Source organism: Aureispira sp. CCB-QB1, assembly GCF_000724545.1.
Taxonomy (GTDB): domain Bacteria; phylum Bacteroidota; class Bacteroidia; order Chitinophagales; family Saprospiraceae; genus Aureispira.
Genome location: NZ_JHBV01000031.1, coordinates 57,672 through 173,014, shown reverse-complemented (window position 1 = coordinate 173,014; position 115,343 = coordinate 57,672). Strand labels below are relative to the sequence as shown.

The 115,343-nt window shown below is 36.0% G+C and carries 88 protein-coding genes and 1 tRNA gene (2 of these 89 cut by a window edge); 29 read left to right on the top strand and 60 right to left on the bottom strand.

Annotated features, from left to right (window positions below; genetic code table 11):
• The 6 genes from CG11_RS16655 to CG11_RS16630 form a co-directional block, all read left to right on the top strand.
• Positions 1 to 461 carry the 3' portion of a DMT family transporter gene (locus CG11_RS16655; RefSeq protein WP_052597935.1) on the top strand. Its footprint begins 415 nt before the window's first position, so 461 of the gene's 876 nt are visible here — the last part of the coding sequence; the start codon falls outside the window, past its left edge; it ends in the stop codon at positions 459 to 461.
• A 26-nt stretch (positions 462 to 487) separates the two neighbouring features.
• Entirely contained in the window at positions 488 to 1,486 is a 999-nt protein-coding gene (locus CG11_RS16650; RefSeq protein ID WP_052597934.1) for an ADP-ribosylglycohydrolase family protein, read from the top strand.
• Between the two features lie 218 nt (positions 1,487 to 1,704).
• Complete coding sequence (locus CG11_RS16645) at positions 1,705 to 1,935, top strand: thioredoxin (RefSeq protein ID WP_052597933.1); 231 nt, start codon at positions 1,705 to 1,707, stop codon at positions 1,933 to 1,935.
• A 64-nt stretch (positions 1,936 to 1,999) separates the two neighbouring features.
• Positions 2,000 to 3,001, top strand: a complete 1,002-nt coding sequence (locus CG11_RS16640; protein ID WP_063833130.1) for a T9SS type A sorting domain-containing protein — start codon at positions 2,000 to 2,002, stop codon at positions 2,999 to 3,001.
• Positions 3,002 to 3,007: 6 nt separating this feature from the next.
• Positions 3,008 to 3,271 carry a DUF2024 family protein gene (locus CG11_RS16635; protein ID WP_052597932.1) on the top strand — a complete coding sequence of 88 codons (264 nt, stop codon included), beginning with the start codon at positions 3,008 to 3,010 and terminating at the stop codon, positions 3,269 to 3,271.
• A gap of 70 nt (positions 3,272 to 3,341) precedes the next feature.
• Complete coding sequence (locus CG11_RS16630) at positions 3,342 to 3,947, top strand: MarR family winged helix-turn-helix transcriptional regulator (RefSeq protein WP_052597931.1); 606 nt, start codon at positions 3,342 to 3,344, stop codon at positions 3,945 to 3,947.
• On the opposite strand, the gene CG11_RS16625 is transcribed toward CG11_RS16630, so the two are convergent.
• The 12 genes from CG11_RS16625 to CG11_RS16570 all read right to left on the bottom strand — a co-directional run bounded on the left by CG11_RS16625 (position 3,944) and on the right by CG11_RS16570 (position 23,912).
• Positions 3,944 to 4,321: a hypothetical protein gene (locus tag CG11_RS16625; RefSeq protein ID WP_052597930.1), complete on the bottom strand. Its 378-nt coding sequence runs from the start codon at positions 4,319 to 4,321 to the stop codon at positions 3,944 to 3,946. The two genes, CG11_RS16630 and CG11_RS16625, sit on opposite strands and share 4 nt — an antisense overlap.
• A complete protein-coding gene (locus CG11_RS16620; RefSeq protein WP_052597929.1) occupies positions 4,318 to 4,755 on the bottom strand; it encodes an OsmC family protein in 438 nt (145 codons plus the stop codon). The genes CG11_RS16625 and CG11_RS16620 overlap by 4 nt, the downstream gene beginning before the upstream one ends.
• 67 nt (positions 4,756 to 4,822) lie before the next feature.
• On the bottom strand, positions 4,823 to 5,512 hold the full coding sequence (locus CG11_RS16615) for a pseudouridine synthase (protein ID WP_052597928.1): 690 nt from the start codon (positions 5,510 to 5,512) through the stop codon (positions 4,823 to 4,825).
• Positions 5,512 to 6,279, bottom strand: coding sequence for a DJ-1/PfpI family protein (locus CG11_RS16610; protein WP_052597927.1), 768 nt, complete (start codon positions 6,277 to 6,279; stop codon positions 5,512 to 5,514). Before CG11_RS16610 ends, CG11_RS16615 begins: the two co-directional genes overlap by 1 nt.
• Before the next feature lie 51 nt (positions 6,280 to 6,330).
• A complete protein-coding gene (locus tag CG11_RS16605; protein ID WP_052597926.1) occupies positions 6,331 to 9,585 on the bottom strand; it encodes a GEVED domain-containing protein in 3,255 nt (1,084 codons plus the stop codon).
• 581 nt (positions 9,586 to 10,166) lie between these two features.
• Complete coding sequence (locus CG11_RS16600) at positions 10,167 to 11,528, bottom strand: transposase (protein ID WP_052597925.1); 1,362 nt, start codon at positions 11,526 to 11,528, stop codon at positions 10,167 to 10,169.
• A 153-nt stretch (positions 11,529 to 11,681) separates the two neighbouring features.
• Entirely contained in the window at positions 11,682 to 14,939 is a 3,258-nt protein-coding gene (locus CG11_RS16595; protein ID WP_081909577.1) for a GEVED domain-containing protein, read from the bottom strand.
• Between the two features lie 704 nt (positions 14,940 to 15,643).
• A complete protein-coding gene (locus tag CG11_RS16590) occupies positions 15,644 to 17,533 on the bottom strand; it encodes a CocE/NonD family hydrolase (protein WP_052597923.1) in 1,890 nt (629 codons plus the stop codon).
• 777 nt (positions 17,534 to 18,310) lie between these two features.
• Positions 18,311 to 19,756 (bottom strand): T9SS type A sorting domain-containing protein, encoded by a 1,446-nt coding sequence (locus CG11_RS16585; protein WP_052597922.1) that lies wholly within the window; start codon positions 19,754 to 19,756, stop codon positions 18,311 to 18,313.
• A gap of 332 nt (positions 19,757 to 20,088) precedes the next feature.
• Positions 20,089 to 21,114 carry a lipopolysaccharide assembly protein LapB gene (locus tag CG11_RS16580; RefSeq protein ID WP_052597921.1) on the bottom strand — a complete coding sequence of 342 codons (1,026 nt, stop codon included), beginning with the start codon at positions 21,112 to 21,114 and terminating at the stop codon, positions 20,089 to 20,091.
• Positions 21,115 to 21,358: 244 nt separating this feature from the next.
• Positions 21,359 to 22,996 carry an NAD+ synthase gene (locus CG11_RS16575; protein WP_052597920.1) on the bottom strand — a complete coding sequence of 546 codons (1,638 nt, stop codon included), beginning with the start codon at positions 22,994 to 22,996 and terminating at the stop codon, positions 21,359 to 21,361.
• Between the two features lie 397 nt (positions 22,997 to 23,393).
• Complete coding sequence (locus CG11_RS16570; RefSeq protein ID WP_052597919.1) at positions 23,394 to 23,912, bottom strand: gamma carbonic anhydrase family protein; 519 nt, start codon at positions 23,910 to 23,912, stop codon at positions 23,394 to 23,396.
• A gap of 328 nt (positions 23,913 to 24,240) precedes the next feature.
• Between CG11_RS16570 and CG11_RS16565 the strand changes: the two genes are divergently transcribed.
• Positions 24,241 to 25,722 (top strand): hypothetical protein, encoded by a 1,482-nt coding sequence (locus tag CG11_RS16565; protein ID WP_052597918.1) that lies wholly within the window; start codon positions 24,241 to 24,243, stop codon positions 25,720 to 25,722.
• Positions 25,723 to 25,786: 64 nt separating this feature from the next.
• Here the strand turns inward: CG11_RS16565 and CG11_RS16560 are convergent, their stop codons facing one another.
• From CG11_RS16560 to CG11_RS16550, 3 genes are all read right to left on the bottom strand, one after another.
• Positions 25,787 to 26,653, bottom strand: coding sequence for a M15 family metallopeptidase (locus CG11_RS16560; RefSeq protein WP_052597917.1), 867 nt, complete (start codon positions 26,651 to 26,653; stop codon positions 25,787 to 25,789).
• Between the two features lie 68 nt (positions 26,654 to 26,721).
• Positions 26,722 to 28,473 carry a fibronectin type III domain-containing protein gene (locus CG11_RS16555; RefSeq protein ID WP_197043871.1) on the bottom strand — a complete coding sequence of 584 codons (1,752 nt, stop codon included), beginning with the start codon at positions 28,471 to 28,473 and terminating at the stop codon, positions 26,722 to 26,724.
• Between the two features lie 681 nt (positions 28,474 to 29,154).
• Entirely contained in the window at positions 29,155 to 29,568 is a 414-nt protein-coding gene (locus CG11_RS16550) for a BrxA/BrxB family bacilliredoxin (protein ID WP_052597915.1), read from the bottom strand.
• Between the two features lie 290 nt (positions 29,569 to 29,858).
• On the opposite strand from CG11_RS16550, the gene CG11_RS16545 reads away from it, so the two are divergent.
• From CG11_RS16545 to CG11_RS16520, 6 genes are all read left to right on the top strand, one after another.
• Positions 29,859 to 30,209, top strand: a complete 351-nt coding sequence (locus CG11_RS16545; protein ID WP_052597914.1) for a hypothetical protein — start codon at positions 29,859 to 29,861, stop codon at positions 30,207 to 30,209.
• A gap of 173 nt (positions 30,210 to 30,382) precedes the next feature.
• Positions 30,383 to 31,303 (top strand): DUF5777 family beta-barrel protein, encoded by a 921-nt coding sequence (locus tag CG11_RS16540; protein WP_052597913.1) that lies wholly within the window; start codon positions 30,383 to 30,385, stop codon positions 31,301 to 31,303.
• A 133-nt stretch (positions 31,304 to 31,436) separates the two neighbouring features.
• The gene (locus CG11_RS16535; protein ID WP_052597912.1) at positions 31,437 to 32,516 is read left to right on the top strand and encodes a c-type cytochrome; all 1,080 of its coding nucleotides are present in this window, start codon (positions 31,437 to 31,439) and stop codon (positions 32,514 to 32,516) included.
• A gap of 460 nt (positions 32,517 to 32,976) precedes the next feature.
• On the top strand, positions 32,977 to 34,059 hold the full coding sequence (locus CG11_RS16530; protein ID WP_052597911.1) for a hypothetical protein: 1,083 nt from the start codon (positions 32,977 to 32,979) through the stop codon (positions 34,057 to 34,059).
• Positions 34,060 to 34,281: 222 nt separating this feature from the next.
• A complete protein-coding gene (locus CG11_RS16525; protein ID WP_052597910.1) occupies positions 34,282 to 34,788 on the top strand; it encodes a DUF1761 domain-containing protein in 507 nt (168 codons plus the stop codon).
• Positions 34,789 to 35,090: 302 nt separating this feature from the next.
• Entirely contained in the window at positions 35,091 to 40,577 is a 5,487-nt protein-coding gene (locus CG11_RS16520) for a PKD domain-containing protein (RefSeq protein WP_052597909.1), read from the top strand.
• A gap of 246 nt (positions 40,578 to 40,823) precedes the next feature.
• Here the strand turns inward: CG11_RS16520 and CG11_RS16515 are convergent, their stop codons facing one another.
• The gene (locus tag CG11_RS16515; protein ID WP_052597908.1) at positions 40,824 to 44,090 is read right to left on the bottom strand and encodes an exodeoxyribonuclease V subunit beta; all 3,267 of its coding nucleotides are present in this window, start codon (positions 44,088 to 44,090) and stop codon (positions 40,824 to 40,826) included.
• 254 nt (positions 44,091 to 44,344) lie between these two features.
• Positions 44,345 to 44,419, bottom strand: a tRNA-Val gene (locus tag CG11_RS16510).
• A 218-nt stretch (positions 44,420 to 44,637) separates the two neighbouring features.
• On the opposite strand from CG11_RS16510, the gene CG11_RS16505 reads away from it, so the two are divergent.
• Complete coding sequence (locus tag CG11_RS16505; protein ID WP_052597907.1) at positions 44,638 to 45,912, top strand: DUF4886 domain-containing protein; 1,275 nt, start codon at positions 44,638 to 44,640, stop codon at positions 45,910 to 45,912.
• Between the two features lie 180 nt (positions 45,913 to 46,092).
• On the opposite strand, the gene CG11_RS16500 is transcribed toward CG11_RS16505, so the two are convergent.
• From CG11_RS16500 to CG11_RS16480, 5 genes are all read right to left on the bottom strand, one after another.
• A complete protein-coding gene (locus CG11_RS16500) occupies positions 46,093 to 47,328 on the bottom strand; it encodes a murein hydrolase activator EnvC (protein ID WP_052597906.1) in 1,236 nt (411 codons plus the stop codon).
• Between the two features lie 36 nt (positions 47,329 to 47,364).
• The gene (locus CG11_RS16495) at positions 47,365 to 48,702 is read right to left on the bottom strand and encodes an Nramp family divalent metal transporter (RefSeq protein ID WP_052597905.1); all 1,338 of its coding nucleotides are present in this window, start codon (positions 48,700 to 48,702) and stop codon (positions 47,365 to 47,367) included.
• A gap of 8 nt (positions 48,703 to 48,710) precedes the next feature.
• Positions 48,711 to 49,922, bottom strand: coding sequence for a trans-acting enoyl reductase family protein (locus CG11_RS16490; RefSeq protein WP_081909575.1), 1,212 nt, complete (start codon positions 49,920 to 49,922; stop codon positions 48,711 to 48,713).
• 231 nt (positions 49,923 to 50,153) lie between these two features.
• Positions 50,154 to 50,612 carry a hypothetical protein gene (locus tag CG11_RS16485; protein WP_052597903.1) on the bottom strand — a complete coding sequence of 153 codons (459 nt, stop codon included), beginning with the start codon at positions 50,610 to 50,612 and terminating at the stop codon, positions 50,154 to 50,156.
• A 31-nt stretch (positions 50,613 to 50,643) separates the two neighbouring features.
• On the bottom strand, positions 50,644 to 51,123 hold the full coding sequence (locus CG11_RS16480) for a hypothetical protein (RefSeq protein WP_052597902.1): 480 nt from the start codon (positions 51,121 to 51,123) through the stop codon (positions 50,644 to 50,646).
• Between the two features lie 478 nt (positions 51,124 to 51,601).
• Here CG11_RS16480 and CG11_RS16475 point away from each other — a divergent pair, with 478 nt between their 5' ends.
• Together CG11_RS16475 and CG11_RS16470 are read left to right on the top strand one after the other, a co-directional pair.
• Positions 51,602 to 52,198 carry a nitroreductase gene (locus CG11_RS16475; RefSeq protein ID WP_052597901.1) on the top strand — a complete coding sequence of 199 codons (597 nt, stop codon included), beginning with the start codon at positions 51,602 to 51,604 and terminating at the stop codon, positions 52,196 to 52,198.
• 109 nt (positions 52,199 to 52,307) lie between these two features.
• A complete protein-coding gene (locus tag CG11_RS16470; RefSeq protein WP_052597900.1) occupies positions 52,308 to 54,323 on the top strand; it encodes a leucine-rich repeat domain-containing protein in 2,016 nt (671 codons plus the stop codon).
• A gap of 83 nt (positions 54,324 to 54,406) precedes the next feature.
• On the opposite strand, the gene CG11_RS16465 is transcribed toward CG11_RS16470, so the two are convergent.
• From CG11_RS16465 to CG11_RS16450, 4 genes are all read right to left on the bottom strand, one after another.
• A complete protein-coding gene (locus CG11_RS16465) occupies positions 54,407 to 56,731 on the bottom strand; it encodes a hypothetical protein (RefSeq protein WP_052597899.1) in 2,325 nt (774 codons plus the stop codon).
• A 73-nt stretch (positions 56,732 to 56,804) separates the two neighbouring features.
• Positions 56,805 to 58,301 (bottom strand): hypothetical protein, encoded by a 1,497-nt coding sequence (locus tag CG11_RS16460; RefSeq protein ID WP_052597898.1) that lies wholly within the window; start codon positions 58,299 to 58,301, stop codon positions 56,805 to 56,807.
• A 538-nt stretch (positions 58,302 to 58,839) separates the two neighbouring features.
• Positions 58,840 to 59,145 carry a hypothetical protein gene (locus CG11_RS16455; RefSeq protein WP_156039804.1) on the bottom strand — a complete coding sequence of 102 codons (306 nt, stop codon included), beginning with the start codon at positions 59,143 to 59,145 and terminating at the stop codon, positions 58,840 to 58,842.
• A gap of 140 nt (positions 59,146 to 59,285) precedes the next feature.
• Positions 59,286 to 60,308 (bottom strand): aspartate-semialdehyde dehydrogenase, encoded by a 1,023-nt coding sequence (locus CG11_RS16450; protein WP_052597896.1) that lies wholly within the window; start codon positions 60,306 to 60,308, stop codon positions 59,286 to 59,288.
• Between the two features lie 460 nt (positions 60,309 to 60,768).
• On the opposite strand from CG11_RS16450, the gene CG11_RS16445 reads away from it, so the two are divergent.
• The 4 genes from CG11_RS16445 (at position 60,769) to CG11_RS16430 (ending at position 67,819) form a co-directional block, all read left to right on the top strand.
• Positions 60,769 to 65,040 (top strand): lamin tail domain-containing protein, encoded by a 4,272-nt coding sequence (locus CG11_RS16445; protein WP_052597895.1) that lies wholly within the window; start codon positions 60,769 to 60,771, stop codon positions 65,038 to 65,040.
• A 730-nt stretch (positions 65,041 to 65,770) separates the two neighbouring features.
• Positions 65,771 to 66,991 carry an IscS subfamily cysteine desulfurase gene (locus CG11_RS16440; protein ID WP_052597894.1) on the top strand — a complete coding sequence of 407 codons (1,221 nt, stop codon included), beginning with the start codon at positions 65,771 to 65,773 and terminating at the stop codon, positions 66,989 to 66,991.
• 78 nt (positions 66,992 to 67,069) lie between these two features.
• Positions 67,070 to 67,456: a Fe-S cluster assembly scaffold IscU gene (gene iscU, locus CG11_RS16435; RefSeq protein WP_052597893.1), complete on the top strand. Its 387-nt coding sequence runs from the start codon at positions 67,070 to 67,072 to the stop codon at positions 67,454 to 67,456.
• 33 nt (positions 67,457 to 67,489) lie between these two features.
• A complete protein-coding gene (locus CG11_RS16430; RefSeq protein WP_052597892.1) occupies positions 67,490 to 67,819 on the top strand; it encodes an iron-sulfur cluster assembly accessory protein in 330 nt (109 codons plus the stop codon).
• 177 nt (positions 67,820 to 67,996) lie between these two features.
• Here the strand turns inward: CG11_RS16430 and CG11_RS16425 are convergent, their stop codons facing one another.
• The 6 genes from CG11_RS16425 to alaS form a co-directional block, all read right to left on the bottom strand.
• Entirely contained in the window at positions 67,997 to 68,194 is a 198-nt protein-coding gene (locus tag CG11_RS16425; RefSeq protein WP_052597891.1) for a cold-shock protein, read from the bottom strand.
• Between the two features lie 272 nt (positions 68,195 to 68,466).
• Entirely contained in the window at positions 68,467 to 70,284 is a 1,818-nt protein-coding gene (gene gldG / locus CG11_RS16420; RefSeq protein ID WP_052597890.1) for a gliding motility-associated ABC transporter substrate-binding protein GldG, read from the bottom strand.
• A gap of 115 nt (positions 70,285 to 70,399) precedes the next feature.
• Positions 70,400 to 71,131 (bottom strand): gliding motility-associated ABC transporter permease subunit GldF, encoded by a 732-nt coding sequence (gene gldF / locus CG11_RS16415; RefSeq protein ID WP_052597889.1) that lies wholly within the window; start codon positions 71,129 to 71,131, stop codon positions 70,400 to 70,402.
• Between the two features lie 369 nt (positions 71,132 to 71,500).
• Complete coding sequence (locus CG11_RS16410) at positions 71,501 to 72,172, bottom strand: hypothetical protein (protein ID WP_052597888.1); 672 nt, start codon at positions 72,170 to 72,172, stop codon at positions 71,501 to 71,503.
• A gap of 204 nt (positions 72,173 to 72,376) precedes the next feature.
• Complete coding sequence (locus CG11_RS16405; RefSeq protein WP_156039803.1) at positions 72,377 to 72,910, bottom strand: hypothetical protein; 534 nt, start codon at positions 72,908 to 72,910, stop codon at positions 72,377 to 72,379.
• 351 nt (positions 72,911 to 73,261) lie between these two features.
• Positions 73,262 to 75,904, bottom strand: a complete 2,643-nt coding sequence (gene alaS, locus CG11_RS16400; RefSeq protein WP_197043869.1) for an alanine--tRNA ligase — start codon at positions 75,902 to 75,904, stop codon at positions 73,262 to 73,264.
• A gap of 523 nt (positions 75,905 to 76,427) precedes the next feature.
• Here alaS and CG11_RS16395 point away from each other — a divergent pair.
• Positions 76,428 to 77,396 (top strand): M23 family metallopeptidase, encoded by a 969-nt coding sequence (locus CG11_RS16395; RefSeq protein ID WP_052597886.1) that lies wholly within the window; start codon positions 76,428 to 76,430, stop codon positions 77,394 to 77,396.
• Positions 77,397 to 77,646: 250 nt separating this feature from the next.
• Entirely contained in the window at positions 77,647 to 77,943 is a 297-nt protein-coding gene (locus tag CG11_RS16390) for a MerR family transcriptional regulator (protein ID WP_052597885.1), read from the top strand.
• A gap of 107 nt (positions 77,944 to 78,050) precedes the next feature.
• Here the strand turns inward: CG11_RS16390 and CG11_RS16385 are convergent, their stop codons facing one another.
• The 3 genes from CG11_RS16385 to CG11_RS16375 are packed head-to-tail and all read right to left on the bottom strand — an operon-like array spanning position 78,051 to position 83,567.
• Complete coding sequence (locus tag CG11_RS16385) at positions 78,051 to 79,343, bottom strand: amidohydrolase family protein (RefSeq protein WP_052597884.1); 1,293 nt, start codon at positions 79,341 to 79,343, stop codon at positions 78,051 to 78,053.
• Between the two features lie 10 nt (positions 79,344 to 79,353).
• A complete protein-coding gene (locus CG11_RS16380) occupies positions 79,354 to 80,493 on the bottom strand; it encodes a PHB depolymerase family esterase (protein ID WP_052597883.1) in 1,140 nt (379 codons plus the stop codon).
• 35 nt (positions 80,494 to 80,528) lie between these two features.
• Positions 80,529 to 83,567, bottom strand: coding sequence for an amidohydrolase family protein (locus CG11_RS16375; protein ID WP_052597882.1), 3,039 nt, complete (start codon positions 83,565 to 83,567; stop codon positions 80,529 to 80,531).
• Positions 83,568 to 83,762: 195 nt separating this feature from the next.
• Here CG11_RS16375 and CG11_RS16370 point away from each other — a divergent pair, with 195 nt between their 5' ends.
• The 3 genes from CG11_RS16370 (at position 83,763) to CG11_RS16360 (ending at position 86,618) form a co-directional block, all read left to right on the top strand.
• Positions 83,763 to 84,578: an alpha/beta fold hydrolase gene (locus CG11_RS16370; protein ID WP_052597881.1), complete on the top strand. Its 816-nt coding sequence runs from the start codon at positions 83,763 to 83,765 to the stop codon at positions 84,576 to 84,578.
• An 81-nt stretch (positions 84,579 to 84,659) separates the two neighbouring features.
• Positions 84,660 to 85,472: a hypothetical protein gene (locus CG11_RS16365; RefSeq protein ID WP_052597880.1), complete on the top strand. Its 813-nt coding sequence runs from the start codon at positions 84,660 to 84,662 to the stop codon at positions 85,470 to 85,472.
• Between the two features lie 84 nt (positions 85,473 to 85,556).
• Complete coding sequence (locus tag CG11_RS16360; RefSeq protein ID WP_052597879.1) at positions 85,557 to 86,618, top strand: FAD:protein FMN transferase; 1,062 nt, start codon at positions 85,557 to 85,559, stop codon at positions 86,616 to 86,618.
• A 131-nt stretch (positions 86,619 to 86,749) separates the two neighbouring features.
• On the opposite strand, the gene CG11_RS16355 is transcribed toward CG11_RS16360, so the two are convergent.
• The 3 genes from CG11_RS16355 to pyk form a co-directional block, all read right to left on the bottom strand.
• A complete protein-coding gene (locus CG11_RS16355; protein WP_052597878.1) occupies positions 86,750 to 87,166 on the bottom strand; it encodes a hypothetical protein in 417 nt (138 codons plus the stop codon).
• 12 nt (positions 87,167 to 87,178) lie between these two features.
• Positions 87,179 to 88,114: an N-acetylmuramoyl-L-alanine amidase gene (locus tag CG11_RS16350; protein ID WP_052597877.1), complete on the bottom strand. Its 936-nt coding sequence runs from the start codon at positions 88,112 to 88,114 to the stop codon at positions 87,179 to 87,181.
• 114 nt (positions 88,115 to 88,228) lie between these two features.
• Entirely contained in the window at positions 88,229 to 89,662 is a 1,434-nt protein-coding gene (gene pyk, locus CG11_RS16345; RefSeq protein ID WP_052597876.1) for a pyruvate kinase, read from the bottom strand.
• A gap of 465 nt (positions 89,663 to 90,127) precedes the next feature.
• Here pyk and CG11_RS16340 point away from each other — a divergent pair, with 465 nt between their 5' ends.
• Together CG11_RS16340 and CG11_RS16335 are read left to right on the top strand one after the other, a co-directional pair.
• On the top strand, positions 90,128 to 91,150 hold the full coding sequence (locus CG11_RS16340; protein ID WP_052597875.1) for an NAD-dependent epimerase/dehydratase family protein: 1,023 nt from the start codon (positions 90,128 to 90,130) through the stop codon (positions 91,148 to 91,150).
• A 118-nt stretch (positions 91,151 to 91,268) separates the two neighbouring features.
• The gene (locus CG11_RS16335; protein WP_052597874.1) at positions 91,269 to 91,766 is read left to right on the top strand and encodes a GbsR/MarR family transcriptional regulator; all 498 of its coding nucleotides are present in this window, start codon (positions 91,269 to 91,271) and stop codon (positions 91,764 to 91,766) included.
• A gap of 19 nt (positions 91,767 to 91,785) precedes the next feature.
• Here CG11_RS16335 and recO read toward each other — a convergent pair whose 3' ends face one another.
• Both recO and CG11_RS16325 read right to left on the bottom strand, forming a co-directional pair.
• The gene (gene recO / locus CG11_RS16330) at positions 91,786 to 92,514 is read right to left on the bottom strand and encodes a DNA repair protein RecO (RefSeq protein WP_052597873.1); all 729 of its coding nucleotides are present in this window, start codon (positions 92,512 to 92,514) and stop codon (positions 91,786 to 91,788) included.
• A gap of 302 nt (positions 92,515 to 92,816) precedes the next feature.
• Positions 92,817 to 95,156, bottom strand: a complete 2,340-nt coding sequence (locus tag CG11_RS16325) for a TonB-dependent receptor (RefSeq protein WP_052597872.1) — start codon at positions 95,154 to 95,156, stop codon at positions 92,817 to 92,819.
• Between the two features lie 285 nt (positions 95,157 to 95,441).
• On the opposite strand from CG11_RS16325, the gene CG11_RS16320 reads away from it, so the two are divergent.
• A complete protein-coding gene (locus tag CG11_RS16320) occupies positions 95,442 to 95,900 on the top strand; it encodes a hypothetical protein (protein ID WP_052597871.1) in 459 nt (152 codons plus the stop codon).
• A 59-nt stretch (positions 95,901 to 95,959) separates the two neighbouring features.
• Here the strand turns inward: CG11_RS16320 and CG11_RS16315 are convergent, their stop codons facing one another.
• The 4 genes from CG11_RS16315 to CG11_RS16300 form a co-directional block, all read right to left on the bottom strand.
• On the bottom strand, positions 95,960 to 96,613 hold the full coding sequence (locus tag CG11_RS16315) for a hypothetical protein (RefSeq protein ID WP_156039802.1): 654 nt from the start codon (positions 96,611 to 96,613) through the stop codon (positions 95,960 to 95,962).
• 410 nt (positions 96,614 to 97,023) lie between these two features.
• Positions 97,024 to 97,578, bottom strand: coding sequence for a hypothetical protein (locus CG11_RS16310; RefSeq protein WP_052597869.1), 555 nt, complete (start codon positions 97,576 to 97,578; stop codon positions 97,024 to 97,026).
• A gap of 279 nt (positions 97,579 to 97,857) precedes the next feature.
• Positions 97,858 to 98,394 (bottom strand): hypothetical protein, encoded by a 537-nt coding sequence (locus CG11_RS16305; RefSeq protein ID WP_156039801.1) that lies wholly within the window; start codon positions 98,392 to 98,394, stop codon positions 97,858 to 97,860.
• A gap of 102 nt (positions 98,395 to 98,496) precedes the next feature.
• The gene (locus CG11_RS16300; protein WP_052597867.1) at positions 98,497 to 99,072 is read right to left on the bottom strand and encodes a hypothetical protein; all 576 of its coding nucleotides are present in this window, start codon (positions 99,070 to 99,072) and stop codon (positions 98,497 to 98,499) included.
• Between the two features lie 494 nt (positions 99,073 to 99,566).
• Between CG11_RS16300 and CG11_RS16295 the strand changes: the two genes are divergently transcribed.
• The gene (locus tag CG11_RS16295) at positions 99,567 to 99,887 is read left to right on the top strand and encodes a DUF3467 domain-containing protein (protein ID WP_052597866.1); all 321 of its coding nucleotides are present in this window, start codon (positions 99,567 to 99,569) and stop codon (positions 99,885 to 99,887) included.
• 165 nt (positions 99,888 to 100,052) lie between these two features.
• Here the strand turns inward: CG11_RS16295 and CG11_RS16290 are convergent, their stop codons facing one another.
• The 16 genes from CG11_RS16290 to CG11_RS16215 form a co-directional block, all read right to left on the bottom strand.
• On the bottom strand, positions 100,053 to 101,000 hold the full coding sequence (locus CG11_RS16290) for an ion transporter (RefSeq protein ID WP_052597865.1): 948 nt from the start codon (positions 100,998 to 101,000) through the stop codon (positions 100,053 to 100,055).
• 274 nt (positions 101,001 to 101,274) lie between these two features.
• Positions 101,275 to 102,354 carry a CDP-glucose 4,6-dehydratase gene (gene rfbG / locus CG11_RS16285; RefSeq protein ID WP_052597864.1) on the bottom strand — a complete coding sequence of 360 codons (1,080 nt, stop codon included), beginning with the start codon at positions 102,352 to 102,354 and terminating at the stop codon, positions 101,275 to 101,277.
• An 11-nt stretch (positions 102,355 to 102,365) separates the two neighbouring features.
• The gene (gene rfbF / locus CG11_RS16280; RefSeq protein WP_052597863.1) at positions 102,366 to 103,148 is read right to left on the bottom strand and encodes a glucose-1-phosphate cytidylyltransferase; all 783 of its coding nucleotides are present in this window, start codon (positions 103,146 to 103,148) and stop codon (positions 102,366 to 102,368) included.
• Complete coding sequence (locus CG11_RS16275) at positions 103,145 to 104,344, bottom strand: glycosyltransferase family 4 protein (protein WP_052597861.1); 1,200 nt, start codon at positions 104,342 to 104,344, stop codon at positions 103,145 to 103,147. Before CG11_RS16275 ends, rfbF begins: the two co-directional genes overlap by 4 nt.
• 8 nt (positions 104,345 to 104,352) lie before the next feature.
• A complete protein-coding gene (galE, locus tag CG11_RS16270; protein ID WP_052597860.1) occupies positions 104,353 to 105,378 on the bottom strand; it encodes a UDP-glucose 4-epimerase GalE in 1,026 nt (341 codons plus the stop codon).
• Positions 105,379 to 106,317: a glycosyltransferase gene (locus tag CG11_RS16265; protein ID WP_197043868.1), complete on the bottom strand. Its 939-nt coding sequence runs from the start codon at positions 106,315 to 106,317 to the stop codon at positions 105,379 to 105,381.
• Positions 106,307 to 107,413, bottom strand: coding sequence for a DegT/DnrJ/EryC1/StrS aminotransferase family protein (locus tag CG11_RS16260; protein ID WP_052597857.1), 1,107 nt, complete (start codon positions 107,411 to 107,413; stop codon positions 106,307 to 106,309). Before CG11_RS16260 ends, CG11_RS16265 begins: the two co-directional genes overlap by 11 nt.
• Positions 107,414 to 107,548: 135 nt before the next feature.
• Positions 107,549 to 108,094, bottom strand: coding sequence for an acyltransferase (locus CG11_RS16255; protein WP_052597855.1), 546 nt, complete (start codon positions 108,092 to 108,094; stop codon positions 107,549 to 107,551).
• Positions 108,095 to 108,097: 3 nt separating this feature from the next.
• Positions 108,098 to 108,502, bottom strand: a complete 405-nt coding sequence (locus tag CG11_RS16250) for an FdtA/QdtA family cupin domain-containing protein (RefSeq protein WP_052598020.1) — start codon at positions 108,500 to 108,502, stop codon at positions 108,098 to 108,100.
• Positions 108,503 to 108,512: 10 nt separating this feature from the next.
• Entirely contained in the window at positions 108,513 to 109,619 is a 1,107-nt protein-coding gene (locus CG11_RS16245; protein ID WP_052597854.1) for a glycosyltransferase, read from the bottom strand.
• Positions 109,620 to 109,622: 3 nt separating this feature from the next.
• A complete protein-coding gene (locus CG11_RS16240) occupies positions 109,623 to 110,711 on the bottom strand; it encodes a DegT/DnrJ/EryC1/StrS aminotransferase family protein (protein ID WP_052597852.1) in 1,089 nt (362 codons plus the stop codon).
• Positions 110,708 to 111,181: an acyltransferase gene (locus tag CG11_RS31005; RefSeq protein ID WP_052597851.1), complete on the bottom strand. Its 474-nt coding sequence runs from the start codon at positions 111,179 to 111,181 to the stop codon at positions 110,708 to 110,710. Before CG11_RS31005 ends, CG11_RS16240 begins: the two co-directional genes overlap by 4 nt.
• The gene (locus CG11_RS16230) at positions 111,174 to 112,190 is read right to left on the bottom strand and encodes a Gfo/Idh/MocA family protein (protein ID WP_052597850.1); all 1,017 of its coding nucleotides are present in this window, start codon (positions 112,188 to 112,190) and stop codon (positions 111,174 to 111,176) included. The genes CG11_RS31005 and CG11_RS16230 overlap by 8 nt, the downstream gene beginning before the upstream one ends.
• Complete coding sequence (locus tag CG11_RS16225; RefSeq protein WP_052597848.1) at positions 112,187 to 113,443, bottom strand: TDP-N-acetylfucosamine:lipid II N-acetylfucosaminyltransferase; 1,257 nt, start codon at positions 113,441 to 113,443, stop codon at positions 112,187 to 112,189. Before CG11_RS16225 ends, CG11_RS16230 begins: the two co-directional genes overlap by 4 nt.
• Positions 113,440 to 114,507 carry a nucleotidyltransferase family protein gene (locus CG11_RS16220; protein ID WP_052597846.1) on the bottom strand — a complete coding sequence of 356 codons (1,068 nt, stop codon included), beginning with the start codon at positions 114,505 to 114,507 and terminating at the stop codon, positions 113,440 to 113,442. The genes CG11_RS16225 and CG11_RS16220 overlap by 4 nt, the downstream gene beginning before the upstream one ends.
• A gap of 510 nt (positions 114,508 to 115,017) precedes the next feature.
• Positions 115,018 to 115,343: the 3' end of a GNAT family N-acetyltransferase gene (locus CG11_RS16215; protein WP_052597844.1), read on the bottom strand. The gene runs 703 nt beyond the window's last position; 326 of the gene's 1,029 nt are visible here — the last part of the coding sequence; its start codon lies off the right edge, out of view — the gene reads right to left on this strand; it ends in the stop codon at positions 115,018 to 115,020.

Genomic DNA, 115,343 nt, shown 5'->3' with positions numbered 1-115,343 from the left:
CTGATTTCAGTTTGGAGAACAGTCAATTTAAAGCCGTTGGATTTGGAGTCTTATCAGCTGTCTGTTATGCCTTTCGCAATCTTATGATGAAATCTAAGGTTGATACCTACAATGGTTCTGTATTAATGGTTTACCAATTATTAACGATTGCTATATTGTGGGCTCCGTTTGTGGGAATATTAGACAATTCTAATTTGGTGAAGTATTTACCAGCCACTATTTTATTGGCTTTATTAACAACTTCTATTGGGCATACGTTATTTTTGTATAGTTTAAAAAATTTCTCTACGACTACCGCTAGTATTATTAGCTGCACTCAACCTATTTATGGTATATTAATAGGGCTCCTTATTTTGGGAGAAGTTCCCGAATTGAGAACCATTATCGGTGGAGTAATTATTATTTCAACTGTTTTGGCTGAAAGTTTTCGATTAAGTCAAATAGAACAACCAACCACTTAATTGCTTATTGATGAACCATACATATCATGAATCTTCAACATTTACTTATAGGAACGGCTATTGGAGATGCTTTTGGTGCTGGAGTAGAATTTCAAGATAGAGACTGGATTAGAGCTACCGTAGATTTTTCTTCTTTTGTCAATGCAAGGGCATCCATACCTGTCCCCCCAGAGCAAATAACAGCATTTACAAAAAACTATACTGCTTGGGATTATACCGACGACACGGAAATGACAATTGGCGTATTTAAGGCACTGGTTTCATCAGAAAATTTTTCAGAACAATTATTACTTCAAAAATGGGAAGAAGAATATAAAAAAGGGATCACCGAAAAAGGTTTTGGGAGAAATGGTCATGGTTCTATGAGTTGGTACTACTCAGGAGAAAAAACAATAGAAGAAATTCGCGCCTTTCAAAAAAATCGCCCCAATCCTGGCAATGCCCCTGCGATGAGAGCAGTTCCTCTAGGTTTAGTTTCCTCTACTTTGATCAATGCTTATGCCGCCATTAACGCCAAGGCAACTCATCCTAATATTCAAGCAATTTTAGCTAGCCAAGCTATTGCTAGAGCAGCAGAATACCTATTAAGAAAAAAAGGAAATGCTTTCAATATCATTCCTTATTGCTTGCAAACGATTGCTTTTAATCAAGGCTATTCTCGCTATTTGAGACAGGTAAATCAGCTGCCTGATTATGACTTGCTCACTTCCGAACACTTTGAAATATTATGTGGTTCGCAACCCATTCAAGCGCCCTATTTTTTAGCAGGTATCAAGGGCGTTCCTTCGGATTCAATGTATACAACTGGTTGTGTTTTGTATTTGCTTAAATATGCACAAAGCCCTTTTGATGCTCTTCAAAAATCAGTTTGCCTAGGTGGAGATGTAGACTCTGTTGCTTCTATTACAACAGGAATTTTAGCAGGCTGTCTAGGATTAGATAGTTTGCCTTCTTTCATGTTAGAATCGGTGGAAGGGCTCCCTTATTTAAAACAATTGGGACAACAATTTGCGACATTCTTTTAAATTCAACCAACAGTTAAACGGTTGGTCTAAGCTATCTATAACTACCTATTTTTATAACGTTTAAGCCTTCTTTCAGCTGCCTTAAACCACCCAATCTCAATCTTATTTAAAAAAATAATTGGCTTGGTTAATAATAAAAATTTCAAAATAATTTTTTTAATTAGGAATCCTAACTATATTTGTGCCAAGCAATATTGCTTCACTTAAACTAAACAATTATGAACAAGTCTATTTTTTATCACGCAGGATGCCCTGTATGTGTTTCAGCAGAGCAAGAAATTTTAAACTTAATTGCCCCTTCCAATGTAGAAGTTATCCACTTAGGCGAAAGCCCTTCTCAAATAACGGAAGCCGAGAAATATGGCGTACAATCTGTCCCTGCACTTGTTACCCCTAATGGCAATGTTCTGCACATTAATTTTGGAGCTTCACTAAAAGATCTAAAATAATTTCTTCATCCATATAGTTAGGACTACTAATTATATCTTAGCTATGCTTTTATTTTTAGAAACAATGAAACAACTACAAACTATTTTTGGATTATTATTACTATCCTTAACAACACTTTCTGCACAAGATTTTGAAATTAGCAATGTGTCTGTCACAAAAAATGCGGCATTACAACAACTCGTTTTTTCAATAGAAGTGCATGGAATTGCTGGCGATTCTGTTCCCACAGCCATAGGAGCTTTGGATGGTGCACCAGTACTTGGTTACGTTTTCCCTACCACGTTGAATGCTTATGATGTAGGATTTGATACAACTACCGGAATTGTTGCTCTAGCATTAACCTCTCATCCTGATTTTGACGATACGCCGCTTTGGGATGAAAACAATGATGCCAATTATTCGAATGACGGAATAGTTTGGCACCCTCATTGGGTATTATTAGTCAATGACACAAGCGTTGCAGGTGGTTTGGCGGTCAAAGCAACTTCTCTATCGAGTACTCTGCCTCCAACCAATCCAGGAATGCCGATGTATATGGATAGTCCAGGCTTCCCTGTTGTTCAATCAGGGCGTACGATTACTTGTACAGTTCCTTTGTACAGAGTAAACTACCAAGATCAATTTAATTACGATGGAGTCTCCGCATATATGCAAGTTAATACATCAGACAGCACTCGCCCGATGCTTGGTGTATACGAAGTTTTGGATATTGCATCGGGCAATTTAGGACTACCTTACTCGGTTGGGACACATAGCTGTGATACCCTTACTATGAATATTTCTCAACAAACGGGCTTGGGTTTAATCAATCCTTCTACGATCAAGGTTTACCCTAACCCAGCATCAACGGTTGTAAATTTAGAATTAGACCATACAATTAATTTAGGTGCATACTCCGTTCAAATATTTACCATATCAGGCATGCTAGCCTATCAAACAACCATCCAACAAACGAATACTACAATACCAGTATCGTCTATAGGAGCTAGTGGTACCTATACACTCCAAATTATAGACAACGCAACTGGAGATCTAAAAGATTCAAAATTAATCATTTTAAACTAACAATTTATGAAAGTTGCCGTATGGGATACCTATGTCAAGCGTTTAGATGGAAAAGTAATGCATTTTGATATTTTGGTTCCGAACGATTTGACAGACCAAGAACAAATCCTAACATTTGGGAAAGATTATTTAAAACAAAAAACATTTGAGACAGTAGATTTAAGCAGTAAAAGGTGTAACTTTTGTCATATAGAAGAAGCTACTCAAGAAATTGTACAAGGCATACAAACCAAAGGATATACAATTATTGAGTTAGAAAATTGCACCTAATTTTGACTTATATAATTAGGATTACTAACTTAGCCTGTAAGAAAATATCTTACAGGCAATCTTTAATTTTATGAAAAATAGTGCATTTGATTTATCGACTCAAAACAATGACTTTACAAGTAAAATTGTAGCTGGGCTAGAACGTGTTTCTGAAGTATTCAGGCTATTGCTATGGCAACATTCTAAGGTCATTGGTCTTAGCCCCATTCAAATTCAAATTTTAATGTTTGTAGAGTATCATGCTGAAGATTTGTGTAATGTCAGTTACCTTGCCAAAGAATTTAATGTTTCCAAACCTACCATTAGCGATGCCGTAAAAGTATTAAAGAAAAAAGAGCTCATTGACAAACATCCTTCTGCGATAGATAAGAGAGCCTATTCTATCGTTATTACTCCAGCAGGTCAAGCAATTATTGCTGAAGCAAAGCATTTTACGACGCCTATTTATAAACTAATAGGAGCCTTACCAGAACAAGAGCAAGAGCACTTATTCAATACCCTTAGTACCTTGATTCTCCGTTTGAATAAAACAGGTATTTTGGAAGTGCAACGAATGTGTTACAATTGCCAATTCTATACAAAAAATGAAGGAGATCATTTTTGCAATTTATTAAATGAAAAATTACTAAACACTGACATTCGCTTGGATTGTCCCGATTTTACAGTCAAACCTTAATCCATTCGATACAAACTCATTGATAGTGGCTTAGAACCATCCATTAACATTTTTAAATGCAAAGTATCTTGTTCTAATGTCATTTCTGCTTCTGTATTTCCTGGAGTTAACTCACTTTTAAAGATAACCACATTATCTTTTAATTCGTATGTACCAGCGCCTTGATGTCCAGGATTTCCAAAGCCAACATATTGACCATCTGCTTTAAATTCAATTCCATTCTCATTAGAAGGGTCTGAACTTTTGCTAATGTCTTTGTTATCTAGTACTGTTTTATATATTTTCCATTTGCCAATCAATGACTTCGCCTCTTGGCTGTTGTTGTTACAAGCTCCTAAAAAAAATAGGACTAGTATCCAGATCAATTGTTTCATTTTGCTAATGTTGTTTTAATGATAGTATCACTTGTTAATGTTTTATGCACAGGGCATTTGTCTGCTATTTTCATCAAGCGTTCGATTTGTTTTTCATCCAAATCGCCTGTTATATGAATGCGTCGATCTATGATATCTACTTTTGCAGAAGATTTCTCACAATCTATGCAATCTTGGTGATAATCCTTAGAATGACTCAACTCAACCACTACTTCCTTTAATTCCCATTCTTTTCTAGAAGCATACATTTTTAGCGTCATAGCAGTACAAGCGCCAAGGCTAGACAACAACAACTCATAAGGAGTAGGTCCCTCGTTATTTCCGCCAACTGATTGTGGTTCATCTGCTTTAAGATGATGCTGGTTAATGTCGATATCTGATGTAAGACCATTTTGCCCGATTGTTACTTTTACAGCGTATTGATTAGAAGCCATAGTTATTTTTATTAGATAAATTTAAATTAGCAATAGTACAACTAACTAGTATTGAGTGTACAATTAATTATTCCAATAACAACACCTCTTGCATCCGTAAAAACTCTTTGGGAAACGTGGCTTGGATTGTCAATTTTTGTCTAGTTACAGGGTGCTGAAGTTCTATTTTTTTGGCATGAAGCAACATAGTTATCATGTCCCATTTTTCTTTAAACAAACGATTCTGCTTGTTGCAACCATGCGGTCTATCTCCAACAATTGGATGTCTCAAATGGTTGCAATGTTTTCTAATTTGATGCATTCGTCCTGTCTTTGGATAAGCGGCAATGAGTGAATAACGAGAAGTTGAATGTTTGCCAAAAGGAATATTTAGTTCTGTCCTTTTTAAGCATTTAAACTCTGTCACTGCCTCCTGTATTTTTCCCCTATCGTTTTTCAAAGCATAATCGACCACCATTTCTTCAGGGAAATAGCCTCGAACAATAGCATAATACTCTTTTTTAGTTTGCTGGTGTTCTATTTCTTGTTGCAATAACCGAGTACTTTCCTTATCCAAACCAAAAATTAATACGCCTGAAGTTTTTCGATCCAAACGATGTACTGGGTAGACAAATTGCCCAATTTGATCTCGTAATAATTGCAAGGCAAACTCTTCTGCGTCATTAGCTATTGCACTGCGATGCACCAACAAACCATTTGGCTTATTGATAACAACCATACAATTATCTTGGTATAATATTTCTAATTTTTTGGTCATTACTCTTCGGCTACATTCAAATATTTCAAACCATTCAAATTCCAATCAATAACCAATCCTTTTGCCAGTTGATCGGCTACTTTTTTTCCATACAACAATTCACAAAGATAGAGAGAAGCTTCAAAAGATTTTGCTCCACCAGCTGAGGTAATAAATTTACCATCATGCACAAATAAAACATCTTCGTGGATGGTTAAATTAGGAAACATTTGGCGATAAGCAGCTATATCTGCTGGAAATGTTGTGGATGCTCGCCCCTCCAATATACCACTCTTGGCTAGAACAAATGCTCCATCACAATGAGACATAACATACATAGCCTTCTTGGACGTTTCACGCACAAAAGCCAACATTTTTTGATCGTTTAAATCACTATCCAAATGATGTTCAGCACTAGGCACTACCAAAATATCTATTGTTGGCAAACTATCCTCTAAATAATTAAAATCTGGAACAATGTGGATTCCCTCAAATGTTCTAACATAATCCGCCTTATTGGCAACGGTAAATACATTCATTGCTTGGATACTATCTCTAAAAATAGTGTGTTGAAAGATGTCAAAAGGTGCTGTCAACTCTGTATTGTAAACCCCATCCATAATTAAAAAAGCAACATTGTATCGCCCTTGCTTTAGATTGGGGTGTATCAATCGTTGTTGCTTTAATATACTTTCCCCTTTTACAGGCATTTCTGTACTTTCTTTTGGAGCGCTTTGACAACTCCCTAGTATAATCGTTGTTGTCAAAATGAATAGGCTAATTCTCATACTATGCTTTTAATCCTTTTCTTTAACTCAAATTTGATCCTTCGGTAAGCATTATTTTTTAATAATCTTATAGGTTCCCACCGTGTTATCCGCATATATTTTGATGACATAAACTCCTGCTGCTGCTCCCAACTTCAAATCCATTACTTGAGTTTGCTCAAATAGTTCTTGTGTTACTATTTTTCCTGCCACATCCATTATTTCTATTTTAACAGCATCATAAGTCCCCCCTAGATCTACCCTAAATATTCCTGTTGTTGGATTTGGATAAATTTGAACAGGTGTCGCAATCGTCGTTTTTACATCCAGACCAATCGGTTCTACAATAATCGTATAATCTTCAACCTCTCCATCTCCACCTGTCATACAAGCTGTTGGAGCAGCATTATACAAACAACCTACCCGCATTCTAGTTTTCCCAATAGCGGCATTAGCAGGAACTGCAATGGTTAAAGGCGATAAGATGGTCGCACCATTACCTGTATTTTGAGCAAATCCCAAATCATACTCTTCTCCAGCATCATCAAAATCAAAATCCTGATTCCAATCAATCCAAACTTTAGAATAAATGGCATAATTACCATCTGTATTCAAATTATTTCTCAGGTTATAACTATTGGACACCATAACACGTGCTGAGTCTGTTAAGGTATAATCTGTATAAGGTTGTGTTTTTCCAGAAGTACGCGCAATGCCTGCAAACTCTACCAATGTAATGCCTGTTCCGTAGGCCATATTTCCTTCGGAATAGCAATATTCCAAAGGTCGAACCGTATACATAAACTTATACGTTTCCGTTGTATCTCCATTTGATCCTACCGCATACACTTTAAAATAAAGCTTTGTTCCAGTAGGATAAATGGGCAATGGAGTAGCCGTTTTCCAAGTACTATCGACAATATTTGTCATCAATATGGTACTGTCGAAAGTAGGGTTGTTCGCCGACCATTTGACGTATACACTTGTCAGATTATTATTATAAGAAATTACGGAAGTAACATCTTGCAAAGATCCCATTTTTGGGGCTTCTAAAGTCGGAGGATCCGTAATGGTTGTGGTTAAAATCGCTGGAAAATCGTGACGCCCCACCAAGTGATATTCCCACAAACCTCTGCCCCATGTCGCGGCTCTCAAAGTATTGGCTCCATACTGGATTTCTAAATCTCGAACAGTTGTATTAGGCAAATTAGGATTATACAATACCCACGTATTTGAATTCATCGGTTTGTAATAGACACCGATCTCTGCCCCAACATAAATATTAGAAGCATCCGTATGATCAATAACAACAGTACGCAATGGCATATTACCTAAGTTGTAGGTAATGTTGGTCCACGTTTGTCCCATATCATGCGACAGGTATATTTTCTGATTATCTGCTTGATAACGATTATAGGTAACAACAATGGTATTGTCATCTTTAGGGTCAAAAGCCACATCAGTAATAGAATGCCCTGGCAAGCCTGCTGCAATGCTAGAAAAAGTCTGCCCTCCATCTTGTGATAGCTCTATAGCATCATTTCGAACCAAGATAATATTGTTTGAATTGTTCTCTGCAACAACACCTATTTTGATATTTCCATTAAAACTAGGTGTACCGACACTATACCATCCATCGCCAAATTCATCGGAAACATACAAACTATCCATACAATGATAGACTTTCATTTGTAAATTAGGGTCAAACATCAAAGGAGCTTGCCAGTCTCCATTTCCTCCCTCTGGTGAACCTATACCATTTCTAGATTGTCCTCCGTCTTGTGTCCGTTGGCGAGTTCCAAACTGCCAACTACCAATCATCCATTGATCATTTAAAGGTTGAACTATTGCTTCCATGCCATCACCTCCATTCCACTCAATCCAACCTGTATCAGCCAAGATACTCGTACCATTATCTTGAGAACCTGCCATCTGAACTTTCCAATTGGACTGACTAATCCCTACGGCATAAAATTCCCGAATACCTGTCCCATCATTCATTCGATACCAAGATGCCCCATTATCAGGGCTTTTACAAAAATAGCCATCTGTACCTGCATAAAAAACACCATTGATACATTCTGCTGTCCTCAAATCTGCATGTACATAGGTTGTGTCGGGCGCACTATTGGCCCAATCTGTTACTTGGGTAAAATTATAACCTCCATCTGAACTAGCATAAGTATCCAAATAACCATAGTACAAGTGCAAAGAATCCACATCTGAAACCGCAAAGCCATCACAGCTAGAAGGGGGATTGGTTAAAAAAGTAAAGTTTTGTCCTGCATCATCCGAACGCCAAACACCATTATCAGAAGCAAAATAAACACAATTGGGACAGACTGGTGTCACAGCAATAATTCCTTCAGCATCATTATTTCCTGCAATTGTAGCAGAAGGTGTAAACGTTAATCCCAAATCTGTTGATCGTAGGATTACAGATTGATTGGTTCCCCAGTAATACGTATCGTATAAGTAAATAATATTAGCACTATTGGGATGAAATTCAATATCCGTAATGTCGGTATTGGGTAACAATTGCGTCCATGTTTGTAGATTATCTGTTGAACGATACAAGCCTTTAGAAGTTCCCACAAACACTAAATCGGGAACAGTTGGATGATAAGCAATTTTATAAATTTGGTCATTATCCCCTAAGCCTCCCCAACTCAAATTTGTGGGATTAAAAGCCGTCAATGCCCACGTTGCTCCACCATCTCCTGATTGAAAAATTCCATGCGAAGAACCATTGGAAGCATTTCTAATATTAATTAAAATAGAATCGGCATTTGTAGGTGAAGCATCCATTGTATTTACCCCAGAAGCTACTAAAAAATCAGTTGTATTTTGCCAAGTAGCACCGCCATCTCCTGTTCTCCAAAATCCTCCACTTCTAGATCCCATGTACATTTGTTGTGTCTGATTAGGATTAACATAAAAGCACTCTACACGACCAATTCCTGGTGAATAATGCGTCGTAATGTTATTGGCATCATAGGGACCTAAATCATTCCATCCCATTGGATATAAATTTTCGGGCTGAGGATTGTTACTTAAAAAATCTTGATAAGCATGTTTCAGAAAGAAAGGATCTATATTTTTTCGATCGCCTGAAGGATAATAACGATCTTCGTTCCATGCTCTCCAGCGCTGATAGGCTTTCCATCCAGACCCTTTCCCCTTACTATGCGTTTCATAATACTTGTCTGCCGCTTTACAAACATCATAAAAATTGACATCCATATTGTTCATCAATTGTTTGTAATTTTGAGCCTGTAGGCTACATGCGTAACCAATTATAATTCCTAATAATAACTTATAATTCATAAGATTGCTGTTTATGTGGTGTATACAATCTTTAAGATATTAGTTTTTGGAGGTTTTCACAATATTTAAAACATTCATTTTGTACTGTTCATAAGGAATTTAAACATTTTTAGTTCGGAATAAAATCGATAATAAACATTCCTTAAAAAAGAAGAAATATGGGGTTTGAATCTTTACTTCATGAGTACTATACAGTTGATTATAAAAATTACACCACTTAACACCATAAAAAATTAATAATCAACAGATAAAACCTAACAAAGCAAACCAATACAAAGCTAGCATTTAGTTTTCTGTAAAAACCAAACAGCCAAACGATGAAGTAGCGCAACTAAACTTACGCCCTCTTGAGCGTAGTAAATAATACTCCACAAAGGATTCTTGATTCAAACCCCATAGCTAGGCATTCCCTGCACTAAAGGTCGAAGAAGCTCTTTCCAAATAATATTTGGAGGGAGCTTTTTAGATTTTGTAATCTCTTTCGCCTTTTATGACATACTTCCAATATTTTTAGCTAAAAAAGAGCAATTCATTCAAGTCAAGGCATAGTAATCCCACAGTGCAATGGGTATGCGACTTGATTAAGCTGCTTTTGGAGTGCTATTTTGAGGCGGCGCAGCTTTATTCTCCCTTATACGAGCGATTTTCATAGCTGCGGCAGTCCAAACGCCAAAAGCAATCCACAGTATTTCCGTTTTTGCTGTTTTGGCTCGAACTCTACCCAAACTGTAATGCATCTTTTGATTCCCAAAAGCGCCTTCCAAAACCGTAGACCTTTCTTTATCTAATGCTTTTCGAGCGACAGATTGGACAGCGTTTTTTTCTTGCTTCTTGGGGCGTCCCAATGGAACAAAGTTAGTAATAATGCCATTGGCTTTGCACCAGCGCCGATTTTCTCTTGTGGCATATATTTTATCTGCACCTAACATTTTTACCTTCTTGCGAATATATTGTTGGTGGAGACGAACGGTGGACTTCAATCTTGTTGATTCATTAAACGCATTGAATGATAAATGCTCAATCAGACAAAGCCCGCCTATTTCAAACATATGGGCTTTTACTCCAAACTCTACTCGTTTGGTTTCTTTTCCTCGAACGATAGGGCGAAGGTAGGGTTTGGCTAAAGAGATAATTCTATCTGCTCCAGCTGTTTCCCCCTTTTCATAAATCTCCTGTTGTTGCTCTAGTACCTTATAAATCACACCTAATCGCATTTGGAATTTTTCCTTCTGGGCGATTTCAGGGCTACATTGAACTATAATTTCAGTCAGTTGCCACAAGCCTTTCTCTAATAGATACAACAATTGTTTCTTGATCTTTTGGGTCTTTTTATAGCCTTTTTTCCGCCTTCTGGAATAGGCGCTATATCCTTGTTTTTTATCCTTATATTTTGAACGAGGCTTTCTGATACGATGATCTTTACATATGCTAAACATTGTCTCAAACACCCATTCACAGCATTCCCATAGCAATTTAGCATCGGTTGGAAAACGAACATGGCTCTCATAACAAGTCGCATCCATTAGACAAGATTGCTGGTCTGATAAATCTTCTTTCCAATGTTTTAGCAATATTTCTTGTAAGCCTTGAACATCCATGTATGAAGATAACCAACGACGCCATCGACCAACATAATCCTGGTCTTTTATCCGAGTATGTAAACCGAAATTGACTCCGCAAAATAACTGTAAGCTCCAATCTGTATTCACCCGAGCTATCAATTTGGCATCGCTTAAGTTTAGATATGATTTTAATATTTGAAGAGCTATCCCTCCTTGATCATTCATTATTCTATCTTTTCCTTTTTTCGGCAAAGCTGGAAAATACTGTGCTAAATCCTCAAGGGGAATACATTGATAAAGACGCCCTATGTCTGTCGATTTAAATATCTGCCACTTTAGGCTATTTTCAATTTCTGAGGCAAATAATGTTAACTGCGACATTTTATTTCGATATTGTAAGTGCAAAAATTTTGGTATTACCCCAATATACAGCTTTTTTCGAGCTTTTTGGGGTAATTCTTTTTATAAAAAAGCAGCTAAGAGATTGACTCTTAGCTACTTTTTTAATTTACGAACGCCCTAGATAAAAGTTCACTATTTTTTAACTATTTTATAAGTGCCTACCATCTCATCAGCATGTATTTTTAGCACATACACACCAGCTACTTCCCCCAAATTTAAATTCATTGTCTGCTTATTTTTGAAGGTTTTCGTATCAACTAGTTTGCCTGCGACATCCATAATTTGAATTTCAATGGACTCATAATATGCCCCCATATCTACACTAAAAGTTCCTTTAGTTGGGTTTGGAAAAATCTGGACAGGAGTTGTAATCGTTGATGAGACTCCTAAACCAACTGACTTTACAATAATAGTATAATCTTCTACTTCACCTCCTTCTTCAGACATACAAGCCGTTGGATTAAAATCTAAACAAGCCACTCTCATTCTAGTTTTTCCAATAGCAGCATTAGCAGGAACGGTAATCGGTAAAGGTGATACATCTGTTGGACCATTAAAAGTATCAACAGCTACCCCCATGTAGTATTCTTCTCCCACATCTTCAAAATCAAAATCTTGATTCCAATCAATCCAGACCTTAGCTTCAAAGATATTATCCCCATCTGTATTCAAATGGTTGGTCAATGTGTAAGTGTTAGATAACACAACTGTAGCAGAATCTGTCATTGTATAGTTTGTATAGGATTGTGTTTTTCCTGAAGATCGCGATATTCCCGCAAAATCTACGAAGGTAATTGCTGCTGCATCATACAACATACTACCACTTGCTGCACAATATTCCAAAGGTCGAACCGTATACATAAACTTATACGTTTCCGTTGTATCTCCATTTGATCCCACCGCATACACTTTAAAATAAAGCTTTGTTCCAGTAGGATAAATAGGCAATGGAGTAGCCGTTTTCCAAGTACTATCAACAATATTTGTCATCAATATGGTACTGTCGAAAGTAGGGTTGTTCGCCGACCATTTGACGTATACACTTGTCAGATTATTATTATAAGAAATTACGGAAGTAACATCTTGCAAAGATCCCATTTTGGGAGCTTCTAAAGTCGGAGGATCCGTAATTGTTGTTTTTAAAATGGCAGGAAAACTGTTCCGCCCCACCAAACTGTATTCCCACAAACCTCTCCCCCACGTTGCAGCTCGTATTGTATTCGTACCATACTGAATTTCTAAGTCTTCAATTGTCGTATTTGGCAAACTTGGGTTGTACAATACCCATGTATTTGAATTCATAGGCTTATAATATACTCCTATTTCTGCTCCAACATAAATATTAGAAGCATTGGTATGGTCAATAACAACAGAATGAAGAGGCATATTTCCTAAATTATAAGTAATATCAGACCATGTCTGCCCCATGTCATGTGATAAGTAGATTTTTTCGTTGTTTGATTGATAATGGTTATACGTCACTACAATTGTACTATCATTCTTAGGGTCAAATGCTACGTCTGTAATAAAATACAAAGGTAGTCCAGCGCCAATATTGGTAAATGTTTGCCCTCCATCTTGTGATAACTCTATTTCAGAGTACTGAACCACAACAATATTATCAGAGTTATTCTCGGCTATCGCAGCGACCTGAATGTTTCCCAAAAAACTAGGATTTCCAACAGAACGCCAACTTTCTCCGAATTCGTCTGAAACATACAAACTATCCATGAAGTGGTATACCTTCATTTGTGAATTAGGGTCAATAATTAAAGGTGCCTCCCATGCACCAGTACCTGCTTCTGGCGCACTAAGATTATCACCACTTGCTCCTCCATCATTCGTTCTCCGACGTCCTCCAAATTGCCAGCTACCAATCATCCACTGATCATTTAAGGGCTGCACAATAGCTTCCATACCATCAGCTCCATACCATTCGATCCAACCAGAATCAGAGAGTATACTGGTACCATTATCTTGTGAACCAGCAATTTGTACTTTTGAATTGGACTGACTAAGTCCGACCGAGTAAAACTCACGAATTCCAGTACCGTCGTTCATTCGATACCAAGACTGTCCATTATTCGGACTTTTGCAAAAATAGCCATCCGTTCCTACATAAAATACACCATTAATACATTCTGCTGTTCTCAAATCTGCATGTATATAGGTTGTATCTGGATTATTCCCTGTCGTCCATTCAGTTACTTTTGTAAAGTTATATCCTCCATCTGAACTCGCATACGTATCAACATCGCCATAACACAAATGTAAAGAGTCTACATCAGATACCGCAAAACCATCGCAATCTGAAGGTGGGTTAGTCAAAAAAGTAAAGTTTTGCCCTGCATCATCCGAACGCCACACACCATTATTAGAGGCAAAATAAACACAATTGGGACAGACTGGTGTAACCGCAAGAATTCCTTTAGCATCATTGTTTCCACCAATAGGAGCCGAGGGAGAAAATGTTAAACCAAAATCTGTTGAACGCAGTATTACAGACAGGTTACTTCCAAAATCATTTCCATCGTATAGATAAATAATATTTGCACTATTGGGGTGAAATTCAATATCTGTAATTCGTGTACCAGGTACCAAATTCGTCCATGTTTGCAAATTATCAGTTGAACGATACAAACCCGCATTTGTTCCTACAAACACCAAATTAGGAATAGTTGGATGATAGACAATTTTATATATTTGCCAATTATCTCCTACCCCACCCCAATTTAAGTTCGTTGAATTAAAAGCTGTCAATGTCCATGTTGCTCCTGCATCACTAGAACGATAAATCCCATGTGAAGCTCCATTGGAGGCATTTCGAATGTTGATGATCACAGAATCCGAATTAGTTGGAGAAGCATCCATTGTATTCACACCAGAAGCTAGCAAAAAATCAGTTGTATTCTGCCAAGTAGAACCACCATCCCCTGTTCTCCAAAAACCACCACTTCTAGATCCCAAATACATCTGCTGTGTATTATTAGGATTAACATAAAAACACTCTACTCGTCCAATTCCTGGGGAGTAATGGGTGGTAATATTATTGGCATCATAAGGGCCTAAATCATTCCACCCTGTTGGATATAAATTTTCAGGTTGAGGGTTGTCCCTCAAAAAAGCTTCATAAGCATGTTTTAGAAAATAGGGGTCTATATTCTTCCGATCTCCTGAAGGATAATAACGAGATTCATTCCATGCTCTCCATCGTTGATAACCTTTCCATCCAGAACCTTTTCCTTTACTGTGGGTTTCAAAATAACGATCAGCGGCTTTACAAACATCATAAAAATTGACGTCCATATCATTCATCATCCGTTTGTAGTTCTGAGCTTGAATACAAGAACTGCTAATCAAAATGCCCAGTAATAAGTGATAATAATACATAAGATTAATTAATTATGAGATTAATCAGTAATCGAACAAGCAAATATATAGGTGGAAAATTTAATCACATTTAATGTTCGTCAAACTATAGAATAGGAATATTAGCAAACAATTCACTTGGAACACTAAAGCAATTTTTTGATGAAGAGTGGTGCAAAAAAATGGAATTAACCTATAAATTATAGTGAACGGTTACTTAATACTAAATATATATATGTGTGTGTGCAGTTCACCATTCTCTAACTAAATAATTATCAAAAAGTCTGTTTATAACATTTATCCCAATACAGAAACTTGTATTCAACTACTTAGTGTATGGCGCTTATCAATTGTTAGAGTCGTAAAGTGATTTTAACTATTTTATGAAGAATATGATTTTATGTTGAACTGCTAACTTTAAAGTTCTTAATAATAATCAATAATGTCTTCTTCTAAGGAAAAGAATTAAATAGAAGATTAAACCAAAACAATCATTTTAAACAGTCAAAAAAAAACACATTACCCATTGTTTATTAACTAATTAAATTAAATTAAAATTTAATTTTAAAAGATCCATTTCAAATCTACTTTCTAATTGACCTTCCTGAATTATTTCTTAAATCTTTTCAATAAACTTCCGTACTAGTTATTTCATAAAAAAACCTACATAACATCTAATAGCTAAGTAGGCTTTTTTTAATAATTGTGTTAAACAAATATTAATCTCATTTGGGCGTAAAATTATTCTTTCCACCAATAACAATCTCGCTAGTTCCCAATAAAGTAATCTGGCTTTTAACAAAATCCTCTTCTTTTGCTTTATAAATATTTTCTACATAGTTTTGAGGATTTCTATCAATGTAAGGAAACCAAGTACTGTGGATTTGAATCATTACTTTATGCCCTTTCTTGAACGTATGCAAAATGTCCTGTAATGGAAATTCTACATAATCCAATTGATTGGGTTTAAAAGGCTCTGGCTTAGAAAAACTATTTCTAAAGCGACCTCTAAACACCTCACTGCGAACCAATTGCTGATAGCCTCCCATGGCGACATTAGGTGGGGTTGCTTCTGTAGCAGGCTCATCATCAGGATACACATCTATAATTTTAACAACAAAATCTGCGTCTGTTGTAGAAATAGCCACATTCAGTTTCGCCATAATCTCTCCCGACAAGGTAAAATCATCTACCAATACTTCTGTTTCAAAGGTCAATACATCCGCTCGTTTAGAAGCATGACGTTGGTCGTCTGTCATAAATTGACGAGGCGTAAAGCGTACAGGCGTCACTTCCGAACGATATGGAACAGGATTATCAGGATCTGAAATATAACTAAAAGTTGCCTTTAAATCAACCTCTTTGTCAATGATTAATTTTTGATTGGGCGCAAAACGCAATCGAGTTGGTTGTTCAACCATTGGAGGCCAAACAGCAAACGTTTTCCATTCTTTTTTTCCTGTATCAAATAAATACGCTTCTGGCAATGTTAGATCTCCCTTGTCTTTCAAATAATATTCAAAGAAAGGAAATTCGATATTTTTTTGATAAAAAGTAGATATTTCTTTGCCAAAATAAATGTGATTAACAGATTGAGTTCCTTTTTCTCGTGACCAATCGCCATGCGACCATGGTCCCATAACCAATGTGTTTTTATTTTGAGCATTATTTTTTTCTATGGTTTTATAGATATTTAATGGTCCATATAAATCTTCGGCATCAAACCATCCACCTACTGTCATAACGGCATGGTTCACTTTTTTTAGATGTGGCAAGATGCTCCGTTTTTGCCAAAAGTCGTCATAATTAGGATGTTCTACCATTTGCTCCCAAAAGAAATTTCCTTCATAAACTTCACTTACCTTGCTCAAAGGTCCCAATGCTTTATGATATTTGTAAGCATCGTTCTCATCCAATTCCAACGCACTTAACTTTTCCCATCCTGTATCATACCAACTTTTAGTCGTTTGCTCTTCTTTTTGAATTCCAAAAACAGGATAAGCCTTTAGGTAACTTTGTAAACAAGCTCCCATATGATGAAAATCATCAAAAAAGAAATCACTAATTGGAGCCTGAGGAGAGGAAGCTACGAGTGCTGGATGAGCTTCAGGAATCGCCGCTGCCGTATAAAACCCAGGGTAAGAAATTCCCCACTGTCCCACTCTACCATTGTGATTTTTTATGTTTTTTAACAACCAATCAATCGTATCATAAGTATCCGAACTTTCATCAATTGCCTCTTTATTGTTAACATCATTTCCTGTTATGTGAGGACGCATGTTATCAAAGGTACCTTCCGACATATATCGCCCTCTTACATCTTGATAAACGAAGATATACCCTTCTTGCATTAAATAGGGAGATGGTCCTAGACTCCGACGATAGACACCTTTTTCATAAGGACGAATGCTATAGCAAGTTCTTTGCATTAAAAAGGGATACTTTTTAGATTTATCCTTTGGGCTATAAACAATCGTGTACAATTTAACGCCATCTCGCATTGGGATTTGATAAACTGCTTTTTTGTAATTTTCCTTCACATAATCCTTGCTCAGAGGCACTTGTCCTATTAGTAAGGTACCAAACAACAGTTGAATCAATAGTAATATTCTCATTCTTATCGATTAATTTAGTCGCTCGCTTTATTTTTTATTAGGTAGTTGTAAACCAAATTAAATAAAAAACGTCTGGCGAACTCTTGTTAATATAATTCATAAAATAGGTAGGTGCTTAAGAATAGTTCACGATACGACGTTGGATTCTTCTTGAATCACTTTTTACCATGATGGCGCACCTACAGCATATCAACATACAAAGATATATCCAATTTCATGCTATATTTTCGATAGAGTAGAGATTAAATTAGGTATAAACAACAAAAAACCATCTCGAATATATTCAAGACGGTTTCTTAACTAAAAACTGTTGGTAAGGTGTATTACATAAGAATTAAACGAGATTTGGGTATATGCGTCCTAAAAATTCCTAACAACTCATCCAACTCTATTGAGGTTTTATTCTTTAATACCCCGTTGATTATTATTCGCTTTGTTACTCCCTACGGTCGTGAGCTCGCTATGCTCGGTTCGCTCATGAGAGCACAAGGCTAGTTCCCTTTGGTCATGAACTTGGGCTTTTGTGCTACTAGCACAAGCCTACTCGGCAAGCTTAGTTTTTTAGTGCAAAGACTAATAGAAATACATCTTACTAATAATCAACTGCGAAGCCCTCACACGGTACCACGAAGTAGCAGCGAACCGAGCTGTGCGAGCTCACGACCGAAGGGAGTAACAAAGCTAACTAAAAGCAAAGCGCTCACGAAGTACCACGTAGTAGCAGCGAAGCTAAACTAATACAATTCTTCGACGGAGTAATGATTCTTAAAAAGCTATTTATTTTAATTGTAACAATCCAGTATTAACCATCTTGCCATCTCCTTTTAGTTGAAAGCTATATACACCAGCAGGAAGATCGCCACGGTTAAACTCCAACACATTTGTTCCTGCCTTCGCTTGAGTTTGCACCACTTGTCCTGTCATATCAAACACATTCAATTCTAATGTTTTGTAAATCATATCAGGCACTTCAAATGTTGTGGTTTTGTCAACAGGATTAGGATAAATACGTACATTAGTAAAGGGATTTTCTAGATTGTCAACATGAGTAGCATTGGCATCTCTTAACTCATAAGAGAAACTTTGTTGCAAGTAATTGTTTTCCTCAATTACAATAGAGAACAGTGTTGGCTTTGGATTTGGAATGCTAATGCTTAACTCCAACTCATTTAAGTTGCCATTGGGATTGCTAGACGTCACTTGTGCATTAGGAAAAATCGTTTCCAAGGTAGAATAAGCAGCATTGTAAGTAATAACATCATTGGCATCTTGATCGTTAAATAACATACTAAAACCAAATGCTTGCCCTGGCGTGTTATACTCTAAAGTGTACGCATCTACAACCGTACCATTGGTTGGGTTGCCAACGGTTGGTGGCGCTAACATTTGACTGTTGTTCCCCAAATTGATTGGCAAAATCTGTAGCGAACGTCTGTGTTCTGCAATTTTTTGTCCATTTCTCCATTCTTCTACAATGACATCAAAGACAACAATTTGACTTCCCGAAGCCAATACACAGTTAAATTGTCCAGTAGTAGAAGAGAAAGAAACGGTTGACCCAGCTAAAATATCCAAAGGTTGTGCCGCACTTAGCCCAGAAGCAAAAGCAACAGAAGAGTTCGCACCATCTGCTGGAGCTGCCAAACTAAACAACAATTGATCCCCATCTACATCAAACCCTCCTAAAGCAACTGAAAAATTAGCCCCCATGCTTCCATAAAAAATAGGGTCAATAAAATACGTTGGAGAATTATTAACAATGGTATTATCAAACGTAGATTCAATGTACATTGACGCTGATCCTGGATTTACTAGATTGGTAATTGCCGAATTTCGACAACAAGAGTTCCAATTAAAATACCAATCTGTACATTGAGCAGGAAAAGTAATCGTATCACTATAAACATACTCTTCATAGCCTTGCACCATTCCCCCCATACAAGTAGTTTGAGAGCCTGGTATAGTTGTCACTACTGTTGGACCTGATGTTTGAAGTAAAGTAATATTATTGTTTATGCCACAATTTATACTCTCCATATTGACAGTCACAATACTTGGCACATTAATTCCGTTACAATCTCTATAAATGTACAAGCTTACAATATAGTCGTTGCCATTAACGTGTTCAAAACGAAATTCTGCACCAGAAAGATGTGAGGCATTCACATTAGAAGATGCTAGTAAAAAGAAAGCAACTAGCAAGGTAAAGAAAGGGGTTTTCATAACTGAAGATTTTAATTAAAAAAGTATTTATTCTGTTAGTAGTTCGTTGATTTTTTACTTTTTTACCAAAAAGATAAAAAAACACATTCATATTAGCTTGATAATCAAGCTTTTAATACAAAATACAACAAAGAAACAACTTGTTGATTATCAACTGCGCAGCACTCACGAAGTAAACTAATAAAGTTTTTCAACGAACTATTATTCTGTATAACAACAAATATAATGCGTCGTCAAAATTCAGACAAAAACACCCTAGGTCAATCATAGAACAAACCCCGATACCAATACCATAATAATCAGCAACTTAAAACAAAAAACATAGACAAAAATTAGCAATATGCTGCTTTTAATTCTGCTAATTCTGCTTTTATTCTAAGTCCGTACTCCACCTTCTCTGCTGCTTCTAATGCCTCACAGCTAGCTGTTCTATCTCCCATATTAGCATAACAAATTGCCATATTTCGATAAGCATAAGCATTATTATTATCCAATGCTAAGGATTTTTGAATGGCTTCTAACGCAGCTGCATAATTGCCTTCTTGAATCAACACATAGCCTTTATTATTATACGCATACGCATAAGAAGAATCTTGGGCAATCACTTGATCAAAATAGTTCAAGGCATTGGGATAGTCATTTAATTCCAAATAAATAAAGCCCATATTATTGAGCATGTCAATATTATTGGGAAATACACTTAATGCTTTTTGACCATAATAAACAGATTGCTCTGCATTTCCGATAGAGCTATATAAATTAGAAATCATAGGATATGCTTCAGCGTAATTGGAATCTATTTCTAAAATTTGATGGTAATAACCAATAGCCCGATCAATTAATCCCTCACTTTCGGAAATCGTTGCCAAATTGTCCAAAGCTTCTATATTTCTGTTGTCCAATTCCAACACTCGATTAGCATGTGCCATTGCCAATTGTTTTTCTCCAATTTCTTGGTAACACCTACTTAAAGCCATTTGAGTAGCAATGTTGTCATCTTCCAATACAACAGCCTTCTTCAAGTAGGGAATAGCATCGTTTGCCTGATCCATTTTATCATATAATAACCCAAGCTCTATATTAGCAATCAATTCATCAGGGTTGATTGCCAACACCTGCTGCAATTCTTTCATTGCTAGTGTATTTTGGTTTTGCAACTTGTAAATAACAAACAGATTGTACCGAGTCTGTATATTATTAGAATCTAAAGTCAACACCTCCTTGTTTAGCTCAATGGCTTTGGCATATTCTTCTGCTTCATAAGCCGCAACAGCCTCAGCACTTTTTTCTTCAACAGGATCTTGACAGCTACTAAAAAGGAATAGCAATGGGAGTAAAAATTGGAACGTGATTTTCATGTTGTATAATTTCTAAATTGATAATAACACAAAGGAACTGTTTATCTATAGTTAGCTGCGCCGCTGCTAATTTCTAAAACAATCCACGAAATATTCTAATAATACAAAGGTAGGAGATAAATCAGAGATTTGCCTCTTTGACTCTGTAAAATAAATGTTCGCAACTAATTTTGTTGAGAGGTAATAAAAAGTCGCCAACTCTACCTAAGTAAAATTGGCGACCTGATAATTACATTCGCTATTTTTAGCTCAAATATTTACCAACAATTGGAATTCGGCGACCCATTCCAAATGCTTTGGCAGAAACTCTCAGTATAGGTGCTACTTGTGCCCGCTTAAATTCATTTTGATTGACCATTCTCAAAATTCGGCGGACTAATTTTTCATCGTATCCCATTGCTATCAATTCTCTTGGACCTTGCCGCTTCTCAATATATTGATACAAGACCCCATCTAAGGTATCATAATCTGGTAAGCTGTCAGAATCAAATTGATCAGGGCGCAATTCAGCAGAAGGCGGTTTCGTAATAATATTTTCAGGAATTACCTCTCCGTCTTTATTCATATATCTAGACAATGCAAAGACCTCTGTTTTGTACAAATCAGCAATGACAGAAAGACCTCCTGCCATATCGCCATACAATGTTCCGTACCCAACAGCAGCTTCACTCTTGTTAGAAGTATTGAGTAGTATATTGCCAAATTTATTGGACATAGCCATCAGCAGCATCCCTCGAATTCGTGCTTGGATATTTTCTTCTGTTACATTGAATGTTGTTCCCGCAAAGTGGGGTTTTAACAATTTTTCATAAGATGCATACACCTCCTCTATTGAAATTAAGTCGTACTGAACGTTAAGATTTTGTGCCAATTCTCTTGCATCATTGATCGAGTGATCGGAAGAAAACTGAGAAGGCATTAATAACACACGAACATTTTCAGCACCTAACGCTCGTTGTGCTAAGACCGCAACAACCGCAGAATCAATCCCCCCCGAAAGTCCTAAAATTGCTTTTTTTAGCCCTAATTTGCCAAAATAATCTCGTATTCCTGTCACCAAAGCATCGTGAATCAAGGTCATTTTCTCTTTTGGTTGTACTTGATGCACGCCTCCTTTTTGAACCGTTTCTAAATCGTATGTACGAATACATTCTTCAAAATAAGGCAACTCATCGTGCACATTACCATCTGGCGACATAACCAGTGAACCCCCATCAAAAATAATCTCCGTTTGTGCCCCTACATGATTGACATAAAACATGGGTTTTCCATAACGCTCTACATTTGCTTTTAGGACATGAATTCGATTGCTAGCATGTGTAAAACTAAAAGGTGAAGCTGATAAATTCAACACAAAATCAGGATTTTGTGGCATCAACTCATCTAAAGGACAAATCTTATACAACGGGTTTTCATTGCCAACATTCCAAATATCTTCACAGACAGTCAAAGCAATCTTGCACCCCTTGTAATCCACAACCTTAAATTCACTAGCAGGTTCAAAGTAACGATACTCATCAAAGATGTCATAAGTAGGTAACAACGCTTTGTGCGCTACTTGCTGAATTTTTCCTTCTGCCAAAAAATAAGCGGAGTTGTACAAATCTTTTCCTTCAATGACTGGATTTCGGCAAGGCGCTCCAACAACAATTGCTATCCCTGCCGCTGCTTTTGCCAAGGTATTGACGACCTCTTCGCTGCGTCGAATAAAGTCGTCAAATTCCAAAAAGTCTCGTGGTGGGTATCCTGTGACAGCTAATTCCCCAAAGACAACAATGTCAGCACCTTGTTCTTTGGCAGTAGCGGTAGCTTTCAACATTTTTTGTAGGTTGCCTTCAAAATTTCCAATGTGGTAATTTAATTGCGCTATGGCTATTTTCATAGTCGTTGTTTTTGTGTTGCAATCAGGCAAAAATAACCAACCTGTTGCAGGTTATATATTGAGTTTTTTTAGTCGCTTTTTCTAGGTTTATAATAATAACCAATCGCAACTTTGTTTGTTTTATAAACTAAGTTTATTTTATAAAGCTGTTTCTATACTTTTTAGTTCCCTTCACAAGGGAATAAATTAAAAGGTAGGTATTTTTTTGTATTTTTGAAAAGCTTGGCTACTGAATGCATAAAATAACCTACTATACAGCAATAAAGATTTGTAAGATTATTATCAAAGATTAACAACAATTTAAAGATTTTAAATTGGATTTGACTTACCCTAAAGGACACGAGAAGGTTTGTTTTATTAGTAGTAATAGGACGGGGAAGGATTTGTTTGCTTTACTTTAAGCCTCCTCATACCAACTCGCATACTTCACATAATTATCAGCAATACGAGCCACGGTATCCTGAAACTGTTCGGGACTCAACTCTTTTACTTTTTTGGCAGGAATTCCCGCATAAATACAATTGCTTTCCAAGTGTGAGTTTTCTAAGACTACTGCTCCTGCAGCAATCAAACAATTAGATTCTACCACAGCATGATCCATGATCATTGCCCCCATGCCAATCAAAACATTATCGTGGATCGTACAACCGTGTACAATTGCTCGATGCCCAATAGATACGTTGTTTCCGATTGTCGTAGCTGCTCTTTCGTAAGTACAATGTATGATAGCAGCATCTTGTACATTCACTTTATTGCCCAAGCGAATACTATTGACATCACCACGGATAACAGCCTGAAACCAGACACTACAATCTTTGCCCATTGTTACATCTCCTAAGACCGTTGCATTTTCTGCTAAAAAACAATTTTCTCCAAATTCAGGTGTTTTTCCTCGTACGGATTTAACTAAAGCCATCTTAACTTGTTATTTTTATGTAAAAAATAATGCGGGGTACAATGTTAAAAAAACAACATCCAACTTATTACTCAAAAGTTGCATCTTTAACTAGAGACCCCTTAAATTAAATTTTTAGATCCAATAAGATACTAATTTAAGGCTTATTTTGGTAGTCCCAAATGGTTTCGTATTCTATTTCCAAACCATTAACTAGGTACTAATTTTTACTATTTTTAAACTATTGATATACGATTAAATTACTTTGAGGCATGTTAATTGTTTTAAAGTAACCACTTTTAGGTCTTACTTTATGCATTTTTCGTAACACCAAAACACATTTAAGATAGTGCGATATTTACTTTTTATACTCTTGCTTAGTTGTTTTTCTCCCAATTTGTTGGCACAGGATTTTATTATCAAAAGCCCTTTGAAAGACAAGGAACGAACCAATCGAACACATACTTTATTCAATTACGACTCAACTGGCTTTTACCCCTTGCGGTTCAACAAATACCTTAGTTATGCTGAGATTGAACACTACGACCCTTCAATGAATTTTAAAAAATCCTATGTCGTAACTAAAAAAGCGAGAAAATATATTGGTGTTGTCAATCTTCATAGCAAGTTGTATTTGCTTTATTTTCGATATATTGAAAACAAACGAGAAAACACACACGATCGAGTTAGTTTGTATGCCAAGCAACTGCAACCTGATTCATTTTCATTGGTTCCCGACTCTATTGAGCTGATTCAGCCTTTTAAAATGACCTCTAACTATTATAGAGGAAATTTTGCCGTTTCTCCTGATCGCAGCAAAGTTTTGGTTTATGACTATGAAGAAGAAGGAGACATTGATGACGTTAGTGGTTTGACCAATGAAATTACCGTTCGGGTATTTGACAGTTCTTTTAAATTGCTTTGGAAACGAAGTGTCAATCTATCGCCTAATGGGGGTGCCAAGCGTACCGTTGCCATCAAAAAACTACGAGTCAACAACAAGGGCGAAGTGGCTATTTTGACAGATATATTTCGAGATCAACGAAGCTACAACCTAAAAAAAATCACCGCAGATCCTACCTTGTTTTTTGTAGGTAAAGAAACCAATAACTTCTCTTTATTCAAACCAAACTTAGGAGAGTACTTTTTTAATCAAATCAACTTCACCTTCGACACAGAAGGAAATATTCTGTGGTTTGGCTTTTATTCCAAATCACGATATTATCAACAACGTGGAGTCTTTTTTATCAAAATCAATAAGGATAGAACGAAGGTTTTGGTAAAAAAACGGCATGAATTCACCAAAGAGCAAATTGCTCAGTTACTCAATAGAAAGAAAGTGAACGACAAAGCAGAGGGGCGCTCGTATCGATTGATTCACTGGCGCTTGACCAAAGAGGGAGGCATTGTATTATCTGCGGAACAACAGCCTAGCAGCAGTTATAATTTTAGAAGTAACGATATTTTAGCGCTCCGCTTTGATCAAGAGGGAGAAATTCAGTGGTTTCAACATATTTATAAACATGGTGAACAGCCATTAAGACAAAAAGTATTTTTATCACATTATATGTTTGCCAAGGGAGAAAATACCTATTTGCTCTTTAACCAAGGTTTGTATGCTGACGGTTATGCTGTTGCTGTTAAAATTAATTCAACAGGCAAAAGTACGGCTAAGAAATTTTACACCTATGAAAAACAACAAGAGCTTTTCTGTCCATTGCTGTCCTTTCGTTTAAAAGGTTCTCAAACATTTATATGCCTACAAGATCGTTTTTTTAGCAATTATAGATTTGCCTTATTGGATTTTGAAAAACTATTTGATAAGCAATAAAACAAAGGAGATTGAGCAAGTTCGTCTTGCTCAATCTCCTCTTCATACTATTTTTCAAATGCTGTTACAAACAAGCAGGATTGATACCTAAGACATATTTTTTCACGACCTCTATCATTGGAGCAGACTCTGCGCCCAAAAAGCCATCAATATCTTGATCCGTTATTTTTTGAGCATAAGCATCTGTCAAATCCTTAGAAATTGGCAAATAAGACCAATGCCATTTCTCTTCTTGATAACCATAAGGTCTATTTTCCCCCATTTCCGAATATACTTGACAAAAGCCATATTCTGATGCATGGGCAACAAGCCACTCGTACTCTTTCAAACCTTGCCCGCTGCTAAAATAATCAGGCTCTAAATTATTAATATCAATATCTGTCCCCCAATGATGACGAGACGTGCTAGGCATTGAACTCCAACGCAGTATTTTAATGGCTCGTCCTTTAGGATCGTTTACTTCTTTAGGCAACATTTTACCATCCACTTTGCGTCTACCTGTCCATTTGGCTTCCCATATTGACTTCTGCACATCAAAAGGTCTAGTTGCTGATATAATCAACAAACTAATTCCATCTTCTTTAGCCGCAGCATGCATTTTTTTAAAGCTTTCTAAAGCTTCTGTACGCATATACGTTTCTTTTTTTGCATAAGGTGTCGGAATTTTGCTAAAACGCTTATCCTTGGCAGGATCAAATTTACCCATCAAGTATTTTTTGCTAATTTTCTCCATAATCTCTTGGCGTTTCTCTGGTGAAACATCCGCATCAAATTGGATGACACTATCTGGAATTTCAGGAATCAGAGAATCTGTTGCAGGAATTTCTCTAGTCGTTTTTGCAATAGCATTGGGTTTTGATTCCGTAGAATTACAAGCTGTCCCCAAAAGTCCAGCAAAGCCCAATACAGCAATTATTATTCTTAGTTTCATAAATTGAGAATTGCGTATGTGATGATCAAAAATTGGTAATATTGTTACTCTATTTATTGCTAAAGCTATTAGCTTGTTATTTTGACACTTTTTTTAATCAACCTTCCATTACAACTAATTTCCAATAGATAAAACCCCTTTTCTAGATGTCGAATATTTAATGGAAAACTTTGCTCTCCCGAAGTAGCATTAAATTCTCGAACAAAAACTTGACGTCGTTTGGTATCGAATAACTCAATCACCACCTTGGTGGGTTCTGTCAATGTTAACGGGACTTGGAGTTGTCCAGCATGGACACTACCTTCAATTACATCCAAACTTTGACTCCCCAATGTCCGCACTTCAATATACTCTTGTACAAACTCTTTTCCCGATTGATCTATTGCTGCAATTCGATAATAGTATTTACCACCACGTTTTTCTGTTCTATCCACATACTCATAGTGCCGCTGTTTATTTGCCGAAGGTCCTGCTCCAGGTACAATGCCTACTGTTTTCCAAAATACTTTATTGGTAGAAACTTGGATTTTGAATTTCACCTCATCAACTTCGTATATAGATTTCCATTTTAAAGCAACCTCATTATTAGAAAAATGCGCCGAACTAGAAGCTATTTCCATTAGAATTTGAGCTTTCTTAGGAACAAACTTTGCCTTATTCTGATTATATATCGTAATAAAATCAGCCCCATCAATTTTCCAAAGATCAATGTTTTGAGGCATATAAAAACGATTGTCATCTAATAGATAGGTAACCGCATTGGCATTTTCTGTTTTGATGGTACGAATTTCAATCTTATTCAAATCTACAAAAAACCATTTCACTTGATTAAAAGAACCAACAGCACGAGTCCAACGCTTGCTGTCGTCAGCATCTCTCAAGGGAGCCCCCCATCCTCCTTCTCCAACAAAGACAGTTCCAGTAGGATCCTGTACAAACCCCTCATCGTAACCAGGTTCTGCTTTGTTTGTCGTTGCACGAATAGGCCATGTAACTTTTGACAAATGGGAGTCACACTCTAGCGCCAACTGCATGGCATATCTATGAAATAATTTTCCCCAATGAATGCGCATATACTCCTGTTCATGTTTGCGGCGATTATGAGGGCGCATGGGGTGATGATATTGCGCCATTCTCCACGCAATTGTTTGACTTTCTTTTAAATCCTTTTCCAACCATGCCAACTGACTACTACTAGATGACTGCATACTATTAAGCGTATAAACACGCATTAGTCCTCTAGCAAAGGTCAATCCATAATAAACCATCTCATGCGGCACATCAAACATATCCACAATTGACGCATCCGAACGTTCGTGGTTTCCTCTTGCAGCTACAACAGCAGTCATACGACCATCTTTTGCAATAGTCAACTGCCAATCGTCCAACCACTCCTGCCATTCTCTACTGCTATCCCCCCCTGTCATATCTCCTGCAAAAAGAACAAAGTGAGGACGGCAACGCGCCACCATTTTATTCGCATTTTGACGAGCAATTTTATGGTTTCTTGAATCTCCTCCTCCAATGATAGACAAACGGCTTTCGTGTTCGTCTGGCAGTGTTTTAAAAGAAAAACGTTGGCTAATCCCATCGCTATCTTTTATCACAAAATAATATACCGTATTGGGACGCAACTTGCTAAGGCGAGCAAAATGATTGTGCATACCTTTTGCATGAACCGTTCTTTGTGGATAAGCTTGGTAAGCATATTTACTATAATCTTGTCCATAATCAGAAGTACTATAATAAACCATTGGATTCTCTCCTGTTATTTGCTCCCAACCAATTGTTATCGTGGTAGAGGGCTCATCTCGAATCATACATCGATATCTTCCTGTTCTAGCAAAAATATCTATAGTCAACAATGTTATTATAAATAATATTAAAAAGAGCTTTTGCACAAAAAAAAACATTTATATAAGTATTTAATTTTAATAGTCTACTAGTCATTCTCTTGATTCATAATGGTTGGCTTTTGCACTACTAGCACAAGCTAACTCGGCAAGTTCAGTTTTTTAGCAGACTAATGTAGTTTGGTATTGATATAGATACAAATCATTGTATAGAATCCCTTGATACACCATCAAGCTTACAAATTTAACTTAATTGCGTTGAGTATTCACAATAATTAATCTAATTATATCTATTTAATCCTTTGTGGCTTTTGAGATTCTCTATAAAAAAGCAAAAAAGCCCAACTTCACTTAGAAGTTAGGCTCTATTTATTCTTCTGTATTAAGGCTTTAGTACTTCGTGGATTATTTTATGAGATCGCTTCGCTTAGTTACCTGCGGTGCTACTTCGTGGTAGCTTCCTGCGGTTGTAAGATTACTATCGCTTAGTTTTTTAGTTTTTTTTGTAAAAACCCCCAAGAACATCTTTGATCGGTTTAATTATCAGTTCCTTGAAAAACCAAGCAATACAAACATACTCTATTACTAATCAACGGAGAAGCCCTCACATGCTAAACTGATACGATTTCCCCACAAAGTAATGAAGGCTTAACAAAATTTGTCGAATGCCATTTTTAGATTCGCAGCAATTGCATCAGCAGTATTTCCTTCGATATGGTGGCGTTCCAAAAAATGTACTAATTTACCATCTTTGAACAAAGCAATAGACGGAGAAGACGCTGGATAAGGCAACATAAACTCTCTTGCCTTGTCTACTGCAGCTTTGTCAACACCGGCAAATACAGTCACCATGTTGTCTGGCAATTTTTCATTTTGAGCAGCCATTTTAACCCCTGGGCGACAATTTCCTGCCGCACAACCACAAACAGAATTCACAACAACTAATGTGCTGCCTTCTTTTTTGCTCAATAAGTCAGAAACTGCTTCAGCAGATTTAAGTCCTTGGAAACCATGATCTGTCAAATCTTTTTCCATGGGTATGGTCAAATGTTCTGGATACATTACGTTCTTTTTTTTTGTGATAATACGATTTTATTTTTTTACCTTGTATAAAGGCAGATTTTGCACCTACTATTATAACAAAGAATATCTTATAATAGTAGACCTTACTTTTAGGGTGTTTTGTATTAAAAAAAATAATTTCAAACACAAAATAACCTAAAAGAGACTTCTAAACACAAATTTAATCATTTTAGTTTAGAACTCATCTAAAGTTTTGCTTCTCTATTTAATTTTTTGTGTCTATTAACAGTTTCTATTATAAATTTTAATGTCCTAACAACTATTGTATTATGAAAAATAAAATTCTTTTTGCAACTTTCTTAACTGTCGGCTCCTTTTGTTTTTTTTCTTCTTGTGCAGATAAACTTGTTGAGCCAGACAACACTATAGATTGTGCTACCTCTAGAATCACGTACAACGATCACGTGAAGGGAATTTTAGATGCCAAATGTAACCTTTCTGGTTGCCATGACGACAATTTTCAAATTTCATTTGGTGCTTTTTCTACCTTGAGTGATGCTCGCAAACAAGATATTTATACTCGTGTTTGCGTCACCAAAAACATGCCTCCTGCTGGTATGACATCTGAGCGTGTTGATACCATTCGCTGTTGGTCAGAAAACGGTTATTTGGAAAACTAATGCGTTTTACACTCTCCCTTTACCCAATTTAGTTAATTTTATTATTCAAACAAGTACTTCATCGTCACCCTTTTAACGTCAATCGAAGTACTATTCAATAAATACTTCGTGAGTTTTTGTGCTTCACAAAACAACTTCAATTCTATTCACGAAATACTATTAAACCAAAGTTTATGAAACATCTATCCACTATTGTTTTGGCTGCTCTAACCCTTATTCTTATTGCTGCTTCATCGTTGCAAGCCCAAGACAAACCTCAAAAGGAGTATGTTTATCAAACCTTTAAGGACACAAGAGTCATTAATACATACTCTATCGAAACGCTTCAAAAAGGCATCTTAGACTTTAGAGTAGCCCATCGTTTTGGGGATATTTTTGGTAGAAATGCAAATGGAAACTGGAACTTTGAAAATCTTTGGGCTAATTTTTTAGGTTTTGAAAGTGCTGCCGATGTAGGTTTTGGGGTAGAATATGGTATCACCAATAATTTTATGATTGGCTTTCACAGAACCAAAGGTTCTTCAGAATTGCGCTCTTTATTACACTTAAATGCCAAGTACAAATTTTTGGCGCAAACAAAAGATAACAGCATGCCTTTGTCGATGGCAGCAGCAGGTGTTTTAACAGTTTCTACAATGCCTCCATCTGCTGACCAAACATCATTGGCTAGTTTTCCTGGTGGTTTTGGGCATCGCATGATTTATTCTCTACAATTATTGATGGGGCGCAAATTCGGAGATATATTTTCGTTGCAATTGTCTCCAACTTTGGTCTGGAGAAACTTGGTTCGAGCAGAAGACAATAACGCTTTAGTCAGCATGGGAGTTTCTGCGAAAGTTCAAGTTAGCAAAGTTATTGGTATCATTTTAGATGCTAATGTACCATTCGATAAACTGCGTTGGACAGCAGGAAGTGGCTACCATATGCCTATTGGAATAGGTTTTGAATTTGATACCGGAGGACACGTTTTCCAAATTAATATTACCAATTCAGCTGGAATTGAGCCAACTGATTATATCCCTAATACCAACTTGAACTGGGCAGACGGTGAATTTAGAATTGGTTTTACAATTTCGAGAGGATTTAGAATGTAATGCCCTCTCATTTTGTTACACTTCAATCTATCTAATAGGTAATAATTAATAATGCTTTGTGGATTAGCTTTAAATACATCGTCATAATCATCCATACAACCATCCCACAAAGTAATGAATTAAACAATAAACTATGTTTGGAAAAGTAAAAATAGGCACCATATTAACTAGCTTGGCAGTTCTTGTTTTAGTCGCTAGTTTTACCGTCATACAACCTCAACAAGAACAGTTTTTTTTGTCTGATAACGATGATCTTTGGACAGTTTATGAAAAACTAGGCAAAATCCGATTTAATACGGTAGATCCTTCCGTCAAAGGTGTTTCAGCAGAAAAAGGTCGAGATATTATTTTTAAAGGATATTCGACCAAACAAGATGGAAAGGGACGCACAGCACAACAAAGTCCTTATTTTAAATGTACAGCTTGCCATAATACAGAAAAAGAGTTTGATGATTTGTCTGATATTTCAGCTCAAAATCGCCTAGACTATGCCGAAAAACACGATTTGCCATTTTTGCAAGGAAGTTCTTTTTATGGTTTGGTGAATAGAAAGACATTTTACAATGATGATTATCAAAAGAAATATGGACATGTTCCAATTATCAAGGCTTCTAATACTGACATCCGAAAAGCCATCCAACTGTGCGCTACACAATGTGCCCAAGGACGTGCTTTAGAAGATTGGGAAATTGAATCAGTGCTCGCTTATTACAATACCATTGGACTTAAAATCAAAGATTTGAATTTAAAACCCGCTGAAAAGAAAGAAATAGAGACAGCTGTTGACAATGATAAGGATTTGCACCAAGCCGTTCATCTTTTAGAAGCTAAATACCTAGCGACGAGTCCTGCTCATTTTGCTGAGCATAAAACATATAGTCCTATTACTGAAGCTGAAAAAAAAGATACTGAAAGCTTTAAAAATGGCCAATTAATTTACGAGCGCAGTTGTTTGCATTGCCATGAAGCAGAACGTTACTCTTTCTTTGCATTAGACAAAAGTAAGTTTTCTTTTGTCAATTTATTAAATAGAACAAAAGCCAATAAAGATGGTTCTATTTACAAAATTGTTCGTCATGGAACTTGGCCTCTAGCTGGGAAAAAAGCTTATATGCCTTTGTATCCAATTGAAAAAATGTCGGAAGATCAATTGGATGATTTAAAAATTTACATAGAAAACATGGCGATTGGTAACAATCTAGCTGTTCAATAGAGTTATTCTATTTAAGTACTGTCTTTTTAAAAGACAAGCATTTTAGACTCAATGAAGTTACTTAAAGTTGTCCCACCTAGGGTCATATAATGAAGGACTTAATACTTATAATTCCCTCCTTATTACACAAAAACTTTAAGTAACTTCATTTTTTTTATTTTAGCGCCTTCATATTCAAAGCAAAATGCTTAACTTCATTAAGCAATTTTTTATCTCAGATCAGATAAAAGCACTCTGATTTTAGAGGTTATAACTATTTTTTTTGTAGCTGTAATTATTAACCACCTAATTACAGGCATGCAATAGTTCGTAAAAAAAACTCTATTAATTTAACAATCAATACAATGCATTTTTCTCACGAAGTAGCAGCACGGCGAACGATTGAGATTAGTCTGTATTTTTTAATTATTTTGTACTAGTAGTGCTATCTATTTAGTAACAACCACTAACTTTTATACGAATGTCAAAAACGACACGCACATTTTTCTTGTTCCTCTTATCTATTCTTGCCTTGGCTCAATTAGCCGTCCATTCTGTGCCTGCTCCAAGTTTAGAAATTACCAACCAGACAATGGTCTGGAAAGTCATGACTAGTTTAGGAAAAGTCAATGTAAATGTTTTAGACAAAAATCAGCGGTCTAGCAAGACAAAAGGGCAGCAACTAGTTACTAGAGGATACACAAGCAGCTTTAAAGGAAACAAAACAGCGAAAACTAGTAAAAAATTAGTTTGTGTTGCCTGTCATACCATCGAAAAAGAACACCCAAGCGTGGGGACAATGAATCCTCAAAGTCGACTAGAACATGGCGATTCTATGAGCATTCCATTTTTACCAGGTGCACCATTCTATGGCTTAGTCAATCGAGTAGCCTTTTTTACCAATGATTATCAACAAGTTTTTGCCCACAAAGATCGATTAGCCCTTCAAAATGGTCACCGAGATATTCGCAAAGCCATTCAAGCCTGTAATACTGTTTATGCGAAAGGTCGAACTTTAGATCCTTGGGAGATAGAATCCATCTTAGCTTATCTATGGACATTGGAATTAAAAATAGGAGACCTAAATATTCCTGATTCCATTTTAAATATAGCGGAACAAGCTATTAAAACGAACAAGGACAATGCAAGAGCTGTTAACTTAATGCGTCGCTATTATCAGGAAGTATATCCAGCCTCTTTAATACCTCCTATTCCTGTTGGAGAACGCAATTTAATTTCTCCTGTCCTTAATAGTTTTACGAATGGAAAAAGAGTCTACAAACAAAGTTGCCTCCATTGTCATGCTGGCAAGCGCTATTCTAACTTCCGTTTGGACCGAAGTCAAAAAACATTCAAATTTCTAAAAAAACATTTTGACACGCCCACTCGCTACTCAATCTATGATGTACTCCGATACAGCCCAGGAACCAAAGGAGAAAAAACAAACTCTCCTCATTATACCGCTCAAAGAATGAGCAATCAACAATTGCAAGACTTGCGCTTCTATATTACTCAAAAAGCAAAACTAGGAACAGAGGCAGATGCTTATTACAAAAACTTTTAAATACCTTAATAATCGAATCATCTAAAAAACAAGTCTATTCATCTGAATAAGAAGAATAAATACTACTTATTCTCTTCAAAAAATAATATATTAAGTTTGCAATATAGGAATCCTGTCGATTGTAGAAAGAAAAATATAACTATCAAGACGTATCCATTTTTCACTCGTCACATTAATACTTTATGAGCATTTTGTAAAGTAATGTGTCAAAAACACTATATTATGACAAATTTAATCATTGCCTGTGTCCTTGCAGGTGCAATTGGTCTTATTCTTGGATTTCTTTGGTACCACCCCAAAACATTTGGAACAATTTGGATGAAAGAAGCAGGGCTAACAGAAGAAAAATTGCAAAGTGGCAATATGGCTATTACCTTTGGTCTTACCTTTTTGATTACCATATATATGGCTTATGAAATGAAATGGGTTAACCATCCAGATAAACTCCCTTCGTTTGTTCATGGGATGTATCACGGGGTACGCCATATTGGGGTATTTGCTTTAGGAGCTATTTTAATCAATAGTTTAATGGAGAGAAAAAGCATGCAGTACATCCTAATTAATATAGGATATTGGTTGCTTCTTTTTGCTTTGATAGGAGGTATGTTGGCATCTTTTCCTTCTTTTAAGCCTCCCAAAGAAGAAACGACTAGTTTAAAAATGAATGGGGAAGCTCCTAAGTTTATTATTAATAACACCATCAATAAAACTAAAAATCCAATAGGATAAAGCTTTTTTCCAAGAACTTTTAAACACTAAAACCCATCTTATACTTTCTTTTTTGGCAATAAAAAGAGTTGATACCTAACTTTCCTACAAAATTCTCCAAAGAAGCTCTATTTCTATCAAAAAACAAGAATAAATACCTTACTTTAGAGATCAATCCCCCATTTAATAATTAACTATATCGGATGATATAGACTTACCTATATTCTCATTAATTGGCATGACACAAAGGTGCTTCCAACAATCAATAGAGCAGCAATACAACCTCATTATTCGTTCTATAAGGTAAGACAAAAAACAAGCACATGACCCCAAGAATACTCTTTCTAATTATCTTTTTTTGCTATAACACCATTACTTTTGCACAAATTACAACAGATTTTAATGCAAACTTTATAGAAATTTGTGCACCAGACGTGGTGCAGTTCACCGATAATTCAACGAGCACTAATACAATTATTCAATGGGAATGGAAAAGCAATGGAATTACCTTTTCTAACCTACAAAACCCATCGCTGTTTTTTAATACCCCAGGAAGCTATGACATTTGCTTGATTACTACTGATAACCTAGGTAATATAGATTCTCTATGCCAAAACAACTACATTACAGCTTACAATTCTCCTACAGCTAATTTTAGTACAGATGTTACAACAGGCTGCGATCCTTTAATTGTTAATTTTACAGATTTAAGTAGTTTGGGAGATGCCCCAATACAAAGTTGGCGCTGGGATTTTGGAGATGGTAATATCGATACGGTCCATCAGCACCCTACACACACCTATACCACTATAGGAAATTTTGATGTTACCTTGATTGTCGTAGATACCAATGGGTGTTCTAGTTCTATTCTAAATAGCAATTTAATTACGGTATCTACAGCCGTTACCGCCAATATTACACACAATGCCTACCAGCCCCAATGTGGACTACCAGCTTCTGTTAACCTTTATGGTAGTAGTGCCGGTACTAACCTGACCTATACATGGTATCTAGGTGATAACAATACAGCAACAGGACAGAATATTAGCCACAGTTATTTATCGGCAGGTTGTTTTAGTCCTACCTTAGTCGTAAACAATGGATTTTGTACTGCTACGGCTACGGTCACTTCTTGTATCACAGTTACAGACAATCCCACTGCTGCCTTTACAATAGCTGACACAGCAGGTTGTCATATTCCTTTTAACATTAATATCAGCAACCAAAGTACTGGCTTGACATCTTATTCATGGAACTTTGGAGATGGCGGCACCTCTAGTAGTTTTAACCCTAGCCACACTTATACAAGTTATGCACCTCAAGACACCATGAATTATCCTCTTGGTGTTTTTCCTGTTGTTTTAGAAGTTTCCAACGCCGCAGGTTGTATGGATAGCGATACTCAATTTGTATACATTTCTAATCTAAATGCCATTATAAATCCTAACAACCTCCCCTGTGCTCCAGATACAGCTTATTATAGTGTCAACTCTTTGAATATTTCTCCTGCATTTAGCTCTGTTAATTGGATTTGGACTTTAGACAATATGGTTTCAACAAGCGGTTCTTCTGCAGCTGCCTACTATCCTGATTCTGGCATCTATCATGCACAAGTTATTGTTACTGACAACATTGGCTGTATAGACACCGCTAACAGAACTGTTGAAATAGGAATGATTCCAACTATTGATTCCATAACGACCGACACCAATCGAGTTTGTCGAATTACAAGTATCAATTTTGATGGTTATGGTAGTTCTTTTATAGATTTCTGGAATTGGACGTTCACAGACAATAGCATCGGTATAGGTTCTTCTTTTAGTCACATTTTTCAAGATACAGGAGCTATAACAGGCAGTTTAACAGCTAGTTTTAGAGGTTGTTTAGCTACTGTCCCACTAGACACTTACTATATATTTCCCCCTATTTCTAAATTTTCTTATAATCTTATATGCGATTCTTTGGATGTTGACTTTATAGATGAATCAATTGGAGCACATCGTTGGTATTGGGATTTTGGAGATACAACTACCTTAGCAGATACTTCCACCATTCCTAGCCCAAGCTATACTTACCCAGATACAGGTGTCTTTATTGTCTTATTAATTGTTTATAATGATAGTACTGGTTGCGTTGATTCATTTAGGAATATAATTCAAATTGCACGCCCCGTTGCTAATTTTGACTTTCCTGATTCCATTTGCACCATTGGCAATTTACAACCCACCAACTTATCTCAGTCTGCGGACGCTTATCTTTGGACAGCATTTGGCTCCGTTCCTTTTTCTGTCAATGCCACAGAACCATTGCTCGAGTATCGACAACCAGGAGTTTTTCCTATTATGTTAACTGCTTTTGCGGCCAATGGGTGTTTTGATACCCTACGGCAATACATCCATGTGGCAGGCATAGATACTAATATTGTACACACCTTGCCTGCCTGTCGTCCTGCTGTTGTCACATTTTCAGACTCTTCAATAGGTATTTTATCTCCTATTGTTGGCTGGCAATGGAGCAACGGCAGTACCCAACAAAGTGCCATAGCACAATATTCCTTTCCTGGCACAGAAGCTATGAACGTGCAAGTCACAAACGACTGGGGTTGTACCTTTGATTTGGTAGATAGCATTGATGTAGGAGGTGCATTTATTAATTTTAGTACTGCAAGAGATATTTGTTTGGGCAATCAAATGACAGCCGTAGCTTTAACGGGCTCTCCTGCTAATGCCAATGCATTTAGACCTTTTACTTATATTTGGGATTTTGGAGATGGAACCATAGATACAACCTTTAGCACCGTTAATTATCATACCTACACTAGTGCGGGGCTCTATGATGTTTGTTTAAATGTTGTGGACATGTTGGGCTGCGTCACAACACTTTGTCGGACAGACTGGGTAGAAGTGCATGATCCTGCTCCTCAATTTACAGCAGATACCTTTTTCTCTTCTTGTCCACCCCTAGAAGTCAATTTTTCCAATCTATCTTCAAGTGGCGGTCAATGGTCTTGGGATTTTGGCGATGGGTCAGTATCCAACTTAGAAAACCCGACTCATGTCTATTCTATATCAGGGTTTTACGACGTCATTTTAGAAGTAACGGCATTTCCTGGTTGTTCTCAAATAGACACCATTCGACAAATGATACAAATAACTGGTCCTACAGGCAATTTTATCATGCCCCCACAAAATAGCTGTAGCCCTTATACCGCAGAATTTATAGGTTCAGGCACCAATGTTGCTACTTATACTTGGCTCTTTGGCAATGGTGATATTCAGAGTAATAACACTAACTCGGATACAGATACAACTTATTATACGTATACACAAGCAGGTACTTATGTTCCAATTTTGGTAGTAGATGATGGAGCAGGATGCCAAATTCCCATCGAACAAGACACTATTTTTATTACCGCTCCTCCCGCCCCAAACTTCAGCGCAGATACATTGATCTGCCAGTTTGATTCTATCCAATACCATGTAACAACTGCCATCACAAACAATACTAGTATAGAATGGCTTTTTGAAGGTGGCTTCCCCAATGCCTCTTCCCTAACCAACCCTGTTATTTATTATCCAGATACAGGAAGTTTTGAGGTTCGGTTAATTTTGACCAAAGATGGCTGCGCCGATACATTGGTTCGCGCCAATTATATAGAAATAAAGGCAGCCCCCATTGCTAACTTTGGCGTTACAATGGCGGATAGTTGCGTCCCCGTATTAACTCAATTTACTGATTCATCAACCAGTTCACAAGGTTATATTTTAGATTGGTCTTGGGACTTTGGGAACAACCAAACCGCCAATAGCCAAGACACTGCTTTAGTCTATAATCAAGCCAATACCTTTCCTGTTCAATTAGTCGTCGAAAACAATTTTGGCTGTAAAGATTCATTACTACAAACATTAACCACCTATCCTAGCCCCAACGTTGATGCAGGTTCGTATCCCACCATCTGTGGAGGTGATAGCATCCAACTTCAAGGAACAGCCTCTGGTAATTTTTTATGGTCTAGTAGTGCGTGGATCAGCGATAGCAGTATTGCCAATCCAATAACAACAATAGACAGTACACAAAACTATATCTTAATCAGTACGAATTCATTTGGTTGTAGCCATACAGACACCACAACCATCGTCGTTACTCCCAATACCACAGTAGATGCAGGCATCAATACAAGTATCTGCTTGGGCGATAGTGTTCTATTGCAAGCATCGGGAAATACCAATATGTATGATTGGGGAAATTCCCCTTCTTTAAGTTGCCAATATTGCGCCACCCCCTTAGCTTTTCCCGATACAACAACAACTTACTACTTACAACCCAACGGAAACCCTGCTTGTGCTAACATAGACTCAATTATTGTACAAGTTAATCCCTTGCCAATAGGGCAAATTATAGGAGATACCTTACTATGTACAGGAGACACCCTACAACTAACTGCCCTTGGAGGGCAAACATATACTTGGTTAACTGGACTTGCTTTATCTGACAGTAGTATTGCCAATCCATTTGCCTTACCAACGATGCCTTCTACCTATACCGTTGTTGTTCGAGATAGTAATAATTGCCAAGATAGCCTTGATCTTTTTGTTAACATTAGTAATATTATAACTCCTCCATTACCAGATCAAACGATTTGTTTGGGGGATTCGGTCACTCTGAATTTGACCAATGCTCATAATCCTACTTGGTTTGGAGATTCTTTATCTTGCTATAATTGCTTGCAAACAAGCGCTTATCCCATTGATTCTAATAGATATGTTGTGCATTATTACAATCATGATAATTGTCTTGTTAAAGATAGTTTATATGTATATGTTTTAGATCTGCGTCAATTAGAGGCACTTGGCTCAGACAGTATTTGTTTGGGAGATACCGTTCTATTAACTGTTTCAGGAAATCAAAATGCCCCTGTTGAATGGATTCCTAATTACGCACTTTCAGATCCCAACAGTACAACACCATTAACATACCCTAGTGTCGATACACAATATATTGTTCAAGTCCAGCAAGGGCATTGTTATGCTAGCGACACGCTCCAAATTCATTTGCACCCTCGAATAGAAATTCAAACTAACGACCTTTCCTATTGTACAGGAGACAGCGCTCAATTAATTACTACTGGAAATAGCAATAGTTTTAAATGGACGCCCAGTCTTTTTTTGAGCAATGACTCAATTGCCAATCCAGTTGTTACCGTTCCTTATAATCAAACATATCAAGTAGTTGGCATGGGAAGATGCAATACGGATACCGCTTATGCTGATATTCAAGTTTATGATTATCCAGCTTTACAACTAGACAGCTCAACGACTGCTATTTTGGGCAGCACACTTGTTCTAGATCTTACCACCAACTCAGGTTCCGTTATTAATTGGTCTCCCTCTGTTGATTTGTCATGCAACAACTGTCCTAACCCTTCGTGGGTTGTTCGTCAAAAACAAACATTTTATGTAACGGTTAGCAACCAATTAGGATGTATTGTCCTTGACTCTATCACAGTTTATCCTATTTCAGATTGTACATCTGATTTGGTCTTTGTCCCCAATGCCTTTACACCAGATGCAGATGGTCATAATGATATTTTATACGCCCAGAGTGGCATTGTTCAAGAAATAGAAAGTTTTCAAATCTATAGTCGTTGGGGCGAATTATTATTTGAAACGAATGACCTAGCACAAGGATGGGATGGAACGGTCAAAGGACAAGTTGTCGCACCAGATGTTTTTGGCTATTTTTTAATCTTTAGATGTCCCAATACGGGTGAAAAAATGCTCAAAAAAGGGAATGTCACTATTTTGCGTTAACGACATCTTGGCAAGACCTGAAATTTTGTCAACAAAAAGAGCAAAAAGTGGATTTCCTCTATCAAATGTATTACTTTATACACAAAATGTGCATAAAAAAAGAGTTATCCACATGATTTTTGTGAGTTATTCCACATAAAGTGCATAACTTTCGTTTTTTACACTATTTTTTTCACTGTTTTTTGATGATGCATTTTATACGCAAAAACTTACACTTTTCCTAAAAGTTACTCTATTTTTATTTAATTATGAGAATAAGGTTGATTGTTTAGGCACTTCTTTAAGTTCTACTGATGTCCAAACACCTTCTATAGAATGCACTACACATAAGATAACTTCTGATACATCATAAGACTCTTTTAATGCTTCTGCTCCTGCTTTCAACAAACTAATTTCTTCCTTTAGTTTAGCCTTATTTTGATTCAATTTTGTTATATCTTGTGTCAACTGCTGCATCAAGACCAGTTTATTATTTTCAGTTAACAACACCCAATCTATCACTCCTTCAAAGTAAGAATTTCGCTCCAACGAGCTCCAACGAAAATGACGATATTTCTCTATTTTTTGCACCTTAAAATCCTGCGCGACCTTATTGTAAAAAGCCGCTGATAATTTCATAAGGCTTTTAGGCGATAGGTCATTTTCTAGATCATGTTGCTCCAATAAGTTATTGGCAATTTGTTCTCTTGTAGATGCGTCTGAATAGTTGGGTTGATCTCCCAAAATATATGTTCCAACAACGGGTTGCAACATTGAGAAGTCAATCAAATCTTTATTCGTCCAAATCAGCGGTTTGGCAAATCGCTGCACTTTACCAAATTTATATTCTATAAAAGGAAAAATATTTTGAGCTGCATCCATTGCTAATGGCTGATACTCTCGCTCCCCCAAATGAGGGCTCAAGTAGTCAATTGGTGTTACAGGCAACTCTGTTGTAGGCATATTTTTCTCATAGTTAAATACCTGCGTTCGGATAGAAATCTCTTCATCTTTCCACAACCACAACAAACTCTCACTATTAATATCCAAACTTGGAATAGCCTCATTTCCATCATGAAACACTCGATTAAGCCACTTTGTCGGTTTTTTAGGCATTGTAGGAAAAATCAAATAGTCTCGCGCCCTTGTCAGACCGACATACAACAAACGTGCTTCTTCTGCCAATGCCTCTTTTTGGGCAATTATTTTTGCTTCGTGTGATTCGATGACTTCCATCAATCGAGTTCCTTTGATTTGATCAGAATAAGGGTTAATCCAATAACACAACAAGCGATTTGCTAAAGGATTTTTAATATCAATTTCGGGAGTTTGTCGAACGATTCTAATTCCCCAAAGACTATCTTTTAAATCATTAGGCAAGCCATGACAAACAACAAAAGGCCACTCCAAACCTTTACTTTTATGGTAAGTCAACACATTTACAGCATTAGTTCCCGCTCCTTTTCCCTGTTCGTCAAGTCCTTCACTAGCCAATTCATCCAACCACAACAAAAAACCTCCAAGTGTTGCAGCAGAGTTGAGTCGATTGCAGGTTTCTTCATAATCTAAAGCTAATTTTCGAAGCGCATCGATATTATCCAGTCGTTGTTGTTCATTGCTCCAAGCCGCCACTGTTCGGCGTATATCCAACTTTTCTAACACCCCATTTAAAATTTCCGTTGCCGACAATTCTTTACTTTTATGCCGTAAGGTACGCAATTGCTGAATGTAAGCATTGTCGTTTCCCCAACGTTCCGTATAATCTGGATCAACCTTAATTTTTTCCAAGTATTCCAAACGATTCGCTATAATATCCTCGATGTTCTGCTTTTGTGCCAATAGTAAAATTTCTGCTACAGCCAATGCATCATGTTTGTTTAATATATAACGCAAGCAAGCCAAAATGAGACTAGCTTCTGCTGTCTGCAACAAACCATTTCTAGAAATAGATGCTTTTAATCCTTCCCTATGCAATGCCTCTGCCATTGTTTGACAAGCGGCATTTGATCGACACAATACAGCTACATCGCCTGGTTGGATAGAACGGACTTCATTTGTTCCTTTGATTCGCACCTTCCAATTTTCAGAAAGCATTACAGCAATATTGCGAGCAATACACTGCTCAAACCACGGCTTAGCAGGTGCTCGATTCCCTTCAAACTTAAAATGCCAATGATGTGTCGCTAATTCCAAATCTTCCGACTCATTTTCCTTAACAAAGGGTGGTGCTGTATCTAGAGCAATACGCTCTACAGGCATCTCAGGAGAAAAAGCCTTAACAAATAACCCATTGCACAAGTGTACCAAATCTTGTCGAGAACGCCACGAATTAGGCAAATTAGCAATATTCTCTGTACTATCCATTACCGCCTTCATCAAATCGGGTGCCGCCCCTCGAAAACCATAGATTGACTGCTTAGGGTCTCCTACCCAAATCGATTGATTGGCTATGTTGGTCAATTTTAAAAATATTTTTAACTGTATGGGGTTTGTATCTTGAAATTCATCCACCAACAACAAATCAATCTCATCCTTTAACACCTCTTGTACCATCTCATTCTCTAACAACTTCAGAATCAACACCTCCATATCTATATAATCAATCAATCCGCGCGCTTTCTTGTAGGTTTCGTATTCCTCTAAAGCAGCAATAGCAGTATCAAAAATATGCCCAATATACCGTTCAATCTGTTCGTGAAAGTCGGGATGCTGGTCGTGACATTTGGCAAACTCCATCAAATCAAACATATCATCTCGGCTCTTTTTAGGCACCTTCAACTTTGTTAGTCTCGCCCAATCGTACCAATTAATAAATCCTCTATTTTTGAGTGTCGTTTTCATGGAACGAAGGCTCCCCATCAATGTCTCTTTCCCCTTTGTACCATCTTCATTTCCTTCTAGTGCTGTTAACGTTCGCTCTAAATGCCCCATTAATTCGGCATTCAACGATGCCCCACTCTTCTTAGAAGGTGGGGGCAACAGCTCAAAATAAGTTTTTAGAGAATAAGCTTTGCTTTCTAATAAAATATCTGCTTCAAAGTTATTGGAACGTGCAATATCTGTCAATTGCTTTAAATCTCCCCTCCAGTCTTTTTTAGAAAATAGGCTTTTATAAAACCCCAACTGCTCACTTAGCTGCTCCATTTCGAGAACCAAATCCAAAGGAATAACAGTCGATAAGGCTCGGTTAAAAATCGTTTGCTGGTCGCTATCAGCGACAATATCTACTTCTGGGGAAACTCCTGCTTCAAAAGAAAACCGTTTCAACAGTTGCACACCAATTGAGTGAACTGTCCCAATCATTGCATTTCCCAATTCATCCGCTTCTTGCGTCAAGCCTTTTTCCAAAAGCTTGATTCGCACCCGCTCCTTCAATTCTGCGGCTGCTTTATTTGTAAAGGTCGTTGCAATAATTCCTGACGCTCGCACAGCCGCAGGCTTGCCATCTTTAGGAGCAAGCAAACTAGCCATTTCTTCTGTCAAACTGTATGTTTTACCACTCCCTGCTCCCGCAGATATTATTTTCAAATTCATATAGTATGCTTAGCTATTAGTCGTTGTTTGAATCTTAAATTTAACTACGCTCTTGCAGAAAAGAAAGTATTTTTGAAAATATTACGATCAAGGCGAACTTTCTACTATCCACTTTTTATGATTTATGTAATATTTTATTGGAAAGCGTTCACAGAGCTGTGAAGCAAAATAAACAATTAAGATTGGATAGTGTTGCAAAAAATAACGGATGCAATCTATTGGTAATCAATAATTTACATCCGTTAAGAAAGCTGTCCAAACGACTGGATTCGAACCAGTGACCCCTACCCTGTCAAGGTAGTGCTCTAAACCAACTGAGCTACGCTCGGTATTTTGAGTTCCTAAAGATAAGAACATTTTTTTCATCCTCAAAATTCTAAGAACAAGCTTTTTATTTTTTTTGAAAAAAAAAGAATTAATCTACCCTTACCCCAAATTACAATCATCCAAAAGCATTAAAATTTGTATTGAAAGTCGGTTTATAATAGCGTATTATAGTAAAATAATTTACCATCAAGTATTGACTTTAAAACAAAAAAGCACATTTATGAATCGATTTTTTACCCTTTTATTATTTTTATCAGGTTGGAGTATTGGAATTTACGGACAAGTCACCAAACGAGCATTCTTTATAGGCAATAGTTATACTTACTTTAATACAATGCCTGAAATTATTAATCGCCTAGCCAATGCAAATGGAGATACATTGATACACGCCTCTAACACTCCTGGAGGAGCACAACTAGTACAACATGTTACCAATAACAACACAATGAATGGCATTCGACAGGGGAATTGGGACTATGTGATTATTCAAGAACAAAGCCAAAAACCTTCCTTCTCACCAGCTCAAGTAGCAACAGATGTATTACCTTATGCTGCGCAATTAAACGATAGTATTGTTGCTCATAACCCTTGTGCAGAAACCGTCTTTTATATGACTTGGGGGCGCAAGAATGGAGATCAGAACAATTGCCAATTTTATCCGCCTGTATGTACCTATGATGGCATGCAAAGTAGATTAAGGAGTAGTTATTTATTAATGACGAACCAAAATCAAGGAATTTGCTCTCCTGTTGGAGCAGCATGGAAAGTAGTTCGAGATAGTTTTCCTACAATGGAACTCTACAATCCAGACCAAAGCCATCCCTCTTATGCTGGTTCTTACTTAGCAGCCTGTACTTTTTACGCTACATTATTTAGAAAAAGTCCTGTCGGATTAAATTTCTATGGCAATTTATCGGCCTCTGACGCACAAGCTTTGCAGCGAATTGCAGCGATGGTTGTCCTTGACAGTTTAGCTAATTGGTCCATAGGAACTTATGATGTTCAGGCAAACTTCAGCACTAATGTAAACTTAGATTCTGCAAGTTTTACTAATAACAGTAGTTATTCAAACAACTTCTTTTGGGATTTTGGTGATGGAACTCCTATCTCAACCTTGACCAATCCCCTACATATTTTCGATACAACAGGCACCTATTCTGTTACCTTAATTGCTAGCGATAGTTGTGGTAATTCTGATACTACGACACAAAACATTGTCATTAGCATCCCTACGAATCTAAAGCAATTTAAAAAAATTGAAAAAAATGTGCACATATACCCCAACCCCTCAAGTGACTATATAACAATAAGTTGCAAGGAATCCATTAAAGAAATTAATATAATAAATTCACTTGGATTAGAAGTTTTTTCTCGAAAAAATTTGAATAATCAAAAAAATGTTATAAATTTGGATACATACACTAGAGGGGTTTATTACATACAACTCAAATTAAACTCTAGTCAATGGATATCGAAAAAACTTGTATTACAATAGGGGTTCATTTAGGGTAGAATGTGGGCAATGGGGAGCCTACCGCTTCTACCCATTTTTTTTGTCCAAAATCAACGAAATATTAAATTGATAGTACTCGTACATAACCTAAGATAGGATTACCTTATTCATTTCTACTATTCTTCTTACCAATACTTATCGTCCCAAAAACAACACTTACACCTATTTCTTAAGCCACTTCATTGGATTTTCTTTGTATTTATTGTGCCAAATTTCAAAGTGTAGTAAATGCCCTTTGCCATTACTATTTCGACCAATTGTCCCAATTTGCCCTCCTTTTTTTAAGTACTGCCCTTGTTTGACGTATACTTTTGCAACATTGGAATATGCAGTATAATAATCCCCATGTTTGACCATGACAGCATTTTGGTATCCAGGAATAGTAAAGATGCTAACCACTTGTCCCTCGTGCACATTTCGAACCACAGAATTGTATTGCCCTTCTATGTCTACCCCATTATTATTGATCAAAACATCTTGAAAAACAGGATGTTGATGTTGTCCATAATAACCAATAATTTTGCCTTGATAAATAGGCCACATTAGTTTGCCTTTTTGTTGAGCAAAAACTTTGCTGGCTGCACTTTCTATATGATTTGGTTTTAGAATAGGAGTTTTAGAAGTTTTGGCATTTGCCAAGGTCTTGTTTTGTTTGTACTTCCTAGCTGCTTCTTTAGCCGCAGCAATTTGTTGAAGAATTGCCTTTTCTATTTTCTTACTCAATTGTGTTTTATAACGTTTCTTTCGTTTTAGATCGGCACGGAGCTTTCCTTCTTGTTTTTTTAGTTTGGTAATTAGATAAGCCTTATTTCTTTTTTCTTGATGAAGCAGTTCCTTTTGTTCTAATTCTTTTTGCAACAACTCATTTTTCTCTGCTTTTTGAGTCTCTAATTGATTGATTCGTTGTCCTAAATCAGCTTGTACTTTTTTTATAAAGGTTGCTTGAACACTTCGGTATCGCTCTAGTCGCTGCACATAAATCCAACGTTGATAAGCTTGATTAAAACTTTTCGCAGACAAAAAAAATGCGATTATATTCTTACTAATTTTATAACGATATAACTGGCGAATAAGTTTTTTATAGTTTTCTTTTAGCACCTCCAAATCATGATCTAGTTCCTCTACAACAGTCATTTTGCGATCAATCATGGTATCCAAGAATGCCACTCGATAAGAAACTTCTTGAATAAAGGCTTCTCGTGTTCCTATTTGCTCTTCTAAAGCGTTTAGTTTCTTAAAGGTTGCTTTTTTATTGTTAGCAGTTTGATTTAACAGGCGATTTGTTTTATCAATTTGTTGATTAACAGATTGGCGTTTCTTTTCGAGGTCTGTTCGAGACTGACCATACAAATCAATTATTCCCAACAAAAATATCAATATATAAACAAATCGTTTCATGGACAACACAGCTTCAATGAAGTTATTTCTGAAGTTTTACAACAAACTCCAAATATAGATAGCACAAAATACGAATAAATACGCAATTCCTAACCAACTCAATACTTTTATGCCTATAGAAGGTTGCTCTGTTTTAGGTAGATAACGAAATACTAGTAGGTAGTTGACAATAGCAAAAAAGGGGGCTGTCAAAAAAGATAAGGTAGTCGCAACCATTAAAAAAGCTGCCATATTGGTCAAAAATACATTCAAAATAACCAAAGACCCTAGAACCAAAACCAAGAGCCAACCTAGATAATATCTCCTAGGAGTCTCCAATATATTTTGTGTTGGAGTGGCTTCTGAGCTTCCTGTTTCATTATCTAGGATTGTGTCGATCACCTCTATTGAAGATGCAGCAGTTGCTTTTTCTATTTTCAATGTTGAGGTTGTATTGGCTAAGAGACTATGTGCTCTTGCCATTGATCGTGGCAAAGCATCTAAACAAGTAATCGTTGTACTAAACATGGTAATAAAAGCTGCTATTCCTATAAAAAGTCCAACCCCACTTCCTAAAGTTGTTACGTATAAATCAATGAGTTGTTTGGCAAAAACAGCGCCCTTAGGAGAAAATTCTGTTCCTGATCGATACATCACCAAAGCACCTAATGCCACAAAGAAAAATGCTAGGACAGTTGTGCCTATATAACCTACATTAAAATCAAAAAGGGATTTTTTTAAGTCAAAACCGTTGCTGGCACTTTTTCGCTTTTCTAATGCCCATAAAGAGTGCCACACAGACAAATCCATTGGGGCTGGCATCCATCCCATAAACGCAATTACAAACGTCAAGCCTATTCCTTCTATTGGAAATTGTTGCGTCCAGTCAATCGGATGTTGCCTGTTATAAAAGGCAATAAATACGGTTATTAGGGTAAGTAGTGTGAGGGTTGTAATAATTATTTTCATCAAGTTATCCAACAAATTATACCGCCCTATTAGTAATAAGGTCGAGCAAATCAGCAATAAGCCTCCTACCCATAACATTAAACTTCCTCCTCCAAACAAGTGTGCAGCTAGACTTGCAGTTACAATAGTTACCGCAGCCTGAACGGTAAACATTGTCCCTAAAGTAATTAATACAAAAATTACCAAAACCCAATTTCCTAATCGCTGGTAACCTTTTAACAAACTCTCTCCCGTAGCAGTCGCATACCTTGGTCCAAACTCAAAAAAAGGATATTTAAATAAATTGGCAACCAAAACTAGCCAAATCAATCCAAAGCCATAGTTAGCTCCTGCCCTAGTAGAATACACCAAATGAGAAACGCCAACCGCTGCGCCTGCAAATAGCAAGCCTGGACCTAAAGATTGTAATAAATTTTTCACCCTCATTGCACTTCTTAAATTGTCTCACAGCTAATTTCCAATCCAGCAGCAATCAACCGCTCTAGCAAAATACTATCAAATGCTATGGTTGGGGTTAAAAAGCCACTATAATTAGGCAATCGCTCTATATCTAAGGACAAGGCTAGAGCCGATTCACACAAAAAACAAATCGTAGCCTTATTCCCTGCGTCACCATTGTATTTCAGAGTCATCATCGCACGATGACCTTGATTGTCCTCTCCAACAATACGCAATTTAAAAAAACCTTCTTCTATATCTGTTTCCTTGGGACCTTCCCCAGAACTAGGACCTAGTTTTTTAACCAATGATCGGAAAGGTTTAAATTGTCCCAAAATGCCAAAAGAAGCCATTCCAACGGTTCCCATCAAAGCAGGTATCCGTTTGCCAATCGCATGGTATTCTTGATAAATAAATTGATTGGGATGTGGTAGGTTGTATTCAGCAGCTAAAGCGATGCTACGATAAACAACTTTGGTATTGATTTCTGCCATAAAAAATGGGTATACCCACTTATCAATTTCCTTGGCATAGTGATTTTTCTTTCTGTTTCTTATTTTAGGAATGAAATGGCGATGTTTTAAATCTTTGGTTAATAACTTGGGATTTGCCAAACGCTTCTCTTCTCCTTTTTCAAGCATATTTAAAGCAGATAATAATGTCCCTCCATTTAAGCCTCCACCCGCTAAAGTATAATACGCTTTGGCTTCTACCAATTCGGATTGCCAAGTCTCACGCATATATTTTTGCAAAAACCAAACACCTAAATCAGCAGGAATGCTATCAAATCCACAAAATGGGATAATCTTGGCTTTGGTTGCCTGGGCAATTTCTCCATGCTCTTCTAACATATCTCGTACCCAAGGAGATTCTCCCGTAATATCTACATAATGAACGCCATATTTAGCACAATGCCGTACCAGTTCACTTCCATACAACGCATAAGGACCTACTGTGGTCATCAGCACTTGGGTTTGCTGAACCAGAATGTCTATGTCCTCTTCATTTGTCGCATCGGCTACCAAGGCATCAACATTTAAATTAAGTTCTCTTTTCAGGTTTAATAATTTCTTTTCATTCCTTCCTGCTATTGCCCAACGAACGGACATAGGTGCGTGTTCTTGCAAATAAGCAGCAGCTCGTTGCCCTGTAAATCCCGTCGCACCGTAGAGTATAATATCGTATCGCGTCATAAAGTATGATTTCATGTTTGGTAGTTCTCTAATATAACAAAACTCTTTAAACTGTCTAGCTTAAAGAGTTTTATATTAAAAAAAAGGATCTACTGTCTTACAATTTATTGGTTACTTTTTGTCTATTTCCCCCTATCATTGCATTCAAAGAATTATAAGAAAAGGTCTATACACCTAGCTTATAGGATTATTAAGTGTATAAATCACAATCATAAAGCTTTACAAAATTATGTTGCTCTATAAAACTTATAACATAACATCATCTAACACATCCTCCCGAAAAGCCCCGCTTTGTCTGCTTCCATCCATGAACACATCGGCATTCTTATAAGCCAACCATGTCAAACGATAATACCAAGTAGCAATACCTACTGGAATAATAAAAAGAAATAAAATAATGAAGACCTTATCTAAAATACCTAAATAAACATCCAAGTACTCTAACAAAGTACCTCCTATAAATAAAAACAGCAAGTACCCTACTGCCAGTAAAAAGTAACGCTTGTGGGTATCGTCTCTATAACGTATGCTGTGAAATGCCCCACTTAAGACTTGAGTGACTCCGACAAAAAATTGAAGTAGTGCGCCTATAATAAATACTTCTATTTCTACAAAACCAATGGGGTATAGTGCCATCATCGGCAAATAAAAAACACTCTGAATAATTAAATCGTTTTGGTACGTTTGTTTGGTTGGTTGGTTCATTGTTTTATTATTTTATCCTTGTAGCAATAGTTTACTTTAGAAAAAACCGAAGTGTTTTCACCCACCAATTCCATTTTGTTTTCTTTTGTTGGGTTGAAAACTGGTTTTCAATTTGATCAAAAGCATCTTCGATTAAAGCATCGTGTAGCCAACGTATTCCTACCAACCAAGTAAACATCCCAGTACCTTTTGCCTCCATGTCTATGGTGTGTATGATTTGACTTTGATCTACTGTTAATGCCTTTATTTCAAATTTGTGTATGCCTACAAAATTTTTAGGATTTAAAAATTGAAACTGAATCAATTGATTAGGGATGTATTTTTGCACCACATAACCAATCGGACCATGTCCACCTTTAGATCCTTGTTCAAGTCCTCTATCTAATTTCATACTAGGCCAATGCTGGGTGGGCCAAATTTTATCCTCCTTTGTTGCCAAAGTCAACAATAACGCACCTAGTTCTTCTTGTGATTGAGGAATTACTCTTTTGTGGATGTTCGTTATTTTCATTACTATAGTCTATTAAAAATTATTAACTTTAGAGTATTAAAGGTTATGCATGTAAAAAGTTATGGGAATAGTTACTATATCTTTTGGTTTTTAACAGTAGGGAATAGTTTACTCCTCTGTCCTTCTTTTCTTGATAAAAGAAGCAAAATCAAGACCCAACACTACGATTAGATGATTTTTGCTGCTTGTTTGCTGAACTAGCTTGCATGCTTCGCCAAGCTAGTTCGGACGCAAAGCTGCGCAGAAATCATTGTCTAATCTCCGTTAACGGTCATTTTTATTGCTCATACAAAATTTACTTAAATAACCTTTATTAGTAGATAATGCTTGATATTCTTTTATAAAAAACAAAAAATACCAAGTAAAAAACAGATAGAATTAGCAGCTTATTGTGTGAAGCATCTATATGCTATATTATGATAACGATCATAAACTTACAAAAGTTTCAATAATTACTGAAACTTCAAAAACAAAATACATGAATTCAAATACAATATTAGAAAGAGGTACTCTTAGTACTCAAATCATTCGTTCTAGGCGAGCTATTTTTCCACATTCTTATACTGATAAAAAAATTCCTTCACCTATAATAGAAGAACTATTGGAAAATGCCAACCATGCCCCAACCCATCGACTGACAGAACCATGGAGGTTTAAGGTAATTACTGGAGAAAAATTAGGCGCATTAGGAGATTTGCTGGCAGGGCTTTATAAAGAAAATGCATCTAAGGACAATTTTTCAGAAATGAAATACAAAAAAACAGCTCAAAAACCCAGACAATCTTCACATGTCATTGCAATTTGTATGGAGCGTGACGCTCAGGAAAGGGTACCTGAATGGGAAGAAATTGCTGCAACAGCCATGGCTGTTCAGAATATTTGGCTTAGCGCTAGTGCCTATGGAATTGGAGCTTATTGGAGTTCTCCTGCTACTATTAAGTCTTCGGCTTGTCGAACGTTTCTAAACTTGACAGAACGCCAACGCTGTCTAGGCTTTTTGTTTATGGGGTATCACCAACTCCCTTCGCAAACAGCCAAACGAACACCTATTCAAGAAAAAGTTGAATGGCTCTAATAACCAATGATATTTTAAACTGTTTAAGTAATTGTCCAAAATTTCTCACATTAAAAAGCCTCATTTTTTATCCTCACTAGTCCTCAAAACCTATTCAATCTCTTAAGTGATGAAAAAAACAGCTTATTCCTATAAAGAATTTATTCGCAATATAGATGTAACAACACATTTGCACATCAGCTACAATGAAGAATTTATTCCCCAAAAATTAAAAACCTTAACAGGCTTAACATTGGGACATACCGACTATGTAGAACTTCCTAGTTGGTTACAAGTACTAACTAATCTAGAAGAATTAGAAATAGGTACTAGCAACCTTAGCACGCTCCCAGATTGGTTGCCTCAATTAAAAAACTTAAAAGTGCTTCGTCTCCAATCTGCTCGGCTAAAGTCTTTGCCAGCAATCATCCATCAAATGAAACAGTTGGAAGAATTAGATCTTTCTAATAATATTTTAGAAAAATTCCCTAGCCATTTAGAACTCCCTCACTTAAAAAAAATTGATCTGTCGTATAATACGCTTCTAGATAATAAAATCATTTTAGATACATTAATGCAGCTCCCTAAGTTGGTTTCTTATGCACTTCCTAGCAAAATGTCATTGAGGTATTCCTACGGCAGAAAAAATCCTGACGTATACTATTTTGATAAGTTTTTTGCTGCTCTCTGCAAGAAGCGTTCTACCTTATTATATAAAAATCAAGTACATCCCCAAGCAATCAAAAGCTTGTGTTGGCTCTTTCAAAAAAAATTCTCGGCTGTTCAAGAGGTTGCTCCAACAATTCTATATACTGCACTACATGCAAATACTAGTCAATATCGTAAAATGGTATTAGAATACTTGTACAAATATCCTCTAAACACTCCTAAAACTTTGTATAAAAAACGCTTGGCTATTGTAGGCAAATTGACGGTTAAGCGAAGCGAGTACACTGCATGGTTGGAGGATACTGGCGCTATTTTGGATAAAAAAATTGGTCCTTCCACTGACTTTATTGTTCTAGGCGAAAAACCAGGAAAACAGTTAGAGCAAGTCATTCCTTATCAAGAAAAGGTCATTGTAGAACAAATGGTTTGGGATTTAAAGGAGACTCCTTATCTCCAATATCAAATGCCAGAGGTTACTCAAAACCTGCAAGAGTTGTTGCAAAACCCTGCCATAGAAAACCTAGAAATTGCGCTCCAAATGATGGAACTTGGAGGAATGCCTCCTCATTTGGTTGAAGAAATTGTAGCTCTAATGCTTTTTCATACCAATAATTCTATCCGAAAAAAGGCAACACTTATTTTTAATCGATACCTGACTCAACATTTGTCCATCGAAACTCAAAAGCTATTACAAAAACAAGCTTATAGAATTAAAGAAGATAAAAAAATCACACAATTCTTAAGAGAATTAGCACGCTCTAGTGGATGGGATTTGGATCTATTGGCTTATGCAACTTATCGAGCTTCTGGAAAAACTCAAGCACAAGGACTTTGCCTGATGTCTTCTAAAGTTTCTATTTGTGTCATTCGAGATTATATCAATCGTTACGAAGAATTGGAATTTAAGCCACACAATCGTTTGGTCAATGGATTGTATTTAGAACACATACCACCTGCTGTTGAGGAAATTTCAAAAGAAGTTAGCACGATTCGCTTAAAAGGACATCGATTCAAAGAAGAAGACTACTTAAAACTGAAAGGATTTAAACATATGATCCTCAACATTGAAGGCAGCACTAAAATACCTTATTCTATCTTTCAAAATACTCAGCTTGAAAAATTAGATTTAACCGCTTATCGAATCCGAAAACTGAGCGCTTTAATCGGAAACTTAACGCATCTAAAAGAGTTAAAGTTATTTCTAATCAATGTTATCACACTTCCTAAAGAACTTAGAAAACTACAAAAACTCAAACGATTGACATTATCAATAGCCGAAACGAATGTGCCACTTTGTATTGGTGAATTGAGTGCTTTAGAATATTGGTTTATGGGCAACCCTATCACTAATTTTCCCAAAGAGCTAGAGCAACTAAACAACTTAAAATCACTGAATGTTAAAACATCTAATCAATGCCCTCCTAAAGATGCTAAGCGCCTAAAAAAATTTATAGAAAAAGTAAAAGCTAGACAATAACTGATCGCTTAAATGGTATAAAAAAAGGCTATGGAGCAATAGGCATCTCCATAGCCTCACCAATAGATACTAGCTATGTTCTATTAGGCAAAACTCTTAATAAATCCTGAACCTGGGAATAGTAGGCGGCTAAGGGTCGCTGTTGGTTTTGATGACAAAGCCTTAAATAGATCTGTAAGAATGACGCTTTTACAAGCAGCCAACTCTTGAGGGCTATTATGCGACATTTCGGTTATCTGAAGTAAAAAAGCATCTGGATCTGTAATCGCCTTCATATTTTCGTTGCTAACCTTTGAATTAGCACCTGTCTTAACGATAATTTCAGCGGCATAACGCTCTCCCCCAACAAAACAATCCTTTACAAATTGATCGGCAGCAGCACGACGGTCAAGTCCTTTGGTTCCTTTTCTTTTTTTGTAAATCGCTCTACCCAAAAAGTAAGATTGCTGAATGGCATTGATAGTAGTTTTAATAAGGTCTAAAGAGAACCCTACAACTGCTCCAACACCTGTTATTTTTAGGATTGTAGAACAAATAGCCAACACTCTTTTTAGGATTTCAACAATATCCCAAATAAATTGGCGTAGCTTTTTAGTTAAGACAACTCCTAAAGCAAAAATCTTTGACTCGTAATCTACTTTGTTTTGCAAATTAACAGCATGAACATTCGCATCGTTTTCCATTGCAGTATTTAGTTTCTCCAGCTCCTCTGTCCACTTATTCATTTCCGTTTTCGCTTCTTGACGCAAATCCATTGCTTTTTTGGCTTCGTTAACAAAACCTGGAATAGTAGCAACAGCACTGGCAATATTAAGACCAGTAACAGTTAAAGCAAAATCTGCAAGTACATCTCCAATACTAAATAGTTCAATAAAGCCATCTTTAGCAGCATCCAATGCTTCCTCCGCATTGTTTGGTTCTGCATTTAAGGCATCATTTAGTTTTCCCTCTGATCCCTTAACTGCTCTTACAATACTATTGACAGTCGCCAATAAAGCTGATGTTTTGGCAATGGCTACTGCCTTACCTTCAATGTTTTTAGCAGCACAAAAATCAGCATATCGCTCTGTTACTACAAATTTTGCAATATTAATTACATCCGTATCATCTTGTGTAGGCAAGGTTCTAACACCATGATCTAACAAATACTTCATGGCAGCTTCATCATGTACCGAGGGGTGCAATCCTAATTTATGAACTTCATCAACCAAGTTAATAATCACATGCCCCGTATTGTCATAAGTGTAATTATTTTTTGGAGGCAATTTAATTCCCTTAATGTTATTAATTAGTAGTTCATAATTTTTTTGACTCCAAGTTATCCATATAAACGTTTGCATTTCGGGGGCAAAATCATCTAAGCCATTCTTTAACGTTTGATAATTGGGAGCATTGAGCAAATCCTGTACATCAGCACTATTCGCAACGATTATATCTATAAATGCTTGCAAACTGTCTCTAATATCTCCTTCTATATTATGAAAGCTTATCCGAATCACATCTTCGGGCAAAATGATTCCCTTATTAGCGATATCATTATTAACGCCCTCCAATTGAACCGTCTTTTCTCCTGTCTCCATTTCAATTCCATATCCAACTGGATTGGTTCTAATTTTATTTAAGGCAAATTCAATTGGGTCGGCTTTTCCTTTTAAAAGCACTTGCTCCACCTTTTTCTTGTCGGATAAACCATCTCCTGCCAACAAATCATAATCACTAGGAAAGCCTTGCCAAAAAGGAGTTTTGGTAATTCCATCGCTCAATAGCTCCCTCATTTGTCTTTTATGTAAACCATCTATTGCCTTAGCATCCTCTCCAAATTTCTCCTTCATTGCATTAAGAAAGCTAGCGGTATCATACTGGTCTGCAAACGCTCCTAGTGCAGCTGGTGCATCAATATTATACATTTCCTCCATTGTTGCCTCCTCTTGCCCTGAGGCATAATCACCAGCATATGCTCGATTCATTTCAGCAATAACATAGTCTTGGAAACGAGCCAAGGCATCGGCTCTATTTTCAGCTTCTATATTAGCTGCTTTTTGCTTAATCTCAGCAACCAACAAATTTATAGCTGCCCCTACCACTGGATTTCCTTCGTCGACAGGCTTGGGATGATTTCCTAAGGCATTGGTGATGTTAGTCGTATACTCCAAATCATTATTTCCTTTTTGGACAGCCCCTGCATCAATTTTGCCAGCTATATTCTCTATCAACCAATCTCTATAATATTTTATTCCATTGTACTTAGAGATAAGAATTGCTTCCGAACTTGCCAATTGTACAAGATCATTTTGTCTAGAAATAAAGTCATTTACAGTGGGGTAGGTTACAAAAATAGAGTGATTATCTATTGCATTTACGACCCTTCTACAGGTTCTCATGTTATTTTCTGCTAAATCAAAAGGCATAATTTTATATTTTTTATCGTTAACAGCAGTGCTTGTCTGCTAATTATTTTTGTGAATAAATTGGATAATTGAATTAAATTTCAAAGGTAATTTTTCTAAAATCATTGATCGCTTGAACAACTTTTGCTTGGATAGAAGCATCAAATGTCTTGTTAAATTCCTCCATCAATTTTTCTATAATTTGGATGGTTTTATCCGCTTCTTTAAGTTGTGCTTGTATGGCATTTTTCATTTTGGTAGCTTTACTACGTACAGCCGTCATGTGCTCTGAAATTTTAGTCGCATTTCCAACACCTGCTTTTTTAGATAACAGAATCAAACCTCTAGAACGTTCTTCTACTTTTTTCTGAAACGCCTGTATCTTTTTATCTACTTTTTCTAACGCTGCTCTAGCCTCTAATGGAGAAGCAATTGTCTTGGTATAGTCACGGAATTCCTCCCACAAGCGCTCTGCTTCATTTTTGAATTCTGCCCCAACTTTGGCCGCTTCTTTAATTTGGCGCATCAGCTCTTTTTTCAGCTCTTGATTATTCATAATTTCAGCTGTTGCTCCATCCAACACGCTAGAGAATTGCTTTTTCAAATCGCCTACTCTCTTAAAAATTGCTTTATAATTCGGTGTTGCGGCAATTTGCTGGCATGTTCCCATCAAGAAGCTATATTCATTAACCAATTCTTCTAGATTAAGAGAACTGTTGGCTTTTGCCGCATTCAGACGGTCTTCCAACTCTTGTACTTTTGCTCTCAAAGCCATTGTTGCTTCATCGTCCTCCTGTGGTACATTGTTGTTTGTTTGTTCCTGATTGCCACTTTGAGCTGCTTTAAATTTGGCTAACCATTCCTGAAATGTTTGCTGTATCAAACTATCATCTGGGCGCTGAATGGTTACTTTTTTAAACTTTCCTAACAAGCCTTTCCATGTTTGTAAGGTATCAGGACTAGGATTATTGATATGACTTGCTTCTACAGCCTCCAAACGCTCTACCAATTGGTCTAGGATTGTTTTTTTGGGGCTTTCTGTTGTTGCTGTTTCAGGACTAGGGGCAGTTTCATTGGTTGTAACGGTAGCTGCTCCTGCTTCGAACTTAACCCCATAAGGCTTGCCTAATTTATTGAGCCATTTTGTTACAGGCATTAATTTCATCTTACAAGCAGAAAGTACTTCAATACCCAAGATTAAGTTTTCTCCTTCTTTTTTGCCATTAAACACAACCTGACAAGTTGCAATTTGTTTGTCTCCCTTTTTGACAACTTTATCAATTTCTTTAAATGTATTTTTGAACGACCCTGCTTTTGCTTCAGGAAAAAACACGCAGTAATCAGAAGGATTGGGATCGGCAATTGTTTTACAATCTAGTACAATTAGACTAGAAATGGAAGAACCTATTGGATCGGCTTCTGGGTCACTTTCTGCGGCTCTAATTGATTTAGAGATAACATCTAAATTACCTCGCAATTCCGCCAACATCATAGCACCTTTTCTATCGGTTGCAATTTGTCGTTGACCACTCTTTAATGGATTTAATTGGGCTGGTTTTACTTTCGTTATAACAGGAATACTGATTGGCATAATATTCTATTTTCACAAGTTTAATAAGAACAATAGCTAGTTGATGTGCTATTTTACCTTATAGTCGTTAGGTCCACAAAAGCTCCCCTATTTTTAGAAAATATTTTTATACCTTTTTAAAAAATATGTCGAAACAGCAACAACCCCCAATCAAACACAATTAATTGATTAACATACTATTAAAAACACATCAAACGAACAAAAAAAATGAAAAATATTTTTTTATTTTTTATTCAAATATAAATCCACTCCACTAACTTCTGCTAAGTTCAGGACTTTCAACTCTATAAAAAAGACTCCATTCATGGCTAATTTCATCTGTCACGATACCATCATATAGTAAAAAAATAGTCGAGGTTAATCTTAAAAAAGGAAGGGATAGGTATGTGACTTTAGGGCATGGGATACCCTCCTCAATTAGTAGAAGAAATACAAAGTTTTCTAATCTCTAATTAAGAGCAACGTTCCCAAATAGAATGATTGAAAAAAGCAACCTCAGATTGAAAGGTTAAAGAGTCGTAAGCATTACCATTAAAGCTTAGAACAATTGATTGATATCGGCTAAGATTTGGTTTTTGGCTTTTAGAAATAAGGCTTTAAATTCCTCTGCATCTTCGTTATCAACTTCCTCTTTGGCCCATTCAACTTCTTTAGTTAATGTATTTAAAACATCAGTGATAACAATATCTATAGCCTGCTTAAGACGGAAAGGAATATCTTTTTTTTGATATTGACTTAGGCAATAAATGGCATTATTAGCTAATGCCTCCAAAAACTGAATGTCAGCTTTGAAGGCACTTAGCTCATCTATTTCATCTCGAATTTGCTCTAGTTCGGGTGTCATTTCATTCAATTAAAAGAGCATAGAACAAAACTTATGCTATACAATACATATTCCACTTAATAGCAACCATTGAATAGCATAATATATTTCATCATAAGTAGTCTGTTGATAATCGCTGATTTTAACAGACCAACTCTTTATTAATCAGCTAATGCTGTTTTTGTTTCATTAGTTAGCCATCCTTTGTGAAGCAAATACTCTGCAATCTGTACGGCATTTGTAGCAGCACCTTTTCTCAAGTTATCTGCAACAACCCACATATTGAGAGTCTTCTCATTCGATTCGTCTCGGCGAATTCTTCCTACAAAAACGTCATCTTTGTGTTGAGCATCCAATGGCATTGGATATTGATTATTTGTAGGATTGTCTACAACGACAAGACCATCTGCACTTTCTAATATAGTTTTTAATTCTGTAATTTCAAAATCTTTGTGAAAGCTAACATTCACACTTTCAGAATGTCCTCCTTGTACAGGAACTCGAACAGCTGTTGCTGTAATTCTTAAACTACTATCTTCTAGTATCTTGCGTGTTTCTTTAACAAGTTTTAGTTCTTCTCTTGTATAGCCATTATCAAAAAAGACATCGCAATGAGGCAAACAGTTTTGAAAAATGGGGTGTGGATAAGCAGGATTACTAGCCGTTCCTGTTGCCATTTCTTCTTCATATTGTTTGACAGCCTGTACACCAGTGCCAGTCATTGATTGATACGTAGATATTACCAAACGATCAATGCCGTACGTTTCATGCAGAGGTTTTAAAGCGACGACGAGTTGAATGGTCGAACAGTTGGGATTGGCAATAATCTTATCCTCCTGTTTTAAAACATGAAGATTTACTTCAGGCACGATTAGAGGTTTATCGGCATCCATTCTAAATGCCGAAGAATTATCTACCACAGTAGTTCCAACAGCAGCAAACTTAGGGGCATATTCTTTTGCAGTACTTCCTCCTGCAGAAAAGATAGCTAAATCAGGTGCCTTATCTATTGCCTCTTGCATTCCTATTACCTTATACTGTTTCCCCTTAAATGTCACCTGTTTACCTACGGAACGTGCAGAAGCGACGGGTAAAAACTCTGTAATTGGGAAGTTGCGTTCTTCCAATACTTGACACATAACTTGGCCCACCATACCTGTGACGCCAACAACAGCTACTTTCATGATTCTGTTTTTTTAATAAGTAATAAGTAATAAACAATAATACTCCGTTGATTATTATTCGCTACGCTCATGAGAGCGCAAGGTTAGTTCCCTTTGGTCATGAGGGCGCAAGCTTAGTTTTTTAGTTTTTCTGCCTCCCGAAGGTTGTCACAGAATGTTTTTTTATAAAACAAAGATAGGAAGAATACTTTTGAGAAGCAGTACATTTTAACCCCGAATTATTATCAGGTTGCATAAAAAAATAAAAAGGTAGCCTTGTACAATTATCTGGATTTCTGTAAAGTTCGCAAACTTTTAACCTTCAATTAATCTTAGAGTCTTTATTTTTACTTAAATTGACTAGAATTTGAAGACTATAAAATACACTTGGTAATAGGTTTAATTTATTCCTATACTTTTTATACTGACAACCCAGCTTATAAAAGAAAGTAGCCAATAATAATAGACAAACAATAGTATAATGAAATACATTTTCTTACTTTTTTTGATTATCTGGATCAATAATCTTAGCCTAGCACAAACCCTTCAAGAAGATTTTTCGGATGGCAATTTTTCTGCTAATCCTACTTGGGTTGGAACAACTTCTCTATTTACAGTTAATAGTAGCAACCAACTACAGTCCCAAAGTCCAGTACCTGCTACTTATTATTTAAGTACGCCATCCAATTTATATACAAATACAATATGGGAGTTTTATTTTGACTTCCAATTTAGTACATCAAGCGTAAATTTTGCTAAAATATACTTGATGTCGGATTCTTTAAACCTGAATAATACCATGAATGGATATTTTGTAATGTTGGGGGGAACCAATGACGAAATATCATTATATAGTGTTATAAATGGTGTCGAAACAAAAATTATTGATGGAACAGATGGAAAAATCAATCATTCTTCATCCAATCCTTTTAAGGTAAAAATAACTAGAAATACGTCTAATACTTGGACACTTGAGTATGATGACTTAGGCTCAAACCCATCTAATGGATATGTTTTAGATGGTAGTACAGTCGATGCATCTATAAACACAAGCAACTATTTTGGAATTCTAGTTGTTCAATCTAGTGCTAATTCAGTTATTAATAAGCATTTCTTTGACGATTTTTATATAGATACAATTATTCCTGATATTACACCTCCTAGTATTAACTCAACCACTGTTATTTCTGCAACAGAAGTAGACGTACTTTTTGACGAAGTTGTTGACTTGACTTCTGCTAATCTTACCACCAACTATAGCATCAACAATGGGGTTACTATCAACACGGCAACTAGAGATGCGAACAACCTAATGCTGGTACATCTCACAACAAGTGCATTAACTAGTGCTTTGCAAAATACCATTACCATCAATGGTGTAGAAGACTTAAATAGCAATGCTATTGTTAATGGAACAGATAATTTCACTTATTATAATGTCCAAGCAGCAGCATTTCAAGATATTATTATCAACGAAATACACGCCGATCCTTCATCTACCGTTGGTTCTTTACCCAATGCAGAATTTGTAGAGTTGCTAAATCGCTCCAACAAAATCATTGATTTGGGAGGTATGTTGTTTAATGATGGAAGTGATAAGACCTTGCCTAGCTTTTTGTTATTTCCCGATTCTATGGTAGTCTTAACAGCATCTGCTAATGTTAGTGCTTATAGCTCTTTTGGAACGACACTCAATATTGGTTCCTTGACTTTAACCAATGGAGGTGAATTAGTCACCTTTAAAAATGCATTAGGACAAACGATTGATAGTGTTGATTATGATGATAGTTGGTACCAAGATGCCGTTAAAGACGATGGAGGCTGGACGCTTGAATTGATTAATCCTAATTTAATTTGCCAAGGGGCTATTAATTGGATTGCATCTAACAACCCAGCAGGAGGAACGCCTGGGCAAGAAAACTCGGTATACAATAATACCCCTGATACTCAAGGTCCCTTGTTGGTCGATGCTAATTTTACAAGTGCTACCCAAGTTCTTCTTACCTTTAATGAAGGCTTAGACAATAACGCCAATGTGCTTGGCAATTATAATATTAGCAATGCGACTATTTCTAGTGTCAATTTTTCTCCTCCAAGCGAAGTTCTTTTGACCTTAACTGCTCCAATGGTTGATTTGACCAATTATATAGTAACCGTTAATAATGTTGCTGATTGTTCTGGAAATACTATTCTTGCCAATACAATCGATTCTTTTGATTACTACGAAATCCAATTAGCAGGTTACCAAGATCTTATTATCACAGAAATACATGCTGACCCAACTCCTGTAGTCGGGTTGCCCAATGCGGAATTTGTGGAAATTTATAACCGTAGTAACAAAACACTTGATCTTGCCAATTATGCCTTGTTTGAATCTAGCAATCACCTTCTTCCAAGTCATATCCTACGACCAGGAGAATATGTAATTTTGTGTACAGCTTCTAATCAAGCTAGTTTTAGTGGATTTGGTACTGTTGTTCCTATAAATAGCTTAAGTCTAACCAATAGTGGAGAACTACTAATGCTAATTAACCCTAACGGAACTACTTTGGACAGTTTGGAATATGATGATACTTGGTATCAAGATAATAATAAAGATGATGGTGGCTGGACACTTGAATTAATCAACCCTAACCTACTGTGCAAGGGATCTGCAAATTGGATTGCTTCTAACAATAATACAGGCGGTACTCCTGGGGTTCAAAATTCTGTTTATGATAATACGGTTGATAATACACCTCCAAGTGTCATCAATACCCGCCAATATGGTCCAAATCAAATATTGATAGAATTTGATGATGCTCTGAATAAAAACCTAGCAAGCCTAACCAGTAGTTATTCCATTGACAATGGGGCTATTGTTGTGACCGTAATTTGCTTATCTAACAATGAAGTTGTTTTAACCTTAGGCGCAAATATGGTTGATCAAACTGCTTACACTATTACCTTAAATAATTTGGAGGACTGTGTTGGCAACAGTATGGGTATTGGCACCATATCAATGACTTATTATGAATCTGGTGCAGCTAGCCATTACGACTTAATTATTAACGAAATAATGGCGGACCCTAACCCTCCTGTTGGTTTGCCAGAAAAAGAATATGTAGAGATATACAACCGTTCTAACAAAACATTTAATTTAGAAAATTTCACGTTCACAGATGCCTCTTCTGTTACATCAACACTACCTTTCTTTATTTTAGGTCCTGGTGAATACGTTACCATTTATAGTGGTGACGATACAGTTAGTTTTGCTTCTTTTGGTCACGTGTTGCCTGTTAGTCCTTTTCCCGATTTAAATACTAGCGATGAATTGGTTTTACAAGACCAATCTGGAGAGGTGATTGATGCCGTTGCTTATGAATTGTCTTGGTATCAAAATGCGGATAAAGATGATGGGGGATGGTCTCTAGAACGCATTAACCCTGATCGTCCTTGCGAGGCGGCAGACAATTGGAAAGCATCTGAGAATTTACTGGGGGGGACACCTTCAACGCCCAACTCTGTGTTAAATACTGCCCCTGATGTACAATCTCCAGATGCGCTAAGAGCATTTCCTTTAAGCCCAGATAGCATCCGAGTTTATTTCTCTGAAGCAATCGCTGACGTTGCAGGAGCTACAGCAAGTAATTATAGTTTCAACGATGGTAATATCAACATTACATCTGTGTTCATTGAACCTCCATTATACAATAGTGTCACGCTTTTATTAGACAGAAATTTAGATTCAAATAAAACATATATCATAACAATAAACTCAAGGGTAACCGACTGTGTAGGAAATTCAATTGCGTTAAAAAATACAGCTCGTGTTGCATTACCTGTTTCTCCTAAAGATCTCAATAAAGGTGATTTCATTCTAAATGAAATTCTATTTAATCCTGTTACAGGAGGTAAAGATTTTATTGAATTATACAATAGATCTAATAAAGTATTAAATACAGCCGACTTCGTTCTCTCTAACCAATCAATTCCCTATAAAAATTCAACAATTGCATCTTCTGTTCAAACTCGTCCTGTCGATATAGATTGGCTAGTATTTCCTAATGAATATGTTGTTATTACAGAAGATGCCGATCAAATAAGAGAACAATATTATACCCCTAACCCAGAACTCTTTGCTGAAAATGATTTGCCAACTTATGACGATAAAGAGGGTACTGTCTTTTTATATGCGGTCTATGATTCTACTTGTATTGATAGTTTAGGCAACCCACAAATTGCTTATTTGGCAAAAGTAATGGACCTATTTGATTATTCAGAAGATTATCATTCTCCATTAATTGATGATCAAAATGGTGTTTCTTTAGAACGTATTGACTTTGATGCTCCAACCAATGATCCCAATAATTGGCATTCGGCAGCAACAAAAGTAGGTTATGCAACACCTGCTTACCAAAACTCTAGTTTCTACGCTAATGATATTGATGGGAGCGACTTAATTCAACTCCCTAATGAAACAGTTTCTCCCGATGGCGACGGTTATGAGGACTTCCTATTAATCAATTACAATGTAGATGATTTGGGTTATGTGGCAACGATTGACGTATACGATGCGACAGGGCGTTTGGTTCGGAACTTAATCAACGGAGAACTGTTGGCTAGAGAGGGCAGCTTGCAATGGGATGGTACCAATAATGAAGGAAAAAAAGCAAGGGTTGGCATTCATATCTTGGCGATAGAAATATTCCGCCCCGATGGGACTGTCAAGCGATTCAAAAAAACGTGTATTGTTGCAGGACGAATGGAATAAAACACTATAGATCCTGTATCAGCGGTTATAACAACAAAAACTAATTACTTATTGTTTCATATCTAGCTATAACTATCTAGTAGTTAGTCGATTACTTCGTAATCACTTCGCTTTTAGTTAGCTCGCTACGCTCGTGAGAGCGCAAGCTTAGTTACACAAAAGCACATTTATATTAGTTTACTGCGTGAGCGCTTTGCTTTTAGTTAGCTGCTGACAGTCTATTTCAATTGAATGCTCAAAAGGATGAAAGCACCTTAAATATTTACCTCACAAAACGAATACAATTGATATAGAAGGTACTAGCAAAATGTATAGTTTTAAATTTTAAAGCATGAAATAGGTTCTTCACCAAGTAGGTTCAAAGCTTTTTTGTTCTAAGCTTGCCTTCAATTACTTTTATATTAATAAAAAATATTCTTAATATTTACATTTCATCAAAACACCATCGCTCCCTCTAACTTTCATTATTTTATTATTACAAACCATACAAATAGCATCAATAATAAGCTACTTAGCCTCTCTTTGCAAAATTTTATTCCTATCCCAAAGCCTTGTTTTAGTTTTAGAAACAAGATTCAATTGTCATAAAATCGTAAGGTATTTTCTAGAATTATTTTTTTTTTAAAGACTTCGTGAAAAATTGATCTATTCTCGAACACTTTCAATTGAAAAAGTGTTACTTTTGTACTAGATTAGATTTAATCTAAATACAATAACAAATAGAGAACAAATGTCTGACAAAAAATTAATTTACTTAGATAATAACGCCACAACTCCAGTTGACCCAAGAGTAGTTGAGGCTATGATACCTTACTTTACTGAACATTTTGGAAATGCAGCCAGCAGAAACCATCCTTTTGGTTGGGCTGCCGAAGGAGCTGTTGACAAAGCAAGAGAGCAAATTGCAGATTTGATTGGAGCAGATCCTCGTGAAATCATTTTCACTTCTGGTGCAACTGAAGCAGATAATCTAGCCATCAAGGGAGTTGCTGAAATGTACAAGCGTAAAGGAAATCATATTATTACCTTAGAGACAGAACATAAAGCTGTTTTAGACACTTGTAAAAAGCTAGAAAAAGAAGGTTGTGAAATTACCTACTTAAAAGTGGATCGCCAAGGTTTGGTCGATTTGGCAGAATTAGAAGCTGCTATTCGTCCTACAACTATTTTGGTGTCTATCATGTTTGCTAATAACGAGATTGGTGTCGTTCAACCAATGAAAGCAATTAGCGACATTTGTGTCAAACACCAAGTGTTGTTTATGACAGATGCTACTCAAGCAGTAGGAAAGATTCCTGTTAACGTTAAAGAGTTGGGCATTCATTTAATGGCATTTTCTGCTCATAAAATGTATGGACCTAAAGGTGTTGGTGTTTTATATGTATCTCGCAAAGCTCCTCGTGTAAAAGTAACCGCTCAAATGGATGGTGGTGGACACGAGCGTGGCATGCGCTCAGGTACGCTAAATGTGCCTGGTATTGTGGGCTTGGGAAAAGCTTGTGAGCTTTGTAAACTAGAAATGGAGGCTGATGCAGAACGCTTGTCTAAATTGAGAGACAAACTAGAGACTGAATTGATGAAAATTGAAGAAGTTGTCTTTAATGGTCATCCTGAATACAGAATGCCACACATGACAAATCTATCGTTTAAACATGTAGAAGGCGAAGGCTTGATGATGACGTTCAACCAAAATATTGCGCTTTCTTCAGGTTCTGCCTGTACCTCTGCCTCTTTAGAGCCTTCTTATGTTCTAAAAGCATTGGGCTTGGGTGATGATTTGGCGCACTCTTCTCTTCGTATCAGCTTAGGGCGTTTTACAACCGAGGAAGATATTGACTTTGCAATCGAAGCGATTCGCAATGGTGTAAATCATATGCGCGAACTGTCTCCAATCTGGGAAATGTACAAAGAAGGTATCGACCTAGATTCTGTAGAATGGGCAGAACACTAATGATAATCACTACGTATTATCAATCATAAATTTTGATCACTCGCTACACCATTTTGTAGCACTAAAATAAATACAATTATGGCTTATTCTGATAAATTGTTAGACCACTTCAAGAAACCTAAAAATGTTGGTACCCTAGACAAAAACCAAAAAAATGTTGGTACTGGACTTGTTGGCGCTCCTGAATGTGGTGATGTTATGCGTCTTCAAATTGAAGTAGACGAAGAATCTGGCGTTATCAAAGATGCTAAATTCAAAACATTTGGCTGTGGTTCTGCCATCGCTTCTTCTTCTTTGGCTACAGAGTGGCTCAAAGGCAAAACATTGGATGAGGCTTCTTCTATTGACAATATGGATATTGTTGAGGAATTAGAATTGCCTCCTGTAAAAATTCACTGTTCTGTTTTGGCAGAAGATGCTATCAAATCAGCAATCAAAGATTACAAAAGTAAAAACGCTGAGTAAATTTACATTTGAAAATACTTTCAATTCTTTATTATGATATTTGTAACTGATAGTGCTAAAGAACAAATCAACCATATTCGTTCAAAGAATGAAAACTTGGACGACAACTACTTTATTAGAGTTAGTGTAACGAGTGGTGGTTGTTCGGGCTTATCTTATAATATGGATTTTGATAACGAATCACAAGCAGAAGATCAAGTATTTGAGGACAATGGTGTCAAGATTGTCACCGACTTAAAAAGCTTTTTATACTTGTTTGATTCTACACTAGAGTTTTCTGGAGGTTTGGATGGTAAAGGGTTTCATTTTACCAACCCGAATGCTTCTAGAACCTGTGGTTGTGGCGAAAGTTTTGCGGTGTAGAGTAAATATAAAAGAGACAATTACACCAATACCACTCTTGTGGTCGTTCATGATACTACTAAGCTTCTCAATTTTTGAGGAGCTTTTTTTGATTGGCATAAAAAAATTCAATAAAAAACGCCTTGCACAAAATAGTACAAGGCGTGTTCTTTATTTCTATTCAGTAGAAAAACTGGATTAAACCAATTTCACTCCTACTGCATTCACTCCTTTTCTTCCCTCTTCAAGATTGTAAGAAACACGATCATCTTTAGCGATTTCATCTACCAAACCTTTGGCATGTACGAAGTAATCTGTGTTGTCATTATCATCTTTGATAAAGCCGTAGCCTTTTTCTTCGTTAAAGAACTTTACTGTTCCTGTATTGGTACCCATAATAAAAAATTTTGTGTGCAAAATGGCACTTAAATACAACGTTTAATTGGAGTTAACTCTTGTGGGTTGAACATCTAGAAAACATTGATAGAAAAATAAAAATTCGGCATCCAAACAAGTGGATACTCTACAAAGGAAAGAAATCTATTTCTAAATTTCTATTTTTTAATAGACATTTATTACTTAATAAGCTAAAAAACAACCTTTAGTTAACACTATAGAAAAGAATGTTAGGGATATTTTATGGTTCAATATCTGTTTTTTAGACGTAATTATTCTTCTTCTTTCTTTTGAATTCCAAAACGTTTTCTTCTTACATAGGTGTACAATCGCCCAAAAATAATCAAAACTAATAAAGGCAGAACAAGGTTTATCATTGGCCATTTAGGTAATGTTATTAGTTGTATTTTTTTAATACTAATTGCCATTTTTTCATCAAAAGCTCGTTCTTGATCCAAAGGACGCAGTTTAATCTGTTTATTCCTTGATGCTATAATTCCCTTATTATCAATCATGTACTCCATGCAATTCATCAAGAAATCTTGATTACCATAATGATAGCCATCAAACGGGTTTATTCCTAAAGGTAATGGAGTTGGTTTTCTTTTGTTGGCTGGATCCAAAGCATTTTTAGCAATATCTCCATCTGCAATAACAATCATTTTGGCTGGTTTACCCTGCTCTTTAAATGGTTGTCCCAATTTTTTTAACCCAGCTAACATTTCAGGAGAAACCCTATTTTTGTAATAAGAAGTAAACGAACCTTCTAGTAATACCGCAATATCTTGATTTCCTTTGGTGAACGCATCTTTTGTGATGCCTTTGTCCATGATATCAATACTTACTCGAACAGGAGGATACTGCACTTTGCTATATTGAGAACTTCTCAACAAAGGCGTTTTTTTAATATAATTACTCGTTTTTATGGTATCTATACTAGCAGGATAACGGGTATCTACAAAGTCTAAATTCTGGACAATAGGATGTTGGATCGTATGACTTCCCGTTTCTTGAGCATCTAACGGTGTTGCATACGGATATGCTTTAGGATGGTAGAACCATTTTCTTGATTCGATTTGTGGTCTTTCTGGTGTTGGACTAACATTAACAGGGATAACACTACACTCCCAATCAGACACCAAGTTAGGGTTAATTCGTACACCATAATTGAATAAGAAATTATTAATGTCCAATTTATGTTCATTGGGCATAAATACGCCTGCCCTCTTCAAACTATCTGCCTCCATATTCAAAGGATCTACCAACCAAATTACATTTCCTCCATTCATCATATATTGGTCGATCATAAACAAATGCTGTGGAGGGAACGGACGGATTGGTTTTGGAATAATAACAACATGTATATTGGTATCAATATACGTCACATCATCCAGATTAAGCCGAGCTATATCATAGTATTTAAACATAGCAGCCTCCAAAGACTCCGTCCAAGGGCGTTGCAATTCGCCATGACCAGTCATCAAAACCATTCGAGGACGGTTTCTCATTTTCAGCTTTTGAATGGCATTCGCAAATTTATACTCTAACAAATTGATAGAGGGGTTAATAGCTTCCATTCTTGTGTAATCCTTGTTGTACCCCCCTGTGGTTTCTAACAATGGAATCACAGTTTTCTGTTGTTTATAACGAATGACCGCATAAGGAAACGCCAACATTGCTTTTCGGACATTTCCACCTCTTGTCGAATTGGTTAGATTAATGGGATAAATGCCATCTTTAGACAAAGCTTCTCCATTAGCAATATTTTCTTCTTCGGTACCACTCATTGGGTCAACCCAACGAACTTGAATAGAAGAATTATGGCCTCTCAATTTGCTCAACAAATCCGATGTTGCATTTTGTAAACGTTTGAAAGAAGAAGGGAAATCACCTTCTAATAAAACTTCTATAGTTAGTACTTCCTCCAACTCTTCTACCAATTCATAGGTGGCAGGATTGAGGGTAAATCGTTTGTCTTCTGTTAAATCAATATCTGAGTAATAAAAACTAGAAATAACATTAACAAATATCAGAATCCCCAAAACCAAAGCTAGGCTTACCAATGATTGTATAAAGCGTGAATTTTGCATATTAATTTTATATCTTTTTTAGTTTGTAGTCGTCAGCTAAATGTTTTAGAATAAATAATTTTAGCCAACTATCGAACGGGCTGTGTTGTCAGTTAATTGAATGCCTTTTAGAGGCTTACCATTTTCGTTTCTCTATCGCAAATTTTGTAAAAGATAAAAAAGCGACAATCATACTAATAAAATAAACCACATCTCTAGAATCAATTACCCCTCTACTCACAGAAGCATAGTGATAATTAATCCCTAACCCTTCCACCAAAGCATCACTGGTTCCGTAAAATAGTGGCAATCTTGCCAAACTAGCAAAAGCATCATAGAAAAAGCCACATAAAAATAAGCCCAGCATAAAAGCAATAATCTGGTTGCTGGTCAGAGCAGAACAAAAAATGCCAATAGATACAAAAACAGCTCCCAAACCAAACAAACCAAAGTACGATCCCCAAGTTGCTCCTATGTCCAAATTCCCTTTGGGCATTCCCAGTTGATACACAGAATAATAATAAACAAACGTTGGTAAAATAGAAAGTAAAACGAGAAATACACATGCCAAATATTTTCCTAGTATAATTTCCCAATCACTAATAGGCTTTGTTGCTAACAGTTCCATTGTTCCTGTTTGTGTTTCCTCTGCAAATGTTCGCATGGTAATTGCTGGAATCAAAAAAAGAAAGACATAAGGTGCCATTCTAAAAAAAGATCCTAAATCTGAAAATCCATAATTGATAATACTATAATCAGGAAAAACCCATAAAAATAACCCTGTTGCTAGTAAGAAAACGCCAATAGCAATGTAACCAATTAATGAACTCAGAAATAAATTAACTTCTTTCTTAAAAATGCTAATCATAATGTTTTTATTCTACTAATGATAATTCCTTATAGGATTTACTTCACTTCTATTGTTAACAATCGTTTTTACTGTTCATTACCCTTTTTTAATAATGGCATTCATCTACAAAAGGGTAAGTCACAAACAAGGTTTTGCCTTTCTACCTTATTTTATTGTCAAAGAGACAAAAATACAGTTTTGAGAGAAACTTAGGTATACTATAATAGAATAAGTTTACCGATTGTCGATAAACTTATTTTATGGAGGTAAAATACAGAAATGTCTAGGGAATTTAAAAGCTAAAACGCAAGATTTGGGGTTTCATGTATAACTTGCTAAAAAATACTACTCAAAAAAGCATACTTTAACCTAGTCTTAAGGATTTTTTTAGGACTCTTCATAGATTGGGTGACGATCGTTGTAGATTTTGATGGTCTTAAACAACTTTTCTTGCACTTCGTCCTCTGTCATATCCTTGAGGGTTTTCATCAAACGTTCATCATCTTGAATCCATGCTTTAAAATTATCTGCGGTATAATCTTTTATTTCTCCTGTTTCAAAAAGCATTATTTTCTTTACTAATACACGTTCTCTATTGACAATTTTTCGCCCCCCTACACGGTTTCCAGAATAAGGGTTGTAAATCAACATTTCCACCTCTTTGTCCTCTATAGAAGGATAATACAAATAACAAATGCGTCCTAGTATATGATAGCTCACAAAATAAATAGCTCCGTCCTTGCCCTTGGGATTGACTTTCATATAAGGTTTGCCTTTGATGCACAAGCCCCAAATATTGTCTAAGGATTTAATTTCTGATGTTGATAATTGTGCTACAGATTCTTCAGATAAAAACAGCAAGTTCTTTTCTCCATCTAATTGATAATCAAAAGAGGGAATCCTATAAAGAGGAAAACTAGGTTTGTTGTTCTTAAAATCTAGATGACTGGTGTATACGCCATCTTCAAAATCATATCCCTTCTTTATTTTTTGTTGCGCCTGAGCAGGCAGCCAAAAGGTCATACAACTACACCATAGAATCCATACAATTGCCTTCATGCTCTTTTATTTTTATAATGGTTTAAGAACTATCACCAAGTCATCCTTCTACAATGCACTCAATGTAATCTTAATCTGCCATTTGGTCTTTTACTAATAAACTTCAAAAAATTTTGTACAAAGATAAACGTTAAAATAATAGACAGAGTTAATAATGACCACTTGATTTTTTATTTTTTAATAAAAAATCCCCCCTTATTCCTGTTACCGCTTGGGAGGATTAAGACTCACTAAGATAACAAACGCTTTTTCGGAACTATCGCCTATTCGTATAACACCACTCTTGTATGCAAAACTAGAATCAAATTCAATACCGAAAAATGCACTGTTGTCTACAGCAAACAATCGATCTCCTACATACCAACGGGTCGAACTACTGGGAATATAGGTCGTTATGTAAGGGTTTAACGTTGTTTTTTCGAATGAAATTGGCTGTGAATTTCCCCTTGTTGCCGTCGCAAATAATACCAAAGCTATATTTTGGCTATACAAGTTTTTACTCAACTCCGAGGAGTTGGGGTTGATATAGGAAAAACGTTGAGCATTACTCAAATTCAAAAATTTATTACCAAAAAAATCTAGCCCTAATTTTGGGGTAGCAAAGCCTAATACCTGTTCGTCTCCTATTTCTACGACCTCACTCAATGCATACCCATTCTGCCCATACAAAGCTGCTGAATAATTACGCACACACAAAACCATTATCAGAAACAAACTAATTGAGCAAACGTTCTTCATTGATGGAAATTTTAAACAATAGGACAACTTTTTTTAGATTGGGGAACGATCTAAGAAATGGTTATACATTGCAGATTTAGGACTTAAAAACATACGATTCAACACACTATCTTCAATTCTCTGTTAAACCATGCAGTAGCAGCGCAGCTAACTATTGTAGTATTTCTAATGTGCAAAAAACTAATAGGCTGTTCTATTAAGATACGTCAAAAAAACACTGATTGTCAATATTTTTAATAAAAAAATTATCAAAAAGTTGTAGAAAAACAATAAAAAAGCGTGCCTTCAACAGGAAAGCACGCTTGTATTATTATTCTTTATATTGATTGTAAAAAATTACAATTCGTTGCCCTATTTTACTTGAGCTGCATCTTCTATTAATTGTTTTGCCAATGCAATTGCTTTTTCTAAACCATCAGGATTTTTTCCTCCTGCGGTAGCAAAAACAGGTTGTCCACCACCACCGCCTTGGATTTCTTTAGAGACAGCTTTGATAATATTTCCCGCGCTTAAGCCATAGTTATCAACCACTTGTTTATCCATTGCAACAGTCAACAAAGCCTTGCCTTTGTTGGTTCCTCCCAAAACTAAAACTAAATTTTCAAACTCCTGACTCAAACTATTATTCAATTGCTTGATACCGTCTTTGGAAGTAATATTGCTAGTAGTTCCCAAGAAGTGCAAATCACCAATTTTAACCACCGACTGTTTCAACTGATCTTTTGCCAATTGCGCTTCTAAAACTGCCATTTTATCCAACTCTTTGTTCAACTTCTTGTTAGCATCCAACAAATCTTGCAACGCCTTCGTCAAGTCTTTAGGATTTTTTAAGGTAGCACGAACAGCAGCTAATTGTTGCAACTCGTCTTGCACATATCCCATCGCTTCTGCTCCTGTTAAAGCTTCAATACGACGTATTCCTGAAGCAATAGAAGTCTCTGCAACAATCTTAAATAGACCGATTTCTCCAGTAGCCTTTACATGGCAACCGCCACAAAGTTCTTTCGAAAAGTCCTCTCCAAAAGTAATAATACGAACTGCATCGCCATATTTTTCTCCAAACAACATCATCGCTCCTGATTCACGCGCTTCATCAATAGGCACGTTTTGTTGCTCTCTCAATGGGATGTTTGCTCTAATTTTAGCATTTACAATTTCCTCCACTTCTCGAATTTGTTCCTCCGTCATTTTGCTACTGTGCGAAAAGTCAAAACGCATCTTATCAGATGAAACAAAAGAGCCCTTCTGTTGAACATGTGTTCCCAATACTTGGCGCAAAGCAGCATGCGCCAAATGGGCAACAGAGTGATTTTTCTCTGTCAACTGACGCTTCGTGCGGTTGATTTCAGCAACTACATTTTGCTCTATGTTTTGAGGTAGTTTTTTGACCCAATGTACAATTAAATTGTTTTCTTTTTTGGTATCAATTACAGGAATTTTTTCTTCTCCAAACCACAACAATCCAGTGTCGCCAACTTGCCCACCGGCTTCAGCATAAAAAGGCGTTTTGTTCAATACGATTTGATATTGTTCTTTCCCTTTTGCAACAACTTTTCGGTATTTAACCACCTTAGCTTCTGCCTTGTGCTCAGTATATCCAACAAACTCGACATTAGGATTATCTAAAATTTCTTCCCAATCGCTCACATCTTTTTGAGCATCTTTTTGAGAACGTTTTCGCTGTTCTGCCAAAGCAGCTTCAAAACCTTTTTCATCAACCGTCCAACCTTTTTCTTCTGCCAACAAACAGGTCAAATCAAAAGGAAAACCAAAAGTGTCAAACAAGACAAAAGCATCTTGTCCACTCACCTCTTTGTTCTTAACTTCTAAGTCTGCAAATAGTTTCAGACCACGCTCCAAAGTTCTTAAGAACGCAGCTTCCTCCCCTTTGATCGTATCCATTAACATTTTTTGCTGCGCTTTTACCTCTGGAAAAACTTCGGCAAAAGATTCGGATAATGTTGGGATTAATTGATAAATAAATGGCTTTTGAATGTTCAAAAAGCTATAATAATAGCGCACTGCTCGGCGCAATACACGGCGGACCACATAACCTGCTCCTGTATTATCAGGACGTTGTCCATCTGCAATCACCAAAGCAACTGCACGTACATGATCAGCAATCACACGCATCGCAATATCCGTGTAAGCATTTTTATCATAAGAATTAGTATACTTAATTTCCGACTCTTTTTCGATCAACTGAATCAAAGGACTAAAAGCATCAGTATCGTAATTAGATGTTTTTCCTTGTAGAGCCATACAAAGACGCTCCAAGCCCATCCCTGTGTCAATGCATTTGTTAGCTAACGGCACCAAAGAACCATCTGCCATACGATTAAATTGCATGAAAACTAAGTTCCAAATCTCAATAACCAGTGGATGATCTTCATTGACCAAACTTTTGCCATCTACCTTCGCTCGGTCTTCGTCCGAGCGAATATCAATGTGAATCTCAGAACAAGGACCACAAGGACCTTGCGCTCCCATTTCCCAGAAGTTATCTTTTTTACCAGCACGAATAATTCTATCCTTGGACACCCATTTTTGCCACAACTCAAATGCCTCTTCGTCAGCTTCTACACCATCTTCTTTATCTCCCTCAAAAATAGTTACATACAAGCGATCCTTATCCATCTTGTAGACTTCGGTCAACAACTCCCAAGCCCAAGCAATGGCTTCTTCCTTAAAATAATCACCAAATGACCAGTTGCCCAACATTTCAAACATGGTTTGATGATAGCTATCGCGCCCTACATCTTCCAAATCATTGTGCTTGCCAGATACTCTCAAACATTTTTGAGTATCTGCAATACGGGCCGCCGAAGGAGTTTCGTTTCCAAGGAAATAATCTTTGAACTGTGCCATCCCTGAGTTCATAAACATCAAGGTAGGATCGTTCTGATTTACAATTGGAGCAGAAGGGACAATCTTGTGTTCTTTGCTCTCAAAAAAGTCCAAAAACTTTTGGCGAATTTCTTTTACCGTCATCATGTTTTTAAAATGTTAGAAATAAGATATTAAATAGGAAGTTCCTTCTTAAAATGCGTTTGATTTTATAATTGTCAGACAAACAAAGATGTGTTTCTTTGAGTTATATCCCAAAAGATATTTTAAAGTAGTTCCCATCATAATTTTGAATCGCACAAATATAATAGTACTGGCTCTAAATAACTATATTCATTATCAAATAATTTCATTTTGCTCTATTTATTATCGTAAAGTTTTTTTTAACTCTATTTTAACTCGTAAAATATATGTTCAAAGCTGCTTCTTTTGCCAAATTTAAAATTGATTTTACCACATAGAATTATTTTTTATTTCCCCAAAACACTATTATATCGAAAACAAGCCCCACTATTTTTCTTTTTTCAAAACATATACAAAGTGGTCAAAACAAAACAAATTGTCCAAAAATTTGGAAAGCTCCCCAATTTGTATGTAAATTCGCCCTGTGATTTCTACAAAATGTTCTCGAAATTACAATTATTAGTCCTTTTAATAACTTAATATCCTCATGGGAAAAGAAAAGTATATCTATAATAAGCATACCTTACGCTACGAAAAAGCCAACGTGCCGTTTAAGCATCAATTGCTACGAATATTAGGGGTTACAGGTTGTATCGCAGGTTACACAGCGCTTATTTTCGCTTTATCGCCCAACACAAGTACTTCTAGCCAAGCTAAGGAATTGGCAGATATGAAACAGAAGTATGAAGCGATGAACTACCAAATAGATATGATGAGTAGTGCTTTAGAAAACATTCATGATAGAGACGATGCAATTTATCGTCAAGTACTTGAAATGGAGCCGACCGATAAAGGTATTTGGAATGGAGGACGTGGAGGAAGCGACAAATATGCTGACTTGCGTAACCTTTCTGACAGCGAACTGTTGATTACAACTAGCAAAAAGTTAGAAAAATTAAGACACCGTTTGGCTGTATCTGCTCAATCTCAAGACGAAATCATTCAACAAGCACAGGACAAAGAAAAGATGCTTGCATCAATTCCTTCTATTCGTCCAATTCGAAATTTAAAGAAAAAAATACAACACCTTTCTGGTTTTGGATATCGTACACATCCTGTTTTCAAAACACGTAAAATGCACACTGGTATTGATTTTGGTGCTCGCAAAGGTACACCTATCTATGCTACTGGTGATGGTAAAGTTGTCCGTGTAGAATACAAAAAGACTGGATACGGTAGAAATGTTGTTATCGACCATGGCTATGGTTATCAAACACTTTATGGGCATATGTCTAAAGTTCAATGCAAAGTTGGACAAAAAGTGAAAAGAGGTGAAATTATTGGTTTGGTAGGTAGTACAGGTACTTCTACTTCTCCACACGTTCACTATGAAGTTGTTCACAAAGGCAAAAAAATTAATCCACTTCCTTTCTGTTTAGATGGTTTGAGTCCTAAAGAGTACAAGGAATTTGTAACAAGTGCAACGGCTGAAAACCAAGCTATGTCTATTGATTAAGTCAGGAATAAAGGTTTTAATATAGAATATAGGTACAACCTTCTAAGCTTTGGCTTGGAAGGTTTTTTTTATAATAAGTAAGAGGTCAGAAAAAATAAGAACAAAAAATGGGATTATTTTTTGCTAATCAAAGAAGAAAAAGGAAGGCTGTTTTAGCTGCGCTGCTACTGCGTGGTACTTGTTATTTTTTTTGAACGATTACTTAGATGCTAAAAACAAATTATTTTTAAGTAAGCAGAAATATATAGCTATGTCAACACTACATCAATTGGCAATTGGTTTGAGTGTTAGTGAAAAAACACTCCAATCTTGGAATAAAAGCTTTAAATTAAGTCCTTCACTCAATGCAGAAGGGCAATTGGTTTATAATTCAGAACAAAAAGAATTGTTGTTGCAAATACATCATTTGATAAAAGAAAGAGGATTCACTATTTCTGGCGCTAAAAAAGAGCTAAAAAAACGCCCTCTCCACGAAAAGAAAAAAGAAACTATCCAAAGCCTGCAAAACATTCGAGGATTCTTAGAAGAACTAAAGAATTCTATATAAAACCGTTTTTTTCAACCGTTTTATTATAGTAGTTTGGTGGTTGCCTCAAAAAAAAGCCTCAAAGCGAATCTATCACTCTGAGGCTTTTATCTTCTAAAAAGAAGGGCTTACTCTTCTTTTTTAAGATCGTATTTTTCCATATACTTATTGTACAAATCCTTTTGTTTATTGCCTAAATCTACTGCATTTCCTGCCATAAAAGCAGCTGTTATAACAGAAGTACGCATATCAAGTGCATCGCCTTCTGAAACTATAAATGTAGCATCTTTTCCCGTTTCTAAACTTCCTACACGATCTGCAATTCCTAAGATTTCAGCTGTATTCAAAGTTAATGCGCTTAGTGCAGCTTCTTGGTCCAAACCATGCCCAATAGCTTGTCCAGCTTGAAACATAAGATTGCGAACATTCCAACTCCCTTGTCTATTGAGAGAAAAGGCAAATTTAACGCCTTTTGCTTGCAATACTGCTGGTGTCTTAAAAGGTTGATCTATATCCGAATCATCTCTACGAGGTAATTGTTGTACATCATCCAAAATAACAGGCACATTTTTCTCCTTTAAGAAATCAACAATCTTCCAAGCTTCTATTCCTCCTTGAATCACCAAATCGACTCCATAAGGTTGCAAAAGGTTAATTGCATCCATCATAGACTTCGCATCATCAGCATGTACAATTAATTTTTTCTTCTTTTGAAACAAAGCCTTCATTGTTTCAAACTTCAAATTCTTTTGCTCCACACTAGTTTTTTGTGCATAAGCTTGTGCTGCATCAAAATAAACACGGGTAGCTGTCATACCATTGTTGTAATCCTTGTTCATTTCTGTTCGTCCTCTTTGCGCCCACCATCCTGTGTAACGAACTCGATTCGGCCAACGCAAATGCACGCAATTATCAAAAGCAAGGGTAGCATCTTCCCAGTTATCTCCCTGTGTGTAGACAATAGAAGACTGCCCAGAAATACGCCCTCCTTCTGGTACAATTTGTGCCAATAAGACCCCATTGGAACGAACCGTTGGCACTACTTTAGAATCGGTATTATAAGCGATAATAGAACGAATATTAGGATTAAAATTACCCACTTCACGATAATCTATCGTTGAGCGAACAGCTTGGATTTCTTCCAAGCCTAAACGAGTGTTAGGAGCAATAAACCCTGGATAAACGTGCTGCCCGTTTCCATCTATTGTGCGATCATATTTACTACTTGGCTTGGCATCCATCGTTTCTACCAAATCAATTTTTCCGTTTGTTACACCAATTTGTCCATTCTCAATTACTTTTCCATTGCCAATATGAATGGTTACATTAGTATATAAAAATGATGTTGAGGTATTTTTTTGAGCCACAACATTTAGTGTCGCAATGCCCCATATTATAAGTAGACTAAAGATAAGTTTCATTTTGTCTGTTTTATGCTTTTATAAATTTCAAGGTTTGCACCTTATTATTAGTCTTGTAAACTGCTAAATAAGCTCCTGAAGGTAAGTGCATCGTTGGAATCGTTCCTGTTTTATCCCCTGCAAATACTTGGCTTTTCAACGGGTTACCTAAAATATTGTAAATTGTTATTGTATACGGTTCTGTTGTGGTTGTACTCCAACTCAATTCATTTTCAACAGGATTTGAACTTGTTATTTGAAACCAATTAGCAGGCTCCTCTTTCACACTCTGCACCGAAGTAATCAAACGATACGGGCTAAAAAATTGCCAGATTTCTACACTTGCATCAAAATCCATGTTGGTATTTCCACTAACAATTACCCCTGAACCTGGCCAACTATGCCCTCCGTTATTGACTCGAATTAAGTGTACAGGATAATTTGATCCTGTTTCATAACGCCTCTTATCTGCTGTTGAGCCATCAAATAAATTTGTATTTGGAAAAGCCGTTGACGAAACAGCCGTTGTGAGACCATTGTGTGTTCGCCAGTGTTCTACTAGGGTATTTACACCAATTAATGCTCCATTCCCGTTATAAGGCACCACCGCATCTGACGTTCCATGAATGTGCAAAACTGGAATTTTATTGGCAGGCGTACAGGCTGCATATTGCGTTGCACTCATTGTCCCTGCGACTCCTGCTATTGCCGCAATTCGATGATTTAGCTCACAAGCCAATGTATTGCTCATTATAGCGCCATTTGACAGCCCTGTAGAATACACTCGCTGCAAATCAACCGTATAATTAGCTGCTATTGTATCAATCAAAGCATCAATAAACCCTATATCATCAACCCCTGTCCCATAACCAGCATTCCAATATGGTTGAGAAGAATTATCTAAGGTTCCTTCGGGATAAGCGACTATAAAACCTGCTGTATCTGCAATGGCATTCATTTTTGTCAAATTTGCTTGCGCATTACCATTAGAAGTATAACCGTGCAAATTAAAAACAATAGGATGCGCATTTGCCGTTGTATAATTGGCTGGAATATAAAGCGTATAACTCCGAGTCAAACCATCATGTACAAAACTTCCCGATACATTTTGTCCAAAAACATTCGACAAGCCAATACATAAAAAACTGATAAAAAGACTATAGTAGTTCATCTGATTTTGTTTTTGTTAAAAATTCGGTGGTACTCCTATTCCGTTCCATTTACATCCACATTAAAATCTATAAACTTATTACAATCTGCATCTCCACAGTGATAATGCTGTTTAGGAATAAAAATAGCTGGTTGTGTTGGCACTCCTTTTTCTTTGGCATTCAACATTTTCTGAATCAATCGGTTGCGTTCTAATTTTATCGCTAATCGCTTTTCTTCATCCTTCTGCTTATCGAATAGACAAACACCATCTACAAACGTCTTTTCTGCTTTAGCATAAACAGACAAAGGGTTGTGCGACCAAAGAACAACATCTGCCGATTTACCGACCTTAATAGAACCTACTTTATCATCTAGATGCAATAATTTTGCAGGATTGTGCGTCACCATATTCCACGCAGCTGTCTCAGACATTCCACCATATTTTACGCCTTTAGCAGCTTCTTGATTCAAGCGGCGTCCCATTTCTGCATCATCAGAATTAATTGCAACCACAATTCCCATATCATCTAAAATCTTAGCATTGTAAGGGATTGCATCAATTACCTCATATTTGTAAGCCCACCAATCCGAAAACGTAGAAGCTCCTGCTCCATGTGCTTTCATTTTGTCTGCAATTTTGTACCCTTCTAAGATATGTGTAAACGTATTTAAAGTAAATTTGTGCTTTTCTGCGATGCGCATCAACATTGTAATTTCACTTTGTACATAAGAATGACAGGAAATAAAACGCTTGCTGTTGATAATTTCTAAAATTGCATCTAGCTCCAAATCTTTGCGAACGGTTTTACCAGCAGCAATCGCTGCTCCATATTCTGCCGCTCTAGTAAAATGATCTTCATATACTTGTTCGACTCCCATACGAGTTTGGGGGAAACGTACTCTTGCATGAGGTCCCCAATTCGATTGCTTAACATTTTCTCCCAAAGCAAATTTGATAAACCCATCTGCTCCTTTGTATTTGATTGCCTCTGGTAAACTCCCCCAACGGAACTTAATAATTGCCGATTGTCCACCAATTGGATTAGCAGAACCATGCAATAATTGGGCACCTGTTACGCCGCCAGCTAACTGACGATACATATTAACATCTTCCGAATTAATTACATCTCCAATACGTACTTCGGCAGAACTGGCTTGCGTTCCTTCGTTAACACCATAACTAATACAAATGTGTGAATGCTCATCAATAATCCCTGCTGTCAAATGCTTTCCTGTTCCATCAATTACTTTTGCTCCTGTTATAGATAGTTTTTTACCAATTCTGGCAATTTTTCCATCTTCTATTAAGACATCAGTTGCTTCTAAATTTCCTTTTTTCTCCCCTGTCCAAACCGTAACATTTTTAATTAGAACTGTTTCTTTTTTAGGCAAATTAGCTTTGGTGTATCCATAAGGAGACCAAGGATACAGCACCTCTCCTAATTCATCTAAATTGACTAGTTCTGGTAATTTGGAGGAATCAGACGGCGCAGATCCTGTTCGAGTCGCTGTCCATGAAATCCATGTTCCATCAAACTTTGTCGCTTGTCCTGCCCATTTATTTAATTCTGCTTTACCAGAAAGACGATAAATTTTTAAACTTTTCTTTGTTGTATCTTTCTCTGGAACAAAAGCAAATGAAATAGTATTGTTGATTAGGTTGTGTTTAATTTTATGTTGTTTGCTCGTATCCTTTGTATTCGTCCAGTACAGTTCAGGAGCTGCCTCGGTTCCTTTTACTTCTAATTGAAAGGTTTTATTATCAATGGATAATTGATATTTTCCTCGAATATCAACAGCGTTTAAATCTTTTACTATATATGGCTTGCCCTTTACCCAGTTGTGATATAAGACTACTTTCTCATTCAATACATTATCAGAAGTAATGATAAAATTTGCCAATTTGCCTTGTTCCAGTGTGCCAACCCATTGATCTGCTCTGATTAACTTAGCTGGTGTTGTTGTCAAAGCTTTTAATAGGTCTTTTTCTGATAAACCATGCTGATAAGCCTTGCGAACTTGTTTCCAAAAATCCTTTTTATCTTTATTCAGTCTAGATGTTATGGCAAAAGGGATTTCTGCCGCTGCCAATCGCGCAGGGTTCGTGGGTGCCAATTCCCAATATTTCATTTGCGTTAGACTTACCTCTTCTGCATCGTAAGGATCACTCACATCATAAGCCTTTGGAAAATGCATTGGAATAACAAGCGCTCCATTTGTTTTTTTGATGGCATCCAAACGCAAAAACTCATCGCCACCACCTCTAAAAATATATTGCACTCCAAATTCATCGCCCAATTTATCAGCACGCAATAAATCCAACCGATTGCCCAATTCAAAAAACTGAGGTACATCTTGAATTTTGTTCCAATATTCTAGAGAAATATTATAGGATTCGTTGCTTTCTCGCTCTGCGTACCATTTTCCATCGTAATATGTTTGTCGTAACAAGGCAACAGCCCCCATTCTAGAACTTGGATAATTTTGCTTAGAAGTTCCTTTCGAAAAAGAATAATGAGCACTAGCTTTTCCTTTAAGAATCATATCGTGTTCATTTTCTTCTCCTAACAAGACCAAGGCAGAAGTGCCTCGTGCCATGCCATCCATCTGATGAGTTAACACTGTCCCAAAGCCTAATTTGCGTAGGGTTTCAGCAGCTTTTTTATCAACCGAAAACAAAGCGGTTGCATCTTGTTCTGGTTTCAATGCCTCGTTCCAACTATAAGCTCCTTCTTTGTTAGAAAGCATTTGAGGGGCACTAGATTTCGATTTTGTCCCAACAGGTTTTGGCATACCGTAATTGCTAGATAACTCAATAAAAGAAGGATAAATAAACTTTCCTCTCAAATCAATTGTTACGGCATCAACAGGAATTGTTAGGTTGGTGCCTACACCAACTATTTTTCCCTTTTTGATCAATAATGTCGCCTTTTCTAGTTTCTTTTCTGGTGTCACGTAAATAGTTGCATTGGTAAAGGCATAATGCCCTTCTTGCTCATCATAAACCCCATTCCTAGGAAAAGTTATTTGTGCTATGGTTATAACAGACCAAAAGCATAAGAAAAGTACGGCTGCTATTTTTTGCAATCCCATGTCTTATTAATTTAATTTTTTGTCAGTTTTTCGCAAAAGCAATAATATTGTCGTTTTTTGTGCTAAACAAGTACAGAATTATTCCTAGCGAATAATTAGTATCATCATTCAATTTGCAGGATAAAAAACAGCAGTTTGATTTCTGATAACATCAACTTGTGATAATACTAAAAAAAATCAACCAACAATATATATATGCATATTTTTTATAACAACTCAAAAGTTGCTTACCAAAAAGTAGGACAAGGACAAACACTTGTTTTGCTTCATGGCTTTTGCGAAGATAGTACGATGTGGGCAGACTTTGTGCCTCTTTTGTCAAAAAAATACACCATTTTGACGATTGATTTATCTGGCTTTGGCAACTCTGATCTTTTGAAGGATACAAGTATTGATGGAATGGCTGATGCCGTGCTGGCTGTTTTAAGTGCAGAGAAAACAAACTCATGCGTCTTAATTGGGCATTCTATGGGAGGATATGTTGGTTTATCCATTGCTCAAAAGGCTCCCCAAATATTAATCGGATTGGGACTCTTTCATTCTCACCCCTATAAAGATTCTCCTTCTAAAACAGAAAATAGGCTCAAAACAATTGGTTTTATAGAACGGCATGGTATTGCTCCTTTTGCGGGACATTTTGTCCGCAACCTATTTCCTCCCAAGTTTGTTGACAATAACAAGCTATTTATAGAGGAATTAATTCACAAAACCAGTATGCACCATTCGGATGCCGTTATTGCCGCTTCTCATGCCATGATTGATCGTTCTGACCGAACTGATGTCTTAACCAATCTAGCCTGCCCTACGTTATTTATAGTAGGAACACTGGATAATGCCATTGCGACTGAACATAGTTTAAATCAATTGAGTTTGCCTTCCATAGCTAGTGTTCATATTTTAGAAAACATTGGTCATATGGGGATGTTTGAAGCGCCTATGGAAACGCTAGAAATCATTGTAGATTTTATTGATTTTTGTAATTTATTTACCCTTGAACCATCAAAATCGTAAAACAATAGCAATCTACACACAGCATTCTCAAAGTAATTAGTGGGTTACTAAAACCCCAAGAAGTACTATAAAATAATATTTATGAAAATTTTTCTGTGTCTCTTATTTTTCGTTGCAATCAGCATTTCTGCTTGTACCAAAAAAGTAGATGGATGTATGCACCCGAGAGCTGTTAATTTTAATCCCGAAGCCGATGAGGATAAAAATGATGCTTGCCAGTATTACCAGTTAATTTTGCAAATGCAACATTTTGCCAGTTCGCTTCCTAATGATACTCTAAAATTTGGCAACTGGCTCTATGATGCCAACAACGAGCCTTTTTATTTAAGCACCATGAACCTTTTGGCGGGGGAAGTACACTTGGTCAAATCGGGTACCAACGAGGAAATAAAATCTCCTGAAACAGCTCCCTTTTTTAATGCCAATAGTACCCCCATTTATGTGGAAGATAATTTTTTTATCAGCACCTTAGAAGAATATGCTTATAACATTGCTGGATGGACAGAGTTAGGAGATTTTGACCGCATTCGTTTTAAGTTGGGCATTCCTGATGCCATTCGAGCAACCAATCCATCGTTGGTTAGTGAAGCCAATCACCCTTTGTCGACTACAGCTATCAGATATATGTATGATTCTACGTCTATGAATTATCTAACAGCTAAGATAGTGGTCGAACAACCCAACACCAATACAAAATTAAGCTTTGACTTTTTTGATTATATTCCAATAGAATTGCCGTATGCGGTAACAGCACAAGATGGTGCTAATATCCCCATTCGTCTACGTTTGGATTACTTAGCTTTATTTAATGGCATTTCGTTTAGCAATGATAGCCCAACAATCATAAAAGATAAGATTTCTCAAAACTTTACTACTGCCTTTTCTACCTATTAAGTAAGAGGTCAGAAAAATAATCCCATTTTTTGTTATTTTTTTGAACGATTACTTAGTCTTAACATTTTAATCAACACATTCACCATGCGTTTACTTTTCATATTTCTTCTATCTAGTTTATTAGGAGCCTGTCTTTCCACTAATCCAACCTCAGAGCAAGAATCAAAATTAAAGAAAGAACAATTTGTTGGTGAAACAATGGGTACTACCTTATCTATTGCCTATTTAGATAGTACAGGAATGGACTTTTCTCAACAACTTAGTGACTTGTTGATTGATATTAACAATGCTGTTTCAACTTATATTAAGACCTCTGAAATTTCTATTCTCAACCATGAAAAAGATTCCTTATACGTTGCTCAAGATGGGCATTTTGCTCGAAATTATGCCCTAGCTCAGCAAATATACCAACAATCTGATGGGTGGTTCAACCCTACTGTTATGCCTTTGGTCAATTATTGGGGGTTTGGATACAAGGAAAAAAAGATGGTGGCGCAAACCGATTCTTCTACCATTAAAAACTTGTTGAGTTTGGTGCAGTTTGACTCTATAAAAGTGCAAAAGGCTGCGACTAATCAATTGTTATTCACCAAAAATATAGACGGTTTAGAATTAGACTTTAGTGCAATAGCCAAAGGCGATGCTGTTGATCAAGTGGGTTTATTATTAGAGAGCTTAGGAATTGATAATTATTTTGTTGAAATAGGTGGTGAAGTTCGTGCTAGAGGAACTACTATTAGTGGTTTTCCTTGGCGTACAGGCATTCGTAGCCCAAGAGAAAATAGCTCCACCAAAGAATTACAAGTTGCTGTTCAACTAGACGATCTATCGCTGGCTACTTCTGGTAACTATGAGAATTATTATGAAGACAAAAATACAGGTATGAAATATGCTCATACCATCAACCCCAAAACGGGATATCCTGAAAAAAATCAATTGCTCAGTGCTTCTGTTTTTGCTAGCAATTGCGCCACAGCAGATGCTTTTGCAACAGCATTTATGGTTATGGGCTTAGAAAAAGCATTTGAGTTGGCAAATGAGCTGCCTGAATTAGAGGCTTACTTTATTTACAGCGATACCAATGGCAATTTACAAGTAAAATACACCTCCAAGGTTGAAGACTTTATGCAATTGGGAAAAAAGTAACCCTATCAATCAACAAGTTCTTCTAGTTTTTCATTGATAAAAACCTATTTAGATGCTATGTTCAAGTCACAAAAGCCTGAAGATAGCATCTAAACGTACTCTAATATTTTCTTGGTTTTAATTGAGGTTGCCTATTCAGCAAAATGGCGCTGGTACAAATCTATACGCATCGCTGCAATGTGTTTGGTATAAAGCTCTATCGCCTCCTTGATATGATCAACCGTTAAATTATCGGTATGTGGAAAGTCCATTATTTGCATTAAAAAATCTTGGAACAAGGCATATTTACTCAATCCATGAAAATGTGCCTGCATCAATTCTTCCAAACAAGCCCCTCTGTTTTCTTTTGGAAGTTCAAACAAAACAAAGTATAAAATCAAACTTGGAAAGTCAGGATTGACACTATTGTCTGCCACTATTTGCACTTCTACTTCTTGGTAAACAATTTTCCAGTTTCCAGGTCTTAATTGTTGGCTACTAGTTGGCTTTAACGCCTCAATTGCTAGCTCTATAGTAGTATGAAGCAGCTCTATTTTAGAGGTAATCATCTGCGTAATTTATCAAGGATTAATAATTTTATTCAATTCCTTTTTCACCCATTTTGCTGTTTTTAGACTAGCCGCTACTCGTTTCTTTCTATTTTCTGGTTTGATAATAAAATTGGCATCTGTTTTAGACGTATGGAAGCCCCATTCTTCTAAGATAGCCCCAAACCAATTGAATTCTTGCAAATCTGTTTCTCTCAAAATTTGAAAATTCACTTCAAAATCAACATCTCCATCTCCTCTAGTCTGTGCTCGATACTTCCAATTACTTTTTCCTATAGCAGCCTGAACATTTTCAAAATGTTGGGTTGCAATTTTATCAGAAAAGTTATTACCTCTCGTATTGAAAATCATAAACCCACGCGTCGCATCCAACTTAGCAGGCGTATTGCTACTAGAGATAGCGTTTGAATGAAAAGAATGCAGATAACCGTAATAACCTCTACGCAGCCAACTACGAACAATTTCTGTTCGTTGAGACAAAGAAGTGTCTTTGTAAGGATGATAGGTGCGTACACACATAATTCCTGCATCGGTACAAGCCTCTATAAATGATTCTGCAATCAAACGATTTTCATACCCTTCGTAGTAATGCCCTCGTTCGTGCATTTTTTCGCCCTTATGATACGCTCGTTTACCTGGCGTAACGTATTTTCCATTTTCATCAATACCTCCATGCCCTGCATCTACAAATACGACAAAGCGCCGTTTGCCAAAATGCAACAAATCAGAATTTTTATTGAACATAGCTCTGTAAACGACATCCAATTTTGCATTGGTTTTGGGACCAGCATGCCCATCTACCACCAAATCATATAAAGATTGAAACAAACGAACAGCAGCTTCGGTAGAGGGACCATAATCTCCATCAATAGAAAGGCTTCTGTTCAGCACCTTTCTCAATTTATATTGAAGTATTCTAACTTCAGGTCCTTTGTCTCCTCTTTTCATAGTAAAATGGTTTTTAAATTGTTTGTATTTTTACTTAAAATCTGCGATGAAGGCTTCAAAAAATGGAACATCATATTCCAAACACCCCGCTACAAAGTCATCATAACACCTCAACTACTCAATAACAGAAACTTTTAGCATATTGGTTTTCTTTCGTTCATGAAGTGGCATTGAGCCTGTATTGATAACAACATCTCCCGTTTTGAGGTGCCCACTTTCTACCAAGAGATTTTGAACATCTTTTATCGTGTCGTCTGTACTTGTGTATTTATCATAATAGAAACAGCGAATGCCCCATACCAAACTCAAGGTGTTCAACATATTTTCATCCGATGAAAAGATAAAAATACTCTGTTTAGGTCGATAACTGGAAACCATAAATGCCGTATAGCCCGATTTGGTCATACCAATAATACATTTAGCATCTACTTGACGAGCAATTCGACAAGAGTTATAACAAATAGCGTCCGACAAGAAAGAATCTGATTTTTCAGAAGGCGTCAAGTGTTTGTAATAAATACTATCCATTTTTTCCGCCTCTGCAATAATATCATTCATTGCCTCTACAACCTTTACGGGGTGAATACCCATTGCTGTTTCGCCACTCAACATCACCACATCCGCACCATCAATGACAGCATTGGCAACATCTATAATTTCGGCACGGGTAGGTGTTGGATTTTTGATCATTGAATCCATCATCTGAGTAGCGACAATAACTGGTTTTGCCTTTTTGATGCATTTTTCAACAATCATTTTTTGTAGCATAGGCAATCGCTGCATGGGCACCTCTACACCTAAATCGCCCCGAGCTACCATTACCCCATCCGTGGCATCAATAATATCATCAATGTTATCAATTGCCTCAGGTTTTTCTATTTTAGCAATAATTTTCACCCTTGATTTTCTGTCTTGAATGCGCTTACGCAAATCGTGAATATCCTTAGGAGAACGAACAAAAGACAAGGCAATCCAGTTAAAATCATGGTCTAAGATAAAATCCAAATCTCTCAAATCCTTTTCAGTTAATGAAGGTAGACTAACATTGGTTTGAGGTAAATTCACACCTTTTCTAGAAGATAAAAATTCGCCATATAGAACTTCTAGTTTTACCTCATTGACGCCATTCGTTTCCTTTACCAATAACTGCACATTACCATCATCCACCAATACCTTTTCACCAACTTTTACATCCTGAGCAAATTGCTCGTAACTCATATAAATTTTTTCACTATTGCCAATACAAGGTTCGTTAACAAAAGTCAAAATATCACCTTTTTTTAAGGGCATTTTACCATTTTCTATTTCCCCTACTCGAAGTTTTGGACCTTGCAAGTCGGCTAGGATAGAGATGTTCGTTTTGTATTTTTTATTGATGTATTGAATGTATTCAAACACTTTTAAATGACCTTCATGTGTTCCATGAGAAAAATTCAAGCGAAAAGCATCTACTCCTGCTTGTACCAATCCCAACAAAGTACTGTAGTTGTTAGAAGAAGGTCCTACGGTTGCCAAAACTTTGGTCTTTTGAAAATTACGGATTTCCATATTAAGTGATTATTTTTTTAGTAGTTTTAAGTTTGGGTTCTTGGTCAAATGATGTGCTGTTGCTAAGCAAAATAATTGGATATACAAAGACAAGACATGTCTATTGTATACAAATGTTTTTAGTTGTGTTCTTTAAAGCTTTTTCAAAATACCGCACCTTTGTCAGGAAACGAAATGTTTTCAAAACAAGGAACATATTTTAAAGGAGCTTTGTTTTATATTAAATGCACGATTCATTAACGTTTTTATTATAAAACAACAGTCATAAAATAAGAATTCTTTGAAGAAAGCCATTAGCTTTTCTCATTATTTTTTTATTGTGAGAACAATTGTTTAATATTAACCTCTTAGATGAACCACACAACAACTGAATTCAAAGAGTAATGAACTCCTAAAAAATCAAGCTGAGTTAATTTCTTACTATTGACATATAATAGACTATTGGGTACAGGAACATATAGAACAATGACAAACAAACACGTATTAGTTACAGGAGGAACAGGTTTTTTGGGTGCTTATCTTCTACACTACTTAGTACAAAAAGGTTATCAAGTTAAAGCGATCAAACGAAAAACAAGTTCGATGGATTTAGTTAAAGATATCCAAAATCAAATTGAATGGCTAGAAGGAGATATCTTAGATACACCTTTTTTGGAGAGCGCTATGACGGGGGTTCAACAGGTTTATCATGCTGCAGCGGTTGTTTCTTTTAATCCACAAGAAGCAGCTTTTATGCTTAAGGTCAATGTTGAAGGAACCGCTAATATGGTTAATACAGCGATCTACAAAGGCATCGAAAAATTTGTACACATTAGTTCTATTGCTGCTTTGGGGAGAAAAGAATTTCAACCGCATATCAATGAAGAGGCACAGTGGGAAAATTCTAAGGAAAATTCAAATTATGCCATTAGCAAGTTCAAAGCAGAGTGTGAGGTCTGGCGAGGAATGCAAGAGGGGCTTAATATCGCCATACTTAATCCTTCTGTCATTATTGGCGCAGGGCATTGGGATCAAGGTTCCTGTAAGCTAATTCAACGAGTAGCCAAAGGGTTCAAATACTATCCCAAAGGTCGTACGGGTTTTGTTGATGTTCGAGATGTGGCCAAAGCTGCTATTATGCTTATGGAAAGTACGGTTTCAGGGCAACGTTATATTGTCAATAGTGCTAACTGGTCGTACCAAAAGTTTTTTAGTCAAACGGCACAAGCCCTCGACCAACCTGCTCCCAATCAAGCTGCGGCACCATGGATGGTAAACTTGCTTTGGCGCGCTGAATGGTTGCGTTCCAAACTATTTCGTACCCAGCCACTATTAACTAGGGAAACTGCTCGCACCTCTCAATCTACTTACTATTATCATAATGAAAAGATTGTAGAAGATTTTGGATATGATTTTATTCCAATGGAAGAAACGATCCAAACAACAGCTAAGGTTTTTCTTGATTCTCAAAAAAAAGGTCAAAATTATGGTTTAATGCCACTTTCTTAAGTACATTTCCATTATAGAGTATTTAATGTGCTCTAGATTTACTTGGCGATTGATGAACTTCTACTTATTATACTTTCAAAAAATTTTGAAAATTAATTTTTTGATGTATATTTAAGGCATGGAATTAGACGAAGCAAAACAACGATTTATACAAGCATGGGGCACTTTAGGCTCTAATTGGGGGATTAACCGCACTATGGCTCAGGTGCATGCGCTTTTATTGATATCTGCCGAACCTCTTTGCGCAGATGACATTATGGACAAGCTTAAAATTTCTAGAGGAAATGCTAATATGAATATCCGTGCGTTGATTGATTGGGGACTTGTGTTTAAAGAATTAAAGCCTGGTGAACGTAGGGAGTACTTTATTGGTGAAAAAGATATGTGGAATGTTGTTCGTCAGATTATCACACATCGCAAAAAGAAAGAATTGGAACCTGTCCTAAAAGTTTTAGACGATGTGAGTGATATTGAAGGCAATAGTGCTGACAAAGAAGCGTTTCTAAATGTTATCAAAGATATACAACTGTTTGCATCCAAAGCGGATAAAACACTTGATAAATTGGTTAGTTCTGATGCCAATTGGTTGATGAAAACATTTATGAAAATGATGTAAAATACATTGTTCTGCTGTTCTAAGAAAATACTGTTTTTAGAACCAAAATGGAATTTAATTCTCCAAAATTTTCGATGTGGTACTGATAATAACGCAACATATCACTCAAAAAATCTCGTCGATCTTGATTGCTTAACTCTAATTGAGCACTTGCCTCAAAGTCTAATTCTAAAAATGCTGCTAACAAATGGGTGTTTTGAGGTGAGAAGTAATAATGATGCCCAGCTGGGATTTCTGGTAAAATCCGCCCCTCTGAATAATCAAACACACAATCTTCTGTCAGTGAATTAACAACTGAAAACAAGCCTAAATAAGTCGATAGCTTTACTAAGAACCACACTGGAAAGTTGACAATTTTTGCCTCGGTTTGATCTAGTGTCTGATAACAATTGAACAAAAACTGAAATAACAATGGATTCGATTCTGGTTCTCTCAACGTTTTCTGTGCCACTTCAGCCATAAATAACCCAATAGCACCTCTAGCAACATCAAAAGGTAACTGTTGATAAATATAACTTGGTTTGATTTCTTTGATTCGATTAATGTCTTTTTCTTCGTGGTGATATACGATCATTTCTACCAATGACATTGGCTGTACTAAGGCAGGGCTTATTTTGGAGTTTTTCTTGCGTACACCATTGATAATATAAGTTCTCAACCCTAATTCTGCGGTATAGGCATCGCAAATAACACTCGTTTCGGAGTATTTCACAGCTTTAACAATAAGTCCTTCTACTTTTTTTAGCATTTTAACTTGGAAGTAATTTTTTTAGTAATGAAGTTGTTTAAAATTAGTAGTTAGCTACGCTGCTACTTCGTGGTCGTTGATTAGCTCCCTGCGGTCGTGAGATCGCTATCGCTTAGTTGTTTACTTTTTTTACCAAAAAAGATAAAAAAGCACATTTATATTAGTTTGATAATCAAAATTTTAACACAAAATACAACAAAAACACAACTTACTGATTATCAAACTAATAAAGTTTAGCTGCGCTGCTACTGCGTGGTTTCAACGAACTATTGTTAAAATGACATCTTGATAAAACTACTATTTTAGAATACATGACTGTATTTTAATGAAAAGCTACGTGGAGCTCCCATTTGCGCAGGACGACTAGCATATTCCTCATTGAGTACATTTTGAACGACAAGATTGATACGTTGTTTATCATTAAATCGATACCCTACTCTTATATCCCAAAGCCAATATCCCTTGTTATGTATCAACCTAAAATGCGACAATTTAGGGGTAATAAAATTATACTCAAACAAAGCATCAATATGATCCATAAAACTATTATAGGTAAGCACAGTACCAAGTGTAAGACCCCACAATTCGGTTTCTACATCCATCCGAACCGTATGCATTCTTCTATATTTTAAAATGTTGGGATAATCTGCTCGTTCTACTCCTTCTGCAAATGTTCTAAACAATTCTCCAATAAAAACACCTGGGTCTCTTAATTTGCTCGTGTCAGCACTCAAATCACCAGGAAAACTATATGTATACCCTCCCCAAACTCTAATAGGAACTTTACCAATGCGAACTTCTCCTTGTGTGGATACTTCCCAACCTGCAATTCTAGCTTTGCTAATGTTCACAAAACTAAACCCTGGTCCTTGGGCATAACTTCCCAACGAAAATTCGACCATATCATCATATTCCATCCAAAAGAAGGCGACATCTGCATATATTTTAATATTTTTTCCTCTAAAAATTCGTCGATAAGCCAACTCCGTTGACCAACCAGTTTCTGGGCGCAAATCTGGGTTGGGATAAATTCCCAAGAATGTTCCTGGAAGGCGTTCATTAAAGTAACGTTCTGCCATAGATGGCAAGCGAAAACCTTGACCAAAAGAAGCTCTAATAAAATCGTTTGGACTTGCCTCATAGTTTAGACCAGCTCGAACAATAGGTAAAGCAGGTATAAAGCTAGTATCTACAACAAACCCTTCCCAACGGAGCCCCAATGTAGCTGAAAGTCGATTCCAAAACTTCTTATCTACCTGTGCATAGGCTGCAAACGAACCTCCTGTAAATAGCGCTCGTTCGGTATAATGTGCATTAACATCAGCAAAAAGAATACTATTTACATTTAAAAACTGCCCTCGTATACCTGCTGTGACAATCCAATCATTGGCGAAATTTCGCTGAAACTGATACTCTAAACTAAAAATATCCGCTTCCGAATCATCTCCTGGTTGTACCTTCGCTATTCTAAACCATCTAGCTCGTAAATCGTGCTTATTATCCAGTTTGTCAAAAGCTGTTAAATAGGGGTCTATTGTAATAGAATAATAGCGATCTCTGTAAATCGTATCTAGGTTTAAATAAGCATTACTTGCCATGTCTTTTGCCATAAAAAAGCGACCATCCTCATGATACATAATATTGCCATTAACCCCATAAGAAATACGACCATCGAGTTGGGGCACCCTAAACCTTGTATTAAAGTTAAATCGAAAACGGCGTTCATCCGCTCCTCGATAATAACCATTGCCCAGATGAACATTTCCACCTACAACTAAATCCACATTCTTGTGAAGTCGTTCTCTATGTGCAAAATAAAAACCTGAAAACATAGGTATTTCGGCTGCATTTACCTTGGGGTCAAACCAACGCATAGAATCTATTCTAGGTTGATCATAAATACCAGCATACATAGAAAATGCAGTGTAAGGTTGTGTTCCTTTGGGATAGGCTGTTCTTAGATTAATGACACCATTTAAAGCTCCTGAACCATACAATACCGATGCCGATCCTTTAATAATTTCAATCTGTTCGGCATTTTCTACTGGCATATAATTCCATTTCACATCACTCAACTCTGCCGAGAGCAAGGGTTGCCCATCCACTAAAAAAAGGACTCTACTACCAACACCATATGCATAGCCCGCGCCACCTCGAATGCTAATCTGACCATCTGTAATTTGTACTCCTGATGCCTTTTTTATAATTTCATCCAAACTAGTTACATTGTTACTCTCTATTTGCTGTTGACCTATAACATCAATTGACACCGTACTCTCTTCTAGCTTTTTTTCATAACGCCCTTCTGTTACAATCACCGTTTCCCCCATCAAAGTACCAACAGACAATGCTACATCTAATACAATGGGAGTTTGACCATCTACCACGACTTCTTTTTCGACACTAGTAAAACCAATATAACTAAATACAATCGTATGTGTTCCTTCTCCTAAACTTAGCTTATATTTACCATCCAGATCAGTTGTTGTTCCTTCTGTGGTCTCTTTGATACTAACGGTAACACTAATTAATGGCTCATTGCTTTCTGCATCTATGACAACACCCGACAGTAAACTTTGCGCTATTGTTGCCATTGGAGACATCCAAAGTAGAATAAAAATTAGTCTTGCTATGTCTTTCATACCTTATTTTATTATAATTACGCACCTCTGAAATAATGCTCTGTGGATTACTCCAATAATTTTCTGTATTCTTCGTTTGATAGAATATCGACTTAGGGTCTAAGTCATCTCAAAATACGGCTTTATTAGCAAAAAAAACAATTTGCTGTTTTCATAGACTACATTCTTGGTCTAAATATTGAACTAAGAGCAAACTAAGTACCTCAAGAAGAAAGCAGAATTCGTTTAAATTAGATTTTGAGCTCTTGTTCGGTGCCTATTGATCAAATATTATAACATAAAACTATGAATCACTTAATAACCTTTTTACTCTTTTTTAGTTTAAGTACCCAAGTCTGGGCACAACAAAGCGACTTCCCGAAAGTCGTCAATGTAGCACAACGTAGCGAAATACTAGAGGAATTAAGTTCTCGCTACAAAAGTTCTCTCTTTTCTGCCTCGGATGCTGATTTTATCAAAACAACACAAAACTGGCAGCACATTTTGGTGGCAATAGAAAAATATGCCGAAGAAATTGATTTTGATTTGAAAGGTGTAAAAATTTGGATAAAAGTATTCTTTGCAAAGGATGGCAACCTTGACCACATTACGTATATCTTATCCGAAAATTCTATCAATATAGATACCATAGAGTTAGAAGCCTTTTTTCGATCTTTTATGAAAAACTATAAACTACCAGAATCCCACGAGCAAAAGTTTTCGTATGACGCACGCATCTTATTCCCTTTATACTTAATGCGTTAAAAAAAAAAGGTTGAACTGTAATACAGTTCAACCCTTTAAAATAAATCGAATATAATACCTTATTCGGCGATTTCTACTCTTCTAATTAACTCTCTTCCCTCTTGCTCATTTCTCAGTTTAAAAATATATCCTCCTGGTTCCAAGTTAGCTACATTCAACGCTTTGTAATTGCTCCCCTCCTGAACTTGAAACTTATTATTGGCAACAACTCCAAACCCTTCCTCATCGTACATCATCAAAGTCAAATCTTGTGCATCATCTGACTTAATTCCAAAAATAAAGCTTCCGTTATCGACAGGTTCGTCAGACATAGAAAACTCAACTGCTAGTTGGTTTTCTGAGTTTTCTGCTGCAATCAAAGCATTAAAAATACTCGTCACTAACTCTGTTGCTTCAACATTAGCCAATGCCTCACTTTTATTTTGGCTCAAGTCTTTGGTTAATATATCCAAATCTTGTGGCTGGATTCCCTCTGGAAGCATCTCCATCGTAAATTTAAATCGAGGAACATCCTTTACTGTGCTTACTTGGCTAGAGACGCTGCTTACAAGACGTTCTCTAAATGATTTGTTAACATCGAGGTCTACTGCTCTAGTTGTTGCATCAGACATTTTTGCTTTCTTCTCACAATCACACTCTTGTTGGCAAGAAGTTAATGAAAAGAATAATAAGCAAATAATAGACAGTGTCAGAAATTGTGTCGGTTTTTTCATCTTTGTTCGTTTTATGAATTTAAAACTGGTTTTAAGTAAGCTTCCAATTGAATTGGTTGGCTTATTAATTATTTGGGGGTATTTTATTTTAGCACTTAGCTGCGCTGTTACTTCGTGGTCGTTGATTTTTTATAGTTGGTAATGCTGCTACGTTGTAATTTTAGAAAACTACTGTTTTAGTGACTTCTTATCAACAAACAATAAGGTTAAGTTACTATTTTTATTATTATAAACAATAATATACAATAGTTATTTTATTCTATGCCTGTATCCAAAACACTGTTACCTCAAACTTTAAATATCTTCAAAATTTAACTATAAGCATTTCATCCTTTCATTCTCTACGATGAAAAAAAAAATCTCCCTTCTCTTTCTAGAAGGGAGATTTTATATAATATATGTATTTTATATTATTTTGTTTCTGCAACTTGAACAACTCTGTTCAATTCTTTGCCCATATCGTCTTTCAAACGGAAGTTGTAAGCACCTGGCTCCAAAGATTTAACATTTAATGCTTTGTAGTTATTGCCTTCAGTTACTTCAAACTTATTGTTAGCAACCATAGCAAAACCTTCCTCGTCGTGCATTTCTAGTGTCAAGTTTTTAGCATCTTCTGTTTCGATACCAAAGATAAACATACCGTTTTCTACTGGTTCATCAGACATAGTGAAGTTTACATCTAGCAATTGAGCTTCTTTCTCTGCTCCCATCAATGTAGAGTTAATATTCATAACAGCTTCAGCATCCGCATCTTCTGAATTCATTGCTTTTGCAGTACCAACCATATCTCCAGCTTCGATTGTAATCATTTGACCACGGAAGTTTACTTGCATTGCTTCACCTTGAGCCGCTCTAGTTGTTTCTGTATCTATATTTAGTTTATTAGTGTTGTTTTGGTCGCTGCAAGATGCAGTAAATATAATCACAAACAACCCTAGGACGAATAAACTTGTATACTTTCTCATAATTCTCTTTTTTAATAAAACTGTTTTTAATATTGATTAATGGTATAAAAGGGGAATATGTTACCGTATATCTATGTTGTTAATAGGTTTACATATACGTTTGTCTATATACTAAGTTAATTTTCTAAATTTAGAAAAACAAATTTTATCTTTATTTTTTCTGAAAAAAACTTTTTTTTCTTTAAAAATGTGATAAAAAACAAATCGTTACATAAAACAAATAGCAACAAATTTTCAAGTAAGATATAATGTTTTCTTACTTATAAAAACAAATTTTCTTTATTTTTGTTCATGGGCAATATCGACTTTTCTATTTATCTCTCTTCCTTTATCATCCCTAAGTCGAAAAACATAAGTACCATTTTCCATTCCACTTACATTTAAAGCTTTATAATTATTCCCTTCTTGTATATGAAACTTATTATTAGCAGTTAAGTGAAACCCTTCTTCATCATACATTTCTATCGTTAATATCTTATTATCAGCAGATTCTATTCCAAATATAAAGACTCCATTTTCGACTGGTTCATCAGACATAGAAAACTTAATATCCAATAATTCTGCTTCATTTTCTGCAGCCATTAAATTCCTATGAATATTTGTTAGCACGTTTTCTTCTGTGATCGTTCTCATTCCAGTAGGTTCCATAATTTCAAGGTTGGCAGCATCATATTCAAAACGCTCCTTCACCACATTTTGCCCTGTCACAGATCCCCCTACATTAACAGCCGTAGAAGCCATATGACTTGTTCCTGATTCACAAGACATTAGAGTCAAAGCAATAGAGCAAATAAAAAATGTACTTGTTATTTTCATATTTAGCATAATATTAATAAAAAAGTTATAAAAAAATCGGGTACACCTAATAGTGAGGTGTCCCGATTTGTATATTTTATAGGCAATTCTAATTTGCTCTAACTATTTTTCATTGCTGATGTTTACGGTTCTTACTAACTCTCTTCCTTCATCATCTTTTAGGCGGAATAAGTAATCTCCATCTTCCATAGAATTAACATTTAATGCTTTGTAATTGTTACCTTCTGTTACATCAAACTTGTTATTAGCTACTTTTGCATAACCTTCCTCATCATACATTTCCAATGTCAAGTTTTTACCATCTGGAGATTCAATAGAAAAAATGAACATACCATTTTCTACTGGCTCGTCAGACATAGAGAATTTTACCTCTAGCAATTGAGCTTCTTTTTCAGCTCCCATCAATGCAGCATTCATATTCATAATATCCTGAGCATCTGCATTTTCTTGGTTCATTTGTTCCATTGCAACGGTTTCCATTGCCTCTAAATTTACGTCAATATCAGCTAGAGAGAAACGGTCAATAGTTTGATGAGTTTCTTTAGCACCACGATGGGAATTCAAATCAATTTTATCAGCACTTGCTACTGTAGCACTTTGAGTTGGGTTAGCATTATCACAAGAAACAGCGAATAAAACTACTGCCACTAGCATGAGTAATTTTGACATATTTTTCATAATAAGATTGTTTTATAAATGTGAGGAGTTTTTGTTATTTTGGTAATTAATGTTGTAAAATAACGAAACGTTACCTCTGGGACAGAAAAAATATTTTTTTTATTGCATTTTGCAATGTCTACAAAAAATGCACACTTAATATATAGCTTTTCAGAGGATTATGCAAGTTCATTCTATAAAATTATCATAAAAAAAATGGCTTAAAAGTCGTTTCATTCTCTTTTGAACTCGCCTATTTTGTTTCATTAAACTCTTAAAGAAAATATACCGACTGGGTCAAAGCTTAAATTCTACTATTTTTTTCCGTATTTTGGTCTTGTATCTATTGTAATGAATCCCAATAATGAAAATTATTTATATTATATAATCAATACTTTGTGAGAAAATCGTATTAATTTGATTATATCTATGAAATCTATAAGACTATCCTCAGCATAGGTCTAAATTATTCCATCATAAAAGAATCGAATAGGTTCTTTAAAAGTTAATTGTTCATGAACGATCATCAACCAAAACAAAACGAAATTAATATTGAATTATCTGAAGAAACAGCAGAAGGTGTTTATGCAAATTTGAGTATCATTTCTCATTCTAATTCTGAATTTGTTCTAGATTTCATTCGTTTGGTTCCTAATGTTCCAAAAGCAAAGGTCAAATCTAGAGTTATCATGACACCTCAACAAACCAAGCGTTTGATGTATGCCTTGAGAGAAAATCTAAAACGCTATGAAGCTGCCAACGGACCTATTAAAGATGTAGATCTGAATACCAATCCATTTCCAATGAATTTCAATACTCCAAAAGGACAAGCTTAACCACAGCCGACTCTTGTTTAGAAAATTACTTTTCTGTGGAGTTGTTCAATACTAAAAGAGTTGATAAATCCTGTACAACAAGCTTTGTATGGGATTTTTTTTGATCATACCTATAGCATACTCTATTATTTCTTAACAGAGTAAGGGAGGAGATGATGTTCTGTATTAAACTTTTGGACGTTTGGTTGTTCTTCTTGGAGGCAACTTATCATCATCTCGACCATCATCAGGATTATTGATAGCTGGATTTTGATTGTCTTTTTTATTTTTAAATCGCTCTTCTTCTTCACGTCGTGCATCCAAAACCAGTTGAAAGTTATTAACAATTGCCCCAACGACTAAATTAACGAGCAAATAAGCTGCAATAACCATCCAAGAGACATGATAGATGGTTACAACCCAATTAGAAGCAGCAGGGACCGTATTCATACCATCCTCTTTAGCTGTATATTCATTTTTCAATAGATTGTACCTCAAATCTGTCCAATCCTCTCCTGTTAAAATTCTAAACAAGGTAAAAAATGCCTCTCCTAAACTACCATAAGGATCTGGATTGCTAATCGTCAATTCCAAATGTTCGGATTGACTGTATTGTTTATTCTTAAAAAGTGTGACTCCCATTATAGCATAGATGTACATAATAAGCAAGAATAACACCGCAATATAGGATAAAGATTTGATGGACTTCAGTAAGACGCCTATTAAGACTCTGAGCTCTTCTATTGCTCGAATAGAACGGGTCAATTGCACAATTCTAAGGACACGCAACGTCGCAAAAACAGAATTTTGTTGATCGTTCATGTCGGTAAACAAAATCCCTGCAACTTCAGGAATAATACCAATAACTAGAATGAAAACATCAAACCAATTCCAGCGATCGGCAAAGTACTCTCTAGTGCTCCTCCTTCCGTGCCAACGCAAGACTACTTCTATAAAGAAAACAAATAAGATGCAAAGCTGTACGACCTGAATGTAACTTGGCACGTGGCTATACGTTTGCACACCAATTAGTAAACCATTTAGAACAATAAGTCCTAATATGGTCATATTAAACCAGGTACTATTTATAATATTTCTTGCCTTGAGTCTAGTTGGAGAATCTAAGGTACTCATGTTTATCGGGTATTTTCAAGCACTTAACTAGTCCTTAATTTGCTACAAATAAGTGAAACGAAAGAATAGTTTATAGTTTGTCTAGAGTTAATGGTATTTTAGTTTGTAAGTGTTACCATTCTTACCGTAGACATTCTCACGAATTTGGATCAACTTATTTTTAAGAGATTCGGAAAATTAATATACTACTATCCCCCTTAATTTCAAGGGAAAACAGTTTTTTTTTGTAATAATTTAATGTGATTCTGCATTACTCGACTAAAATACTCAAAAATTAAGACAAATAAGCCTGAATTTGGGCACGAGTTATTTCTAAAGGACTTTGTTTTTTGTCTAAAGCCTCTTTATACCATTTAATTGTATTCTGGATAGCCTGTTTTGCATTCCATCGCGGATACCACTTTAGCTCATTGACCGCTTTAGAACAATCCAAGCGCAGCAGTTTTGCCTCATGCAACTGACCTTTTTGTTGTTCTACCACGTAAGAGCCTTTTCCCCATTCTTCTATTGCTTGCTGAACTAAAAATTCTACTGTTATCGCTTCATCGAACAAAGGACCAAAATTATAAGGCTCAGAAAATCGAATAGGATCCTCGTCCATGCGAATTGCCAACAGCAAATAGCCATACAATGCTTCTAAGACGTGTTGCCAAGGTCTCACGGCATGAGGATTTCTTAAGGTCACTTGCTTGCCATCACTCACCGCCCGAACAATATCAGGAATAATCCTATTCTCTGCCCAATCTCCCCCACCAATAACATTTCCAGCACGTACTGTAGCCAAACTCGTTTGATGTTTGGAGTAGTCTTTAAGATTAAAAAAACTAGAACGATAAGAAGCACTAACTAACTCTGCACAAGCTTTACTAGCACTATAAGGGTCATAGCCTCCCAAGTGATCGTTCTCACGATAAGGATAAAACCATTCTCTATTTTCGTATACCTTATCGGTTGTAATATTAATAATCGTACATTTTTTGTCCACCAACTTTGCTGCTTCTAACAAATTTGCCGTCCCAATGGCATTGACTTCAAATGTATATACAGGGCGATTATAGGCATCCAACACCAATGGTTGTGCCGCCATATGATAAATAATATCGGGTTGAAACTCTTGAACAGCACTAGATAATTGCTGTGCATTTCGAATATCTGCTATTACCGATTCACACAAATGATCTCCATCTATATCAACATACAACGAAGGGTTTTCGGCTTCCAAAGCATAGCCTTTAACTATCGCCCCCAAACGATTCAGCCAAACCGTCATCCAAGCACCTTTGAAGCCTGTATGTCCTGTCAGAAAAACTTTTTTTCCTTCAAAGAATTTCTTAAGCTCTGTTCCTGTTACCATAGATTCTTAATTTACCATATTTTCCAAGCAGGATTTCCACTCTCCCACATACGTTCCAAATCACGTTTGTCTCTCAATATATCCATGCATTTCCAAAACCCATCGTGTTTATAAGAAACCAGCTGATTATCAGCTACTAAATCACGCATAGGATCATCCTCCCACATAATTGGAGTCATGTCTTTGTCTCTTAGATAAGAAAACACCTTTCGATTCAAAACAAAGAAACCACCATTAATCCAAGTTCCACCACCTTTGGGTTTTTCTACAAACTCGGTTACTGTTCCTTCTGAATCTGTGTTCAATACGCCAAATTTCCCCGCAGGTTGTACGGTAGTGACAGTGGCTATTTTATCGTGTGCATGATGAAAATCGACCAATGCTTTGATGTCAACATCAGAAACTCCATCGCCATAAGTCAACATAAAATTTTCATCCTCACCAATATATTTTTCGACTCGTTGCAATCGACCAGCAGTCATTGTATGCAACCCTGTATCCACTAAGGTTACTTTGAAGTTTTCTGAATTCGTTTGATGCACCTCAACTTGATTGTTTGCTAAGTCTACTGTGATATCTGAATTGTGATAAAAATAATTAATAAAATACTCTTTTATCATATATCCTTTGTAGCCCAAACAAATTATAAATTCGTTGTGTCCATGTGCTTGATACATTTTCATGATATGCCACAAGATAGGCTTACCTGCGATTTCAATCATCGGTTTGGGACGCATATGTGATTCTTCTGAAATTCGAGAGCCTAACCCTCCAGCAAAGATGACTGTTTTCATTTTTTCAAGGCTTTTTGATAGACGTTATAATACTGTTTTGTAGTATTCTTAATGTTAAATTTTTCAAAGGCTTTTTGAGCTTGTTTTCCATATTTTAAAACTAAATTAGAATCCTTTACAAATGCTAACATAGCTGCTTTTAAATGTGCTTTTGAAACCTTTTTTTCTGTATTCAATGGAATTAAGATTCCTGCAACTTCCTTTGAGTCGGTGCACAACATTTCTTCTATCGCTCCTACATTCGTAGCGATAGAAGGTTTTCCACAAGCCAAGTATTCTATAATAGTGAATGGCATTTCTTCATGGTATGAAGGCAACAATCCAACATCAAAGTTAAGAATTTCTGTGATAGGAGAATGCGTGGCTCCCATATACTTTATATTAGGGTGCCAATCTTTCTGTTGCATGAGTTTATCAACATAATCACCATCGGCAAAAAGGCGCAATTCTATTTGCTCGTATCCTGCTTTTAGTAGCTCGTCTGTTACTTCTAACAATTCAATCCAACCTTTGTCTTGATGTCCCCTTGCGACCATTCCAAAGGTAATTTTATTATTCAGTGGATCAGAACCAGTCACCACTTGCTGCTCAGCCAAACCGTTATATATTTTCAAAAATAACGATTCATCTACAAAAGAACGGTTGGGAAAAATTTCTTTGAAAGGAAGAATATTCGCTGGTGACAAATAGACAATAGTCGATGCCGTAGACAGTAATTTTTCTAAAGTATTTTTTAATATCTTTTTCTCTGTCTCCGAAACCTCTTGTCTCAGTATGTGCTTATAAGCACCATGTAGAGTTGTAATATAAGGGATATTTAACCGCTGTTGAGCTAAATAAACATTTTCATCTCCTAGCTGAATATTATTGTGAATGACATCTACTTGTTTATTTTTTAACAACTTCAAAAAATAACGCGTTGTCAACCATTCTTTCAAATCAAAGGAAGGAATTATTTTCTTTATCCAGTTTCTCAATTTATTGATTAGAACAATTGTTTTGGCATTTTTTGATAATGTCAAAATTTCAATTTCAGCAGGAATTGGTTCGTTAGAACTAGTATCTACTTGCTCTGGATGATGGCAAAAGATGGATACTTTGACATTCGGTAGTTGAATCAATTCTTTTGCCAATTGAATGACAAAGGTTTGAATGCCTCCTATTCCAAAACGAGATATGTAGAAAATAATATGCATTAAATTGTTTAAGATATTTTATAATCACTATGGTACCATTTCCATGTAGTAGACAAAATTTCATCAATCTTGTACTTAGGTTTCCATTCTAATAATTCCATTGCCTTTGTTGCATCTGCATAGATAGCAGAAATATCTCCTGCCCGTTTACTTCCTATAGAATAATCTAATCTTTGTCCTGTCACCTGCTCAAATACGGCAATTAGTTCTAATACGGACACTCCTTTTCCTATTCCAATATTAAATACCTCGCAGTTATGTTGTTGTTTTTCTTTTAACAGGTACTGTAGTGCTTTGGTATGGGCACTAGCGACATCCATAACATGGATATAATCTCTAATACAGCTTCCATCGGGTGTATTGTGGTCATTTCCTGTGACAACAAAAGGCGGACGTTTTTTTAATAATGCTTCTACTAACAAAGGGATAACATTATAAGCTCCTTTTTGAGGGACTTCTCCTATCTTAGCACTTGGATGAGATCCCCCAGGGTTAAAATATCGCAATAGAATATGATTGGTGCACGGCTCTGCCACTGCAAAATCTTGAATGATTCGTTCTCCCATTTGTTTGGTATACGCATAAGGACTTTCGGCGGTACCAATAGTTGTGTGTTCAAAAACTGGCAATGCCTCTGCATTTCCATAAACAGAACAGGAGGAAGAAAAAATAAAGTTTGGAATCCGACGCTCTTTTATGCAAGTTAATACATTTAGCAAGCCATTTATATTATTCTGATAATATTTTAAGGGCTCTTGAATAGATTCAGGAACGCTCTTGTAGGCTGCAAAATGAATAATTCCTTTGATCTCTTTGTATTGTCTAAAAACACTTCTAAGTGCCTCCAAGTCACAAATATCTATGGCATGATTCTCTACTTTCATACCTGTGATTTCTTCTATAGCAAACAATACATTTCGATTCGAACGGACATTGTTATCAACAGATACCACCTCAAAACCATTGGCAACTAAATCTACAATTGTGTGACTACCAATATACCCACAACCTCCTGTTACTAATATCGTTGACATTTATTTTGCTTTTTTGAAAAAGTTTTTGAAAGCGTGTGCCTTTTTTTGTTTAATACCAATTAAAGAGCAAGAAAACATATATAAGCTGTACCATGTTTTTTCGTACTTTAATTTCTTCCATAAAACGCTTGTAGTTGCATCATTGTTTTCAATTAATGCCGTTATCAAAGGGCGTTGAGCCTCATCAATCAATTTGTCAATCTCTGTAGAAACACCTCGGTGTTTTTCCAACAACTGAACACTATCCTTGGCAATTGCTGTTCGATAAGTGCTTCCCTGAGACATAGAAGTACTAAAATGTCTATACTTTACAAGTGGTTTTTCCAGTTTGATAAAATCATACTTTCGAGCCAATCGCAACCATATATCCCAATCTTCATAACTTAATTTCTCATCATAACCTCCTAATTCCACAAGAGCAGAACGTCTTATCAACACAGAAGGAGCAATGATTGTATTTTGCTTAATCAATCCCTTTAGAGTAGTTTCTGCATCAGCAGGAAAATTCCAATACTTACTAAAAGAATCGTGTATCAAGATACTATTTTCATCAATTACCTGTGCATCCGTATAAATTACAGCCACCTGCTCTGAACTCTTCTCTAAAATAGCAACCTGACTCTTTATTTTATCTTCTAGCATGACATCGTCACAAGCAATCACTTGAAAATATTTGCCAGTACACTTTGCCAATCCTTTATTAAAAGTTTTACAAATCCCCTCATTCTTTTCATTAGCAATTAGAGTACATGGTATTGTATTTCTTGCCATCCACTCCTTAATAAGGACCACAGAATTATCTCTCGAACCATCATCAGTAATAATTAATTCAATATTGGAATAGCTTTGCTTGGCAATACTGTCTAACGTTTCTTCTAAAAACTTTTCATGATTAAAACAAGCTGCAACAATACTAACTAATGGTTCCTTATTTCCCATATCCATTCAAGGTTTTTATAACCATATCTACCTCTTCTTGCTCCATTACAGGACTAATTGGCAAGCTCAAGACCTCCTTATGAATTCGTTCTGTAATAGGGAACGATAAGTGATTTAAAGTCTGATAAGCTTTTTGTTGATGCGGAGGAATCGGATAATGTACAATCGTTTGTATGCCATTTTGTTCTAAATAGGCTTGTAAGTCAGGGCGGTTATTAGAACGAATAACATATAAATGAAATACATGATTCTTTTTGTCAAAATCCCACTGAGGTAATTGTATTTTAGGGTTAGAGATTTCTGTAGAATAACGTTTTGCAATTTGACGACGTTTTTCTGTATCTCTATCTAAATATTTCAATTTGACATCTAAAATAGCTGCTTGAATTTCATCCAAACGACTATTGACTCCAACTACTTTATTGTGATATTTTTTCTCTGAACCATAATTGCGTAAAACTCTTACAATCGCCGCTAATGCATCATCATTGGTGGTAATTGCTCCACCATCTCCCAACGCTCCCAAGTTTTTACCTGGATAAAAAGAAAAGCCCGCTGCATCTCCACTACTCCCTGCTATATTCCCATTATCATTGGCACCATGTGCTTGTGCCGCATCTTCAATAACCAATAGATTATGCTTTTTAGCACAAGCATTAATAACCGACATATCAACCAATTGTCCGTACAAATGTACTGGCATAATGGCTTTTGTTTTGGTAGTAATATGTCCTTCTAAATTTTTTTCAGATAGCAAAAATGTCGCTTCATCTGGTTCTACCAAAACAGGGGTACACCCAACCTTGCTAATCGCTAATATAGTAGCAATAAAGGTATTGGCAGGCACAATAATTTCGTCACCTTGCTTTAATTTCCCTAGTTCAATATAACCATTTAAGATAAGGATGAGGGCATCCAAACCATTGGCAACCCCAATACAATGTTTCGCTCCAGTATATTGAGCAAAATTTTGTTCAAACGTTGTTACAGATTTGCCTAAAATATACCAGCCCGAATCAACTACCTCTTTGATAGCTTGATGAATTTCAGTTTCATACTGAGCATTAATTTTTTGTAGGTCGAGAAATTTTATCATTATCAAGAAAAGACTTTTATCAATTTATTTTGAAGTTATTAAAACTAGTCATTAACTACTAGTCATCTACCCTGTTGTATTGTGGTTTTTAGGCATTATTATTAAACGGAGATAGAAGGAACTACAATTTAGAACCTATTCAACCAAAGTGGGCACTCCGTTTTCCAGTGTATATTTATTATTTGTTTTACGATCAATCAAATCCAAACTCAAAATTATTCCTGAGGCGGTAATATATCCCTTTTGAATAGCAGGATTTCCATACCAAAGTGTATAAGCTGGAATATTTTTAGTCAGCACACTTCCCGCACCAACCATAGCATATTTACCAATTGTAATGCCTGCTATAATAGTGGCATTGGCACCGATAGAGGCTCCTTTTTCAATCTGAGTTTTTGCCCACTCCCCCGAATATTGTTTAGATCTAGGATACAAATCATTCGTAAACGTTACATTAGGACCGACAAACACATCATCTTCAATGGTTATTCCATCCCAAACTTGCACCCCACACTTAATGGTTACATTATCACCTATTCGAACATCATTTTCAATAAAACAATGGCTACATATATTACAATTAGCTCCTATTTGAGCATTAGGTAATACAACCACATATTGCCAAACATTTGTATTATCTCCAAGAGAGTTGGATTGTACCAAAGCTGTTTCGTGTATCATTTATCATTTTTTTAATGCCTTAAATGCTTCATAACTTCGAATATAATCCTTCTCATCGTAAGGTAACGAAGCCATACACAGCAACACAGCATTGTGAGAAAAGCGCATTTTACGCCAATAACCTGGAGGCACAAATAATCCCTTGTTGGGTTGGTCTAGCACAAAATTGAATGTTTCGCCATTTGCGTTTTCTAATTCAAAATGTATAATTCCCGCTACACTTAATATAACTTGTTGCAAATCAATATGAGCATGATTACCACGTTCTACATGATTAGGCGTAAAGTACGTCCAATAGACTCGTTTGATATCAAAAGGAATATTATCGGCAACCTCTGCAACGCTGATATAACCTAAATTGGGCGTTCCGATTTCTTTAAATGTAATAATATGTGGTTCTTGATTCACCTTTTTAATTTTAAATCGACTCAACAATATCTTGAAATTTTTGCCATTGTTTTTCTTTCGTGTACTGTGTTTGTACCATTTCGTTGCCTGCTTTTGCAATAGACAACCGCTTAGCATCGTCCTTTAACAATGCCTCTACTTTTTGAATGCAATCTTCTATATCGGTATATGTAGAGAAATGAGTTCCCATCTCAAAACCATCTGGGTAAATTCCTATATCTGACAACATGTGCGCCCCACATCCCAGTACTTCAAAGTTACGCATATTTACTTTATACTCCTTACTAAAATCAACTCCTGCATTAAAAACAATTTTACTTTGGCTAATTTTTTTATAAATATCCAATCCAAAAATAGGTGCTCCTGATAATTGGCGAACCATTTCAGATGGATGCGTTATTTTTTGCCAAAAACGGCGAATATACGGAATGTTAACAACAGGTTCTTTTTCAACTCTATATTGTAATAAAATCTCAATATTCAAATCCGATTGTTGCTTAAACTCTAACAAACGATCCAATTGCTTGTTTCTTGTTTTAAAAATAGACCGAGCATATTGCCCATAAAAAAACAAATCTATAGGACGTTCCGTATTTTTAGCATAAGAGTCCATTAAAGGATCATAAGCAGGTTGAAATAGGTCACTTCTAAATCCTACTTTTGATATTGGCTGAACATCCAAAGGAACATTAGTTAGTCTAGTTTTGTATAACTTAAACAACTCGTTATCAAAAAAAGGAGACGCAGACCAACAAATACGAAGAATAGAAGGCGCCAAATTGTTGTCCAACTCTTCTTTATTAAAAAAAGTAGGCGACATATTATAAAACACATCTGGTTGATAAGTCTCTATTTGAGCATATAGTATTTTTTTTAAATTCGTTTCATTCCAACCATTTTCTCTAGCCCACTTCAATTGCAATGCTTCATAATCCCACAACGTATAAAAGACCTCCTCAGAAAAATCTAAAGCAGGCTTTAGAATATGCAAGGTATAAAAACGATCTGCAATTAAAGTTTGCAAATGTTCTTTAAAAGACATTTGAGAAGTATCATACTTCTGCTCAAAATAAGGAATGTATGGAGCGTATTTATGTAGTGCTTGAAAGACTTTCATGAATTACTTCAATATTGTTTGTGTCACTTTTTCGATCGCCTCTGCGCTTAACTCTGCAAACATAGGTAATGAAATAATTTCTTGGGTTACTTGATGCGCTACAGGAAAATCTTCTGCCGTATACTTTCTATTTTTATAACAATCTAAGAAAGGTAAAGCCGTAGGGTAGTGAATAGAAATACCGATATTTTCTGCCTTTAGCGTACGCATCAAAGCTGCTCTATTCTTAGAACGAATAACATATAGATGAAATACGTGCTTACCATTTTCTATAACACGAGGTGTCACAACATCACTATTTTTTAGTAAGGCATCATAACGCTTGGCATTTGCAATACGAGCATCTGTCCACTCATCTAAATAGTTTAATTTGACCGATAAAACTGCTGCTTGAATACCATCCATTCGACTATTTCTACCTTCCATCAAATGGTTGTGTTTACCTTCTTGTCCATGATTAGCAATCATTCTTGCTATTCGTGCAATTTCTGGGTCATTTGTAATCATACCTCCCGAATCGCCATAAGCACCCAGATTTTTTCCAGGATAGAAACTAAAAGAAGCACAATCCCCAAAAGTCCCGATCTTTTGACCATCAAATGTAGCACTATGTGCTTGTGCACAATCTTCCAACACCTTTAGATTATGTTTTTGAGCAATTGCCATCAAACGAGGCATATCGACAGGTTGTCCATAAATATGAACAGGAATAATTGCCTTGGTTTTAGCCGTTATTTTTTCCTCTATCAAATCCAAATCAATGGTATAATAATCAGGATCTATATCTACAAATATAGGTGTTGCTCCCACAGTAGATACAGCCTCAGAAGTCGAAATCCAAGATAGTGCGGGTACCAAAACTTCGTCACCAGCTCCTACTCCCATTGCTTGAAGTAAAATCTCTAGTGAGTCTGTTCCATTTGCGCAAGCAATACAATGTTTTACGCCATGAAAATCTGCAAATTCCTTTTCAAATTTAGCAGCATAACTACCTCCAATAAATGCAGTTTGATTAATTACACTTTGGATAGCCTCATCAATCTCTTTTTGAATGCTGAGATATTGAGCTTTTAGATCTACAAATGGTATCATAATTTTCGCAATAATTTAGCGGGATTCCCTACATAAATCCCTTTAATATTTATATCTTTTGTTACAACTGCTCCTGCTCCAATTACTGTTCCATCACAGATATTGACAGGTAAAATAGTGGCATTAGAACCAATAGAAACCCCATTTCCTATACTCGTTGATTTCCACTTAGAGGTATCTCCCATAGCAGGACCGCCCTCTTCAAACAAATCATTGATAAACATAACTCCATGTCCAATAAAACAGTCGTCTCCAATAGTAACTAATTCGCAAACAAAAGTATGCGACTGAATTTTAGTTCGTTGCCCTATTTTAACTTGTTTTTGAACTTCAACAAACGGACCGACAAAAGAATCATTGCCAATCTCACATTCGTAAATATTGACTGGCTCTACTACCGTAACATTATTTCCAAACGCTACTGCTCGAATCGTTGACTGATATCGCTTATCAGGGTTATCTTTAGCCATTTTTTTCTATTTCATTGTAAATTTTATCAATAATTTCTACTGTCTTTAATCCTTCAAACATATTGGTCGTAATTTGACCATCGTTTAATAGTACATCAACGACATTTTCATAAACCATATCATGGTTAGACATAGATCCTTGATATTGTCCGTAATTATTAGCAGTATTGCCCATAGGCAAGTTATCAATACTAAAATTTTCAATTTTTTGATACTCCAACTCATTTAGGTATTGCCCGCCAATTTTCACAGTTCCTTTATCTCCAAACAAAGTTAGAGAACCTTCCATATTTCCTCCATAACTATTGACAGTATAATTAATTGTTCCGATAGCATTGTTATGAAACTTTAAAATCACTACTCCTGTATCTTCGAATTCTGTAATTCCTTCATGACAATAATTTCCACCAAAAGCCTTCGCATCTTTTACATCGCCAACCAAATAGTATAGTAAATCTACAAAGTGACTAAACTGTGTATACAAGGTGCCTCCATCCAAGTCTTTGGTTCCTTTCCAACTATTTTTATAATAGTCTTCATTTCTATTCCAAAAACAAGATAATTGTACGCTATTTATCTTACCTAACTTTCCTGAATCAATCGCATTTTTGACAGCATTAACAGGTGGGTTATAACGGTTTTGTTTGATTACAAACAACCGTTTATTGGCTTTTTCTGCCGTTTTAATCATTTCGCCACAATCATAAACAGAAATAGCCATTGGTTTTTCGCACAAAACATGTTTTCCTGCTTTCAAAGAAAGAATGGAATGATTGGCATGCAAACCATTAGGAGAGCAAATAGACACGATATCAATGTCTTCATTCTCCAATAAAGCCTCAATTGTATAAAAGGCTTTAGCCCCGTACTCAGCCCCTAATTGATCTGCTTTTGCTGCAACAATATCACATACGGCTACCAATTCAGAGCCTTGCGTATTTTTAATGTGTTTTGCATGACGTTGAGCAATTCTTCCACAGCCGACAATGGCAAATTTTAAGTTATTCATAATTGATATAGTTCCTTGTAGATATCGCACCATTTAGGTACTGTATAATTATTAGATGTCAATTTATAGATTTTTTCCTTATTATGTCTGATGTTTGGATTGAGATCTCCTACTAAAACTTGATATAAGGCTTTATTAATATCTGAAATTTTCTCTACCTCTAAATAATTAATTCCTGATCGTTTTATCATTTCATAAGGTAGCCAACTTCCTACTATATTTATTTTATTTAGATATAATGTTTCAACCATTGTTGCATTAAAAGCATCAGATTCCCTTATGTTAATAAAAACGTCTATTAAGTTATATAGGTAAGCAACTTCATCATCTGTCAAATATTCAACAATATGAGTAGAGGAATATTCTGTTTTATTTATAAGGTTTTCAATAGCTTTAAAATATTCTTTGTCATTATTATTATAAGTCATGGGTATTACTAAGTGAAACTTATCTCTCCACTCCTCGCTTTTCTTATTCAACTCTTCTAATATTCTATGGTGTCTTGTACTTTTCGCCCCACTATAACCTATGAGCAACTTTATCTTATTTTCAGGAATTTGCCACTTTTGGGCGTACTCTTTTAAACCTTTTTTATCTGCTTCTGCTTTAGATATTTTGTTGAATTTAATATCCTCTAAACCAAAGTAATTCAATCGAACTTTATCCAAATATTTACGACCATATTTGGATAATAATATCTCCCTCATTTGCAAAGAATGAACAACAAGTCTATCCGCTCGATCTATCAATCTTAGCTGTTCTTCATATAGTTCTACTCCTGCTGTACACATTAAATCACTTCCCCAAAATGTTAACACAACTTTATTATTGGCATTAAGATATTGTAAATATTTAGTAGAAGTTCTATCTATATATTGAAAATTTATAATATCAAATCGTTGAAAAGTATTTTTATAAAATTCATCATTTAATACTTCATTGGCTAGATTAATAATAGTCTGCTTTAGATTCAAGTATATTTTATAGTTGAAAACATTCTTTTGTTTTATAAAAAAAGACAAACAGTGTTTGATAAAATTATACGAGAATAATACTTTATATAATTTCTTTTTAGTCCATGTAGGTTTTTCTATTACTTCATCAAATACTATCTTATCTTCGTCTCTAATTTGGGTACCTGGTCGATTGAGTCCTAATACACCAATTTCACTCATAGGAAGAATTTGTTTTACTCTTCGTGTATAGGGGGCTATAAGGTTAAAACTAATATGCCCCGCTAATAATATTTTCATTTAAGTTTTTTTTTAAATATGTCTTGAGTTTTGCTATATTCGTCCCAATTTCCAATGTCCATCCACGCTCCTTCACTAATAGGAAAAACACCTATTTTCCCATTTCTTTGCTTTATTTTCTCAAATAAATCAGTAATATCGAAATATTTCTTGCTAGGTATTTCTTGCAATAGATGGGGTTCTAGAATATACATCCCTGTATTCACAAAGAAAGTTAAATCTGGTTTTTCTTTTACAGCTTCAAGTTTTCCATTTTCACTTACTTCTAGTATGCCATAAGGAATTTTATAATTTTTAAGTGCAGCAACAATAGTTAATTCGTAGTTATGCTTTTTATGGAAAGTATATATTTCTGTATAATCTTGATCAATTAATATATCACAATTACTAACAAAGAAACTACTATTAATTTTGCCTTTCAACATCGACAAACTTCCTGCTGTCCCCAAAGGGAAAGCTTCTTGAAAGTATTCAATTGTATAATTTCTGTCCAACTCTGAAAAGTATTGTTCAATCATTTTAGCTTTATAATTCACAGAACAATAAAATTCCATACATCCTAAACTATTAAAACTATTAATAATCAGCTCCATAATAGCTCTTTCTCCAATAGGGACCAATGGCTTGGGAATAATATTAGTAAGAGGCTTTAACCTCGTACCTTGACCGCCTGCCATAATGACAACAGGTACATTTAGTTCTTTCTTTATTTGTTTTTGTTCTGCTATTAAATCCTCCCAAAAATAAACATCAATTAACTCATTATCCTTATTTACCAAGGGTATAAATTCACATCTTAACTCTAGCATATTCTGCTTTATGCTTTCTATGGACTCCCCTTCTTTTGAAACTTTAACTGACGTTCTTAAAACTTGTGACACGCAAACATTCAACTCTCCCCCCTTTATAATTGCTCTTTGAATATCACCAATACTTAATAAAGACTTAAATTTATTATCCTCTGTTATGATCAACAATTTTCGGTCAATACTATCCATTTTTAGCAAAGCCTCTAAAATGGTGGCATTTATATCTAGTTCTAATTCTTTTATTTTTTGCTTCATAACTACAAGGCTATTATATATTATAACAAATTAACACATATCAAAAAAGAGTATAAACTACTGATTGAGTAGAATTATCTAAATTTAATATTTGAAACTTTATGATTAATTCTCGAATAAGGCTTTTATCTAACTTATGCTGGTATATTGATTTATATTTAGCTTCTCTACTATAGTAGTTCGTTGATTATTTTATGAGCAGCTCTTTTGTACTACTAGTACAAGCCTACTCGGCTATTGCTTAGTTGTTTACTTTTTTAGCTCGGTTTGTTACTCCCTACGGTTGTGAGCTCGCTATACTCGGTTCGCTCGTGAAGGTGCAAGCTCAGTTAGCAAAAAGAAAAACTCATACCAAATTGACAACCAAAAACTTATGCAAAGCCACAAATTCACAACTTGTTAATTGTCAACGGCGAAGTCCTCATGTAATACCACGTAGTAGCAGTGCAGCTAACTATTGTTATTAAAAAGTTTTATAAAAACAGTTTAAACTAGCCAATCTGTATCTATTCAGTCTCGATAGCACAGAACTTTATTTGAAGGAGTAGATGATTTATTATTTTTCCAAATTTGAATTACTTCATCATAAATAATTGGATTATGTACTTTCTTACCAATATAAAATGATTGGATTCTTTTACTAAAGTTTAATTTAAACTTGTACAAAGGGTCTTTCTCTCCACCATTTCCACCACCAAAATGAAACGAACGGCAACCATTTATTCTTGCATATTTAATAGCTTCATATAATAATAGATTATTTGATGCTAATCTTGAATAGTTTCGGTCTCTAGCAGATAAATGATAATGTGCAAATGCTCCATATTCAAAAACCA

Bases quoted from the DNA above. Each gene is read 5' to 3' on its own strand.
- CG11_RS16650 (WP_052597934.1), top strand. From the start codon at position 488: ATGAATCTTCAACATTTACTTATAGGAACGGCTATTGGAGATGCTTTT.
- CG11_RS16645 (WP_052597933.1), top strand. From the start codon at position 1,705: ATGAACAAGTCTATTTTTTATCACGCAGGATGCCCTGTATGTGTTTCA.
- CG11_RS16640 (WP_063833130.1), top strand. From the start codon at position 2,000: ATGAAACAACTACAAACTATTTTTGGATTATTATTACTATCCTTAACA.
- CG11_RS16635 (WP_052597932.1), top strand. From the start codon at position 3,008: ATGAAAGTTGCCGTATGGGATACCTATGTCAAGCGTTTAGATGGAAAA.
- CG11_RS16630 (WP_052597931.1), top strand. From the start codon at position 3,342: ATGAAAAATAGTGCATTTGATTTATCGACTCAAAACAATGACTTTACA.
- CG11_RS16625 (WP_052597930.1), bottom strand. From the start codon at position 4,321: ATGAAACAATTGATCTGGATACTAGTCCTATTTTTTTTAGGAGCTTGT.
- CG11_RS16620 (WP_052597929.1), bottom strand. From the start codon at position 4,755: ATGGCTTCTAATCAATACGCTGTAAAAGTAACAATCGGGCAAAATGGT.
- CG11_RS16615 (WP_052597928.1), bottom strand. From the start codon at position 5,512: ATGACCAAAAAATTAGAAATATTATACCAAGATAATTGTATGGTTGTT.
- CG11_RS16610 (WP_052597927.1), bottom strand. From the start codon at position 6,279: ATGAGAATTAGCCTATTCATTTTGACAACAACGATTATACTAGGGAGT.
- CG11_RS16605 (WP_052597926.1), bottom strand. From the start codon at position 9,585: ATGAATTATAAGTTATTATTAGGAATTATAATTGGTTACGCATGTAGC.
- CG11_RS16600 (WP_052597925.1), bottom strand. From the start codon at position 11,528: ATGTCGCAGTTAACATTATTTGCCTCAGAAATTGAAAATAGCCTAAAG.
- CG11_RS16595 (WP_081909577.1), bottom strand. From the start codon at position 14,939: ATGTATTATTATCACTTATTACTGGGCATTTTGATTAGCAGTTCTTGT.
- CG11_RS16590 (WP_052597923.1), bottom strand. From the start codon at position 17,533: ATGAGAATATTACTATTGATTCAACTGTTGTTTGGTACCTTACTAATA.
- CG11_RS16585 (WP_052597922.1), bottom strand. From the start codon at position 19,756: ATGAAAACCCCTTTCTTTACCTTGCTAGTTGCTTTCTTTTTACTAGCA.
- CG11_RS16580 (WP_052597921.1), bottom strand. From the start codon at position 21,114: ATGAAAATCACGTTCCAATTTTTACTCCCATTGCTATTCCTTTTTAGT.
- CG11_RS16575 (WP_052597920.1), bottom strand. From the start codon at position 22,996: ATGAAAATAGCCATAGCGCAATTAAATTACCACATTGGAAATTTTGAA.
- CG11_RS16570 (WP_052597919.1), bottom strand. From the start codon at position 23,912: ATGGCTTTAGTTAAATCCGTACGAGGAAAAACACCTGAATTTGGAGAA.
- CG11_RS16560 (WP_052597917.1), bottom strand. From the start codon at position 26,653: ATGAAACTAAGAATAATAATTGCTGTATTGGGCTTTGCTGGACTTTTG.
- CG11_RS16555 (WP_197043871.1), bottom strand. From the start codon at position 28,473: ATGATTCGAGATGAGCCCTCTACCACGATAACAATTGGTTGGGAGCAA.
- CG11_RS16550 (WP_052597915.1), bottom strand. From the start codon at position 29,568: ATGTATCCAGAACATTTGACCATACCCATGGAAAAAGATTTGACAGAT.
- CG11_RS16545 (WP_052597914.1), top strand. From the start codon at position 29,859: ATGAAAAATAAAATTCTTTTTGCAACTTTCTTAACTGTCGGCTCCTTT.
- CG11_RS16540 (WP_052597913.1), top strand. From the start codon at position 30,383: ATGAAACATCTATCCACTATTGTTTTGGCTGCTCTAACCCTTATTCTT.
- CG11_RS16535 (WP_052597912.1), top strand. From the start codon at position 31,437: ATGTTTGGAAAAGTAAAAATAGGCACCATATTAACTAGCTTGGCAGTT.
- CG11_RS16530 (WP_052597911.1), top strand. From the start codon at position 32,977: ATGTCAAAAACGACACGCACATTTTTCTTGTTCCTCTTATCTATTCTT.
- CG11_RS16525 (WP_052597910.1), top strand. From the start codon at position 34,282: ATGACAAATTTAATCATTGCCTGTGTCCTTGCAGGTGCAATTGGTCTT.
- CG11_RS16520 (WP_052597909.1), top strand. From the start codon at position 35,091: ATGACCCCAAGAATACTCTTTCTAATTATCTTTTTTTGCTATAACACC.
- CG11_RS16515 (WP_052597908.1), bottom strand. From the start codon at position 44,090: ATGAATTTGAAAATAATATCTGCGGGAGCAGGGAGTGGTAAAACATAC.
- CG11_RS16505 (WP_052597907.1), top strand. From the start codon at position 44,638: ATGAATCGATTTTTTACCCTTTTATTATTTTTATCAGGTTGGAGTATT.
- CG11_RS16500 (WP_052597906.1), bottom strand. From the start codon at position 47,328: ATGAAACGATTTGTTTATATATTGATATTTTTGTTGGGAATAATTGAT.
- CG11_RS16495 (WP_052597905.1), bottom strand. From the start codon at position 48,702: ATGAGGGTGAAAAATTTATTACAATCTTTAGGTCCAGGCTTGCTATTT.
- CG11_RS16490 (WP_081909575.1), bottom strand. From the start codon at position 49,922: ATGAAATCATACTTTATGACGCGATACGATATTATACTCTACGGTGCG.
- CG11_RS16485 (WP_052597903.1), bottom strand. From the start codon at position 50,612: ATGAACCAACCAACCAAACAAACGTACCAAAACGATTTAATTATTCAG.
- CG11_RS16480 (WP_052597902.1), bottom strand. From the start codon at position 51,123: ATGAAAATAACGAACATCCACAAAAGAGTAATTCCTCAATCACAAGAA.
- CG11_RS16475 (WP_052597901.1), top strand. From the start codon at position 51,602: ATGAATTCAAATACAATATTAGAAAGAGGTACTCTTAGTACTCAAATC.
- CG11_RS16470 (WP_052597900.1), top strand. From the start codon at position 52,308: ATGAAAAAAACAGCTTATTCCTATAAAGAATTTATTCGCAATATAGAT.
- CG11_RS16465 (WP_052597899.1), bottom strand. From the start codon at position 56,731: ATGCCTTTTGATTTAGCAGAAAATAACATGAGAACCTGTAGAAGGGTC.
- CG11_RS16460 (WP_052597898.1), bottom strand. From the start codon at position 58,301: ATGCCAATCAGTATTCCTGTTATAACGAAAGTAAAACCAGCCCAATTA.
- CG11_RS16455 (WP_156039804.1), bottom strand. From the start codon at position 59,145: ATGACACCCGAACTAGAGCAAATTCGAGATGAAATAGATGAGCTAAGT.
- CG11_RS16450 (WP_052597896.1), bottom strand. From the start codon at position 60,308: ATGAAAGTAGCTGTTGTTGGCGTCACAGGTATGGTGGGCCAAGTTATG.
- CG11_RS16445 (WP_052597895.1), top strand. From the start codon at position 60,769: ATGAAATACATTTTCTTACTTTTTTTGATTATCTGGATCAATAATCTT.
- CG11_RS16440 (WP_052597894.1), top strand. From the start codon at position 65,771: ATGTCTGACAAAAAATTAATTTACTTAGATAATAACGCCACAACTCCA.
- iscU (WP_052597893.1), top strand. From the start codon at position 67,070: ATGGCTTATTCTGATAAATTGTTAGACCACTTCAAGAAACCTAAAAAT.
- CG11_RS16430 (WP_052597892.1), top strand. From the start codon at position 67,490: ATGATATTTGTAACTGATAGTGCTAAAGAACAAATCAACCATATTCGT.
- CG11_RS16425 (WP_052597891.1), bottom strand. From the start codon at position 68,194: ATGGGTACCAATACAGGAACAGTAAAGTTCTTTAACGAAGAAAAAGGC.
- gldG (WP_052597890.1), bottom strand. From the start codon at position 70,284: ATGCAAAATTCACGCTTTATACAATCATTGGTAAGCCTAGCTTTGGTT.
- gldF (WP_052597889.1), bottom strand. From the start codon at position 71,131: ATGATTAGCATTTTTAAGAAAGAAGTTAATTTATTTCTGAGTTCATTA.
- CG11_RS16410 (WP_052597888.1), bottom strand. From the start codon at position 72,172: ATGAAGGCAATTGTATGGATTCTATGGTGTAGTTGTATGACCTTTTGG.
- CG11_RS16405 (WP_156039803.1), bottom strand. From the start codon at position 72,910: ATGAAGAACGTTTGCTCAATTAGTTTGTTTCTGATAATGGTTTTGTGT.
- alaS (WP_197043869.1), bottom strand. From the start codon at position 75,904: ATGATGACGGTAAAAGAAATTCGCCAAAAGTTTTTGGACTTTTTTGAG.
- CG11_RS16395 (WP_052597886.1), top strand. From the start codon at position 76,428: ATGGGAAAAGAAAAGTATATCTATAATAAGCATACCTTACGCTACGAA.
- CG11_RS16390 (WP_052597885.1), top strand. From the start codon at position 77,647: ATGTCAACACTACATCAATTGGCAATTGGTTTGAGTGTTAGTGAAAAA.
- CG11_RS16385 (WP_052597884.1), bottom strand. From the start codon at position 79,343: ATGAAACTTATCTTTAGTCTACTTATAATATGGGGCATTGCGACACTA.
- CG11_RS16380 (WP_052597883.1), bottom strand. From the start codon at position 80,493: ATGAACTACTATAGTCTTTTTATCAGTTTTTTATGTATTGGCTTGTCG.
- CG11_RS16375 (WP_052597882.1), bottom strand. From the start codon at position 83,567: ATGGGATTGCAAAAAATAGCAGCCGTACTTTTCTTATGCTTTTGGTCT.
- CG11_RS16370 (WP_052597881.1), top strand. From the start codon at position 83,763: ATGCATATTTTTTATAACAACTCAAAAGTTGCTTACCAAAAAGTAGGA.
- CG11_RS16365 (WP_052597880.1), top strand. From the start codon at position 84,660: ATGAAAATTTTTCTGTGTCTCTTATTTTTCGTTGCAATCAGCATTTCT.
- CG11_RS16360 (WP_052597879.1), top strand. From the start codon at position 85,557: ATGCGTTTACTTTTCATATTTCTTCTATCTAGTTTATTAGGAGCCTGT.
- CG11_RS16355 (WP_052597878.1), bottom strand. From the start codon at position 87,166: ATGATTACCTCTAAAATAGAGCTGCTTCATACTACTATAGAGCTAGCA.
- CG11_RS16350 (WP_052597877.1), bottom strand. From the start codon at position 88,114: ATGAAAAGAGGAGACAAAGGACCTGAAGTTAGAATACTTCAATATAAA.
- pyk (WP_052597876.1), bottom strand. From the start codon at position 89,662: ATGGAAATCCGTAATTTTCAAAAGACCAAAGTTTTGGCAACCGTAGGA.
- CG11_RS16340 (WP_052597875.1), top strand. From the start codon at position 90,128: ATGACAAACAAACACGTATTAGTTACAGGAGGAACAGGTTTTTTGGGT.
- CG11_RS16335 (WP_052597874.1), top strand. From the start codon at position 91,269: ATGGAATTAGACGAAGCAAAACAACGATTTATACAAGCATGGGGCACT.
- recO (WP_052597873.1), bottom strand. From the start codon at position 92,514: ATGCTAAAAAAAGTAGAAGGACTTATTGTTAAAGCTGTGAAATACTCC.
- CG11_RS16325 (WP_052597872.1), bottom strand. From the start codon at position 95,156: ATGAAAGACATAGCAAGACTAATTTTTATTCTACTTTGGATGTCTCCA.
- CG11_RS16320 (WP_052597871.1), top strand. From the start codon at position 95,442: ATGAATCACTTAATAACCTTTTTACTCTTTTTTAGTTTAAGTACCCAA.
- CG11_RS16315 (WP_156039802.1), bottom strand. From the start codon at position 96,613: ATGAAAAAACCGACACAATTTCTGACACTGTCTATTATTTGCTTATTA.
- CG11_RS16310 (WP_052597869.1), bottom strand. From the start codon at position 97,578: ATGAGAAAGTATACAAGTTTATTCGTCCTAGGGTTGTTTGTGATTATA.
- CG11_RS16305 (WP_156039801.1), bottom strand. From the start codon at position 98,394: ATGAAAATAACAAGTACATTTTTTATTTGCTCTATTGCTTTGACTCTA.
- CG11_RS16300 (WP_052597867.1), bottom strand. From the start codon at position 99,072: ATGAAAAATATGTCAAAATTACTCATGCTAGTGGCAGTAGTTTTATTC.
- CG11_RS16295 (WP_052597866.1), top strand. From the start codon at position 99,567: ATGAACGATCATCAACCAAAACAAAACGAAATTAATATTGAATTATCT.
- CG11_RS16290 (WP_052597865.1), bottom strand. From the start codon at position 101,000: ATGAGTACCTTAGATTCTCCAACTAGACTCAAGGCAAGAAATATTATA.
- rfbG (WP_052597864.1), bottom strand. From the start codon at position 102,354: ATGGTAACAGGAACAGAGCTTAAGAAATTCTTTGAAGGAAAAAAAGTT.
- rfbF (WP_052597863.1), bottom strand. From the start codon at position 103,148: ATGAAAACAGTCATCTTTGCTGGAGGGTTAGGCTCTCGAATTTCAGAA.
- CG11_RS16275 (WP_052597861.1), bottom strand. From the start codon at position 104,344: ATGCATATTATTTTCTACATATCTCGTTTTGGAATAGGAGGCATTCAA.
- galE (WP_052597860.1), bottom strand. From the start codon at position 105,378: ATGTCAACGATATTAGTAACAGGAGGTTGTGGGTATATTGGTAGTCAC.
- CG11_RS16265 (WP_197043868.1), bottom strand. From the start codon at position 106,317: ATGGGAAATAAGGAACCATTAGTTAGTATTGTTGCAGCTTGTTTTAAT.
- CG11_RS16260 (WP_052597857.1), bottom strand. From the start codon at position 107,413: ATGATAAAATTTCTCGACCTACAAAAAATTAATGCTCAGTATGAAACT.
- CG11_RS16255 (WP_052597855.1), bottom strand. From the start codon at position 108,094: ATGATACACGAAACAGCTTTGGTACAATCCAACTCTCTTGGAGATAAT.
- CG11_RS16245 (WP_052597854.1), bottom strand. From the start codon at position 109,619: ATGAAAGTCTTTCAAGCACTACATAAATACGCTCCATACATTCCTTAT.
- CG11_RS16240 (WP_052597852.1), bottom strand. From the start codon at position 110,711: ATGATACCATTTGTAGATCTAAAAGCTCAATATCTCAGCATTCAAAAA.
- CG11_RS31005 (WP_052597851.1), bottom strand. From the start codon at position 111,181: ATGGCTAAAGATAACCCTGATAAGCGATATCAGTCAACGATTCGAGCA.
- CG11_RS16230 (WP_052597850.1), bottom strand. From the start codon at position 112,190: ATGAATAACTTAAAATTTGCCATTGTCGGCTGTGGAAGAATTGCTCAA.
- CG11_RS16225 (WP_052597848.1), bottom strand. From the start codon at position 113,443: ATGAAAATATTATTAGCGGGGCATATTAGTTTTAACCTTATAGCCCCC.
- CG11_RS16220 (WP_052597846.1), bottom strand. From the start codon at position 114,507: ATGAAGCAAAAAATAAAAGAATTAGAACTAGATATAAATGCCACCATT.